Annotated in this window: 101 protein-coding genes, 1 pseudogene and 1 riboswitch (2 of these 103 cut by a window edge); of the genes and pseudogenes, 50 read left to right on the forward strand and 52 right to left on the reverse strand. The window is 52.3% G+C overall.

Translation table 11 applies throughout. The annotated features are described in order from the left end of the window. Together fruK and fruA are read left to right on the forward strand one after the other, a co-directional pair. Positions 1–822, forward strand: partial view of a 1-phosphofructokinase gene (fruK, locus tag HV311_RS08170; protein ID WP_003834544.1) — the 3' portion only. Its footprint begins 117 nt before the window's first position; only the last 822 of its 939 coding nucleotides appear in the window; its start codon lies beyond the left edge, outside the window; the stop codon is at positions 820–822. A gap of 16 nt (positions 823–838) precedes the next feature. Continuing rightward, entirely contained in the window at positions 839–2,527 is a 1,689-nt protein-coding gene (gene fruA / locus HV311_RS08175; RefSeq protein ID WP_016153736.1) for a PTS fructose transporter subunit IIBC, read from the forward strand. Between the two features lie 79 nt (positions 2,528–2,606). On the opposite strand, the gene HV311_RS08180 is transcribed toward fruA, so the two are convergent. Further along, complete coding sequence (locus tag HV311_RS08180) at positions 2,607–3,905, reverse strand: anaerobic C4-dicarboxylate transporter (protein WP_019077234.1); 1,299 nt, start codon at positions 3,903–3,905, stop codon at positions 2,607–2,609. A gap of 76 nt (positions 3,906–3,981) precedes the next feature. Beyond that, positions 3,982–4,701 carry an aspartate/glutamate racemase family protein gene (locus tag HV311_RS08185; protein WP_049281984.1) on the reverse strand — a complete coding sequence of 240 codons (720 nt, stop codon included), beginning with the start codon at positions 4,699–4,701 and terminating at the stop codon, positions 3,982–3,984. Between the two features lie 353 nt (positions 4,702–5,054). Between HV311_RS08185 and hypT the strand changes: the two genes are divergently transcribed. The 4 genes from hypT to HV311_RS08205 all read left to right on the forward strand — a co-directional run bounded on the left by hypT (position 5,055) and on the right by HV311_RS08205 (position 9,480). Continuing rightward, entirely contained in the window at positions 5,055–5,966 is a 912-nt protein-coding gene (gene hypT / locus HV311_RS08190; RefSeq protein WP_019077233.1) for a hypochlorite stress DNA-binding transcriptional regulator HypT, read from the forward strand. A 302-nt stretch (positions 5,967–6,268) separates the two neighbouring features. After that, positions 6,269–7,210: a pseudouridine kinase gene (locus HV311_RS08195; RefSeq protein WP_016153731.1), complete on the forward strand. Its 942-nt coding sequence runs from the start codon at positions 6,269–6,271 to the stop codon at positions 7,208–7,210. Continuing rightward, positions 7,198–8,133: a pseudouridine-5'-phosphate glycosidase gene (locus tag HV311_RS08200; RefSeq protein WP_191220950.1), complete on the forward strand. Its 936-nt coding sequence runs from the start codon at positions 7,198–7,200 to the stop codon at positions 8,131–8,133. Before HV311_RS08195 ends, HV311_RS08200 begins: the two co-directional genes overlap by 13 nt. Positions 8,134–8,229: 96 nt before the next feature. Then, a complete protein-coding gene (locus tag HV311_RS08205) occupies positions 8,230–9,480 on the forward strand; it encodes a NupC/NupG family nucleoside CNT transporter (RefSeq protein ID WP_003027431.1) in 1,251 nt (416 codons plus the stop codon). Positions 9,481–9,523: 43 nt separating this feature from the next. Here HV311_RS08205 and HV311_RS08210 read toward each other — a convergent pair whose 3' ends face one another. The 3 genes from HV311_RS08210 to HV311_RS08220 all read right to left on the reverse strand — a co-directional run bounded on the left by HV311_RS08210 (position 9,524) and on the right by HV311_RS08220 (position 12,593). Then, positions 9,524–10,612 (reverse strand): sugar kinase, encoded by a 1,089-nt coding sequence (locus tag HV311_RS08210; RefSeq protein ID WP_047359177.1) that lies wholly within the window; start codon positions 10,610–10,612, stop codon positions 9,524–9,526. 2 nt (positions 10,613–10,614) lie between these two features. Further along, positions 10,615–11,472 (reverse strand): deoxyribonuclease IV, encoded by an 858-nt coding sequence (nfo, locus tag HV311_RS08215; protein ID WP_046275457.1) that lies wholly within the window; start codon positions 11,470–11,472, stop codon positions 10,615–10,617. Positions 11,473–11,543: 71 nt separating this feature from the next. After that, positions 11,544–12,593 (reverse strand): YeiH family protein, encoded by a 1,050-nt coding sequence (locus HV311_RS08220; RefSeq protein WP_016153726.1) that lies wholly within the window; start codon positions 12,591–12,593, stop codon positions 11,544–11,546. 244 nt (positions 12,594–12,837) lie between these two features. On the opposite strand from HV311_RS08220, the gene yieE reads away from it, so the two are divergent. Together yieE and lysP are read left to right on the forward strand one after the other, a co-directional pair. Then, positions 12,838–13,710: a DNA-binding transcriptional regulator YeiE gene (gene yieE / locus HV311_RS08225; protein WP_191220951.1), complete on the forward strand. Its 873-nt coding sequence runs from the start codon at positions 12,838–12,840 to the stop codon at positions 13,708–13,710. A 203-nt stretch (positions 13,711–13,913) separates the two neighbouring features. Next, positions 13,914–15,383 carry a lysine-specific permease gene (gene lysP / locus HV311_RS08230; RefSeq protein ID WP_016153724.1) on the forward strand — a complete coding sequence of 490 codons (1,470 nt, stop codon included), beginning with the start codon at positions 13,914–13,916 and terminating at the stop codon, positions 15,381–15,383. Positions 15,384–15,448: 65 nt separating this feature from the next. On the opposite strand, the pseudogene HV311_RS08235 reads toward lysP, so the two are convergent. Next, positions 15,449–17,431: pseudogene (locus HV311_RS08235) on the reverse strand (ligand-gated channel protein); the annotation flags it as partial. Between the two features lie 71 nt (positions 17,432–17,502). Here HV311_RS08235 and HV311_RS08240 point away from each other — a divergent pair. After that, positions 17,503–18,525, forward strand: a complete 1,023-nt coding sequence (locus HV311_RS08240; protein ID WP_000156884.1) for an IS110-like element IS5708 family transposase — start codon at positions 17,503–17,505, stop codon at positions 18,523–18,525. A 620-nt stretch (positions 18,526–19,145) separates the two neighbouring features. Here the strand turns inward: HV311_RS08240 and fghA are convergent. Then, positions 19,146–19,982, reverse strand: coding sequence for an S-formylglutathione hydrolase (fghA, locus tag HV311_RS08245; RefSeq protein WP_016153722.1), 837 nt, complete (start codon positions 19,980–19,982; stop codon positions 19,146–19,148). 321 nt (positions 19,983–20,303) lie between these two features. On the opposite strand from fghA, the gene folE reads away from it, so the two are divergent. The 6 genes from folE (at position 20,304) to mglC (ending at position 27,224) form a co-directional block, all read left to right on the forward strand. Beyond that, complete coding sequence (gene folE, locus HV311_RS08250) at positions 20,304–20,972, forward strand: GTP cyclohydrolase I FolE (protein ID WP_003027410.1); 669 nt, start codon at positions 20,304–20,306, stop codon at positions 20,970–20,972. Between the two features lie 14 nt (positions 20,973–20,986). Continuing rightward, a complete protein-coding gene (gene yeiB / locus HV311_RS08255) occupies positions 20,987–22,144 on the forward strand; it encodes a DUF418 domain-containing protein YeiB (protein ID WP_047500983.1) in 1,158 nt (385 codons plus the stop codon). 144 nt (positions 22,145–22,288) lie between these two features. Beyond that, a complete protein-coding gene (gene galS / locus HV311_RS08260; RefSeq protein ID WP_016153720.1) occupies positions 22,289–23,314 on the forward strand; it encodes an HTH-type transcriptional regulator GalS in 1,026 nt (341 codons plus the stop codon). Positions 23,315–23,607: 293 nt separating this feature from the next. Then, entirely contained in the window at positions 23,608–24,606 is a 999-nt protein-coding gene (gene mglB / locus HV311_RS08265; protein WP_016153719.1) for a galactose/glucose ABC transporter substrate-binding protein MglB, read from the forward strand. A gap of 71 nt (positions 24,607–24,677) precedes the next feature. Further along, complete coding sequence (gene mglA, locus HV311_RS08270; RefSeq protein WP_016153718.1) at positions 24,678–26,198, forward strand: galactose/methyl galactoside ABC transporter ATP-binding protein MglA; 1,521 nt, start codon at positions 24,678–24,680, stop codon at positions 26,196–26,198. A 15-nt stretch (positions 26,199–26,213) separates the two neighbouring features. Continuing rightward, a complete protein-coding gene (mglC, locus tag HV311_RS08275; protein WP_003027393.1) occupies positions 26,214–27,224 on the forward strand; it encodes a galactose/methyl galactoside ABC transporter permease MglC in 1,011 nt (336 codons plus the stop codon). 57 nt (positions 27,225–27,281) lie between these two features. On the opposite strand, the gene preA is transcribed toward mglC, so the two are convergent. The 8 genes from preA to HV311_RS08315 all read right to left on the reverse strand — a co-directional run bounded on the left by preA (position 27,282) and on the right by HV311_RS08315 (position 34,291). Further along, positions 27,282–28,517 carry an NAD-dependent dihydropyrimidine dehydrogenase subunit PreA gene (preA, locus tag HV311_RS08280; RefSeq protein WP_019077224.1) on the reverse strand — a complete coding sequence of 412 codons (1,236 nt, stop codon included), beginning with the start codon at positions 28,515–28,517 and terminating at the stop codon, positions 27,282–27,284. Beyond that, positions 28,511–29,752 carry an NAD(P)-dependent oxidoreductase gene (locus HV311_RS08285; RefSeq protein ID WP_191220952.1) on the reverse strand — a complete coding sequence of 414 codons (1,242 nt, stop codon included), beginning with the start codon at positions 29,750–29,752 and terminating at the stop codon, positions 28,511–28,513. The genes preA and HV311_RS08285 overlap by 7 nt, the downstream gene beginning before the upstream one ends. A gap of 232 nt (positions 29,753–29,984) precedes the next feature. Further along, positions 29,985–30,224 carry a DUF2542 family protein gene (locus HV311_RS08290; RefSeq protein ID WP_016153715.1) on the reverse strand — a complete coding sequence of 80 codons (240 nt, stop codon included), beginning with the start codon at positions 30,222–30,224 and terminating at the stop codon, positions 29,985–29,987. Positions 30,225–30,226: 2 nt separating this feature from the next. Continuing rightward, entirely contained in the window at positions 30,227–30,946 is a 720-nt protein-coding gene (gene sanA, locus HV311_RS08295; RefSeq protein ID WP_016153714.1) for an outer membrane permeability protein SanA, read from the reverse strand. Positions 30,947–31,127: 181 nt separating this feature from the next. After that, positions 31,128–32,012, reverse strand: coding sequence for a cytidine deaminase (gene cdd / locus HV311_RS08300; protein ID WP_016153713.1), 885 nt, complete (start codon positions 32,010–32,012; stop codon positions 31,128–31,130). 148 nt (positions 32,013–32,160) lie between these two features. Then, positions 32,161–32,856, reverse strand: a complete 696-nt coding sequence (locus tag HV311_RS08305; protein ID WP_016153712.1) for a CidB/LrgB family autolysis modulator — start codon at positions 32,854–32,856, stop codon at positions 32,161–32,163. Then, complete coding sequence (locus HV311_RS08310) at positions 32,853–33,251, reverse strand: CidA/LrgA family protein (protein WP_016153711.1); 399 nt, start codon at positions 33,249–33,251, stop codon at positions 32,853–32,855. Before HV311_RS08310 ends, HV311_RS08305 begins: the two co-directional genes overlap by 4 nt. Positions 33,252–33,382: 131 nt before the next feature. Continuing rightward, a complete protein-coding gene (locus tag HV311_RS08315; protein WP_016153710.1) occupies positions 33,383–34,291 on the reverse strand; it encodes a LysR substrate-binding domain-containing protein in 909 nt (302 codons plus the stop codon). A 126-nt stretch (positions 34,292–34,417) separates the two neighbouring features. On the opposite strand from HV311_RS08315, the gene mhbT reads away from it, so the two are divergent. The 6 genes from mhbT (at position 34,418) to dusC (ending at position 40,415) form a co-directional block, all read left to right on the forward strand. Beyond that, a complete protein-coding gene (gene mhbT / locus HV311_RS08320; RefSeq protein WP_016153709.1) occupies positions 34,418–35,776 on the forward strand; it encodes a 3-hydroxybenzoate transporter MhbT in 1,359 nt (452 codons plus the stop codon). A gap of 11 nt (positions 35,777–35,787) precedes the next feature. After that, on the forward strand, positions 35,788–36,825 hold the full coding sequence (gene gtdA, locus HV311_RS08325) for a gentisate 1,2-dioxygenase (RefSeq protein ID WP_049269049.1): 1,038 nt from the start codon (positions 35,788–35,790) through the stop codon (positions 36,823–36,825). 15 nt (positions 36,826–36,840) lie between these two features. Then, positions 36,841–37,542, forward strand: a complete 702-nt coding sequence (locus HV311_RS08330; protein WP_049041063.1) for a fumarylacetoacetate hydrolase family protein — start codon at positions 36,841–36,843, stop codon at positions 37,540–37,542. A gap of 8 nt (positions 37,543–37,550) precedes the next feature. Then, positions 37,551–38,195, forward strand: coding sequence for a maleylacetoacetate isomerase (maiA, locus tag HV311_RS08335; protein WP_191221184.1), 645 nt, complete (start codon positions 37,551–37,553; stop codon positions 38,193–38,195). Between the two features lie 14 nt (positions 38,196–38,209). Beyond that, positions 38,210–39,403, forward strand: coding sequence for a 3-hydroxybenzoate 6-monooxygenase (locus tag HV311_RS08340; protein ID WP_191220953.1), 1,194 nt, complete (start codon positions 38,210–38,212; stop codon positions 39,401–39,403). Positions 39,404–39,464: 61 nt separating this feature from the next. After that, positions 39,465–40,415, forward strand: coding sequence for a tRNA dihydrouridine(16) synthase DusC (gene dusC, locus HV311_RS08345; RefSeq protein ID WP_049269043.1), 951 nt, complete (start codon positions 39,465–39,467; stop codon positions 40,413–40,415). Positions 40,416–40,999: 584 nt separating this feature from the next. Here dusC and HV311_RS28215 read toward each other — a convergent pair. Then, positions 41,000–41,083, reverse strand: a complete 84-nt coding sequence (locus HV311_RS28215) for a membrane protein (RefSeq protein WP_019077217.1) — start codon at positions 41,081–41,083, stop codon at positions 41,000–41,002. Between the two features lie 68 nt (positions 41,084–41,151). Beyond that, on the reverse strand, positions 41,152–41,886 hold the full coding sequence (locus HV311_RS08350; RefSeq protein ID WP_016153703.1) for a class I SAM-dependent methyltransferase: 735 nt from the start codon (positions 41,884–41,886) through the stop codon (positions 41,152–41,154). Between the two features lie 169 nt (positions 41,887–42,055). Between HV311_RS08350 and mdtQ the strand changes: the two genes are divergently transcribed. Then, a complete protein-coding gene (mdtQ, locus tag HV311_RS08355; RefSeq protein ID WP_191220954.1) occupies positions 42,056–43,495 on the forward strand; it encodes a multidrug resistance outer membrane protein MdtQ in 1,440 nt (479 codons plus the stop codon). A gap of 24 nt (positions 43,496–43,519) precedes the next feature. Here the strand turns inward: mdtQ and HV311_RS08360 are convergent, their stop codons facing one another. Then, positions 43,520–44,092, reverse strand: coding sequence for a DedA family protein (locus HV311_RS08360; protein ID WP_016153701.1), 573 nt, complete (start codon positions 44,090–44,092; stop codon positions 43,520–43,522). Positions 44,093–44,256: 164 nt separating this feature from the next. On the opposite strand from HV311_RS08360, the gene HV311_RS08365 reads away from it, so the two are divergent. Both HV311_RS08365 and pbpG read left to right on the forward strand, forming a co-directional pair. After that, the gene (locus tag HV311_RS08365; protein ID WP_016153700.1) at positions 44,257–44,844 is read left to right on the forward strand and encodes a Yip1 family protein; all 588 of its coding nucleotides are present in this window, start codon (positions 44,257–44,259) and stop codon (positions 44,842–44,844) included. A gap of 180 nt (positions 44,845–45,024) precedes the next feature. Further along, positions 45,025–45,972 (forward strand): D-alanyl-D-alanine endopeptidase, encoded by a 948-nt coding sequence (pbpG, locus tag HV311_RS08370; protein ID WP_016153699.1) that lies wholly within the window; start codon positions 45,025–45,027, stop codon positions 45,970–45,972. Positions 45,973–46,072: 100 nt separating this feature from the next. Here pbpG and dld read toward each other — a convergent pair whose 3' ends face one another. Then, positions 46,073–47,782 carry a D-lactate dehydrogenase gene (gene dld, locus HV311_RS08375; RefSeq protein WP_016153698.1) on the reverse strand — a complete coding sequence of 570 codons (1,710 nt, stop codon included), beginning with the start codon at positions 47,780–47,782 and terminating at the stop codon, positions 46,073–46,075. 232 nt (positions 47,783–48,014) lie between these two features. Here dld and bglX point away from each other — a divergent pair, with 232 nt between their 5' ends. The 5 genes from bglX (at position 48,015) to HV311_RS08400 (ending at position 54,285) form a co-directional block, all read left to right on the forward strand. After that, positions 48,015–50,312, forward strand: coding sequence for a beta-glucosidase BglX (gene bglX / locus HV311_RS08380; RefSeq protein ID WP_191220955.1), 2,298 nt, complete (start codon positions 48,015–48,017; stop codon positions 50,310–50,312). A gap of 218 nt (positions 50,313–50,530) precedes the next feature. Then, positions 50,531–51,448: a glycine betaine ABC transporter substrate-binding protein OsmF gene (gene osmF / locus HV311_RS08385; protein ID WP_049041070.1), complete on the forward strand. Its 918-nt coding sequence runs from the start codon at positions 50,531–50,533 to the stop codon at positions 51,446–51,448. A 15-nt stretch (positions 51,449–51,463) separates the two neighbouring features. Next, positions 51,464–52,630: an ABC transporter permease gene (locus HV311_RS08390; RefSeq protein WP_049041107.1), complete on the forward strand. Its 1,167-nt coding sequence runs from the start codon at positions 51,464–51,466 to the stop codon at positions 52,628–52,630. Beyond that, the gene (locus tag HV311_RS08395; protein ID WP_016153694.1) at positions 52,623–53,570 is read left to right on the forward strand and encodes an ABC transporter ATP-binding protein; all 948 of its coding nucleotides are present in this window, start codon (positions 52,623–52,625) and stop codon (positions 53,568–53,570) included. Before HV311_RS08390 ends, HV311_RS08395 begins: the two co-directional genes overlap by 8 nt. After that, a complete protein-coding gene (locus HV311_RS08400) occupies positions 53,554–54,285 on the forward strand; it encodes an ABC transporter permease (RefSeq protein WP_191220956.1) in 732 nt (243 codons plus the stop codon). The genes HV311_RS08395 and HV311_RS08400 overlap by 17 nt, the downstream gene beginning before the upstream one ends. Here the strand turns inward: HV311_RS08400 and HV311_RS08405 are convergent. Together HV311_RS08405 and mlrA are read right to left on the reverse strand one after the other, a co-directional pair. Next, on the reverse strand, positions 54,266–54,373 hold the full coding sequence (locus HV311_RS08405; RefSeq protein WP_003027354.1) for a protein YohO: 108 nt from the start codon (positions 54,371–54,373) through the stop codon (positions 54,266–54,268). The genes HV311_RS08400 and HV311_RS08405 overlap by 20 nt on opposite strands. Before the next feature lie 74 nt (positions 54,374–54,447). Continuing rightward, positions 54,448–55,179, reverse strand: a complete 732-nt coding sequence (gene mlrA / locus HV311_RS08410; protein WP_016153692.1) for an HTH-type transcriptional regulator MlrA — start codon at positions 55,177–55,179, stop codon at positions 54,448–54,450. 225 nt (positions 55,180–55,404) lie between these two features. On the opposite strand from mlrA, the gene HV311_RS08415 reads away from it, so the two are divergent. The 3 genes from HV311_RS08415 to HV311_RS08425 are packed head-to-tail and all read left to right on the forward strand — an operon-like array spanning position 55,405 to position 58,323. After that, complete coding sequence (locus tag HV311_RS08415; protein ID WP_016153691.1) at positions 55,405–57,090, forward strand: sensor histidine kinase; 1,686 nt, start codon at positions 55,405–55,407, stop codon at positions 57,088–57,090. Beyond that, positions 57,087–57,806, forward strand: a complete 720-nt coding sequence (gene btsR, locus HV311_RS08420; RefSeq protein ID WP_016153690.1) for a two-component system response regulator BtsR — start codon at positions 57,087–57,089, stop codon at positions 57,804–57,806. Before HV311_RS08415 ends, btsR begins: the two co-directional genes overlap by 4 nt. A 46-nt stretch (positions 57,807–57,852) precedes the next feature. Beyond that, complete coding sequence (locus HV311_RS08425) at positions 57,853–58,323, forward strand: DUF1456 family protein (RefSeq protein ID WP_016156965.1); 471 nt, start codon at positions 57,853–57,855, stop codon at positions 58,321–58,323. A gap of 42 nt (positions 58,324–58,365) precedes the next feature. On the opposite strand, the gene HV311_RS08430 is transcribed toward HV311_RS08425, so the two are convergent. After that, a complete protein-coding gene (locus HV311_RS08430) occupies positions 58,366–58,824 on the reverse strand; it encodes a YehR family lipoprotein (protein WP_047416218.1) in 459 nt (152 codons plus the stop codon). Between the two features lie 207 nt (positions 58,825–59,031). After that, positions 59,032–61,065, reverse strand: a complete 2,034-nt coding sequence (gene metG, locus HV311_RS08435) for a methionine--tRNA ligase (RefSeq protein WP_191220957.1) — start codon at positions 61,063–61,065, stop codon at positions 59,032–59,034. A gap of 164 nt (positions 61,066–61,229) precedes the next feature. Here metG and apbC point away from each other — a divergent pair, with 164 nt between their 5' ends. From apbC to HV311_RS08465, 6 genes are all read left to right on the forward strand, one after another. Further along, complete coding sequence (apbC, locus tag HV311_RS08440; protein ID WP_016153686.1) at positions 61,230–62,339, forward strand: iron-sulfur cluster carrier protein ApbC; 1,110 nt, start codon at positions 61,230–61,232, stop codon at positions 62,337–62,339. A 264-nt stretch (positions 62,340–62,603) separates the two neighbouring features. Continuing rightward, on the forward strand, positions 62,604–62,885 hold the full coding sequence (locus HV311_RS08445) for a DUF2574 family protein (protein ID WP_191220958.1): 282 nt from the start codon (positions 62,604–62,606) through the stop codon (positions 62,883–62,885). A 272-nt stretch (positions 62,886–63,157) separates the two neighbouring features. Further along, on the forward strand, positions 63,158–63,697 hold the full coding sequence (gene yehD / locus HV311_RS08450) for a fimbrial protein YehD (RefSeq protein ID WP_181630296.1): 540 nt from the start codon (positions 63,158–63,160) through the stop codon (positions 63,695–63,697). A 63-nt stretch (positions 63,698–63,760) separates the two neighbouring features. Next, positions 63,761–64,441, forward strand: coding sequence for a fimbrial assembly chaperone (locus tag HV311_RS08455; protein ID WP_191220959.1), 681 nt, complete (start codon positions 63,761–63,763; stop codon positions 64,439–64,441). Between the two features lie 13 nt (positions 64,442–64,454). Further along, complete coding sequence (locus tag HV311_RS08460) at positions 64,455–66,941, forward strand: fimbrial biogenesis outer membrane usher protein (protein ID WP_191220960.1); 2,487 nt, start codon at positions 64,455–64,457, stop codon at positions 66,939–66,941. A gap of 11 nt (positions 66,942–66,952) precedes the next feature. Beyond that, a complete protein-coding gene (locus HV311_RS08465; protein WP_191220961.1) occupies positions 66,953–67,936 on the forward strand; it encodes a fimbrial protein in 984 nt (327 codons plus the stop codon). Positions 67,937–67,989: 53 nt separating this feature from the next. On the opposite strand, the gene HV311_RS08470 is transcribed toward HV311_RS08465, so the two are convergent. Then, entirely contained in the window at positions 67,990–68,322 is a 333-nt protein-coding gene (locus HV311_RS08470) for an RcnB family protein (RefSeq protein ID WP_019077205.1), read from the reverse strand. 221 nt (positions 68,323–68,543) lie between these two features. Beyond that, positions 68,544–68,640: riboswitch (TPP riboswitch) on the forward strand. A gap of 31 nt (positions 68,641–68,671) precedes the next feature. Here HV311_RS08470 and thiM point away from each other — a divergent pair. Genes thiM through HV311_RS08485 form a run of 3 tightly spaced genes read left to right on the forward strand, consistent with a single transcriptional unit; the run spans position 68,672 to position 71,045 of the window. After that, on the forward strand, positions 68,672–69,460 hold the full coding sequence (gene thiM, locus HV311_RS08475) for a hydroxyethylthiazole kinase (protein WP_103766534.1): 789 nt from the start codon (positions 68,672–68,674) through the stop codon (positions 69,458–69,460). Then, on the forward strand, positions 69,457–70,257 hold the full coding sequence (gene thiD, locus HV311_RS08480; protein ID WP_016156956.1) for a bifunctional hydroxymethylpyrimidine kinase/phosphomethylpyrimidine kinase: 801 nt from the start codon (positions 69,457–69,459) through the stop codon (positions 70,255–70,257). Before thiM ends, thiD begins: the two co-directional genes overlap by 4 nt. A 41-nt stretch (positions 70,258–70,298) precedes the next feature. Then, positions 70,299–71,045 (forward strand): GntR family transcriptional regulator, encoded by a 747-nt coding sequence (locus HV311_RS08485; RefSeq protein ID WP_016153677.1) that lies wholly within the window; start codon positions 70,299–70,301, stop codon positions 71,043–71,045. Here HV311_RS08485 and HV311_RS08490 read toward each other — a convergent pair. From HV311_RS08490 to HV311_RS08500, 3 genes are read right to left on the reverse strand one after another with little or no spacing between them, the layout of a single operon-like run. Beyond that, positions 71,019–71,984 (reverse strand): PfkB family carbohydrate kinase, encoded by a 966-nt coding sequence (locus HV311_RS08490; protein WP_049269029.1) that lies wholly within the window; start codon positions 71,982–71,984, stop codon positions 71,019–71,021. The genes HV311_RS08485 and HV311_RS08490 overlap by 27 nt on opposite strands. Continuing rightward, positions 71,981–72,985, reverse strand: coding sequence for an ADP-ribosylglycohydrolase family protein (locus HV311_RS08495; protein ID WP_191220962.1), 1,005 nt, complete (start codon positions 72,983–72,985; stop codon positions 71,981–71,983). The genes HV311_RS08490 and HV311_RS08495 overlap by 4 nt, the downstream gene beginning before the upstream one ends. Next, positions 72,982–74,259, reverse strand: a complete 1,278-nt coding sequence (locus tag HV311_RS08500; protein WP_191220963.1) for a nucleoside permease — start codon at positions 74,257–74,259, stop codon at positions 72,982–72,984. Before HV311_RS08500 ends, HV311_RS08495 begins: the two co-directional genes overlap by 4 nt. Positions 74,260–74,511: 252 nt before the next feature. Here HV311_RS08500 and fbaB point away from each other — a divergent pair, with 252 nt between their 5' ends. Continuing rightward, positions 74,512–75,564: a class I fructose-bisphosphate aldolase gene (gene fbaB, locus HV311_RS08505; RefSeq protein WP_016153672.1), complete on the forward strand. Its 1,053-nt coding sequence runs from the start codon at positions 74,512–74,514 to the stop codon at positions 75,562–75,564. Positions 75,565–75,586: 22 nt separating this feature from the next. Here fbaB and yegS read toward each other — a convergent pair whose 3' ends face one another. The 7 genes from yegS to HV311_RS08540 all read right to left on the reverse strand — a co-directional run bounded on the left by yegS (position 75,587) and on the right by HV311_RS08540 (position 81,205). After that, the gene (gene yegS / locus HV311_RS08510) at positions 75,587–76,486 is read right to left on the reverse strand and encodes a lipid kinase YegS (protein WP_191220964.1); all 900 of its coding nucleotides are present in this window, start codon (positions 76,484–76,486) and stop codon (positions 75,587–75,589) included. 132 nt (positions 76,487–76,618) lie between these two features. After that, entirely contained in the window at positions 76,619–77,350 is a 732-nt protein-coding gene (gene artJ / locus HV311_RS08515; protein ID WP_191220965.1) for an arginine ABC transporter substrate-binding protein ArtJ, read from the reverse strand. Positions 77,351–77,596: 246 nt separating this feature from the next. Continuing rightward, the gene (gene artM / locus HV311_RS08520; protein ID WP_016153669.1) at positions 77,597–78,265 is read right to left on the reverse strand and encodes an arginine ABC transporter permease ArtM; all 669 of its coding nucleotides are present in this window, start codon (positions 78,263–78,265) and stop codon (positions 77,597–77,599) included. Then, the gene (artQ, locus tag HV311_RS08525; RefSeq protein ID WP_046275435.1) at positions 78,265–78,981 is read right to left on the reverse strand and encodes an arginine ABC transporter permease ArtQ; all 717 of its coding nucleotides are present in this window, start codon (positions 78,979–78,981) and stop codon (positions 78,265–78,267) included. The genes artM and artQ overlap by 1 nt, the downstream gene beginning before the upstream one ends. A gap of 6 nt (positions 78,982–78,987) precedes the next feature. Further along, positions 78,988–79,719, reverse strand: a complete 732-nt coding sequence (gene artI, locus HV311_RS08530; protein WP_003027298.1) for an arginine ABC transporter substrate-binding protein ArtI — start codon at positions 79,717–79,719, stop codon at positions 78,988–78,990. A gap of 16 nt (positions 79,720–79,735) precedes the next feature. Beyond that, complete coding sequence (gene artP / locus HV311_RS08535; RefSeq protein ID WP_016156950.1) at positions 79,736–80,464, reverse strand: arginine ABC transporter ATP-binding protein ArtP; 729 nt, start codon at positions 80,462–80,464, stop codon at positions 79,736–79,738. A 225-nt stretch (positions 80,465–80,689) separates the two neighbouring features. After that, positions 80,690–81,205 carry a lipoprotein gene (locus HV311_RS08540; protein WP_019077200.1) on the reverse strand — a complete coding sequence of 172 codons (516 nt, stop codon included), beginning with the start codon at positions 81,203–81,205 and terminating at the stop codon, positions 80,690–80,692. A 251-nt stretch (positions 81,206–81,456) separates the two neighbouring features. Here HV311_RS08540 and HV311_RS08545 point away from each other — a divergent pair, with 251 nt between their 5' ends. After that, complete coding sequence (locus tag HV311_RS08545) at positions 81,457–81,780, forward strand: heavy metal-binding domain-containing protein (RefSeq protein WP_001160725.1); 324 nt, start codon at positions 81,457–81,459, stop codon at positions 81,778–81,780. Beyond that, complete coding sequence (locus tag HV311_RS08550) at positions 81,777–82,607, forward strand: N-acetylmuramoyl-L-alanine amidase (protein WP_191220966.1); 831 nt, start codon at positions 81,777–81,779, stop codon at positions 82,605–82,607. The genes HV311_RS08545 and HV311_RS08550 overlap by 4 nt, the downstream gene beginning before the upstream one ends. On the opposite strand, the gene HV311_RS08555 is transcribed toward HV311_RS08550, so the two are convergent. The 4 genes from HV311_RS08555 to poxB form a co-directional block, all read right to left on the reverse strand. Further along, on the reverse strand, positions 82,604–83,617 hold the full coding sequence (locus tag HV311_RS08555) for an NAD-dependent epimerase/dehydratase family protein (protein ID WP_016153664.1): 1,014 nt from the start codon (positions 83,615–83,617) through the stop codon (positions 82,604–82,606). The genes HV311_RS08550 and HV311_RS08555 overlap by 4 nt on opposite strands. 94 nt (positions 83,618–83,711) lie before the next feature. After that, on the reverse strand, positions 83,712–85,145 hold the full coding sequence (locus HV311_RS08560) for an SDR family oxidoreductase (protein ID WP_191220967.1): 1,434 nt from the start codon (positions 85,143–85,145) through the stop codon (positions 83,712–83,714). Positions 85,146–85,155: 10 nt separating this feature from the next. Beyond that, complete coding sequence (gene ltaE / locus HV311_RS08565; RefSeq protein WP_191220968.1) at positions 85,156–86,157, reverse strand: low-specificity L-threonine aldolase; 1,002 nt, start codon at positions 86,155–86,157, stop codon at positions 85,156–85,158. 36 nt (positions 86,158–86,193) lie between these two features. Next, on the reverse strand, positions 86,194–87,912 hold the full coding sequence (poxB, locus tag HV311_RS08570) for a ubiquinone-dependent pyruvate dehydrogenase (protein ID WP_191220969.1): 1,719 nt from the start codon (positions 87,910–87,912) through the stop codon (positions 86,194–86,196). Between the two features lie 152 nt (positions 87,913–88,064). Here poxB and HV311_RS08575 point away from each other — a divergent pair, with 152 nt between their 5' ends. Beyond that, the gene (locus HV311_RS08575) at positions 88,065–88,499 is read left to right on the forward strand and encodes a DoxX family protein (RefSeq protein WP_016156945.1); all 435 of its coding nucleotides are present in this window, start codon (positions 88,065–88,067) and stop codon (positions 88,497–88,499) included. A 72-nt stretch (positions 88,500–88,571) separates the two neighbouring features. Here the strand turns inward: HV311_RS08575 and HV311_RS08580 are convergent, their stop codons facing one another. From HV311_RS08580 to aqpZ, 5 genes are all read right to left on the reverse strand, one after another. Next, positions 88,572–90,188, reverse strand: a complete 1,617-nt coding sequence (locus HV311_RS08580) for an FAD-NAD(P)-binding protein (protein ID WP_191220970.1) — start codon at positions 90,186–90,188, stop codon at positions 88,572–88,574. A 201-nt stretch (positions 90,189–90,389) separates the two neighbouring features. Further along, a complete protein-coding gene (hcr, locus tag HV311_RS08585; RefSeq protein ID WP_047414009.1) occupies positions 90,390–91,358 on the reverse strand; it encodes an NADH oxidoreductase in 969 nt (322 codons plus the stop codon). 10 nt (positions 91,359–91,368) lie between these two features. Beyond that, positions 91,369–93,021 carry a hydroxylamine reductase gene (gene hcp, locus HV311_RS08590; RefSeq protein WP_191220971.1) on the reverse strand — a complete coding sequence of 551 codons (1,653 nt, stop codon included), beginning with the start codon at positions 93,019–93,021 and terminating at the stop codon, positions 91,369–91,371. A gap of 155 nt (positions 93,022–93,176) precedes the next feature. Continuing rightward, positions 93,177–94,076 carry a lysine exporter LysO family protein gene (locus HV311_RS08595; protein ID WP_016153656.1) on the reverse strand — a complete coding sequence of 300 codons (900 nt, stop codon included), beginning with the start codon at positions 94,074–94,076 and terminating at the stop codon, positions 93,177–93,179. A 143-nt stretch (positions 94,077–94,219) separates the two neighbouring features. After that, positions 94,220–94,915, reverse strand: a complete 696-nt coding sequence (gene aqpZ, locus HV311_RS08600) for an aquaporin Z (protein ID WP_003840208.1) — start codon at positions 94,913–94,915, stop codon at positions 94,220–94,222. A 372-nt stretch (positions 94,916–95,287) separates the two neighbouring features. Between aqpZ and HV311_RS08605 the strand changes: the two genes are divergently transcribed. After that, positions 95,288–96,946, forward strand: a complete 1,659-nt coding sequence (locus HV311_RS08605; protein ID WP_016153655.1) for an ATP-dependent endonuclease — start codon at positions 95,288–95,290, stop codon at positions 96,944–96,946. Here HV311_RS08605 and HV311_RS08610 read toward each other — a convergent pair. Then, positions 96,943–97,893 (reverse strand): VirK/YbjX family protein, encoded by a 951-nt coding sequence (locus tag HV311_RS08610; RefSeq protein WP_191220972.1) that lies wholly within the window; start codon positions 97,891–97,893, stop codon positions 96,943–96,945. The two genes, HV311_RS08605 and HV311_RS08610, sit on opposite strands and share 4 nt — an antisense overlap. Before the next feature lie 160 nt (positions 97,894–98,053). Here HV311_RS08610 and macA point away from each other — a divergent pair, with 160 nt between their 5' ends. Together macA and macB are read left to right on the forward strand one after the other, a co-directional pair. Then, positions 98,054–99,169 carry a macrolide transporter subunit MacA gene (gene macA, locus HV311_RS08615; protein WP_016156938.1) on the forward strand — a complete coding sequence of 372 codons (1,116 nt, stop codon included), beginning with the start codon at positions 98,054–98,056 and terminating at the stop codon, positions 99,167–99,169. Further along, on the forward strand, positions 99,166–101,112 hold the full coding sequence (gene macB / locus HV311_RS08620; RefSeq protein ID WP_016153652.1) for a macrolide ABC transporter ATP-binding protein/permease MacB: 1,947 nt from the start codon (positions 99,166–99,168) through the stop codon (positions 101,110–101,112). Before macA ends, macB begins: the two co-directional genes overlap by 4 nt. Before the next feature lie 74 nt (positions 101,113–101,186). Here macB and cspD read toward each other — a convergent pair whose 3' ends face one another. Further along, positions 101,187–101,411, reverse strand: coding sequence for a cold shock-like protein CspD (gene cspD / locus HV311_RS08625; RefSeq protein ID WP_003036813.1), 225 nt, complete (start codon positions 101,409–101,411; stop codon positions 101,187–101,189). Between the two features lie 323 nt (positions 101,412–101,734). Here cspD and clpS point away from each other — a divergent pair, with 323 nt between their 5' ends. Next, complete coding sequence (gene clpS, locus HV311_RS08630) at positions 101,735–102,055, forward strand: ATP-dependent Clp protease adapter ClpS (RefSeq protein WP_003036810.1); 321 nt, start codon at positions 101,735–101,737, stop codon at positions 102,053–102,055. Between the two features lie 30 nt (positions 102,056–102,085). After that, positions 102,086–104,362, forward strand: a complete 2,277-nt coding sequence (clpA, locus tag HV311_RS08635) for an ATP-dependent Clp protease ATP-binding subunit ClpA (RefSeq protein WP_016153651.1) — start codon at positions 102,086–102,088, stop codon at positions 104,360–104,362. Between the two features lie 258 nt (positions 104,363–104,620). On the opposite strand, the gene trhP is transcribed toward clpA, so the two are convergent. From trhP to HV311_RS08670, 7 genes are all read right to left on the reverse strand, one after another. Next, positions 104,621–105,982, reverse strand: a complete 1,362-nt coding sequence (gene trhP / locus HV311_RS08640) for a prephenate-dependent tRNA uridine(34) hydroxylase TrhP (protein ID WP_046275427.1) — start codon at positions 105,980–105,982, stop codon at positions 104,621–104,623. A 159-nt stretch (positions 105,983–106,141) separates the two neighbouring features. After that, complete coding sequence (locus tag HV311_RS08645) at positions 106,142–106,474, reverse strand: YegP family protein (protein ID WP_181635348.1); 333 nt, start codon at positions 106,472–106,474, stop codon at positions 106,142–106,144. Positions 106,475–106,609: 135 nt separating this feature from the next. Then, positions 106,610–107,332, reverse strand: coding sequence for a two-component system response regulator BaeR (gene baeR / locus HV311_RS08650; protein WP_019077149.1), 723 nt, complete (start codon positions 107,330–107,332; stop codon positions 106,610–106,612). After that, a complete protein-coding gene (baeS, locus tag HV311_RS08655; protein ID WP_016153606.1) occupies positions 107,329–108,732 on the reverse strand; it encodes a two-component system sensor histidine kinase BaeS in 1,404 nt (467 codons plus the stop codon). Before baeS ends, baeR begins: the two co-directional genes overlap by 4 nt. Beyond that, positions 108,732–110,144, reverse strand: coding sequence for an MFS transporter (locus HV311_RS08660; protein WP_181547910.1), 1,413 nt, complete (start codon positions 110,142–110,144; stop codon positions 108,732–108,734). The genes baeS and HV311_RS08660 overlap by 1 nt, the downstream gene beginning before the upstream one ends. Then, positions 110,141–113,221, reverse strand: coding sequence for a multidrug efflux RND transporter permease subunit MdtC (gene mdtC / locus HV311_RS08665; protein WP_191220973.1), 3,081 nt, complete (start codon positions 113,219–113,221; stop codon positions 110,141–110,143). The genes HV311_RS08660 and mdtC overlap by 4 nt, the downstream gene beginning before the upstream one ends. After that, on the reverse strand, positions 113,222–115,343 hold the 3' portion of the coding sequence (locus HV311_RS08670) for an MdtB/MuxB family multidrug efflux RND transporter permease subunit (RefSeq protein WP_155574504.1). The gene runs 1,001 nt beyond the window's last position; 2,122 of the gene's 3,123 nt are visible here — the last part of the coding sequence; the start codon falls outside the window, past its right edge; its stop codon occupies positions 113,222–113,224.

A 115,343-nucleotide genomic window follows, 5' to 3' on the forward strand; every position in this document is an offset into this window, starting at 1 on the left:
GGGAAAGGGATTAACGTCGCTAAGGTTTTGAAAGATTTAGGTATCGATGTAACGGTGGGTGGTTTCCTCGGTAAAGACAACCAGGATGGTTTTCAGCAGTTGTTCAGCGAGCTGGGTATCGCCAACCGTTTTCAGGTTGTACAGGGGCGTACCCGTATCAACGTCAAGCTGACCGAAAAAGACGGCGAAGTGTCCGACTTCAATTTCTCCGGCTTTGAAGTCACCCCGGCTGACTGGGAACGCTTTGTGAATGACTCGCTGAGCTGGCTGGGCCAGTTCGACATGGTGTGCGTCAGCGGCAGTTTGCCGACCGGCGTTAGCCCGGAAGCATTCACCGACTGGATGACGCGCCTGCGCAGTCAGTGTCCTTGCATTATCTTTGATAGTAGTCGTGAAGCACTGGTCGCCGGTCTGAAAGCGGCACCATGGCTGGTGAAACCAAACCGTCGTGAACTGGAAATCTGGGCAGGCCGTAAGCTGCCAGAAATGAAAGATGTGATTGAAGCTGCACATGCGTTGCGCGAGCAGGGTATTGCTCACGTGGTGATTTCACTTGGCGCGGAAGGTGCGCTGTGGGTTAACGCTTCGGGTGAGTGGATTGCTAAACCGCCGTCAGTCGAGGTGGTAAGCACCGTAGGCGCGGGTGATTCAATGGTTGGTGGCCTGATTTACGGCCTGCTGATGCGTGAATCCAGTGAACACACCCTGCGTCTGGCAACCGCTGTTGCCGCCCTGGCGGTAAGCCAAAGCAATGTGGGCATCACCGATCGTCCTCAGTTGGCCGCAATGATGGCGCGTGTCGACTTAAAACCGTTTAACTGACAGCAGGAGAGGCATAATGAAAACGCTGCTGATTATTGACGCTAATCTCGGCCAGGCTCGCGCTTATATGGCGAAAACCCTGCTTGGAGCGGCGGCGCAGAAAGCACATCTGGAAATTATTGATAATCCTAATGATGCCGAACTGGCAATTGTTCTGGGCGACACGCTTCCTGCCGACAGTTCGCTGAACGGCAAAAAAGTCTGGCTGGGCGATATTGGTCGTGCGGTTGCGCATCCTGAACTTTTCCTCAGCGAAGCGAAAGGCCACGCAAAACCTTATAGCGCTCCGGTTGCGACAGCGTCCGTGGCCAGTAGTGGTCCAAAACGCGTGGTGGCGGTGACGGCTTGTCCAACTGGCGTTGCCCATACGTTTATGGCCGCTGAAGCTATTGAAACAGAAGCGAAAAAACGTGGCTGGTGGGTGAAGGTTGAAACCCGTGGGTCTGTTGGCGCAGGCAATGCCATTACGCCGGAAGAGGTGGCTCAGGCGGATCTGGTGATTGTGGCGGCTGACATTGAAGTTGATCTGGCGAAGTTTGCCGGAAAACCAATGTACCGTACTTCTACTGGCCTTGCGCTGAAGAAAACGAAGCAGGAGCTGGATAAAGCGCTGGAAGAAGCAACGCCGTACCAGCCTGCCGGCAAAGCGCAGTCTGCAACCACTGAAGGTAAGAAAGAGAGCGCTGGCGCGTATCGTCACCTGCTGACGGGCGTATCCTACATGCTGCCGATGGTGGTTGCTGGCGGTCTGTGTATTGCACTCTCATTCGCTTTTGGTATCGAAGCGTTCAAGGAGCAGGGTACGCTGGCGGCCGCGCTGATGCAGATTGGCGGTGGTTCAGCTTTCGCGCTGATGGTGCCGGTTCTGGCGGGCTACATCGCGTTTTCCATCGCTGATCGTCCGGGTCTGACGCCTGGTCTTATCGGCGGTATGCTGGCGGTGAGCACCGGTTCCGGCTTTATTGGCGGGATTATTGCCGGTTTCCTTGCCGGTTATGTGGCGAAGCTCATCAGCACGAAGCTGAAACTCCCGCAGAGTATGGAAGCGCTGAAACCGATCCTGATCATTCCGCTACTTTCAAGCCTGGTGGTTGGTCTGGCCATGATCTACCTGATCGGTAAACCAGTGGCGGGCATTCTGGAAGGTCTGACCCACTGGCTGCAAACCATGGGAACCGCGAACGCGGTGCTGCTTGGAGCGATTCTGGGCGGCATGATGTGTACCGATATGGGCGGTCCGGTTAACAAAGCGGCGTATGCTTTCGGTGTGGGCCTGCTTAGTACGCAAACCTATGCGCCGATGGCGGCGATTATGGCGGCGGGTATGGTGCCTCCGCTGGCCCTGGGGCTGGCAACGCTGGTGGCGCGTCGTAAGTTCGACAAAGCGCAGCAGGAAGGCGGTAAAGCTGCGCTGGTATTGGGCCTGTGCTTTATTACCGAAGGGGCTATCCCATTCGCTGCCCGTGACCCGATGCGCGTTCTGCCTTGCTGTATCGTTGGCGGTGCGATTACCGGAGCTATCTCGATGGCGGTGGGGGCTAAGCTGATGGCGCCGCACGGCGGTCTGTTCGTGCTGTTAATCCCTGGCGCAATCACTCCGGTGGTTGGATACCTGCTGGCCATTATTGCCGGTACGCTGGTAGCCGGTCTCTCCTACGCGGTGCTGAAACGCCCGGAAGCAGAGGTTGTGGCAAAGGCGGCCTGATTTAACGCTGACATCCGGGGCAGAGATTTCTCTGCCCCTTTTTTTATCCATAAGATCTGCCAGGTAGTGTTAAACCGGTTCAGGCAATCATTGGCGCGATGATAAAACCAAAGGCAACGCCAGCAATGATCCCGCCAAGCCCTGGCAACATAAACGGATGGTTTAAGACATACTTACCCACGCGCGTTGTCCCGGTGGTGTCGAACTCCATTGCCGCCAGCGAAGTCGGATAAGTTGGCAGAACAAACACGCCGGTCACTGCGACATAGGAAGCCAGAATGGCCCATGTGGGTACGCCGAGTGCGACGGCAAGAGGGATAATCAGCGGCGTGGTGGCTCCCTGCGAATAGAGAAGCGCGCAGGTACCAAACAGCACCAGCGCCAACAGCATCGGATAAGCCCGTAGAATATCGCCCGCGATATCCTTTATCTCCGTTAAGTGGGCATCAATGAAAGTTGTGCCCAGCGTAACAATCCCCAGAATCACTGCCAACGAACTCATACCCGCCCGAAACGTGGATGTCAGGACAATCGCGTCTGTTGATGTTTTGCATAGCACCACCATCAGACATGCGGCAGCTAGCATGCAGATAATGATAATATCCCGGGTATTCATTGCGTTACCTGCATCGAATCCAGGGCGCAATTGAGGGCATGCGGCAAGAATAACGATGACCACCGTTGCCAGCATAAACAGGGCGACTGACAGTCTGGCACCTGGCGTTGTGCTGTTTTGCCCTGCATATTTACGCACCAGTCCTTTTTGCAGGCGTTCCAGATAGACTTCATCATCCTGTAGCTCACATCCCTGACGTGAGGCGATAAAAGCGGCGACCATCGCGGCGACAAATGAGGCAGGCAGACAAACCGCCATGACCTGAATAAAGCTGATACCGTTGCCTTCCATAATAGTCAGCATAGCGGCCATTGCGGCACTGATCGGCGAACCGGATATCGCCACCTGAGAAGCGACTACGGAGCCTGCGAGCGTACGGGAAGGGCGAATACCTGACTCTTTGGCAACTTCGGCAATCACTGGCAGAGTAGAAAAGACGATGAACCCTGTTCCCGCCATAATCGTCATCGACCAGGTGATAATCGGCGCAATAATATTGATATATTTAGGGTTACGGCGCATAAAATTACCGGCAATGCGAACCAGATAATCCATGCCTCCGGCGGCCTGTAGCGCCGATGCCGCCACCACCACCGTCATAATAATAAGAATAACGTCAACGGGTGGTGAACCAATTTGCAGCCCAAACCCCAGCGTTAAAATAGCCAGCCCCAGCCCGCCGCATAAACCAATACCAATTCCGCCAAGGCGGATACCGAAAAATATTGCGCCCAACACTACGATAATTTCTAGCCAAATCATAATGGCCTCCGCCAGAGAGTAATTTGTAATTAAAATGGATTTTTATTTAATGCAACAATTAAACAGGTATGGACATTCATTGTGCCAAAAGGTGATTTTTACCCACGCGTTTCTCGTACCATTTAATACCGGCACGAACCAACGAACCGGTTGAATCAATATATTTTTCAGGTGACTTTTTGACGGCTTCAGCAAGAATGACAGGAACTTCAGTACATCCGAGCACGATGACTTGTGCCCCGCGTGAGAAGAGTGCTTCAGCCTGTTCATTCATCAGCGTTTGTGCCCGCTTAGCATCACCAGCTTTTAAGCAATAAATGCTTTCCATCACTTTTTCCTGACTGGATGAGTCAGGGCTGATGCAGGTTAACCCAAGAGATTCTATGCCTTTTTGATAAAGGCCCATGTATAAAGTGGCGTTGGTGGCGAGTAATCCGATTTGCGATTTCCCGCAGTTTTTAACCTCATTGATGGTCGTTTCAACGATACTGAGCAGCTCTGTATGGCAGCACGCTTTTAATTCATTAAACCAAAAGTGAGCGGTGTTACAGGGGATCACAATACACTCGGCGCCAGCATCTTCGAGTTTATGCATATAATCGCGCATTGCCGGAAGTGGGGAATGACCATGATGCATTAACGCGTCGGTTCGGTCTGGAATGTCAGGAATAGATGAAATAATTAAGGGGATATGTTCCTGGTCACGTTGCGCAGCGGTAAAAGTGACGAATTTATTAAACAGATCGACCGTTGCAGCAGGTCCCATACCACCAAGCACGCCAATTAAACCTTTCACGATATATACCTCAATTCACCGATAATTAATATTCAGAGCCGGGTTGTGTCTGCTGATAATGTTTAACAGCAGTGAGACGTGAGGAGAAATGCAATAATGTATGGTTCAATGCAAAAACCGCATGACTGTGGTTTATTGTGTAACCTCAGCAGGCCGGTATTCGGCCAGAGGCTACGCGTTACGCGGCGGGCAAGCGGTCGTAACCGATAGGGAGAGAAGTATGTTAATGTTAAAAATGAAGCCTTGATGCAAAAAACGAATCACCAGGCGCTAATGATGAATGTCAACTCCGGAACTATTCAGGCATGATGCTTTAAGGCTAATAGGCATATTTAAATATCCGCGTGATAAGCATGAAAAATATTGAGACAAAATGGTTATATGACTTTCTGACGTTGGAGGCATGCCGTCATTTTTCCCAGGCGGCTGAGGAGCGCAACATATCCCAACCGGCATTTAGTCGGCGGATCAAGGCGCTCGAATCAGCCGTGGGTGTGCTGCTTTTTGATCGCACAACGAGCCCACTGCAACTCACGGAGGAGGGCAAGCTATTTCATTCGCAAACCCGTAGTTTGTTGCAACAGCTGGAATGTAATCTGGATGAGCTAAGCGGCCACAATTTACTGGGTGTACCCAATATCAAAATAGCGGCGGCACATTCTTTGTCGCTGACGATGTTGCCCAGATTGGTGCACTCAATGGCGGCCTGGGGTGAGGAGTTTGTCTATCACGTTGAAGCTATTGATGTTGTTCAGGCGGTGAATACTCTGCGCGAGGGGAAAAGCGATTTTATTATCTCCTTTCGGGATGAAGATTTAATGCAGTCACCTTTCTGCGGCTTGAAGGTTTTTGAGTCTGAACTGTACCCCGTGTGTGCTGCTGATGCGCAGGGTAAGGCGTTGTTTGATATCTATCAGTCGCAGGCGCCGATTCTGAACTATACCAGCACATCCTACATGGGAAGATTGGTAAACCGTCATCTGGCGGAAGTAGGCGGCATTTCAGCCCGTACGCTGTTTATGTCTTCAATGAGTGAGTTATTAAAAAATATGGCATTGGATGGGCATGGTATCGCCTGGCTGCCGGCGTGGACAATCGTAAACGAACTGCGCGAAAAGCGGCTGGTTTGTCTGCAGACGCCGGAGCTGATGGTGCCTATTCAGGCTTATATTTACCGAATGGATACCCGGTTGAATAAAACGGCTGAGCACTTCTGGCGGATTTTGTACAACCATATGCCAGAGGACCTTGTTTCGCTCAGTTGATACGAACCGGATCGCCTGGCGCATCTGAAAAATCTCCGGTTATGCCGGAGTTAAACTCTTTAGACTGCTTGAATTGTGTACTACCTCTCATTTTCTCTTTCCTTTACAGACTGTATCTATAAAAAATTGTGATTCTGTTCATATCTATTGAGTTTAGATCTTGAATATGGATTTACTTTGTCAAAAACACGCTTACTATGAACACATGTTTGATATTGAACATATGCTCTAATAACCTGATGTGTGGCGTTGGTTATTTTAACGAACTCATTTGTGGCAAGTTAATTGCCAGGGGACGTGCTATGCGTGAAAAGGAATACATAGTAACTATTGGCTCGGCCAATATGGATGTTGCTGGGTATTCGCATGCTTCTCTAAATTATGCGGATTCGAATCCAGGAAAGATAAAATTCACCCCCGGCGGAGTTGGACGTAACATTGCACATAATCTCGCGCTGCTGGGGAAAAATTCATGGTTACTGACTGCGGTTGGTAATGATTTTTATGGACAATCGTTATTGGCGCAAACCAATCAATCCGGAGTTCATGTTGATAAGTGTCTTATCGTTCCCGGAGAGAATACGTCCAGTTATTTATCATTGCTTGATAATACCGGTGAAATGTTGGTTGCCATTAATGATATGAGCATTACCGAACATATTTCAGCAGATTTTTTATCACAGCATCATGATTTTATTCGGCAGGCGAAAGTCATCGTCGCCGATTGCAATATCAGCGAAGATGCCCTGGCATGGGTGCTGGAAAATGCCGGAGAGGTTCCGGTGTTTGTTGACCCGGTATCGGCATGGAAATGCGTCAAAATTCGCGAGCGGCTTGGACAAATTCACACTCTTAAACCCAACCGGCTTGAAGCCGAAACGCTAAGCGGTATTGCGCTTTCCGGGCGTGATGACGTGGGTAAAGTCGCCGCCTGGTTTCATGATCGCGGCTTAAATAGGCTGGTGCTCAGCATGGGCGGTGACGGTGTTTATTACAGTGATATTGCGGGGAGTCGTGGTTGGTCGCTGCCGATTAAAACTCACGTCATTAATGTTACCGGGGCTGGCGATGCGATGATGGCTGGACTGGCTTCCTGCTGGGTAGACGGCATGCCCTTTATTGATTCGGTTCGATTTGCGCAGGGTTGTTCATCAATGGCGTTAGCCTGTGAATATACCAATAACCCTGATTTGTCTGTTGCGAATGTAAGCTCATTAGTGGAGAACACAGAATGTCTGAATTAACTCTTTCCTCTGAATTATTACAAATATCTCCAGAAGTACAGGAAGCATTAAACAGTAAGAAGCCGATTGTTGCACTTGAATCAACCATTATTTCTCATGGTATGCCATTTCCGCAGAATGCCCAGACAGCGATTGAAGTAGAAGAAACTATTCGTAAACACGGTGCGGTTCCTGCGACCATTGCCATTATTGGCGGAATAATGAAAGTTGGTTTAAGCAAAGATGAAATTCAGCTGCTTGGGCGAGAAGGTCATAGCGTTACGAAAGTAAGTCGTCGTGATTTGCCGTTTGTGGTCGCGGCAGGAAAAAATGGTGCAACGACTGTTGCCTCAACCATGATTATTGCCGCCCTGGCGGGAATTAAAGTATTTGCGACAGGGGGAATAGGTGGGGTTCATCGTGGTGCTGAACATACCTTTGATATTTCCGCGGATCTGCAAGAACTGGCGCATACCAATGTCACGGTAATTTGTGCCGGGGCGAAATCTATTCTTGATCTCGGCTTAACTACTGAATATTTAGAAACCTTTGGTGTGCCGTTAATTGGTTATCAAACCAACGCGTTGCCAGCATTTTTCTGCCGTACCAGTCCGTTTGAAGTCAGCATCCGTCTGGACAGTGCGAAAGAGATTGCCCGTGCCATGGCGGTGAAATGGCAAACGGGTCTCGACGGCGGTCTGGTTGTTGCGAACCCCATCCCAGAGCAGTTTGCGATGGCTGAAGAGAAAATTAATGCGGCAATCGATCGGGCGGTAAAAGAAGCGGAAGATCAGGGCGTCGTGGGCAAAGAGAGTACGCCGTTCCTGTTAGCGCGGGTTGCAGAGCTGACCGGTGGTGACAGCCTGAAATCAAATATTCAGCTGGTGTTCAACAATGCGGTACTGGCCTGTGAAATTGCGAAGGAGTATCAGCGCCTCGTCTGACAGAATTTCCCGGGCAGAATGCGGTCGCCCGCGAATATCAAACCTACCAAAACCTGGCGATAACGCCGGGTTTCCTGGCATGAAGGGAATTTCATTATGGATATAATGAGAAGTGTTGTGGGTATGGTGGTATTACTGGCCATCGCGTTTCTGCTGTCAGTAAATAAAAAACGTATAAGTCTGCGCACGGTCGGGGCTGCACTGGTACTGCAAATCGCAATCGGCGGCATTATGCTGTACTTCCCGCCGGGAAAATGGCTGGTTGAACAGGCTGCGCTCGGTGTCCACAAGGTAATGTCATACAGTGACGCGGGAAGCGCATTTATCTTTGGCTCCCTGGTAGGGCCAAAAATGGATGTGCTGTTTGACGGAGCCGGGTTTATCTTCGCTTTTCGGGTGCTTCCGGCCATCATTTTTGTGACCGCACTGATCAGTCTTCTCTACTACATTGGCGTGATGGGGCTGTTGATCCGCATCCTCGGCGGTATTTTCCAGAAAGCGCTGAACATCAGTAAGATCGAGTCATTTGTCGCCGTAACGACGATTTTTCTCGGGCAAAACGAGATCCCGGCGATCGTGAAGCCGTTTATTGACCGCCTGAATCGCAATGAGCTGTTTACCGCTATTTGTAGTGGGATGGCCTCGATTGCTGGCTCAATGATGATTGGTTACGCCGGAATGGGCGTTCCGATTGACTATTTGCTGGCGGCATCGTTGATGGCAATCCCTGGCGGTATTTTGTTCGCGCGTATGCTGAGTCCGGCAACTGAAGAATCTCGCGTCACTTTTGAGAACCTGTCATTTACTGAAACGCCACCGAAAAGCATCATCGAAGCAGCGGCGAGCGGAGCGATGACCGGGCTGAAAATTGCTGCTGGCGTGGCGACGGTCGTAATGGCATTTGTCGCCATTATCGCGCTGATTAACGGCATTATTGGCGGAATTGGTGGGTGGTTTGGCTTTGGTCACGCCACTCTGGAAGGGATCTTTGGCTATGCGCTAGCCCCGCTGGCGTGGATTATGGGTGTGGACTGGAGCGATGCGACGCTGGCAGGCAGCCTGATCGGACAGAAGCTGGCGATTAATGAGTTTGTCGCTTATCTCAACTTCTCGCCGTATCTGCAAACGGGTGGAACGCTGGATGTGAAGACCATTGCGATTATCTCGTTTGCGCTGTGCGGTTTCGCTAACTTTGGTTCGATTGGCGTTGTCGTCGGGGCATTTTCGGCGATAGCGCCACAGCGTGCCCCGGAAATCGCGCAGCTTGGCATGCGCGCGCTGGCAGCAGCAACGCTGTCAAACCTGATGAGCGCTACTATAGCCGGTTTCTTTATCGGGCTGGCATAGCGAAAATAATGCCGGATACGCGTAGCGCCATCCGGCATTACATTTAAGCAGTTTGCAGCAAATACAAGGCGTTATCTGCTGAGAGGGTTGGGTTGTTGATACTGACGCTGGCTCGCGATAATGCCGCGCAGGCCATGGCAAAGTGAGCGCTTTCACGAAATTCACTACCTTCCAGAAAGCTGTACAGCAATCCCGCCATAAAAGCATCGTCGGCGCCAAAACTGTCTACAACCGTATGCTCAGGAGGCGTCAGTAAAAACTGTTCTCCGTCCTTTTCGCTGCAAAAAACGGATTCATCTTCCAGGCAAACAAAGATTCGTTTTACCCCTTGCTGATGGAGACTATTAACGGCCAGTACGCGATCGGCATCTGAATGAATAGGTTGACCCCACAAAATCGCCAGCTCTTTCTGCGTTGGTTTTAGCGTATGAATACGCGTAAACCAGGTCTTCATTTTTGCCGCTTTGAACTCTGAAACGGTGTCAATGAATACCGGAATATCATCAGCAATAGTAAAGACCCACTCAATGGCTTCGGCAGTCAGATTGCAATCTGCCAGTACGACACCGGAATGGCGGATCAAATCTCGCGAACTGTTCAGTAACTGCGGCGTCAATTGTTGCAGGATATGGGTATCGTTAATTGCCAGTACGGTCTCTTCCTGCTGATTAGCGATCGACAGGTAAGTTGAGGTGTTATGTCCATGCAGGCGTATGCAACTGGAAACGTTAACACCGGCCTGACGCGTTTGTTCCAGCAATGTTTCGCCATAGAAATCACTGCCAACAGCGGAAATTAAGTGGACGTCACGGCCCAGCAGCGCCAGGTTGTGGGCGATGTTGCGTCCCACGCCGCCTGCCGAGCAGTGAATGTTACCAGGGTTAGAGGCAGCCTGAGGATAGTGGATGTCAGCAACACCACGAATATCCATATTGATCGCCCCGACAACCACGCAATAATCCTGTTCGGTAAGGATATAACCTTTACCTTTAATCATGCCTTTACGCATCAAATCCATAATATGCGCAGCAACGCGTGAACGGCTGATCTGCAAAATATCGGCGATTTCATTCTGCTGAATCAACGGATTGCGACGCAGGATCTTAAGGATCTGCTTTTCCCTGTCGTTCATGATTATGCCACCGCTTTTTCTGTTTGCTGGGCTTTCAGCCAGGCAATCTCTTCTGCCCAGATATCCGGATTAATCGTTTCCAGCACCAGCGGAATGCCGTCAAAACGATTGTCCTGCATGATCCAACGGAAGGCATCGTGGCCAATATTGCCTTCACCTAAGCTGTGGTGACGGTCAACTCGACTGCCAAATGCGCTCTTGGCGTCGTTCAGGTGCATACCTCGTAGGTACCTGAAGCCGACAATACGTTCAAATTCCGCAAACGTCTTTTCGCATTCCTCGACGGAGCGCAAATCGTAACCGGCCGCGAAGGCATGGCAGGTATCAATACAGACGCCGACGCGGGACTTATCTTCGACGCCGTCGATAATGGCAGCAAGGTGCTCAAACTTAAATCCAAGGTTGCTGCCTTGTCCGGCGGTATTTTCGATAACTGCCGTAACGCCCTGGGTCTGAGCAAGGGCGATGTTGATGGATTCGGCAATGCGCGCCAGACACTCATCTTCCGGGATCTGCATCAAATGGCTGCCCGGGTGAAAGTTCAGCAAGGATAAGCCCAGCAGTTCACAGCGCTGCATTTCATCTATAAACGCATCACGTGATTTTTCCAGCGCATCGCTAACCGGATGACCGAGGTTAATCAGGTAACTGTCGTGAGGCAGGATCTGGGCGGCAGTATAATGATACTTCTCGCAGGCAGATTTAAAATCATCAATGATTTCGGTGGTCAGCGGCGCGGCACGCCACTGGCGCTGATTTTTGGTGAACAGGGCGAATGCGGTCGCTTCGATTTCTGCGGCTCGAATAGCGGCGTTAGCCAGACCGCCAGCGGCGCTTACGTGCGCTCCGATATATTTCATAAATTTAACCCGCCATACTCAAATACAAAAAGGGAGAGTATAGCGGGTTAATAGAGGTGAGTCGTGATCGTTTATGCCATCAGCGCGTGGATAGCGACGTTAATCGCACCACCACCCACAATCAGCCAGACAAACAGCAGCAGGGCCATCAGTAACGGTTTGGCACCGGCTTTTTTCAGCGCGCTAACGTGCGTGGTCAACCCCAGGGCCGCCATCGCCATTGCCAGCAAAATGGTGTCCAGCGTTACCAGCATGTTCACTACTGACTGTGGCAGCAGGTGGAACGAGTTAAAAATTGCGACCACAATGAACAGGATGGCAAACCATGGAATGGTTATTTTGCTCTTCTCACCGCCCGTGGCCGGAGACAGTTGTTTAACGCGTGCGGCCAGGAGGATAAGGAACGGTGCCAGCATCATGACGCGCAGCATTTTGGCAATAACCGCGGCGTTTTCCGCATCCGGGCTAATGGCGTGCCCGGCAGCCACAACCTGTGCAACTTCATGCATGGTGGAGCCAATGTAAATGCCGTAGGTTTCTGGGCTAAACCAGTGTGAAAGCAACGGATACATCGCCGGATACAGGAAGATAGCGATAGTACCGAAGATAACCACGGTGGCGACAGCGACGGTCACTTTACTGGCTTCTGCTTTCACCACTGGTTCGGTTGCCAGCACGGCGGCGGCACCACAAATGCTGCTACCCGCGCCAATCAGCCAGCTGGTGTGACGGTCCAGACCAAATACTTTCTGCCCCAGGAAACAGGCAATCATAAAGGTACTGCTTAGCGTTAACACATCAATCACGATACCGCTGACGCCGACGTCAGCAATTTGCGCGAAGGTGAGGCGGAAACCGTAGAGGATAATCCCCAGACGTAATAAATGTTGTTTCGCGAACAGCACGCCGCCGTCACAGCTTTTCCAGATGTGCGGATAGACGGTGTTGCCGAGAATCATCCCCAATAAGATGGCTAAGGTGAGGGCGCTGAACCCGGCACCTGCGACGGCGGGAATGGATCCTCCCCATAAGGCGACCCCAGTGATAACTGCACTCAGGGCAAGCCCCGGAATAAAATGCCACGCTGTACGACGATGAGTCTGTAAGGTGAGTTCTGTCATATCCTTCTCCTTTATCTGGGTAAAAGAGTAAGGCGAAGTGGTTTAAAAATAAAATTGATTATATATTTATAATTAATCTATATAAGTGGTATACCCGTGATACTTCAAGTTGCATGTGCGTTGGCTGCGCTCGTTCACCCCAGTCACGTACTTAAGTACGCTCCGGGGGATGCTCTCTCTTGCCGCCTTCCTGCAACTCGAATTATTTAGGGTATAAGTAACGGCTATCCGGTGGAAAACGACTATGCATATCACCCTGCGACAACTTGAAGTGTTTGCTGAAGTACTAAAAAGCGGCTCAACGACTCAGGCATCTGTCATGCTGGCATTGTCGCAGTCGGCGGTGAGTGCGGCGCTTACCGATCTGGAAGGGCAACTTGGCGTGCAGCTGTTTGACCGTGTCGGCAAACGGCTGGTGGTTAACGAACACGGACGCTTGCTTTATCCGCGCGCGCTGGCGTTACTTGAGCAAACGACCGAAATCGAACAGCTTTTTCGCAAAGATAATGGCGCCATTCGGGTCTATGCCAGTAGCACCATCGGTAATTATATTCTGCCCGCCATGATCGCCCGTTATCGCCAGGATTTCCCCGATTTGCCGCTGGAACTTAGCGTGGGCAACAGCCAGGACGTGATCAATGCGGTGCTGGATTTTCGGGTAGACATCGGGCTGATAGAAGGGCCGTGTCACAGTACGGAAATCATCTCTGAACCGTGGCTGGAGGACGAACTGGTGGTGTTTGCCGCACCGTCGTCACCGCTCACAAAGGGGCCCATTACGCTGGAACAGCTGGCTGCTTCGCCGTGGATCCTGCGTGAGCGAGGATCGGGGACGCGTGAACTGGTGGATTACCTGCTGTTGTCTCATCTGCCAAGATTTCAGATGGCGATGGAGTTGGGGAACTCCGAGGCCATTAAGCATGCGGTGCGCCATGGTCTCGGGATCAGCTGTTTGTCGCGTCGGGTCATTGCGGAGCAGTTACAGGCAGGGACGCTGAGCGAAGTTACCGTGCCACTGCCGCGTTTAGTGCGCACTCTCTGGCGCGTTCATCACCGGCAAAAACATATCTCCAATGCCATTACGCGTTTTTTATATTACAGCAACCAGGTTGAGTAGGGCGAATAGCGCGCTAACTCTCGTCAGGTCACCCTATCCATAATGGCTGTTACGTCTTAACCGCCTTGTGCCGCCCGTTTTCTGCTTTACTTATAATCCGCGGCCAGTCATGAAGGTCTCTTATAACAGCGCATTTGTGCCGGAAGAATGCCATTTCGTCTGCTACAATCGCGCCTCATTTTTTGGATGGATAGCATTTTCACATGGTTTCCGAAACTAAAACCACAGAAGCGCCCACGCTACGTCGTGAACTGAAGGCGCGTCACCTGACGATGATTGCCATTGGAGGCTCCATCGGTACAGGTCTTTTCGTTGCATCTGGTGCAACTATTTCTGCGGCGGGTCCTGGCGGCGCGTTGTTCTCTTATATCCTGATCGGTCTGATGGTGTACTTCCTGATGACCAGCCTCGGTGAACTGGCTGCCTATATGCCGGTTTCCGGCTCGTTCTCCACTTACGGTCAAAACTACGTAGAAGAAGGCTTTGGCTTCGCGCTGGGCTGGAACTACTGGTACAACTGGGCGGTAACGATTGCCGTTGACCTGGTGGCCGCACAACTGGTGATGAGCTGGTGGTTCCCGGACACGCCGGGCTGGATCTGGAGCGCACTGTTCCTCGGCGTTATCTTCCTGCTGAACTACATTTCCGTTCGCGGATTTGGTGAAGCGGAATACTGGTTCTCGCTGATCAAAGTTACCACTGTAATTATCTTCATCGTGGTTGGCGTGATGATGATTTTCGGTATCTTCAAAGGTACTCAGCCGGTGGGCTGGAGCAACTGGACGACCGGTGATGCACCGTTTGCCGGGGGTTTTGCCGCTATGATTGGCGTGGCGATGATCGTCGGCTTCTCCTTCCAGGGAACTGAGCTGATTGGTATCGCGGCAGGCGAATCTGAAGATCCTGAAAAGAACATTCCACGTGCGGTGCGTCAGGTGTTTTGGCGAATCCTGCTGTTCTATGTGTTCGCGATTTTGATTATCAGCCTGATTATCCCGTACACCGATCCGAGCCTGCTGCGCAACGATGTGAAAGACATCAGCGTTAGCCCGTTCACGTTGGTATTCCAGCATGCGGGTCTGCTGTCAGCCGCAGCAGTAATGAACGCGGTTATCCTGACGGCGGTACTGTCAGCGGGTAACTCCGGGATGTATGCCTCCACGCGTATGCTTTACACCCTGGCATGCGACGGTAAAGCGCCGCGTATTTTCGGCAAACTGTCTCGTGGCGGTGTTCCGCGTAACGCGCTGTATGCGACGACTGTGGTGGCGGGGCTGTGTTTCCTGACCTCGATGTTTGGTAACCAGACCGTGTACCTCTGGCTGCTGAACACCTCCGGGATGACGGGCTTTATCGCCTGGCTGGGGATCGCTATTAGCCACTATCGTTTCCGTCGCGGTTATGTGCTGCAGGGGCACGATGTGAAGGATCTGCCGTACCGTTCTGGCTTCTTCCCGCTGGGTCCGATCTTCGCCTTTGTGCTGTGCCTGATTATCACTCTGGGCCAGAACTACGAAGCGTTCCTGAAAGATAGCATTGACTGGGGCGGCGTGATGGCAACCTATATCGGTATCCCGCTGTTCCTGATTATCTGGTTTGGCTATAAGCTGGCGAAAGGAACTCATTTTGTTCGCTACAGCGAAATGAAATTCCCGGATCGCGTGAAGAAATAACAGTATAAAAAGCATAACAAAAACCCCGGCATGATGAGTGCCGGGGTTTTTTTATTGCGCCAGACTTAGAAGCTGTAAGTCAGGCCAACCGTGTAACGACGACCATCGAGAACAGTGTCGTAGGTATCGTAATCGATTTGCTTATCCAGCACGTTATACACGCCAGCGGTCATCAGCAGATCTTTGTTAGCATAATAGCGTAAACCAACATCGACCTGAGTATAGGACGGGGTGCCCTGCGCCATGGAGGTACGGCTCAGGTATTCAGACGTTTTCCCGCGCAGATTCAGACGGCTCCAGAAACCGAGATCCTGCGTGGCCTGCCAGTCCAGCGTGGTGTTGAACATATGCTTTGGCATTTTGTTCAATGGCTGACCGGAGAACTGACCGCTTTTCTGTTCAGATTCCGTGTAAGTGTAATTCGCCGTCCAGTTGATGTCGGAAGTCATCTTCCAGCCGAAAGTGGATTCTACGCCGCGCATATTGGCTTTATCGACGTTAACGCGATCGCTGACGAAGTCATAGTGGGTATTGCCGATGGTACAGGCCGGATCGGAGCTGCTGTTACAGCGGCGCACTTCGGTGATTTTGTCTTTGAAGTCAGTATTGAACAGCGTGACGCCCGCGTTGAGATCGTTGCCGTTATCCCACAGTAAACCGATCTCTTCGCTGAGGCTTTTCTCCGGCTTCAGGTCCGGGTTGCCGACAATGATTCCGTTCAGTCTACCGCCGCCGGTGACCTGTCCCCAACTGGCAGACGACTGGCGCAGATCCGGTGCGCGATAGCCCGCTGAAACGCCGCCTTTTAAGGTCCATTGATCGCTCAGATGCCATACGCCATAACCGCGCGGCGTCCAGTTGTCGCCGTAGTTTTCATCTTTATCCATACGCAGACCGCCAGTCAGCGTGAAGGTATCGGTAACGGCCCACTCATCTTCAGCAAACAGCGCCCAGCTCCAGCGGGTCAGTTTGTTCAGTCCATCAGCAGCTTGCAGCTGGTTGCCGTTATCACTCAGTTTTTCATAACGGTATTGCCCGCCCAACGTCAGGGTGTGCGCCCCAAGGAAGACCTGGTTCTGGTTATTGAAAATCGTGTTGTAGGACTTCATCTGGCGACCTGGGTTTTCGGTCTCTTCCTGCTGGACATAGCTGGTGGAGTTGAAGTCGTCGTAATAACCGCTGTGGGTTAGTGAATACGTTGTGTGCACATACTTGTTTTCGCTTTTACTGTTGGGCTTGCAGCTTCCGTTGCGGCAGCTTTCCTCGGCCATGGATTTGCCTGGCGTACTGTCGCGATCCTGCAGTTCACGTGCGTAATCGAAGTCGATGTCATTTTTATCATCTGGCGTAAAGTTCAGGGTTAAGCCCCCGTTACGCATACGCTGTTCATTGTAGCCATTGAGGATTTTGTCCTCCGCCCGATGAGAGAATAATCCGGTCACTTTTGCGCCGAGTAATCCGTCAATCAGTGGCCCAGACGCATAGGCGTTGGTCTGATAAATATCGCCGGAGTCTCTGTCTTCCTGGAAAGTGGCATCGCCGTGCAGAGAGCCGGTCCAGGCTTTGGTATTCGACACTTTCTTGGTGATGACGTTGATGACGCCGCCCATCGCATCGGAGCCGTACAGAGATGACATTGGGCCACGGATGACCTCGATACGCTCGATGGATTCCAGCGGCGGCAGCCAACCTTGCTCAATACCTGAGTTGTCGCTGTTAGGACGTGTGCCGCGTGTGCTGATGCGTTTACCGTTGACCAGGAAGAGCGTGTATTGCGAAGCCATACCACGAATACTGATATCGCTGCTGCTACCCCCGCCGGTGACGACGACGCCAGGGACATCTTTTAGCGCATCGGTAACATCGCGATAGGCTTTGTCCTCAATCTGCTGCTTGGTAATAACAGATATCGAAGCGGGAGCGTCCTGAATTTTCTGTTCGAAGCCGGTGGCGGTAACCACCACGGTGTCTTGTTCAGCGGCATGCCCGAGTGATGGGAGACTGGCGACGCATACTGCGGCAGCTACAGCCTTAACGAATGGAAGGGACTTCCCCTAGATATGCGCCTGATTAACTTTCGTGCAATCATAGGATAAACATTGACCCAGAGGGATTCGTTATGACCATCACCACTGTCGGTATCGATCTTGCTAAAAATGTGTTTGCTGTTCACTGCATTGACCAAAATGGTAAAGCTGTTCTGGTTAAACCCAAGGTGTCGCGTGCAGCACTTTCTGAACTCATCGCAGGTTTACCTCCCTGTGTCATTGGAATGGAAGCCTGCTCGGGTGCCCACTATTGGGCAAGATTATTCAGGCAGTATGGCCATGATGTCCGGTTGATGGCTCCGAAATTTGTCTCACCCTATCGCATGGCGGGTAAGACCGGGAAAAATGATGCAGCTGATGCAATAGCTATTTGTGAGGCAGTGCAGCGGCCGCATATGCGCTTTGTACCAGTCAAAGACGAAAGCCAGCAGGCAATGCAATGCTTACATCGGACAAGACAGGGATTTATCCAGGAAAGAACAGCAACGTATAACCGTCTTCGGGGCCTGATATCTGAATTCGGGGTTATTGCCCCACAAAGCACTGATGCTCTGCGTCATGTTGTTTCTGACCAGAAGGAAACTCTGCCAGTACAGGTTAGGCTGTGCATTGATGATCTATTGACACATGTCACTAATATTGAAGAGAAAATCGCCGAATATGACAGGGTATTATCTCGTGTGGCCAAAACAGATCATCGCAGCCAGCAGTTAATGGAACTGAAAGGTGTTGGGCCCACCACAGCGAGTGCGCTGGTCGCCAGTATTGGCAATGCCCATGATTTTAAGAACGGGCGCCAACTGGCAGCCTGGTTGGGGCTAACGCCATCACAATACAGTAGTGGCGGAAAATCAAAGCTTGGCAGGATAACAAAAGCGGGTGATGCCTATCTGCGAACCCTACTGGTCCAGGGAGCCCGTTCTGTAATGGTAGGGGCAGAGAATAGAACGGACCCGTTTAGCCGTTGGGTCTGCTCGTTGATTGGTAGGCGGGGATACTGGCGTGCTGTCGTTGCAATCGCCGCCAAGAATGCGAGGTTGTGCTGGGCATCATTACATTACGGCGATGACTTCAGACTGTATTCAACAACATGAAAAATTTAACTGAGTAGTAACTGAACTGTAAATTGTTGATGGTAAAGGGTTAGACCCCCGTGAGAAGTATCTGCATATCCTACTGGATATCACTATCCGATTAACGAAGGAGGATCTCACGAGCGTCTTTCATCAGGGTCCGAATCACTAGCGATTCAGCATGACCGTTTATAGTAGCGCAGTCTTATCCCTTGCCTTTCATTGATGAACAGACAGAAATTAAAAACCGGCGTTGACTGTTCGGGGAAGCCCTTATAGTGAGGTATAGTCATTTGTATCATTCCATTTAAATGAATTTACCCGGCATACTTCAAGTTGCAGATGCGTGGCTACGCGCGTTCATACAACTCGAATTATTTAGGGTAACGATCAGCGCGTCATGTGAAAGGCCATGACAATTGTATGTATTTGTCTTTTAAGGACTCTTTTCAGTAAAGAAGCGAATGGATTGTACAAAAGTATGAATGTTTGTAAACACAAATGATAATCGAAATCATTTGTGTTTGATCTTGTTTTGAGGGTAATGCCTTTTAAATCAATAGGATAGTGGAGAAAGAAAAAAGGAGAAAAAGTGAAGGAATGATGGAGAAATGAAGAGGGCTGGCGCCCTCACTCAGGCGTTACTTCAACAAATACTGGGCGTGGAAGCGCAGGTGATCCTCAATAAACGACGCAATAAAGTAATAGCTATGGTCGTAACCTGGCTGGATGCGTAGCGTCATTGGCCATGCGGTTTGACGGGCCGTTTCGGCTAGTACCGCGGGTTGCAGCTGATCGGCGAGAAACTGATCGCTGTCTCCCTGATCAATAAGCGTCGGAATCGCGTCTGCGGGCTTGCTGGCCAACATTAACTCGCAGCTGTCCCACGCGGCCCACTGTGATTTATCTTCACCCAGATACGCGCTAAAAGCCTTCTCCCCCCACGGAACGCGGCAAGGATTTACGATCGGCGCAAAGGCGGAAATGCTGGTGTATTTCCCGGGATTTTTCAGCGCCATAATCAATGCGCCGTGACCGCCCATGGAGTGTCCACTGATGGCGCAGCGATCGCTGACGTTAAACTGCGATTGAATCAGTGCCGGCAGCTCATCACGCAGATAGTCATACATGCGAAAATGCGTTGCCCATGGCTGTTGGGTGGCATTGAGGTAAAATCCCGCCCCCTGGCCTAAATCGTAGCCATCATCATTGGCAACCTGTTCGCCGCGCGGACTGGTGTCCGGCATCACCAGTACAATGCCCAGCTCAGCCGCGATGCGTTGTGCGCCGGCTTTAGTCGTGAAGTTTTCATCATTGCATGTCAGACCCGACAGCCAGTACAGCACCGGAGGCGGGGTGTTATCGCGCGGGGGAGGAAGAAAAATACTGAAGGTCATGGTGCAATTTAACGTGGCGGAGTCGTGACGCCAGCGTTGCTGCCAGCCTTCAAAACAGCGGTGCTCTTCAAGCATTTCCATGCGGGGCTCCTTGTTGTGTTGAACCTGAATATGTTTGCGAACTCACCATAATACAGATTATTCATGGCACTGTGAGCAACTTTCACTTCCGCATTGAGCAAACATACTTCATCATCTATATAACTTTACATTAACACTCGACGTCACCGGGTAGAACGACAAGTGAAATCGCTACGCTGAAAGGCTGTGCCAATTTCAATAATTATCGCGGTGAATACTGGATTATGTGCGCCGCCTCACGCACAATGTTCTGGCTGTGATACAGCCTAAAAACTTTGCCCCATGCAGGGCAGAGGCGCCCCACCTGCAGGAGAAGAAGAAATGTCATCACTCAGTAAAGAAGCGGCCCTGGTTCATGAAGCGCTGGTCGCGCGTGGTCTTGAAACGCCACTACGCCCGCCCGTGCAAGAGATGGATAACGAAACGCGCAAACGTCTTATCTCGGGCCATATGACCGAGATTATGCAGTTGCTCAATCTCGATTTGAGCGATGACAGTTTGATGGAAACTCCGCATCGCATTGCGAAAATGTATGTCGATGAGATTTTCTCCGGCCTCGACTACGCCAACTTCCCGAAAATTACCGTCATTGAAAACAAAATGAAGGTGGACGAGATGGTCACGGTCCGCGATATCACGCTGACCAGCACCTGCGAACACCACTTTGTTACTATCGATGGCAAAGCGACGGTGGCGTATATCCCGAAAGATTCGGTTATTGGTCTGTCGAAGATTAACCGCATTGTGCAGTTTTTCGCACAGCGTCCGCAGGTACAGGAACGTCTCACCCAGCAAATTCTCACCGCGCTGCAAACGCTTCTCGGGACGAATAATGTGGCGGTGTCGATTGATGCGGTACATTACTGTGTGAAAGCGCGTGGCATTCGCGATGCGACCAGTGCAACGACGACCACTTCTCTTGGCGGATTGTTTAAGTCCAGCCAGAACACGCGTCAGGAATTCCTGCGCGCAGTACGTCATCACAACTGATTAGGGCAGGGACCATGGAGCGTAATGTCACGCTGGATTTTATTCGTGGCGTCGCCATTCTTGGTATCCTGCTTCTCAATATTAGCGCCTTTGGCCTGCCAAAGGCGGCATACCTCAATCCCGCGTGGTATGGCAACATCACCTTATCCGACGCTTGGACCTGGGCGCTGCTCGATCTCTTTGCGCAGGTAAAATTCCTCACGCTGTTTGCGCTGCTGTTCGGTGCCGGTCTGCAAATGCTGCTCCCGCGCGGCAAACGCTGGATCCAGTCGCGGCTTACGCTGCTGGTTCTATTGGGTTTTATTCACGGTTTACTCTTCTGGGATGGCGATATCCTGCTGGCATATGGCTTAATCGGCCTGATTTGTTGGCGGTTGATCCGTGATGCGCCGTCGGTAAAAAGCTTATTTAACACCGGCGTACTGCTTTATCTGGTGGGCGTTGGCGTATTGCTGCTGCTGGGGGTAATCTCCGGGAGTGAAACCAGTCGTGCCTGGACGCCGGATGCCTCAGCGTTGCTGTATGAAAAATACTGGAAAATAAACGGTGGAATGGAAGCCGTCAGCAATCGCGTGGATATGATGTCCAATAGCTTGCTGGCGCTGGGCGCACAGTACGGCTGGCAACTGGCGGGGATGATGCTGCTCGGCGCGGCATTGATGCGCAGCGGTTGGTTAAAAGGGCAGTACAGCTTACAGCATTACCGACGCACCGGTGTACTGCTGGTCATTCTCGGGATGGCGATTAACCTGCCTGCTATCGTCGCTCAGTGGCATCTGGACTGGGCATATCGCTGGTGTGCCTTCTTGCTACAAGCCCCGCGAGAGCTGGGCGCGCCGTTGCAAACTATTGGTTACGCCGCGCTGATGTTCGGCTTCTGGCCGCAGCTTAGCCGCTTAAAATGGGTCATTGCTATCGCCTGTGTGGGGCGCATGGCATTAACTAACTATCTGTTACAAACCTTAATCTGCACCACGCTGTTTTACCAGGTCGGCTTATTTATGAAATTTGACCGACTGGAGCTGCTGTATTTCGTCATTCCGGTTTGGGCCGTTAACCTACTTTTCTCTGTCATATGGCTACGTTTTTACCGCCAGGGCCCGGTGGAATGGCTGTGGCGTCAATTAACCCTGCGTGCTGCGGGGACATCATTGCCGCGTACATCCAGATAACGATCTGGATCACATTCATTAACAAAACGGATGTAAGCGCTTTCATTCCTGTGACATCTCTCACGCAGTGCGTTTCATTGTGCTGACAAAATACCCAGCCTGGGGTGTCTGCGGGCAACCGCAATCTAAAACAGGGCAGTGAATATGATCACCATACGTGATGTGGCACGACAGTCTGGCGTTTCTGTAGCGACCGTTTCCCGCGTACTGAACAACAGTGCGCTGGTGAGTCCCGATACGCGTGAAGCGGTAATGAAGGCAGTTACTCTGCTGGGCTATCGACCTAATGCCAACGCGCAAGCGCTGGCGACGCAGGTGAGCGACACGATTGGTGTTGTGGTCATGGATGTATCAGACGCCTTTTTTGGCGCGCTGGTAAAAGCCGTGGATATGGTTGCCCAGCAGCATCAGAAGTATGTCCTGATTGGCAACAGCTACCATGAGGCTGAAAAAGAACGTCATGCCATTGAGGTGTTGATTCGTCAGCGCTGTAACGCACTGATTGTACACTCTAAAGCACTGAGCGATCGGGAACTCGCCGAGTTTATGGATCAGATCCCCGGTATGGTGCTAATCAACCGTCTGGTGCCGGGTTACGCCCACCGCTGCGTCTGTCTGGATAACATCAGCGGTGCCAAAATGGCGACCCGAATGCTGCTGAATAATGGTCATCAACGCATCGGTTATCTGGCGTCAAGCCATCGCATTGAAGATGACACCATGCGCAAAGAAGGGTGGTTAACAGCCCTGAAAGAGCAGGGGATTGTTGCGGCAGAAAGTTGGGTCGGCACCGGTTCGCCTGATATGCAGGGTGGAGAGTCTGCGATGGTAGAACTGCTGGGACGTAACTTACAACTGACGGCAGTTTTCGCCTATAACGACAATATGGCTGCCGGCGCGCTGACCGCGCTAAAAGACAACGGCATCGCTATTCCATTACACCTTTCTATCATTGGCTTTGATGATATTCCTATCGCGCGTTACACCGATCCGCAACTGACCACCGTACGCTATCCCATTGCCTCCATGGCAAAAATGGCGACGGAGCTTGCGCTACAGGGGGCTGCAGGCACGTTAGACCCGGAGGCGACGCATTGCTTTATGCCGACGCTGGTGCGTCGCCATTCAGTGGCGCTACGGCAGAATGCGGCACCGATCACTAACTCATAACGTTGCGCGATGTAACCGCTTTCAATATGTGAGTAAATTCACAGTATATTAACAATGCGATAGCTATGATGACACTGTTTGTTGCGCTGTAACTACTATGTAACGGTGAATAATCACTTTCACCGAGGTAAAGGTGCCTTAAACAAAAATTAAAGCCTGTTTTTGGAGCGTTGCCAGACACGGAAGAAATATTTTTTAAAAGTGAGCTTCGGCGTTCAGTAACACTTCAGTAACGTTCTGCCTGCCGAGCATTTATCTCAAGTACTACCCTGCATAATAAAACCGGAGATACCATGAATAAGAAGGTGTTGACCCTGTCTGCTGTAATGGCAAGCATGTTATTCGGCGCGGCTGCGCACGCTGCTGATACCCGCATTGGTGTGACTATCTATAAGTATGACGATAACTTTATGTCTGTAGTACGTAAGGCTATTGAAAAAGATGCCAAAGCGGCGCCAGATGTACAGCTGCTGATGAATGACTCGCAGAACGACCAGTCCAAACAAAACGACCAGATCGACGTGCTGCTGGCAAAAGGCGTTAAAGCACTGGCGATTAACCTGGTTGACCCGGCAGCGGCAGGCACGGTCATTGAAAAAGCACGCGGGCAGAACGTACCGATCGTGTTCTTTAACAAAGAACCTTCTCGTAAGGCGCTGGACAGCTATGACAAAGCGTTTTACGTCGGTACCGACTCTAAAGAGTCCGGTATTATTCAGGGTGATTTGATCGCCAAACACTGGGCAGCTAACCCGAACTGGGACCTGAACAAAGACGGCAAAATTCAGTTTGTTCTGCTGAAAGGCGAACCGGGACACCCGGACGCTGAAGCACGTACCACTTACGTGATTAAAGAGCTGAACGATAAAGGCATTAAAACTGAGCAACTGCAGTTAGATACTGCAATGTGGGATACCGCTCAGGCAAAAGATAAAATGGATGCATGGATGTCCGGTCCGAATGCCAACAAAATCGAAGTGGTTATCGCAAACAACGATGCGATGGCAATGGGCGCAGTTGAAGCACTGAAAGCGCACAACAAAACCAGCGTACCGGTATTTGGTGTGGATGCGCTGCCTGAAGCGCTGGCTCTGGTGAAATCTGGCGCAATGGCTGGTACCGTGCTGAACGACGCCAACAACCAGGCGAAAGCCACCTTCGATCTGGCGAAAAACCTGGCTGACGGTAAAGGTGCGGCAGATGGCACTAACTGGAAAATTGAGAACAAAATTGTTCGGGTTCCGTACGTAGGTGTCGATAAAGATAATCTGGCAGAGTTTACCAATAAGTAAATATTCCGTCTTTGGGCGCAATGTCATTGCGCCCTTAATAACGCACTCTGCAAGGCCAACAAGGTATAATTATGGTCAGCACACATACTCAGTCGTCAGGCGAATACTTGTTGGAAATGACCGGCATCAACAAGTCCTTCCCCGGCGTTAAGGCTCTTGATAATGTCAATTTAAAAGTCCGCCCACATTCCATTCATGCCTTAATGGGGGAGAATGGCGCGGGGAAATCAACATTATTGAAATGTCTTTTCGGCATCTATCAAAAAGATTCCGGTAGTATTTTATTTCAGGGTAAAGAAATCGATTTTCATTCTGCTAAAGAAGCGCTTGAAAATGGTATTTCGATGGTACACCAGGAATTAAACCTGGTATTACAACGTTCTGTGATGGATAACATGTGGCTGGGACGCTATCCCACCAAAGGCATGTTTGTCGATCAGGACAAAATGTACCGCGATACCAAAGCGATATTTGATGAGCTGGATATTGATATCGATCCGCGTGCGCGTGTTGGTACATTATCCGTTTCTCAAATGCAGATGATTGAAATTGCGAAAGCGTTCTCCTATGACGCAAAAATCGTCATCATGGATGAGCCAACGTCATCGTTAACCGAGAAAGAAGTTAATCATCTGTTTACCATTATCCGTAAGCTGAAAGAGCGTGGATGCGGTATTGTTTATATTTCTCACAAGATGGAAGAAATCTTCCAGCTATGCGATGAAATTACCGTGCTGCGCGATGGCCAGTGGATTGCGACCCAGCCGCTGGAAGGGCTGGATATGGATAAGATCATCTCCATGATGGTCGGCCGTTCACTGAACCAACGTTTTCCGGATAAAGAAAATAAACCCGGTGAAGTCATTCTGCAAGTACGTAACCTGACCTCGCTGCGTCAGCCGTCGATTCGGGATATCTCGTTTGATTTGCACAAAGGGGAAATTCTCGGGATTGCCGGGTTGGTCGGCGCAAAACGTACTGATATCGTTGAAACGCTTTTTGGTATTCGTGAGAAATCATCGGGTACGATTACGCTACACGGCAAAAAGATTAATAACCACAGCGCAAATGAGGCCATTAATCATGGTTTTGCGCTGGTCACGGAAGAGCGCCGCTCAACCGGTATTTACGCGTATCTGGATATTGGTTTTAACTCGTTAATCTCCAATATCCAAAACTATAAAAATAAAGTTGGTCTGCTGGATAATTCCCGCATGAAGAGTGATACCCAGTGGGTAATTGACTCAATGAGGGTGAAAACGCCGGGCCATCGTACACAAATCGGTTCACTGTCCGGTGGTAATCAGCAAAAGGTGGTTATTGGTCGCTGGTTATTAACGCAGCCAGAAATCCTGATGTTAGATGAACCCACGCGTGGTATCGATGTTGGCGCGAAATTTGAAATTTATCAGCTGATTGCCGAACTCGCGAAAAAGGATAAGGGGATTATTATTATTTCCTCTGAAATGCCGGAGCTGCTAGGTATTACCGATCGTATTCTGGTGATGAGCAATGGTCTCGTTGCCGGAATTGTTGACACTAAAACAACAACGCAAAACGAAATCCTCCGTCTTGCGTCTTTGCACCTTTAAGATTAGGGGCTCCTCATGAGTGCGTTAAATAAGAAAAGTTTTCTTACTTATCTGAAAGAAGGCGGAATTTACGTTGTTCTTTTGGTTTTGCTGGCGATTATTATTTTCCAGGATCCCACTTTCTTAAGCTTACTGAACCTGAGTAATATTCTGACGCAATCCTCGGTGCGTATTATTATCGCATTGGGTGTGGCCGGGCTGATTGTTACCCAAGGGACAGACCTGTCGGCGGGACGTCAGGTTGGCCTGGCGGCAGTCGTGGCGGCAACCTTGCTACAGTCGATGGAGAACGCCAACAAGGTGTTCCCGGAAATGGCTACAATGCCAATCATCGTGGTGGTGCTGATTGTTTGCGTGATTGGCGCCATTATCGGTCTGGTGAACGGTATTATCATTGCTTATCTGAATGTGACGCCGTTTATTACCACCCTGGGTACGATGATCATCGTTTACGGGATCAACTCCCTGTACTACGACTTTGTCGGCGCATCGCCAATTTCTGGCTTTGACAGCGGATTCTCCACCTTCGCGCAGGGCTTTATTGCGCTGGGTAGTTTCCGCCTCTCCTACATCACCTTCTATGCGCTGATTGCGGTGGCGTTTGTCTGGGTGCTGTGGAACAAGACCCGCTTCGGTAAAAACATTTTCGCCATCGGCGGAAACCCTGAAGCCGCGAAAGTGTCTGGGGTCAACGTTGCGCTGAACCTGCTGATTATCTATGCGTTGTCTGGCGTGTTTTATGCCTTCGGTGGTTTGCTCGAAGCCGGGCGTATCGGCTCGGCGACTAACAACCTCGGCTTTATGTATGAGTTGGATGCGATTGCGGCGTGCGTGGTTGGCGGCGTGTCGTTCAGCGGCGGGGTAGGGACCGTGTTTGGCGTGGTGACCGGTGTGATTATCTTCACCGTCATCAACTACGGTCTGACCTACATTGGCGTGAACCCTTACTGGCAGTACATTATCAAGGGCGGCATTATCATCTTCGCGGTCGCGCTGGACTCACTGAAGTACGCGCGTAAGAAGTAATCGTATAACGCAAAAAGCCCGGTGCAGCGTAATCTGTACCGGGCTTTTTTGTCAGCGTTACAACGTTAACGCATGCTCTTTCTCACCGGATTTAAATTTCACCTCACCCAGCTCAATACAGGCTACCGGGCAAACGTGCCCACACAACAGGCATCCCACACATTTTTCTGTGTTGCAATGCGGTGTGCGGGTTTCCTCATTCCATTCCATCGCCTGATGTCCGCCGTCATAACAGGAGATGTAGCAGCGGCCACAGCCAACGCATTTATCAAGATGGATGTTCGGGTAGACGATGTAGCTACGGTCAAGATCCTCCGCGGGGATGATATTGGCATTGGCAAGACCAACCATCTCCTCCAGTGAATCAAACCCTTGATCGGCGAGGTAATGTGACAGCCCGCTGGTCATGTCCTCCACAATCCGGTAGCCATACTGCATGATCCCGGTGGTCACCTGCAGCGTGGCCGCGCCTAACAGTAAAAACTCGGCGGCATCTTCCCAGGTCTCAATTCCCCCGATGCCGCTAATCGGGAAATCGCGCAGTTCAGGGTGCATGCGCAGTTGTTGGATAAATCGCAAAGCAATAGGTTTAACGGCCTTGCCGGAGTAGCCGGAAATACTGGATTTACCGTTGACGATCGGCATCCCGATTTTTCGGTTCAGGTCGATATTCGTGATGGATTTAACCGTATTGATGGTCGCGATACCGTCGGCACCTCCGTGTTTTGCTGCCAGAGCCACCTCACACATATCACCAATGTTCGGTGTCATTTTCGCCAGCATCGGCAGGGACGAGCCGCGTTTAACGGCCCGACAATACTTTTCAACCAGCTCAGGGCTTTGCCCGACATCGCTACCCATGGCATGTGAGGTCATTTGCGGGCACGAGAAGTTACACTCGATCATGTCGGCACCCGCGTCTTCAACCAGGCGGGCCAGTTCCTGCCATTGCTGCTCATTTTCCCCCATAATCGACGCAATCAGGACTTTGTCCGGGTAGTCCTGTTTCAGTCGACGAATTGCGGCCAGATTCTCCTCCAGCGGATGCTCGGCAATTTGTTCCATATTTTTGAAGCCAATAAAGCCGGTATCTTCTTTGGTGAGATGGTCAAAGCGTGGGGAGACTTCATTAGCAATAAAGAACCCGATCGTTTTAAAAACAATGCCACCCCAGCCGCTATCATAGGCTTTGGCGCACATTTCATAACAGTTGCCCACCGGAGAGGAAGAGAGGCAGAACGGGTTGGGGAATTTGACGCCGCAAAAAGTAATAGAAAGATCTTTCGTTAACATGAGCAAGCTCCCTCTAAATAGTGATGAATGGCCTGAGCGGCTTCTTTTCCCGTTTTCACGGCGTAAACAACGGTTTTATCGCCTTTAACAATATCCCCCGCAGCAAACAGAGCCGGATCGGCGGTTTGATAATTGTGCGTATCGATAAGATTGCGCTGTGGTTTTAACGCGGCGAAATTATCAAGCTGAGCATGTTGGCCGACGGCGAGAATAATCTGTTCGGCTTCAAGCGTGAGTTCTCCTGGCAGGCGTACGTGCTTAAAGGTGACTCGATTTCCGCTAACCGCCACGGGCGTGAAGCCGTCAATTATCGACACCCCTAAAGCCTGTGTGCTGCTGAATTCTTTGTCGCTGGCCGGGAAGTCGGCGAGTTCTTCACGCGCGACACAGGTGACTGACGGGCAGCCCAGCAGCTTCAACGTACTGGCGACATCCATCGCCACGTCGCCACCGCCGATGATTAATGCACTTTGTGCGACGGTAATATCGCCGTTGGATTGCCGGGCTCGTTGCAGAAAATCGACGGCGATTTCGACGTGATTCGCCCTCTCAAACAGAGGTAATGTTGAACCGTAAGACATCCCAACGGTAACCAGTACGGCGCGGTATTCTGCTTTGAGTTGCTCAACGGAAAGGGCATTGCCGACTTCACAATTGCACTTGATGGTCACGCCCATTTCAACGATACGGGCAATTTCAAGATCCAAAACTGCTTGCGGCAGACGAAACTCTGGAATGCCATAACGCAACCAGCCACCTGGCTGGGCCTGTTTTTCGAAGATTGTCACATCATAACCAAGATTACTTAGCGTTACGCTGGCCTGTAATCCTGCCGGACCCGCACCGATGATAGCTACTTTGCCGAGCGTTTTTGTTGCCAGCTGATAGATTTTCATTGCGGTCTGCTGTTCAAAATCGGTAATAAAGCGTTGCAGACGTGCAATATCGATAGGTTTATCAATTCCTGAGCGCGTACATCCGCGCTGGCATAATTTTTCGGTTGGGCAAACCCGGGCGCACACCGCACCGAGCGCATTATTTTCGCGGATAGTTTCGGCAGCGCCTTTAAAATTACGAAAATAAATAGAGCGAATAAATTTCCCTGGGTCTGTTTGCGCCGGGCAATCATGACTACAGGGGGCGTCGTGACATAATAAACAGCGAGAAGCCTCTTTTATTGCTAATAATGGGGTAAAAGCAGGCGTGAGCTCATCCAGATAATTTTGTTGTAGCATATTTTCTTCCTTAATGCTTGAGTAAATTAAGGCAAACCGTTAATAACAAAATATAAAAAGTGAAGGCTATTCTTAAGGCTAAGCACTGCAGGAAGAGTATTCTGTGAAAGGATTCACAAATAGAAGATAGTCTGAGGGAAATGCTGGCGGGCAGCATTAATCCCTTACATTGAAATGGTAACTATTATCAAAATATTAGCTATTCTCAAATGCTAATATAAAGGAAAATTCTCTAGCGATAAAAGACTAAGTAAATAACCATCCCGAAGGATAAACATCCGCACCCGGCATAAACCAGCACATAAGACCAAAATTGCAGGGGCTCTTGATTGCGATAAGCGTAAACCGGTTCGCGTGCATTCTTTTTAATTTTATCTACGGCCCCAGAGCGCCAGCCTTTCCATGCTTCGCGAAAACAAAATACGGGAATGAGCAGAAAGGCCAACACGACGAAAAGGGTTTGTACATCCATGCTTATTTTCCTTGTTTCTTTTGTAATTCGAGTAGTTGTTCAGGCGTGACCGCCGGATATCCCTGTGCATCGTCCGGTACCTGATGCATGGTAGGGATGGGCACCAGCGGGCCTAAAAAGCGGGGTTCACGTTTGAAAATATAGAGATCGGCCAGTGCGCCAAAGCGGGCGCCAAATTCACGTACCCGCACGGTGAGCATATCTTTTGGTGAGGGCACCGCATAGCACTGGGCCTGGATGCCCATATGCAGCGCAATAAACAAGGCGCGCTCACAGTGGAATCGCTGAGTAATAATGATGAAATCGTTGGTATCGAACACCTTGCGGGTTCGTACAATCGAATCGAGCGTCCGGAACCCGGCGTAATCAAGCACGATATCAGCGGGATCGACACCTGCGGCAATTAGATCTTTACGCATCGTCATGGGTTCGTTGTAGCTTTGTTGTGCGTTGTCGCCGCTCAGCAGCAGATAGTTTACCTTTCCACTGTTATAGGCGTTCAATGCGCCCTGAATGCGGTAGCGGTAATACTGGTTGATGACACCGGTGCGATAGTATTTCGCCGTGCCCAGGACCACACCGACCTGGCGATAGGGTAAATCCTGCAATTCGTCGTAGATGTAGGGAGCCGTCTTCCAGCTCATCCACCTGTCGAGCCCAAGCACAGTCAAAAGCAGCAAGCCTACCAGGACTAACAGGCTGTAAAACACGCGCTTTAACATGCAGAAAACTCGTTATTTGGATGGAATTTCAATCAGGCTACTGTACCGGAAGACGTAGCGCAAGAAACAGCAATCTGATTGAGGGGATTTTCAGCAAAACGGCCCTGTTGGATGGTAGCAACAGCAAATCTGGCCGACAACCTGGAGCGATTGCAGGCCAGATAAGCGTAGCGCCAGGCAATTAACCGAGCAGCACGCGCTCAATATTATTGCAGCCCAGCGCTTTCAGGGTAGCGGAGGTCGCATCCCACTGAATCAACGGCGCATCGGCTTTTTCAGCCAGCACAGCACGCTGGATATCCGGGTAGTCATAACCGTTAAGGTTCAACAGGTTTAACGCGCCTTGCAGCGGCGGCAGGGTCGGGTTGAAGGCGGCATTTTCCGCATAGCTACCGCTAAAAATTCGACCATCTTTACATTCCAGCGCCACGCCGCTTGGGGAGTTGCTGTACGGCATATGACATCTGTTGGCGGCGGTGATAGCCGCTTGGGTCAACGCATCGCCCTGCAGCGCGAAGCCGTGATCCTGATCGTCCATCAGCAGTGTTTTAATCTCCAGATCTTTCGGTCCGAAGGCGTCTGGCAGGTAATCGCGCAGCACGTGTGGCGCACGTCCCGGCAGATGAATACGTAAATCCAGTCCACTGTTCAGTTCGTTCATAAACTGGCGACAGTGGCCGCACGGCGTGTAGTTGACGGTGATGGCGGCGAGCCCTTTTTCACCGCGCAGCCAGGCATGGCTAATGGCGCTTTGCTCGGCATGAACGGTTTGCTGCATGGTCGCCCCCAGGAACTCCATGTTGCCACCGAAGTACCAGGTGCCGCTGATGCCGCGAGAAATTGCCCCAACGTTGAAGTTGGACAGCGGAGTACGCGCGCAGGCCGCAGCCAGCGGCAGTAGAGCGAATGCCAGCGCGTCTTCGTCCAGTCCCGATTCGCGTTTCAGCAAAGAGACCTGCTCAGCAGTCAGCATGGCGGGGAAATGCGCATCCGCCAGAACAGGCGCCAGGGCTGATTGCAAGTTATCCGCGAGTTGGGCAAAAGCAGTTTGAAAACGTGGATGCATGGCGATGCCTCATAACAATGTAATGGAATCGTAGTTTACGGGCCTGTTACGGCTTTATATGTGATCCAAATCTCATTGTGTATGCAACTTATGAAACTTAAATTAAAAATGTGCAACGCATCGCAAATAATTAGCCAAAAATTGAAGGTTAACCGACCAGGGCCAGAATAATCGGGAACAGGAATGGGGCGACCAACGAGGTGATAATGCCGCAAATAACCAGCGCCAGAGAGCTAAACGCGCCTTCCTGATAGTCCAGCTCTGCACAGCGTGCGGTACCCAGGGCGTGCGAAGCGGTACCCATAGCCAGTCCACGTGCGGCTTTGGTGCGAATACGCATCGCATTGAGCAAAGTATGACCAAACACAGCCCCGAGGATACCAACAAAAATGACGCACACGGCGCTGATGGCCGGAATACCACCAATACTGCCTCCCACTGCCATAGCGATAGGCGTGGTTACCGATTTCGGCATGATTGACGCAGCAATTTGCGGCGATGCGCCCATCAACAAGGCGATTGTTGTACCTGTAACCATCGCCACAACGCTCCCCGCAAAGCAGATGGCAATAATTGATTTCCAGCGAGCGCGAATCTGGTGCAGCTGTTCGTATAACGGATAGGCCAGCGCGACCACGGCAGGTTGCAGCAAATCGTTCAGCACCTCACTGCCTTTGAAATAGTGATCGTAGGGAATTCCGGTCAGCATCAGAATGGGAATGATCACCACCATGGCGACCAGTAGCGGGTTCAATAGCGGCATTTTAAATCGTGCAGCCAGCTTACGTGCGCCAAAAAATACCGCCAGGGTAAGGGGTAACGACCACCAGATATACGACATCATTCTTTAGACCCTTTTTGCCCAACGATTTTGCGCTCACCGTGCACAATGTGAGAACTCCAGCTCACCACCAGGAAAACGACCAGCGTACTGATGGTACAGGACACCACCACCGGACCAAATTGTGCACGGAGCAGATCAAAGTACTGCATGATCCCCACGCCAATCGGGACAAACAGCAGGGCCATATAGCGAATCAGCACATAGCAGCCGGGGTTAACCCATTTTGCCGGTAGCACCTGCAAAGCCAGTAAGACAAACAGAATCAGCATGCCGATAATGCTGCCCGGAATGGTGATGGGGAGTAGCGATGCAAGAAAAATACCTGCATAGAGGCAGGCATAAATCAGGACGAATGCGCGCAAATATTGCCAGATAATGTTCAGTGCTTTGCTCATAGTTGAAACCCTTGACGAGACTGATTCATCATACAATTAAACTTCAAAACGTGCTACCGATCACATCATGAATTCTAAGCATAGAAGAAATAGATATCTGGAACATCGGGCGATGGCCCTAACTGTTCACGTTAAACCTGTGCCAGGTAATACAGAAAACGATTCAGGGCGGTCGTGGGCGTTTCATTGTTGCGCCAGAACACGCCTACGCTGCCTTTTTGTTCAATCTTCGGCAGATTCAGGATAGCCAGCTGTCCCTGGGCGGCATAACGCTGCGCCAGGCGTAGAGAAAGAATAGAGATCATGTCGCTACTTTGCAGCAGGTTGGTGCTGACGTTTATCGACGCCGACTCAATGATGTTTTCCGGTAGCATGACGCCGTTATCTACCAGCGCGTTGTCAATGCTTATCCGGATGGGCGTTCCCGTCGGCCAGACAATCCAGCGCCAGTTAGCCAGATCATGCCAGGTGAGCAGGGGATATTTTGCCAGTGGATGGTCGGGGCGCGCGACGAAACAGACCGGCTCGGTATACAGCACCTGGTAATTGAGCGGCAACTGAAGCGCCCGGCCACCGACGCGTCCGACCACCACATCCACCGAACCCGCGAGCAGATCGTGCAGCAGCGGGGTCATCACCTTCTCTTCAATATTAAGATGCAAGGTCGGCAGCTCTGTGAGCAAACCCAGTATCGCCTGTGAAACGCAGTCCGTCGCCACCGGCGAGCAGCCAATCTTCAGACTCCCCACCAGGCCTCCCTGCTTAAAACGGGCGATTTCATACTGTGAACGTTCCATATCATTGATCAGGCGTTGGGCATGCTGCAGTAGCAGCTTGCCGCCTTCTGAAGGGCGTAAGCCTTTGCTATGACGTTCAAAGAGTGTGATACCCATCTCATCTTCGAGCTGTGATAACCATTTTGACAACGCTGGCTGGGTGATATTCATCATTCGGGCGACGTGAGTCAAATTCCCCTGTTCGCCCAGCGCAATAAGCGTTTGCAGGTGGTGTAACTTAAGTTTCTGCGCCCAGTTAGCCATTTGCTATAACCTCCAGGTTATGCCTCTGCATGAAAAGCCATTGTACATTTCATCTCCAAACATACAAAGTCGCAACATACCTAAAACAAAACAGACATCTACTCTACCTGCACTGAGGCATTCACTATGACTCAACAACGTGATCTACAAGCACTGATCGATTCCGCCCCCGTCGGTAAGACCCAGTGGCGCGTTATCATTTGCTGTTTTTTGGTCGTCATGCTCGACGGTTTTGATACCGCGGCTATTGGTTTTATCGCGCCCGACATTCGCACCCACTGGCAACTGACGGCCGGAGATCTGGCGCCGCTGTTTGGCGCAGGCCTGCTGGGTCTGACCGCTGGCGCACTGCTCTGCGGTCCGCTATCGGATCGTTTTGGCCGCAAACGGGTGATTGAACTCTGCGTGGCGCTGTTCGGCGCACTGAGCCTGATCTCGGCTTTTTCCCCCGATCTGCAAACGCTGGTTTTTTTGCGCTTCCTTACCGGGTTAGGCCTGGGCGGCGCGATGCCAAATACTATCACTATGACCTCAGAATACCTGCCAGCGCGTCGGCGTGGTGCACTGGTCACCATGATGTTCTGCGGTTTTACCCTGGGCTCGGCGATGGGCGGGATTGTCAGCGCACAGCTGGTGCCGGTTATTGGCTGGCACGGCATCCTGGTGCTGGGAGGCGTGCTACCGCTGATGCTGTTTGTGGCTCTGCTGTTTGCGCTGCCGGAATCCCCGCGCTGGCAGGTTCGTCGTCAGTTGCCGCAAAACGTGATTGCCAGAACCGTCAGCGCCATCACCCGGGAACGTTATGACAATACCCAATTTTATCTCAACGAGGGCGCCGCGATTGCCAAAGGCAGCATTCGCCAGCTGTTCGTCGGGCAACAGTTGCCCATTACCCTGATGTTATGGGTGGTGTTCTTTATGAGCCTGCTGATTATTTATCTGCTCTCCAGCTGGATGCCAACGCTGCTTAACCATCGCGGAATTGACCTGCAGCATGCCTCATGGGTGACCGCCGCCTTTCAGATTGGCGGTACGCTCGGTGCGCTGGTGCTGGGAGTGCTGATGGATAAATACAACCCTTTCCGCGTGCTGGCAGTGAGCTATGCGCTGGGTGCGGTGTGTATTGTCATGATTGGTCTGAGCGAGAACGGCCTGTGGCTGATGGCGCTGGCCATTTTTGGCACCGGCATCGGCATCAGCGGTTCGCAGGTGGGCCTGAATGCCTTAACCGCCACGCTTTATCCGACGCAGAGCCGGGCCACGGGCGTCAGCTGGTCTAATGCGATTGGCCGCTGCGGCGCGATTGTCGGCTCGCTCTCCGGCGGCGTGATGATGGCGATGAATTTCTCATTCGATAACCTGTTTTTCATTATTGCCGTTCCGGCGGCCATCAGCGCGGTGATGCTTATGCTGCTGACGGTTGTTATCCGCCAGTCGGCCTCTGTCCCTGACGCGTTGTCACGCGTAGGCATCGTGAACAAATAAGGAGAATCTCTATGTCAGAACTTAATCAGGATGTTAAGAACAGCCGTCAGCAGTTTTACCAGCATATTTCCGGGCAGAATCTGACCCCTCTGTGGGAGTCGCTGCACCGCCTGGTACCGCCAACGCCGAACGCACATTGTGCTCCTGCGTACTGGAACTACCAGGAGATCCGCCCGCTGCTGCTGGAAAGCGGCGATCTGATTGGCGCGAAAGAGGCAATTCGTCGCGTACTGGTGCTGGAAAACCCCATGCTGCGCGGACAGTCTTCAATCACCCCAACGCTGTACGCCGGATTGCAGTTAATCATGCCGGGCGAGGTTGCGCCGAGTCACCGGCATAATCAGTCTGCGCTGCGCTTTATTGTCGAAGGGAAAGGGGCATTTACCGCGGTGGATGGCGAGCGCACCAAAATGCATGAAGGCGATTTTATTCTGACGCCACAGTGGCGCTGGCACGACCACGGCAACCCAGGCAGTGAACCGGTGGTGTGGCTGGACGGTCTGGATCTGCCACTGGTGAATCTGCTGGGTTGCGGCTTTGCGGAAGATTACCCGGAGGATCAGCAACCAGTCACGCGCAAGGAAGGGGATTACTTACCACGCTACGCGGCCAATATGCTGCCGCTGCGTCATCAGAAGGGTAACTCATCGCCAATTTTCAACTATCGCTACGATCGCAGCCGTGAAGCGCTGCATGACCTGACCCGCATGGGCGACGCCGATGAGTGGGACGGTTACAAGATGCGTTACGTCAACCCGGTAACCGGTGGTTATCCCATGCCTTCGATGGGGACCTTTTTACAACTGTTGCCGAAGGGCTTTTCCTCGCGGATGGCGCGTACCACCGACAGCACTATCTATCACGTGGTGGAAGGAAGCGGGCAGGTCACCATCGGCACCGAGATCTTCAATTTTTCGCCAAAAGATATCTTCGTGGTGCCAACCTGGCACGGCGTGTCATTCCAGGCCCACGAAGATGCCGTCTTATTTAGTTTTTCGGACAGACCGGTTCAGGAAGCGCTGGGGTTGTTCCGTGAAGCACGTTATTAATTTGGGAGAGAGAAAATGACGCAATACGTATTCGAACCACAAGCGCCTGTTACCGTTCCGGTCGTTGGCAGTAATGAACAGTTTCCCGTGCATCGCGTTTACTGCGTGGGCCGCAACTATGCCGCTCATGCACGTGAAATGGGTTTTGATCCGGATCGCGAACCGCCGTTCTTCTTCTGTAAACCTGCCGATGCGGTGGTCCCGGTGGCGGCCGGTCAAACCCTCGAGCTGCCATACCCGTCGCAGACCGATAACTATCACTATGAGATAGAGCTGGTGGTGGCGATCGGTAAAAAGGGCAGCGATATACCGCTGGAAAAAGCGCACGAATATATCTGGGGCTATGCCACTGGTCTGGATATGACCCGCCGCGACAGGCAGATGGAGATGCGCCAGATGGGGCGTCCGTGGGAAATCGGCAAAGCATTTGATCTCTCAGCCCCCATCGCGCCGCTGCATAAAGCCAGCGAAAGTGCGGATGTTAACAACGCGCCTATCTGGTTGCAGGTCAACGGCGACGATCATCAGCGTAGCGATATTCGCCACCTCATCTGGTCCGTTAATGAAACGATTAGCTATCTGTCCGGCTTTTTCGAACTACAGCCGGGTGATTTGATCTACACAGGCACGCCAGAGGGCGTGGGCGCAGTGGTGAAAGGAGATGTGATCACCGGCAATGTAGACGGTTTAACCCCCATCGCTGTGAAGATTGTCTGAGGTGGATGATGAAGCTGTACAGTTTCTTTAACAGCTCCGCGTCATATCGCGTACGCATTGCGCTGGCGCTGAAGGGGCTTGATTACCAGACGGTGGGTGTCAACATTCGCATCGGTCAGCAGAACGAGCTGGCCTACCGGCGGATGAACCCGGTAGGGCTTGTACCGACGCTGGTCACTGATGAGGGAGAATCACTCGGGCAGTCGCTGGCGATAACCGACTGGCTGGATGGTCACTTTCCGCAGTCGCCGCTGCTGCCAGCCGACTTCCCGACGCGCAGCCGGGTGCTGGAAATTGTTTATGCCATCGCTTGTGATATCCATCCCGTGAATAACATGCGGGTACTGTGCTACCTGAGCGAAGAGCTAAAGGTCAGTGAAGAGGATAAAAAACGCTGGTATGCGCACTGGATCCAGCAAGGGTTAAGCGCGGTTGAACAGATGCTGCGCCAGAGTCACTCGGGGACATTCTGCGTGGGGGATGCGCCGACGCTGGCGGATTGCTGTCTGATCCCGCAGTGGGCGAACGCGTTACGTATGGGCTGTGATCTGAGCGGGTATCCGCGCTGTAAGGCGGTATACGATGCCTGTACCCAGCTTCCGGCGTTTATCGCCGCCGCGCCCGAGAATCAACAAGACAAAATTCCAGCCTGATAAGGAGAACGACAATGGCTAAAGTGACACGCGCAATTATCGTGGGTGGCGGGATTGGCGGCGCGGCGACCGCGTTATCGCTGGCCCGTCAAGGCATTAAAGTGATGTTGCTGGAGAAAGCGCACGAGATTGGTGAGATTGGTGCCGGCATTCAGCTCGGGCCGAACGCGTTTTCTGCTCTGGACAGCCTTGGCGTGGGTGACGTCGCTCGTCAGCGCGCCGTTTTTACCGATCACATCACCATGATGGATGCGGTAAACGCGAAAGAGGTTGTACGCATTGAAACCGGGCAGGCGTTCCGCGATCACTTTGGCGGTCCTTATGCGGTTATCCATCGGGTTGATATTCATGCTTCTGTCTGGGAAGCGGCACTGGTTCATCCCAACGTTGAGTATCGCACTTCAACTAACGTGATTGATATTCGCCAGACAGAAGATGAGGTGACGGTATTTGATGAGCACGGTAACAGCTGGACAGCGGATATTTTGGTGGGCTGTGACGGTGTGAAGTCGGTTGTGCGTCAGTCTCTGATTGGCGATGCGCCACGCGTTACCGGGCACGTGGTCTATCGCGCGGTGATTGATTGCGATGATATGCCGGAAGATTTGCGCATTAACGCGCCGGTGCTGTGGGCCGGACCGCACTGCCACCTGGTGCACTATCCACTGCGTGGCGGCAAGCAGTATAACCTGGTGGTGACCTTCCACAGTCGTCAGCAGGAGGAGTGGGGGGTAAAGGATGGCAGTAAAGAGGAAGTGCTCTCCTATTTTGCCGGTATTCATGCGCGTCCGCGTCAGATGCTGGATAAGCCGACCTCATGGCGTCGTTGGTCCACCGCTGACCGCGAACCGGTAGAGAAATGGGGGACCGACCGCATTACGCTGGTGGGTGATGCTGCGCATCCGGTGGCACAATATATGGCGCAGGGCGCCTGTATGGCGCTTGAAGATGCCGTCACTCTCGGTAAGGCGTTACAGCAGTGTGACGGCGATGCGGCTGATGCCTTTGCCTTGTATGAGTCGGTGCGTATTCCGCGTACTGCGCGCATCGTCTGGTCGACGCGCGAAATGGGACGTGTGTACCACGCCGCAGGCGTCGAGCGCCAGGTGCGTAATCTGCTGTGGAAAGGCAAATCTCAGGCGGAATTTTATCGTGGTATGGAATGGCTGTACGGCTGGAAAGAAGATAACTGCCTGTTGCCGCGCTGAGCCTCTTTAATCTCCCGAACGGAGGCGCTACCATAGCGCCTCTTTTTTTGCGGGTGACGATATGCGTGTTTTACTGGCGCCGATGGAAGGCGTGCTCGACTCACTGGTGCGCGAGCTGCTGACTGAAGTGAATGATTACGATCTGTGCATCACCGAGTTTGTGCGCGTGGTGGATCAGCTCCTGCCGGCAAAAGTATTCCATCGGCTCTGCCCGGAACTGCAGAACAATAGCCGGACGCCATCCGGCACGCGGGTGCGCATACAGTTGCTGGGGCAGTATCCGCAGTGGCTGGCGGAGAACGCGGCGCGCGCGGTAGAACTGGGCTCGTTTGGTGTCGATCTGAACTGTGGCTGCCCGTCGAAGCTGGTCAACGGCAGCGGCGGTGGCGCAACGTTATTAAAAGATCCTGAACTCATCTACCGGGGCGCAAAAGCCATGCGCGAGGCGGTGCCTGCGCATCTCCCCGTGACGGTGAAAGTGCGTCTGGGCTGGGACAACAGCGACAGGCAGTTTGAAATTGCTGATGCCGTTCAGCAGGCGGGCGCCAGCGAGCTGGCGGTGCATGGCCGAACCAAGGAACAGGGCTATAAGGCCGAACATATCAACTGGCAGGCGATCGGTGAGATCCGCCAGCGGCTTACCATTCCGGTTATCGCGAATGGCGAAATCTGGGACTGGCAAAGCGCTCAAGACTGTATGGCTATCAGCGGATGCGATGCGGTGATGATTGGCCGTGGGGCATTAAATATTCCGAACCTGAGCCGTGTGGTGAAGTACAACGAGCCACGTATGCCGTGGCCTGATGTCGTGATGCTGTTGCAAAAATATACTCGTCTTGAAAAGCAGGGTGATACCGGGCTGTATCACGTGGCGCGGATTAAACAATGGTTAGGGTATTTGCGTAAAGAATACTCAGAAGCAACCGCGCTGTTTCAGGAAATCCGCGCATTAAACAATTCACCGGATATCGCGCGCGCGATTCAGGCCATTGATATCGCTAAATTGCATTAACACATTAATCGGCCACCGGAGTGGAAGTACTTGTCGATGAAGAATTATTGAGGACATGTGATTCTTGCTCAGGGTTCCGTTCACCTCAGCGGAGTCATTTCTCTGAAGCGCAGATACCCGTGAACGCGCAAGGGAGACTCACGGCGGGAAAATCGTCGCTACGCGATTCATTCGTCTTATCGCCTCATCGATTTTCAGCCGGACCGGGGTCATCGCTGCAACGCACTGACTTCCAGTTAAATCTGTTTTGCTGTTCAGATAAAAAACGCAGGTGGTCAGGTGTGGGCTGGTCCGGCTGAAAATTGCCGACGTGTTTCCGTAAGGCCGGGAGAACCCGCAGGGATGCGGGTTCAGGGCGCGTTTTACAGGGAAGTTTCCTCGCGCCCGGCCCGGTAGCCTGGAGGAATAAACGGAGGGGACCGCGGAGCGGCAATTTTCCCGCCGGGAGCCGGGATTGTTAAGGGTACGGCGATAGTACCCTTAACACGTTCACAGGGAGGATCGTTTCAGAGAAGTGAAAAACATAAGGTGAACGTAGCAATACACCGGAGGCAACAAATTCATCACCAACGGAATAACCTTTTTCAAAAAATCATCTTAAACACGCCAGTTACCACCAATAACCCAATCAGAAAAATAACTAAAATAATCCACAGTAAGATTTTCATCAGCGTTCCTTTTTTGGTGAGTTCAGGTTAAGTATAGGAAAGCCTCTGAAAATCTTCCTGTAATGACCTTACTCCGGTTTACGTGCGCTGAGCAGAAACACCATTGGCCGCTCTTTTTCTTCATCCAGCGCCGGGTTTTCAGCAATCTGTTCAGCGGACGGTCCCCATTCATCGACACAAACGATTTCGAATCCGGCGGCTATCAGCGCATTAATCCAGGTCGCCAGCTTACGGTGCTGTTTTTTGACACCCTCCGCGAACCAGTTACTGATGCGTGTGCCTTCCTGCTGATAATGATTGACCGGCCAGGACTGTTGCCCGGTTTTATCTTTTATCCAACCTTGATTAAGCGGTGCAGTATAAATGGGATGCTCGGCAGAGAATACCAACATGCCTCCCGGTGTTAACGACTGGTAAATCGTTACGAATAATCGCGCGATATCGCGCAAATAGTGCAGGGCAAGTGAGCTGTAAACCAGGTCAAAGGAATTTGGCGACAGGGAAAGCGTTTCGAGATCTTCACGGCGATAAACGATGCCATTACCCTGCGTCATGCTGTGCGCCTGAGTTAACATCTTTTGTGAAATATCCAGTCCCACTACGCTGGCCGCCTGGTTATCGCGCGCGTAGCGGCAAAACCAGCCATATCCGCAACCCAAATCGAGGATATTTTTTCCCTGTAGAGCGGGGAGCATCGCTTGTATTGTCGGCCATTCTGGCGCACCGTCGAGCCCTTTTACTGAACGGTCCAGCGTGGCATATCCGGCAAAGAACTCGGGATCGTCATAGATATTCTGTGACATAATGTCTCCATCCATAAATTATTAAAATTAATTAATCTAAATTATTTGTTGGGTGTATATTTTGCCGATTATATATTTTTATTGCCAAAGGTGTATTGCCACGCGTAACTAAAAAAGGAAACGCGACAAGTCGTAATCTCAGCACATCTTTTCTTACCTGTGTCTCTCCATGAATCGTAATTCTGCTTTTGTCACGACGGCATTGTTGCCGCTTTTTATTTTGATGTCAGGTTGCGCGCCGATGCATGATGACCGCCAGTCTCTGTCACAGCAGACCCCCGCTGCGAATGTCGATACCACATTGCCTGCGGCGTTAAAAAATGGCTGGCCGGACAGCCAATGGTGGAAGGCATACCATGACCCCCAGCTTAATGCGCTGATTGACAGCACGTTACGAAACTCTCCTGATATGCAGGTCGCGGAACAGCGCATTCAACTGGCGGAGGCGCAGGCTAAGGCTGTGGAGGCGCAGGATGGCCCGGAGATCGATTTCTCAGCAGATGTGGAGCGTCAGAGAATGTCAGCCGAAGGGCTGATGGGTCCGTTTGCCATTACCGATCCGGCCGCCGGGACGACCGGGCCGTGGTACACCAACGGCACCTTTGGTTTAACTGCTGGCTGGAATCTGGATCTGTGGGGTAAAAATCGGGCCGAAGTGACGGCACGTATTGGGGCCGTTAAGGCGCGTGAAGCCGAGCGCGAGCAAACGCGACAGGTGCTGGCGAGCGGTGTGGCTCGTCTTTACTGGGAATGGCAAACGCAGGCCGGGCTGAAAACCGTGTTGACGCAAATCGAAACCGAGCAGCAGAACGTCATTAACGTTGATCGTCAACTGTATCAAAATGGTCTTACTTCTTCGGTGGAAGGCGTTGAAACCGATATCGATTCCAGCAAAACAGAGCAGCAGCTGAACGATGTCAGCGGTAAAATGAAGGTAATTGAAGCGCGGTTGAGCGCGCTGACCAACTCGCAGTCCACAGCCCTGAAACTCCATTCGACCCCGCTGCCCGCGGTGGAAAGCCAGCTCCCGTCCCAGCTAGGTTATTCGCTGCTGGCCCGCCGACCGGATTTGCAGGCGGCGCACTGGTACATAGAGTCATCGCTGAGCAGCATTGATGCGGCGAAAGCGGCGTTTTATCCCGATGTAAATCTGATGGCATTTTTACAACAGGATGCGTTACATCTGAGCGACTTGTTTCGCCATTCCGCGCAGCAAATGGGCGTAACGGCCGGGCTGACGCTGCCTATCTTTGATAGCGGCAGGCTGAACGCGAATCTCGACATTACTCAAGCGCAAAGCAACCTGACGGTGGCGAATTACAACAAAGCCGTGGTGGATGCGGTGAATGACGTGGCGCGTGCAGCATCGCAGGTAGAAACACTGGCGCAGAAGAATCAGCATCAGCAGCAGATTGAGCATGATGCACTGCGCGTAGTGGCTCTGGCGCAGGCGCGCTTCAATGCCGGAATTATTGCGGGCTCCCGGGTCAGTGAGGCAAAGATCCCGGCATTACGTGAACAGTGCAACGCTCTGCTTTTACAAGGGCAATGGCTGGATGCCTCAATCCAGTTGAACCGTGCGCTGGGGGGCGGCTACCACGCTTCGTAACGCACCCACCCGGTAGACATCGCGCTACCGGGCTGTACTTTTGCTGCTGCGTTTTTTTAACCACCACCGAACGCCAGGCACCAGCACAATCACCAGAGCCAGCCATATCCAGTGCTTAATATGCTGGTCGAGATTGTGTAGCCACGGTGCAATGACTTCTCCCCCCACATAGCCCAGCGTGGTAAATATCAGCGCCCACGCCAGCGCCCCCAGAATATTCAACGGCAGGAAAATTTTAGGCGGCAAATGGCTTGCGCCAATCAGCAATGGGCCGATTACGCGAAAACCATACATAAAACGGGTGCCAATCACGAACAGATAAGGACGGCGCTGGATCATTTTCTGCGCCCGGCGGATTTTGTCGCGATGTTTTGAGAAACGACGCAAAATTTTTCCACCGTAACGACGCCCAAGCAGATACAGCAATTGATCGCCAATCATCCCGCCCAGGGCCACAGAGATAACCACCAGAGGAAATTTAAGTAATCCCTGATGTGCCGCCACGCCGCCCAGCAGGGTAATGGTTTCACCTTCGGCCAAACTGCCAATGACCAATGCGGCGTAACCGTAATGTGCAATAAGACTGTTTATATCCATATGTCTGGATGACCTCCCGACGTTAAGCATACACCCTGTGAATCATCGTGGGGTTTAAAAGCGCTGAATTAGCGGTTCGTCATTTTTGTTGTTGTACAAAAATTAATCCAAAGCTGAATTATACTTGAACTGTTGAGGTCCGGAGCTGACAAGAAGGGGGCGGTATGAACCATGTCTGGGGGCTGTTTTCCCATCCCGATCGTGAAATGCATGTGATCAACAGCGAAAACGAAAGCGTTTCGCATCACTATACCCACCATGTACTGCTGATGGCGGCAATCCCGGTTGTTTGTGCGTTCATCGGTACCACACAAATCGGCTGGGATTTTGGCGATGGCAATATCCTGAAATTATCCCTGTTGACTGGATTTGCAATGGCGATTCTGTTTTACGGGGTGATGCTGGCGGGCGTTGCCGTCATGGGCCGGGTTATCTGGTGGATGGCGCGTAACTACCCGCAGCGTCCGTCGCTGGCGCATTGTATGGTCTTTGCCGGATATGTCGCGACGCCGCTGTTTTTAAGCGGGCTGGTCGCACTTTATCCGCTGGTCTGGCTGTGCGCATTAGTCGGGACTCTCGCGCTGTTTTACACCGGTTATTTACTTTATCTCGGCATTCCAACGTTCCTGAATATCACTCGTGAGGAAGGGTTGAGTTTTTCCAGTTCGACGCTGGCGATCGGTGTGCTGGTACTGGAAGTTCTGCTGGCTATTACGGTAATCCTGTGGGGTTACGGCTATCGGTTATTCTGACGGATAAACCTGTCTACGCTGCGTTGTTGACGTAAAAGTCAGCAACGCAGCATTTCGAGACGATTCTCCTGTGGCAGCAAACCTGCCGGATCGCTATGATGCCTGAGCTAGCTTGAGATAATACTTAATCTCTGGCGGTGTGCGTTGTGACGTGCGTGAACCATTATCAGAAATCTCATCATGCTGAAATTCCGAGTTTCATTATTAAGCCTTGCCCTGGTGCTGGCCGTTCCTTTTGCACCCCAAGCCGTGGCGAAAACGGCAACTACCGCAGCGGCTTCTCAACCTGAGATAGCGTCCGGTAGCGCGATGATCGTTGATCTGAATACCAACAAAGTTATCTATTCGAACCACCCGGACCTTGTGCGTCCGATTGCGTCGATTACCAAATTAATGACGGCGATGGTGGTGCTTGATGCACGACTGCCGCTGAATGAAAAGCTGAAAGTCGATATTAGCCAGACGCCAGAGATGAAAGGCATTTACTCTCGCGTACGACTGAACAGCGAAATCAGCCGTAAAGACATGTTATTGCTGGCGCTGATGTCATCAGAAAACCGCGCGGCGGCGAGCCTGGCGCATCATTACCCGGGCGGATACAACGCGTTTATAAAAGCCATGAATGCCAAAGCGAAAGCGCTCGGCATGACTCAGACACGCTTTGTGGAACCCACTGGCTTGTCGATTCATAACGTCTCGACCGCCCGTGACTTAACCAAGCTGCTGATCGCCAGCAAACAGTACCCGCTGATCGGCCAGCTAAGTACCACGCGTGAAGATATGGCGACGTTTGCCAACCCTGCGTATACGCTGCCGTTTCGTAACACCAACCATCTGGTATACCGCGATAACTGGAATATTCAGTTAACGAAAACCGGGTTTACCAATGCGGCAGGTCACTGTCTGGTGATGCGCACAGTGATTAACAACAAGCCGGTGGCGCTGGTGGTGATGGATGCCTTTGGCAAATATACTCACTTTGCCGATGCCAGCCGTTTACGTACCTGGATTGAAACGGGCAAGGTGATGCCGGTTCCGGCGGCGGCGCTGAGCTATAAAAAGCAAAAAGCTGCGCAGATGGCGGCGGCAGGTTCGGCGAAGGGCGAGCAAACCGCACAGAACGATTAAATAAGATATCTTATCCGGCCTACGCATAGCGAATGTAGCAGTAGGCCGGGCAAGCAAAGCGCCCCGGCAACATGCCCAGTAGCGCTTATCTTTTTCAGATTTACGATTCTTTCCAGAACTTCTGCTTACTCGTTTTCCCAATACCCGGATTCATACTGTTGGTGGGGTCATTCTCACGGTAAAAACGGGTCAAGGTTTCCGGCGCCTGATACAGATGCCCGACGTTATGCTCTGCCGGATACTGCGCCCCACGCTCGCGCAGGAGTTCCAGCATCTGCTCTTTGAGCGCATGCGCATCCACGCCTTTTTTCACGATGTAATCCTGATGGAAGACGTAACACATAAAGTGACCGTAATAGAGTTTGTGCACCAGTTGACTGTCGATCTCTGGAGGCAGATGCTCGTACCATTCGGTGTCGTTACGACGCAGCGCGATATCCAGCGCCAGAATATCTTCCACCTCATCCGCATGTACGGCCTGATAACGAATAGCCGCGCCAGCCGCCGCGAAGCGGTGCAAGAACGCCTTGCTGCCTTCTTCCGCCGTACAGGCAAAGAAGTCGCCTTCAGCGGTTTTGAAATACTCGCTTAGCCAGTTTTGGGCTTCAGCCACGCCGCCACCGGCCATTTTTAACAGCAGGTGATGCTCGTACTTATCGCGCCAGCTTTTCATGCGCGCCGGTAAGTGACTGGGGAATAAATGACCAAATTTCTGCATTGCCCGGTCGGTGAAGTGAGGACGGAAAATTTTCACTTTTTCCAGCATCGCATCGGTGCGGCCTTTCAGGGTGAAGAAGAACGGCATTTTGTCGGTGCCGAGCTTGTCGATCATCAGAAACGTATCTTTGCCGTATTGCTCAGCGATGTCGTAAATATCGCGGTGCATATATTCACCGGCGACCGGCAGATGCTCGAATTTTGCCAGAATATGACGGCGGATCTCCGTCAGCACCTCTGGCTGGTTGGTGCCGATGTAAAAGACCTGCTGGTTTTTTTCGGCTTCGAAGGTGTCCAGACGCACGGCAAAGACCGCGAGCTTGCCTGCACAACCGGACGATTCAAACAAGCGATCCGGGTCGGCGTTATAGCGTGCGGGCGTGTCCGCGTCGATATCTCTGACGCGGGTAACGTAGTCATGATCGTGCGCGTGACGTCCGTCGTGGCGAACATCGTCATCTCTAATACGCTCGTCATCCAGTTTGCTCAGGATCTGCTCCGGGGTCTGGCCCAGCTCGATACCCAGATGGTTAACCAGCTGTAATTTTCCCTGTTCATCAATACGCGCAAACAGCGACATCTCCGTGTATGCCGGGCCGCGCTGTACCAGCGAGCCGCCGGAGTTGTTGCAAATGCCACCGATAACCGAAGCGCCGATACAGGAAGATCCGATTACCGAATGCGGCTCACGGCCAAACGGTTTGAGCGCTTTTTCCAGCGAATAGAGCGTGGTTCCTGGATAGGCCAGCACCTGTTCACCTTTGCCGATGACGTGCAGCTTATCAAGACGCAGGGTGCTGATAATGACAATCTCGCGGTCGTAATCATTACCGCTCGGCGTAGATCCTTCGGTCAGGCCGGTGTTAGCGGCCTGCATCAGGATAATTTTATCCGCGGCGACGCAGGCGCTCAAAACGCGCCACAGTTCTAAAAGCGACCCGGGGAACACGACGGCAAGCGCATCGCCCTGGCCGGAGCGGAATCCCTTGCGATAGCGGGCGGTTTTAGCAGGTTCTGTCAGCAGGTGTGAATGACCCACCAGACGGGTCAGTTCATTCAGGAAAGCTTTATTATCTGTTGTAATGGAAGACATTCTCCACTCCTTGTGGTGGGACTCAATATCAGGAACAAGCATAGCGCTTTGTATGACAATACGCTTTCTCATTCATATTGTCTCTGGTTCGTCTTTTACTGATTCGCGCTGGTTTCGAAAATTAGGAGAATAACCTTAGCTTTCTTTATCGCTCCCGTTTAGTCTTACGGCAAACTGCGGTTTTTGTTATATTTTCGCTGCCTCGTCGGGAAAAAATAAAGAGAGAATCAACATGAAATGGCTATGTTCTGTAGGTGTCGCGGTGAGTCTGGCATTGCAACCAGCGTTGGCGGACACTCTGTTTGGTAACCATCCACTGACGCCAGAAGCGCGGGATGCCTTCGTTACCGATTTACTCAAGCAGATGACCGTGGATGAGAAGATTGGGCAACTGCGTTTGATAAGCGTCGGGCCTGATAACCCGAAAGAAGCCATCCGCGAGATGATCAAAGACGGGCAGGTTGGGGCAATTTTTAACACCGTCACGCGCCAGGATATCCGCAAAATGCAGGATCAGGTGATGGATCTCAGCCGCCTGAAAATCCCTCTCTTTTTTGCCTACGACGTATTGCACGGTCAGCGTACCGTATTCCCGATAAGTCTCGGTCTGGCATCCTCCTTTAATCTCGATGCGGTCAGAACCGTTGGTCGAGTGTCTGCGTATGAAGCCGCCGATGATGGTCTGAATATGACCTGGGCACCGATGGTCGATGTCTCGCGCGATCCGCGCTGGGGCCGCGCCTCGGAAGGGTTTGGCGAAGATACGTATTTGACCGCCACGATGGGCAAAACCATGGTGGAAGCGATGCAGGGTAAAAGCCCGGCCGATCGCTATTCGGTGATGACCAGCGTCAAGCACTATGCCGCCTATGGCGCGGTTGAAGGCGGCAAGGAATACAACACTGTCGATATGAGCCCGCAGCGTTTGTTCAACGACTATATGCCACCGTACAAAGCCGGACTGGACGCCGGTAGCGGTGCGGTGATGGTGGGGCTTAATTCGCTGAACGGCACGCCGGCGACTTCGGATGCATGGCTGTTAAAAGACGTGCTGCGCGATGAGTGGGGCTTTAAGGGCATTACCGTTTCCGATCACGGCGCGATTAAGGAACTGATTAAGCACGGTACCGCCGCCGATCCTGAAGATGCGGTGCGTGTGGCGATCAAGTCCGGCATCAACATGAGCATGAGCGATGAGTATTACAGCAAATACCTGCCGGGGTTGATTAAGTCAGGTAAGGTGACGATGGCGGAGCTGGACGACGCTGCGCGTCATGTGCTGAACGTGAAATATGATATGGGGCTGTTTAACGATCCGTACAGCCATCTGGGGGCCAAAGAATCTGACCCGCAGGACACCAACGCGGAAAGCCGTTTGCACCGCAAAGAGGCGCGTGAAGTGGCACGTGAAAGCCTGGTGCTGCTGAAAAACCGTCTGGAAACATTGCCGCTGAAAAAATCCGCCACCGTAGCGGTTGTCGGTCCGCTGGCCGACAGCAAGCGTGATGTGATGGGCAGTTGGTCTGCTGCCGGGGTTGCCGATCAGTCGGTAACGGTGCTGAAGGGGATTAAAAATGCCATCGGCGAGCAGGGCAAAGTGGTATACGCCAAAGGGGCGAACATCACCAACGACAAAGGCATTGTCGACTTCCTCAACCAGTATGAAGAGGCGGTGAAGGTTGACCCGCGTTCGCCGCAGGCGATGATTGATGAAGCGGTTAACGCCGCGAAGCAGTCTGACGTGGTGGTCGCGGTAGTTGGTGAAGCGCAGGGAATGGCGCATGAAGCCTCCAGCCGCACCGATATCACCATTCCGCAGAGTCAGCGTGACCTGATTACCGCGCTGAAAGCCACGGGTAAACCACTGGTTCTGGTACTGATGAACGGTCGTCCGCTGGCGCTGGTTAAGGAAGATCAACAGGCCGATGCGATCCTCGAAACCTGGTTTGCCGGGACGGAAGGCGGTAACGCCATCGCCGATGTGCTGTTTGGCGATTACAACCCGTCAGGCAAGTTGCCGATGTCTTTCCCGCGCTCTGTCGGACAGATCCCGGTCTATTACAGCCATCTTAATACCGGTCGCCCGTATAATGCCGATAAGCCGAATAAGTACACGTCGCGCTACTTTGACGAAGCGAACGGTCCGTTGTATCCCTTTGGCTATGGCCTGAGCTACACCACATTCACGGTTTCTGATGTGAAACTCTCTTCTCCGACGATGAAGCGTGACGGGACCGTGACGGCCAGCGTGCAGGTGACCAACACCGGCAAACGCGAAGGTGCGACGGTGATTCAGATGTATTTGCAGGATGTTACCGCTTCAATGAGTCGTCCGGTAAAACAGCTGAAAGGTTTTGAGAAGGTGAATCTTAAGCCGGGTGAAACCCAAACCGTTAGCTTCCCAATTGATGTTGAAGCGCTGAAATTCTGGAACCAGCGTATGCAATACGATGCCGAACCGGGCAAGTTCAACGTCTTTATCGGCGTGGATTCTGCCAGAGTGAAGCAGGGCGAATTTGAACTGCTGTAATTGATATCATGCCTGATAGCGTGACGCTTATCAGGCCTGCGAAATCGTACCATCCGGTAAACTCACTTTGGGTTTGCCGGATTTTTTTTATTGTATTATCGCCTTAGCGCGAGTAACTCGCAGTGTTACTACCCAATTGCCAGGTTAAGGCTTGATTTTTCGACTATGCTTTTTCCTCAAGTCTCTGAAAAGGGCCGTAAAAGAATGAGGAGTGCAGCATGATAATTTCAAAAGTTTGGGTGGGTTCGCTGGCGTTATTAGCCGCGATCAGCTTGCCCTTACAGGCCGCGTCACCCGTCACGGTCGGTTCAAAAATAGATACCGAAGGGGCGCTGCTCGGCAACATTATTTTGCAGGTGCTCGAAAGTCACGGCGTGAAAACCGTTAATAAAGTACAGCTGGGTACCACTCCGGTGGTGCGTGGGGCAATCACCTCTGGTGAACTGGATATTTATCCGGAATATACCGGCAATGGCGCATTCTTTTTTAAAGATGAGAATGATCCTGCATGGAAAAATGCGCAGGCCGGTTATGACAAAGTGAAAAAGCTGGACGCAGAGCAAAATAAGCTGATCTGGCTAACGCCTGCGCCCGCCAACAACACCTGGACCATTGCGGTTCGCCAGGATGTCGCGCAAAAGAATAAGCTTGAGTCCCTTGCCGATTTAGGCCGTTACCTGAAAGACGGGGGGACGTTCAAACTTGCCGCCTCTGCGGAATTTATCGAACGGGCTGACGCGCTGCCTGCCTTTGAAAAAGCCTATGATTTCAAACTGAATCAGAATCAGCTGTTGTCGCTGGCGGGGGGGGATACCGCGGTGACGATTAAAGCAGCGGCGCAGCAGACCTCTGGGGTCAATGCGGCGATGGCCTACGGTACCGATGGTCCGGTTGCGGCGCTCGGTCTGCAAACATTAAGCGATCCACAAGGCGTGCAGCCCATTTATGCGCCAGCGCCCGTTGTGCGTGAATCGGTGCTGAAGGACTACCCGCAAATGGCAGAATGGCTACAACCGGTATTTGCCAGCCTGGATGAAAAAACGCTGCAACGGCTGAATGCCAGTATCGCCGTGGAGGGGCTGGATGCGAAAAAAGTCGCAGCAGACTACCTGAAGCAAAAAGGATGGGTGAAGTAACGGAGTTTGCAGCAGGTGGGTGTTTTGTCGAATATTTCAGTAAATCGGGTGCTGTTGCTGCTGGTGTTTCTTACCATCGCGGCGGCAGCGCTTCCTTTCATCAGCTATGCTCCCAATCGCCTGGTTTCCGGTGAAGGTCGTCAACTCTGGGATATCCAACCCGACATGGCGTGGGGATTAGCGGCGGCCTGTGTGCTGCTGTTTCTTCTGTGCTTTGTACCGGGAAAATCCGGCAATATATTGACGCTTATTGTTAGCCAACTGTTGGTGATTGCGGTGCTGGTCATCGCCGGCACAACGGCAACGTATCTGGCTCAGACGGGTAGCCCGCTGGCCAGAACCAGCCTGGGCAGCGGGTTCTGGTTAGGGCTGGGACTGATGCTGCTTGCAGCCAGTGACGCCATTCGTCGCATCACCGAACGGGCGTCGTGGCGTTGGTTATTGCACGCACAAATATTCATTTTGCCGCTGGTGTTACTGCTCTCCGGTACGTTTAACGATCTTTCTCTGCTTAAAGAATATGCCAATCGCCAGGATGTCTTTAACGACGCGCTGGCGCAGCATCTGACGATTCTGTTCGCTACCGTGGTGCCCGCGCTGCTCATTGGCGTGCCGCTGGGCGTCTGGTGTACATTTTCTGTCTCCCGTCAGGGGCCGGTATTCGCGGTACTGAACATCATCCAGACTATTCCCTCCGTCGCGCTGTTTGGCCTGTTAATTGCGCCGCTTGCCGGACTGGTGAAGCACTTTCCCTTGCTGGGTTCGCTTGGCGTAGCGGGAACCGGTCTGACGCCTGCACTTATTGCGTTGGTGCTGTATGCGCTCTTACCGCTGGTTCGCGGCGTAGTGGCCGGGTTGAATCAGGTTCCACGCGATGTACTTGAAAGCGCCCGGGCGATGGGGATGAGCGCGCGTCAGCGGTTTATCTCGGTGCAGTTTCCACTGGCGCTGCCGGTCTTCTTGCGCAGTTTGCGAGTGGTGATGGTCCAGACGGTGGGGATGGCGGTGATAGCCGCGCTGATTGGTGCAGGGGGATTTGGCGCGCTGGTCTTTCAGGGATTGCTCAGTAGCGCCGTTGATTTAGTGCTGTTGGGCGTGATCCCGGTCGTTGTGCTGGCTGTGTTGATTGATGCGCTGTTTGATTTAGGGATCGCGCTGCTAAAGGTATCGAATAATGATTGAATTTCGCCATGTCAGTAAAACCTATGGCCAGCAAAAAGCCGTCGACGACCTGAACCTGCAGTTAGGAGAAGGCAGCTTTTCGGTATTAATTGGCACGTCAGGTTCGGGCAAGTCTACCACGCTAAAGATGATCAACCGGCTGGTTGAACATGACAGCGGGCAGATCCGTTTCGCCGGGGAGGAGATCCGCAGCCTGCCGGTGCTGGAGTTACGACGGCGCATGGGGTACGCGATTCAGTCTATTGGTTTGTTTCCCCACTGGACCGTCGCGCAGAATATTGCCACCGTACCGCAGCTGCAAAAGTGGTCACGTTCACGTATTGATGACCGAACAGATGAACTAATGGCGCTGCTGGGCCTTGAGGCGAGTTTGCGCCACCGTTATCCGCATCAGCTTTCCGGTGGACAACAGCAGCGGGTTGGAGTTGCGCGTGCGTTGGCCGCAGATCCGCAGGTGCTACTGATGGATGAGCCTTTTGGCGCGCTGGACCCGGTCACCCGCGGCGCGCTGCAGCAGGAGATGACGCGTATCCACCGTTTATTGGGACGTACCATTGTGCTGGTGACGCATGATATCGACGAGGCGCTGAGACTGGCGGAGCATCTGATTTTGATGGATGCGGGAAAAGTTGTGAAGCAAGGCACGCCGCTGTCGATGCTCACTGCGCCAGCGAATGATTTCGTGCAAACTTTTTTTGGCCGCAGTGAACTGGGCGTAAGGCTGTTGTCGCTGCGTACGGTAGGGGATTTTATCCGTCGCGGCGAACACTCAGACGGCGAGCCGCTGGTGGATGAGATGACGCTACGTGATGCATTGTCGGTGTTCGTGGCGCGTGGCTGCGATGTCTTGCCGGTCGTGACGCCGCAGGGGTTGCCCTGCGGGACGCTTCATTTTCGCGATTTGCTTTCGGAGACGCCGACCCGTGAAACGTCTTGCTGATCCATTGCTATGGCTTGTTGCGCTGTTTCTGATCCTGTTGGTGGGGTTGCCTCACAGTCAGGCCCTGTTTAGTTCGCTATTTCCGACGCTGCCGCGTCCCGTGTATCAGCAGGAAAGTTTTACGGCGCTGGCGTTGAGTCATTTTGCGTTGGTGGGGATTTCAAGCCTTATTGCCGTCATCATTGGCACCGGAGCGGGAATAGCGGTAACCCGGCCCTGGGGCGCGGAATTCAGGCCGATGGTGGAAACGATTGCCGCCGTGGGGCAGACATTTCCTCCGGTCGCCGTGCTGGCGATCGCCGTACCGGTGATGGGGTTTGGGCTTGAACCCGCGATTATCGCGCTGATTTTGTATGGCGTGTTACCAATCTTGCAGGCAACTCTGGCGGGACTCGGTGGAATTCCTCCCAGCGTGATGGATATCGCCAGCGGAATGGGCATGAGTCAGGGCCAGCGGCTGCGTAAAGTGGAGTTGCCGCTGGCGGCACCGGTTATTCTGGCGGGAATTCGCACGTCGGTGATTATTAATATCGGCACCGCTACGATAGCGTCAACCGTCGGGGCCAACACGTTGGGCACGCCGATTATCATCGGCCTGAGCGGGTTCAATACCGCCTATGTGATTCAGGGGGCGCTGCTGGTCGCGCTGGCTGCGGTGATCGTTGACCGCGGGTTTGAGCGATTAGCGAGCCACCTTACCCGGCACGTAAAATGAATGTGTAGCCTGCCAGCATGACGCCGCCGATACCGCCGATGGCCATCAGCAGGAAGAGGGTGATGACACCGATTTTAGCTGCGCTCATTATGCACTCCTTATGTGAATCTAAGGATTGTACACGTTTGTTAACAGAATATTAAGAGCCGATCCTGGTTGGCTTTAAATACCGAGCGGATAAATATCGTGACCTAACGCGCGCCATTCGTTCAGTTGTTGCTGCTGAGCGGGCGTTTGGCTTTCGCCGCACCAGACCAGTAAGGTTCGCCCTTCAAACAGCTCTGGTCGCAATTGGTTTAGCGAGTGGGCGAGGACGTCAACGCGCCATCCCTGCTGGCTGGCTACCCAACCCTCCAGCCATAAGCGGGTGGTATCATGAATGTTCCAGCCGACAACCAGGGCATCTTTCCCCTGTTTCTTGCGCGCAGAGGCCAGACAAATCGCGATGTAGTTGATGAGGACACCGTCGAGGATCCCCAGTAACGCCTGCAGGATCGGCTGCTGACATTGCAGGCGGCGGCGTAACGGAATGAACAAATGGGTGTTGAGCGTTTGTGCGGGATAATCCTGACCACGCTCTTTGATCCACATCCTGAGGCTATGCAGATTATTACTTTGCAAATAGCTCAACAGCGTTTCTTGCTGTTCGCGCCAGCCGTTATGCACATCAATGTTCTCATTGCTGAGCAACATTTTTACCTTACTGACCTGAACGCCGTTATTTATCCAGCGTTTTATCTCACGGATCCGGTCGATATCCGCGTCGTTAAACAGGCGATGCCCGCCGTCTGTTCGCTGCGGTTTCAGTAATCCGTAACGCCTCTGCCACGCGCGTAAAGTGACAGGGTTGATATCACAAAGCAAAGCCACTTCACCTATTGTGTAAAGCGCCATCGTCGTCTCACTTATGCTCGCGAGGTCCCAGTTTTACTTTAGACGCTCTTTTGCGAACCAGGTAGTTTTGTCTGTTTTTTGATCAACAAATGGGTGAATTTGTAGTCATGCTCGCGCTTTCGAGTGATCGTTCTCACAAATTCCTTTTTTTTTGCAACACTTCAAAGAAAGTTACGCGCAGCCCATGTATGTTACGCGCTTTTAAGTGATGTGTGGTTGGCAGGTATGTACGAGTTTAATCTGGTGTTGCTGCTGCTTCAGCAGATGTGTGTGTTTCTCGTTATCGCGTGGCTCATGAGCAAAACGCGTTTGTTTATCCCGCTGATGCAGGTCACGATCCGGCTCCCGCACAAGCTGCTTTGCTACGTTACCTTTTCCATTTTCTGCATTTTGGGCACCTATTTCGGGCTGCACATTGATGATTCTATTGCTAATACCCGTGCTATCGGCGCGGTGATGGGCGGGCTGCTTGGCGGCCCGGTGGTCGGCGGTTTGGTCGGCCTAACCGGTGGCTTACATCGTTATTCAATGGGCGGAATGACGGCGCTCAGTTGCATGATTTCGACCATTGTGGAAGGTTTGCTCGGCGGGCTGGTGCACAGCGTGCTCACCCGTCGTGGCCGTACCGATAAAGTCTTTAGCCCACTGACCGCGGGTGCCATTACTTTTGTCGCCGAACTGGTACAGATGCTGATCATCTTGTTAATTGCCCGGCCGTTTGACGATGCGTTTCGGCTGGTCAGTAATATCGCCGCGCCGATGATGGTGACGAATACCGTGGGCGCAGCCTTATTTATGCGTATTTTGCTCGATAAACGGGCGATGTTTGAAAAATATACCTCTGCTTTTTCCGCCACTGCGCTCAAAGTTGCCGCCTCAACGGAGGGTATTTTGCGCCAGGGGTTTAACGAGGTTAACAGCATGAAAGTCGCTCAGGTGCTGTATGAAGAGCTGGATATCGGTGCTGTGGCAATTACCGACCGCGAGAAGCTGCTGGCATTTACCGGCATTGGTGACGATCACCATCTACCCGGAAAACCTATTTCGTCGTCGTACACCCAACGGGCGATAGAAACCGGAGAGGTGGTGTATGCCGATGGGAATGAAGTCCCTTACCGCTGCTCTTTGCACCCGCAATGCAAATTAGGCTCGACGCTGGTGATCCCTTTGCGGGGGGAAAACCAGCGGGTGATGGGAACCATCAAACTGTATGAAGCCAAAAACCGCCTCTTTAGCTCGATCAACCGCACGCTGGGGGAAGGGATCGCCCAACTGCTTTCGGCGCAGATTCTGGCCGGGCAGTATGAGCGGCAAAAAGCGATGCTCACGCAGTCGGAAATCAAACTCCTGCATGCACAGGTGAACCCCCATTTTTTGTTTAATGCGCTCAACACCATCAAAGCCGTGATCCGACGTGATAGCGAGCAGGCCAGCCAACTGGTGCAGTATCTGTCGACGTTTTTTCGCAAAAACTTAAAACGTCCGTCGGAGATTGTGACGCTGGCTGATGAAATTGAGCACGTTAATGCCTATCTGCAAATTGAAAAGGCGCGATTTCAGTCGCGCCTGCAGGTGACTTTGACGGTGCCAGATGCGCTTTCGTATCAGCAATTACCTGCCTTTACCCTACAACCTATTGTGGAGAATGCCATTAAACACGGTACCTCTCAGCTACTGGATACCGGCGAAGTGTCGATTACCGCCCGCCGCGAAGGGCAGTATCTGATGCTGGATATTGAAGATAACGCCGGGTTGTATCAGCCAACGTCTGAGGCCAGCGGATTGGGTATGAATCTGGTTGATAAACGACTGCGCGAGCGGTTTGGCGACGATTTTGGCATCAGCGTAGCGTGTGAACCTGACCGCTTTACCCGAATCACTTTACGACTTCCTCTGGAGGAACTGGCATGATCAAAGTGCTGATTGTCGATGACGAACCGTTAGCGCGGGAGAATCTGCGGATCCTGTTGCAGGCGCAAAGCGACATCGAGATCGTCGGCGAATGTTCGAATGCGGTGGAAGCCATCGGCGCGGTACATAAACTGCGTCCGGATGTCCTGTTCCTTGATATTCAGATGCCGCGTATCAGCGGTCTGGAAATGGTTGGCATGCTTGATCCTGAGCATCGTCCGTATATTGTTTTCCTTACTGCGTTTGATGAATATGCAGTGAAAGCTTTTGAAGAACACGCGTTTGATTATCTTCTCAAACCGATTGAAGAGGCGCGACTGGAAAAAACGCTGAGCCGTTTGCGTCAGGAGCGCACGAAGCAGGATGTATCGCTACTGCCGGAGAATCAGCAGGCGCTGAAGTTTATTCCGTGCAGCGGCCACAGCCGAATCTATCTGCTGCAAATGGATGACGTGGCGTTTATCAGCAGCCGCATGAGCGGCGTGTATGTGACCAGCAGCGATGGTAAAGAAGGTTTCACCGAACTGACGCTCAGAACGCTGGAAAGCCGTACACCTTTGCTGCGCTGCCATCGGCAGTATCTGGTGAATATGGCGCAATTGCGGGAGATCCGTCTGGAAGAAAACGGTCAGGCCGAACTGATTTTACGCAACGGGCTGACAGTTCCGGTAAGTCGCCGTTATCTTAAAAGTCTAAAAGAGGCGATTGGACTGTAAAACTGATACACTGCGCGCCATTGCATCACCGACAGTTGAAGGCTCTATGCTAAGTAACGATATTCTTCGTAGCCTGCGCTACACCCTGAAAGCGAACAATAACGACATGGTGCGTATTCTTGCGCTTGCTGACATGGAATCCACCTCCGCAGGTTTTGATACCTGGATGACAAAAGAAGATGAAGCCGGGTTTATTCGCTGCCCGGATATCATTCTCTCCGGATTTTTAAACGGTCTGATTTATCATCTGCGTGGTAAAGACGAGTCTGCGCCGGAACTGGCGCTTGAGCGTCGTGTTAACAACAATACGGTGCTGAAAAAGCTGCGTATCGCCTTTTCGCTGAAAACCGATGATATTCTGGCCATTATGACCGAGCAGAAGTTTCGTGTGTCGATGCCGGAAATTACCGCCATGATGCGCGCGCCGGACCATAAGAACTATCGCGAATGCGGCGATCAGTTTCTGCGTTATTTCCTGCGGGGTTTGACGTCGCGAGTGCACAAAACGAAAGCGTAAAACGACGCTGGCGACCGCGATGAATTTCGGGTCGCCAGGATGTTATTTCACTTCTTTAAAACCCGCCGATTCCATTACCGTTTGCATTTGCTTCATGCTGATATTTTTATCGGCTTTCTCAGAAAGCTTCATTCCGGAAATTGCCTGCAACGCTTTTATATCGACTTTTTCCATATCGATAGTGACATTTTCCTGCGCGTAGGTATCTGTATAGGTGAGCTTTTCTTCTACGCCTGCAATATTTTGATATTTGGCGCTTAACGCATCGAATACTTTTGCGGCTTCCTCTTTATTGCTGGCACCGATAGAGGCATAGCTGATTTTACTTTCGGAGCTTTGTTTCAGAACTTTGTCACCTTTATAGGTGTAAGAGACGGTGATATCCGAACCGTTAAGATTGGCATTGAATGTTTTCGTCTCTTCTTTATCACCACAACCCGCCAGAGAAAAAACCACAACCGATGCCACGGCGAGAGAAACTAATTTTTGTAACGCTGTCATGTAAAACTCCATTTTATGAATATCGAATGCTAAATAATAACGCCAATGAATATGAGGGCCGGGCGGCCTTAATAGCAGAGCAGTATAGAATAAATCTAATAGCGATGGCTAAGCAGTCCGAAAATGGAGTGGGGGAGCGTGTTTAAGATTAAAGGTAAATCACTCAGCAAAAAAAGCGCTGCAGTTGCAGCGCTCGAGATGTCTGATTTATTTCACCTGTTGGCCAGGTTTTGCGCCTTCGTCCGGGCTTAACAGGAAGATATCTTTCCCGCCAGGACCTGCCGCCATGACCATCCCTTCAGAAATGCCGAAGCGCATCTTACGAGGTGCCAGGTTAGCAACCATAATGGTCTGACGTCCAACCAGGGTCTGCGGATCCGGATAGGCAGAACGAATACCAGAGAAGACGTTACGCTTCTCGCCGCCGAGATCCAGCGTCAGACGCAGCAGTTTATCAGAACCTTCCACAAACTCGGCGTTTTCAATCAATGCCACGCGCAGGTCAACTTTGGCGAAATCGTCAAAGGTAATGGTTTCCTGAATCGGGTCATCCGCCAGCGGGCCGGTTACCGGTGCGGCAGCGGCCTTCACTTCTTCTTTCGACGCTTCCACCAGCGCTTCAACTTGTTTCATGTCGATGCGATTGTAGAGCGCCTTAAAGGTGTTGACCTTGTGACCGAGCAGCGGTTGCTTAATGGCATCCCAGCTCAGCTCGCTGTTCAGGAAAGCTTCTACACGTTCAGCAAGCGTTGGCAGAACCGGTTTCAGGTAAGTCATCAGGACGCGGAACAGGTTGATACCCATGGAGCAGATCGCCTGCAGGTCGGCATCGCGGCCTTCCTGTTTAGCAACGACCCACGGAGCCTGTTCGTCAACGTAGCGGTTTGCCACATCGGCCAGCGCCATGATTTCACGGATAGCTTTACCAAATTCACGGCTTTCCCATGCTTCGCCAATCACCGCAGCAGCGTCAGTGAAGGTTTTATACAACGCCGGGTCGGCCAGTTCAGCCGCCAGTACGCCGTCAAAACGCTTGCTGATAAAGCCTGCGTTACGTGATGCCAGGTTGACTACTTTGTTGACGATATCGGCGTTTACACGCTGAACGAAGTCTTCCAGGTTCAGGTCGATATCATCAATGCGTGAAGAAAGCTTCGCTGTGTAGTAGTAGCGCAGGCTGTCGGCGTCAAAGTGCTTCAGCCAGGTGCTGGCCTTAATGAAGGTCCCGCGAGATTTGGACATCTTCGCACCGTTTACCGTCACATAACCGTGTACAAACAGGTTGGTCGGCTTACGGAAGTTGCTGCCTTCCAGCATCGCCGGCCAGAACAGGCTATGGAAGTAGACGATGTCTTTACCGATGAAGTGATACAACTCAGCGTCGGAATCTTTCTTCCAATACTCATCAAAACTGGTCGTGTCGCCGCGCTTATCGCACAGGTTTTTGAACGAACCCATATAGCCAATTGGTGCGTCCAGCCAGACGTAGAAGTACTTGCCTGGCGCATCCGGGATTTCAAAACCGAAGTATGGGGCATCGCGGGAAATATCCCACTGCTGCAGGCCGGATTCGAACCATTCCTGCATTTTGTTGGCGACCTGCTCCTGCAACGCGCCGCTGCGTGTCCAGGCCTGCAGCATCTCGCTGAATGACGGCAGGTCAAAGAAGAAGTGTTCGGAGTCGCGCATTACTGGCGTCGCGCCAGAAACGACGGATTTCGGCTCGATAAGTTCGGTTGGGCTGTAGGTTGCGCCGCAGACTTCACAGTTATCGCCATACTGATCCGGAGATTTACATTTCGGGCAGGTGCCTTTAACGAAACGGTCCGGCAGGAACATGCCTTTTTCCGGATCGTAAAGCTGGGAGATAGTACGGTTCTTAATAAAACCGTTCTCCTTCAGGCGCATATAAATCAGCTCAGACAGCTCACGGTTCTCTTCGCTGTGCGTAGAGTGGTAGTTGTCATAGCTGATGTCAAAACCCGCAAAATCAGTCTGATGCTCCTGACTCATTTCACCGATCATCTGCTCTGGCGTGATCCCAAGCTGCTGTGCTTTCAGCATGATTGGCGTACCGTGTGCGTCGTCCGCGCAGATGAAGTTAACCTGGTGGCCGCGCATTCGCTGGTAACGGACCCAGACATCAGCCTGGATGTGCTCCAGCATATGGCCGAGGTGGATAGAGCCGTTGGCGTACGGCAGCGCGCACGTTACCAGAATTTTCTTCGCGACTTGAGTCATAGTGGGCAATTACTTCTTTTGTAGTGAAAAGGGCTTTGATAGTACCAAAATGGTAATTACTGCGCCAAGCGATAAGGGCATTTATCCGTAAATGAATAATTGTTGCGGTTGGAGTAAACTACCTGGTGACTATTGTATTTTCAGAACAACAAAAAGGAGTCGGGATGAACGCACAATCCCAGGCCAAATCACCAGAGACCCTGCGCGCGATGGTTGCCGGGACGCTGGCGAATTTTCAGCATTCAACCCTGAAGCATAATCTGACGACGCTTAAAGCGTTGCATCACGTCGCCTGGATGGATGACACGTTGCACGTTGAGCTGGTCATGCCGTTTGTCTGGCAGAGCGCGTTTGAGGACTTAAAAGAGCAATGTAGCGCCGATCTGCTGCGTATTACTGGTGCGAAAGCAATCGACTGGAAACTGTCGCATAACATTGCGACGCTGAAACGCGTGAAAAACCAGCCGGGCATTAATGGTGTAAAAAACATCATCGCCGTCAGTTCGGGTAAAGGTGGCGTGGGTAAATCCTCAACTGCCGTGAACCTGGCGCTGGCGCTGGCTGCGGAAGGGGCGAAGGTAGGGATACTGGACGCCGATATTTATGGCCCGTCAATCCCGACGATGCTCGGTGCGGAAAACCAGCGTCCAACCTCTCCAGACGGTACCCATATGGCGCCGATCATGTCTCACGGCCTGGCGACAAACTCTATTGGTTATCTGGTTACTGACGATAATGCGATGGTGTGGCGCGGCCCGATGGCCAGCAAAGCCCTGCTGCAGATGCTGCAAGAAACCTTATGGCCGGATCTTGATTACCTGGTACTGGATATGCCGCCGGGTACGGGGGATATCCAGTTGACGCTGGCGCAAAACATTCCGGTCACGGGTGCGGTTGTGGTGACCACTCCGCAGGACATCGCGCTGATCGATGCGAAAAAAGGCATCGTGATGTTCGAAAAAGTCGAAGTGCCAGTGCTGGGTATTGTTGAGAATATGAGTATGCATATTTGCAGCAACTGCGGTCATCACGAGCCAATCTTCGGCACCGGTGGCGCGCAGAAACTGGCTGAGCAGTATCACACCCAACTGCTGGGACAGATGCCGCTGCATATTTCTCTGCGTGAAGACCTGGATCGTGGTACGCCGACGGTCATCAGCCGTCCTGACAGCGAATTTACCGCCATTTACCGCGACCTGGCAGGACGTGTCGCTGCCCAGCTCTACTGGCAAGGGGAAGTGATCCCGGGTGAAATTGCCTTCCGCGCGGTGTAATTAATAGCGTTACAAATATTCACTGTATCAATAATTCATTGATGCAGTGAATATATTGGATGAAAAATCTCACTCAATTATTTATCCGGACTGTATAATTCATGTCTTTTTCTGAATAAACACCCTCAATGCATCATTTAAATTGATCAAATTGGTCGAATTAATCTACAATCTCAATTAGTCTTAGCGAGGCAGTTAATCCATAATCTACTGGAAAGACGGCTTGTGTGCTGTTTCCCAACCGATACAGGAATAATGAACGTAATGAAAAAAAATTTATTCTTGGGAGTTATTACTGTGGCTTATGGAATGAGCGCTTCTGCTTTCGCCACAGATACTGCCACCCTGAATATCAATGGTCGGGTAACTGAACCCACCTGTAGCGCTGATGTTGTAAATAACGAAGTGCAGCAACGCTGTGGCAATGCCATTTCCTTTTCAAACGTCAGAGCGGGTGTTTCCAATCCAACAAAAGGTGCGGTAACTGAAATTGTTACTATCACCGGTGACGCTACACGACAAATTGTGATGACGCGTTACGATTAAACGTCTTATATCAGCCATGCATTATTATTGTGAATAATGCGTGGCTGATCATTTCTCTGAAGAATTCCATTCCGACAGTTAATCTCGTAAATTTATTAATTTAAAAGAATAAAAAAATCGACTGATTTGTTTCTATTATATTGCGCTTTGCAATTTGTTTTAAATCAATAAAACAACGCGTTTACATTGCGATAACGTTTCTGGTGTGCGAATTTAATTTCACGGGTTAAGTCCTCTTAACCAATAGAAGTTAATTCATTAAGGAATATACGATGAAACGTTCAATTATTTCCGCTGCTGTTCTGTCCGCTGTAGTTATGAGCGCTGGGGCTTTTGCTGCTGATTCTGATCAGGGTGAACTGATTATTACTGGTAAGGTAGTAGGGACCACCTGTAAATTTACAGGGGATACCACTGCGACCATTGGTATGAACCAAATTGGTGCTGACAGATTAAATGCCTTAAGTGCTGGTGGTGTTTATGAAGGATACTCAAATAAAACCACTGTGCCATTGACAGTTGAATGTACAGGAAGTAAAGCACCAAAAATTACTTTCTCCAGCTCCCAATTTGACAGCGAAAATAAATATATTACACGAAATACCGCAGCAAATAATGGTGCTGGCTTCACCGTATACTATGGTGATGATTTTACTAAACAGGTTAACCCCGATACAGGTATTGAGTTAACTAAAACTGCGGACAATAAATATACTCTAAACTTTAGCGCACGCTATGCGAAAATTGGTACTGCCAGTGTTTCCGCTGGTGATGTGGCCTCTTCGCTGACGATGACTGTTGTTACTGATTAAGATGACTATCCTGTTTGTCGGCGGCTCCGGCCGCCGATTATTTCCGCAGTAAGGATAATTATAATGAAAAAAATACTCGTGTTTTTACTGGCCGGTACAGTAATGCCTGCGTGGGGCGGCATATACATTTACGGCACCCGTGTCATTTATCCGGCACAGAAACAAGAAATCACCGTGCAGTTAATGAATGAAGGCAGTCGCAGTTCGCTGGTTCAATCCTGGATAGATGACGGAGATACCAGTCTGTCACCCGAAGAAATCCACGTGCCATTTGTAATGACCCCTCCTGTGGCAAAGGTCAGCGGAGGTTCTGGTCAACAACTGAAAATTAAGCAATTGGCAAATACGCTGCCGAAAGATCGTGAAAGCCTTTTTTTTCTGAATGTGTTAGATATTCCTCCTAATTCTGCGGAATCAGAAGGTAAGAACATGATTAAATTTGCTATGCAGAATCGCATCAAATTTATATATCGCCCGCAGGGTATTGCCGGTGTAGATGAAAAAAGCTTTTCTCGCTTAAGCGTCAGAGATGTCAGTGGTGGCATTAATATCAAAAATAATTCTGCCAACTGGATTACTATTCCTCAAATAGTGGGTAATTCAAAAATAAACAGCGAGACAGTGTTACTTGCTCCGTGGTCAGATAAAAAGGTCGTCACCACTACTGTCGTTAATCATTACAAGGTTACTCTTATTGATGATCACGGAAACTACTTAAGTGAAAAAATAAAAACGGAAAGATAGTCAAGGATTGATTATGTCAAAGATAAATTCTATTACACTGTCAATCCTGTCGGTGTTGGCCGCTTCATCCGTATGGGCTGAAGAAGACACGTTTGATACCCACTTTATGATCGGTGGTTTGAATGGTGAGAAAATCTCTCGCTATCAAATTGATGGCGATAAGCCAATGCCCGGTATATATGAAATGGATGTTTATCTTAATAATAAGTGGCGTGGTCGGTACGATATTGATATTAAAGACGATCCCGAACTGACATGTCTGTCCTGGGCACAATTGCAGCAAATTGGTATTCGCACCGGGAACATTAAAACGGATAAACAAGAAGGCTGCGTGCCGCTGCGTGCAGCAGTGCAGGGCGGCAGTGTTAGTTATGACATTGGGGAGTTTATTCTAAATTTAAGCGTGCCTCAGGCGTATGTGATTGAGTATGAACCAGGATATATGCCGCCTGAAACCTGGGATCGTGGGGTAAACGCTTTTTATACCTCTTATTACGCCAGCCAGTATTACAGTAATTATAAACACGGTGGTGATGATAAAAGCAGCTATGTGAACCTGAATAGCGGGTTGAACCTGCTGGGGTGGCAGTTGCATTCAAGTGACAACTATACGAAAGGTAACGAGGGCAACGGCAAATGGAAGAGCAACACGTTATATGTGGAACGTGGTGTGCCGTCGATTCTTGGTACATTGCGCGCCGGTGACATGTATACCGGGGCTGATATTTTTGATGCCGTACGTTTTCGTGGTGTGCGTATCTGGCGCGATATGCAAATGTTACCAAACTCAAAACAGAATTTTACCCCTGTAGTTCGTGGGATTGCCCATAGCAACGCCCTGGTAACCATCGAACAAAATGGTTTTGTTATTTACCAGAAAGAAGTGCCACCAGGCCCATTTGCTATTGATGATCTACAACTCGCTGGCGGCGGTTCGGATTTAGATGTCAGTGTGAAAGAGGCTAACGGTTCGATATCTCATTATCTGGTGCCTTTTTCATCTGTGCCAAATATGCTGCAATCTGGCGTATCGAAATATGATTTCTCTGCAGGGCGTAGCCATATTGAAGGGGCTGGCAATCAGTATGATTTCCTGCAAGGGAGTTATCAGTATGGTCTGAACAATCTGCTAACGGTCTATGGCGGTACAATGCTGTCGCAAAACTATTCTTCATTTGTGCTTGGGACTGGCTGGAATACCCCCATTGGCGCAGTATCGGTAGACGCCACGCGATCGCATAGCGAGCAGGATAATGGTGATGTTTTTGATGGTCAGAGCTATCAGATTGCATGGAACAAATATGTCACGCAGACCGGTACGCAGTTTGCACTTGCAGCTTATCGTTATTCCTCGCGGGATTATCGTACCTTTAATGACTACGTGTGGGCGAATAATAAAAATAACTATAATCGCGATAAAAACGATGTTTATGACATTGCGGACTACTATCAAAACGACTTTGGCCGCAAGAACAGTTTTTCACTGAATATAAATCAAGCGTTACCCGAAAACTGGGGATCCCTGGCGGTTAGCGGCCTGTGGCGCGACTATTGGCAACGCAGTGGAAACGGCAAAGATTATCAGCTTAGCTACTCTAACGCCTGGCAGCGAGTTAGCTATACCGTTGCCGTGAGTCAAACGTACGATGAGGATAACCACGAGGATAAGCGTTTTAACCTGTATATCTCAATCCCGTTCTCGTGGGGGGACGGTATTTCTACTCCTCGACGCGATCTGTTCGTCTCTAATTCCACGACGTTTGATAGTGACGGCTTTCAGTCGAATAACACCAGCTTAAGCGGGGTGACGGGTCATCGCGATCAATTCAGCTATGGTGCCAACCTCAGTCAGCAACGACAGGGGAACGAGACAACGGCGGGCGTTAGCATGGTCTGGCGCGCGCCAGTGGCGACTGTAGGCAGTAGTTACAGCCAATCGAATAAGTATCAACAGGCCAGCGGCAATATTCAGGGGGGGATCGTGGTGTGGTCTGAGGGCGTGGCTCTGACTCCCCGGCTTTCAGATACATTCGCCATTGTTAAAGCGCCTGGGTTACAGGGTGCGGCTGTGCAAGGGCATCGTTACCTAACAACCAACAGTAAAGGTTACGCGGTTTACGACAGTCTGACGCCGTACCGGGAAAATATGCTGATGCTGGATCTTTCCGACACTAATAGCGATGTGGCATTACTGGGCAATCGAAAAGGTACAGTACCCTATCGCGGTGCGGTCGTGATGACGGAGTTTGAAACCGATCGGCGCAAACCCTGGTACTTCCTGGCCGAGCGTCCGGACGGCTCTCCGTTATCTTTCGGTTATGAAGTGGAAGATGATATCGGTAATAATGTTGGTCTGGTGGGGCAGGGTAGTCGGTTATTTATTCGCACCAACGACATTCCCGCGTCGGTACGTGTTGCAGTTAATAAACAGCAGGGACAGTTCTGTACAATTACCTTCGATAGGGTGATTGATGAGAATAAAGTCTATATTTGCCGATAAGGATGCAAGATATGAAAGGATACGTATTTTTGATATTTTTGCTGCTGTCATCCTTTGGTGCTGATGCCGGGTGTACATTTCAGACAAAAAATGGCGGGTTAACGACAATTAATCTGGATATGACATCTGGAACAGCAACAAATAAAATTAATCTCAGTTCCAGTGGCAACATAGTGTGTACAGCCAACAGTGATAGCTTATATTATACAACACCGCTCAAGGATTACATTGTTGCAATTCAGGGGGGCAGCGGCAAGAAGGTTTTAATTAATATCAATCTGACCAGCAATGATTTTCCAGTAAGTATTGGTAAGAAAACGGTTAGTGCCGGCGAAGTGCTGGATGCCAAAAGTTTCACCATCTCAGCAAGATATGTAAATTCAGGGACTATTAAGCAGACAGTATTCGGTGATGCGTTTAGTCTGAGCGACCCGGCAGTAAGTATTACCTCTGATAATTCTTGTACTTCAAACTGGTTAGCTTATCTTTATTGCTGGGTTACCGGACGTTTATCGAGTAATTCAGCTTTTACACAGAATTTAAGCTTTACAGTAACGCATAAACCCACCACCTGTCAGTTTTCATTACCCCGCTACGAAATTAAAATGCCAGATACCACATTGAATGAGATGCTCACGGTTAATAATACCAAATCGGGTTCCACAAATCTGGTATTGAATTGCGAAAGTATATATAACGTTACCACCAATCCCGTCACTTTTAAGGTGGTGCGCGGTGACTGGGATGAAAGCGGGAAAATACTAAAAAACACGATAGCAAATGGCGCCAAAGGGGTGGGGTTCCAGATATATAATGGCACCGCGACTTCTCCCCTAAAACAGGGGGATAATCTGATGAACAGAATGACCAAACTGGAAGCAATCAGTAATCAGTACACTTTCCCTATTACTGCGAAATATGTTCGCGTGACAGGGGAATCATTACTGCCTGGTGAAATACAAAGTAAAGTGATATTTGCAGTATCTTATGACTAATTGATTTGCGGGTATTTCACGTACTTTCTTGCTGAAAGTACGTGTTTTTTTTATTAACGATGATAAAAAATCTCGCCGTCGTAGGCTTTAATGATCTTACCGTCAGCATCGTTGATCAGCACGTACGCACCACCCATGTAGGTCCAGTGGGTACCGGCGGTAGGTGCTGGCAGGTTGCGTTGGTTCCATTGCTTAATCGCATATTCGTCAGTACGGTACAGCGGTGGGACCGTGTCACCAGGTTTAAAATGGGTAAAGTCGGCGATGAAACCGCTCAACTCATACTTATCAATTCCGGTGGGAGCAGCTGTTGCGGCCGGCGCGGCCCAGACGACGCTGCTTGCAAGCAGGAGTGCACCCAGCAACATTTTATTCTTCATACCCATCCTCTTTACCTGTTCGGGTCATCAACATCAGTCGTGTATCATTCCTGGCTTATAGGGCATCTGACAAGAACTTTTTTGTGATCACGCCAGTCATTTCGTAAAAAGTGTAAATGAATGTACAGAATAGCTACAACCTTACCCCGTAATTTCGTGGAGGGCCATGGTGCTGCGCTAATTTACATCATCAAGCGTAGGCAGTATTCTGTTACCGAAACTTGTGTTTCAACGACTCGGGGTGCCCTTCCTGGTGAAGGCTGAGAAATACCCGTACCACCTGATCTGGATAATGCCAGCGTAGGGAAGTCTGACACTGCTCGTGTCCCTTCTTCGCGCGGGCAGGAGCTGAACCATGCAGCCTGACCTGCACAGCCGCACACTCGCGGCTCACACCTTACACCAATTTAGAACGCTTTCCCCTCTCACACACTGCATGACCAACGAGGTCGTGCAAAGCTTTACGGCCAATACGCTGCTGGCGCTGGGCGCATCACCTGCAATGGTAATCGAGCCTGAGGAAGCCAGTCAGTTCGCGGCTATTGCCAGTGCATTACTGGTTAACGTCGGCACCTTAACCCGGGAACGGGCTACGGCGATGCGTGCCGCAGTTGAGCGGGCACAACTTGCTAAAACCCCGTGGACGCTCGATCCCGTTGCCGTGGGGGCGCTGGAGTTTCGTCGTCGCTTCTGTCTGGATTTGTTGGCGCTACAGCCTGCAGCTATCCGCGGCAACGCTTCGGAAATACTGGCTCTGGCGGGTATGAACGGTGGGGGACGCGGCGTGGATACGACCGATACGGCAGCCGCTGCGCTTCCTGCAGCGCAGGCGCTGGCTCGTCAGGTTGGGACCATTGTCGTGGTTACCGGCGAAATTGACTATGTCACCGATGGTCAGCGTACCGTCTGCGTGAACGGCGGTGATCCGTTGATGACGCGCGTGGTGGGCACCGGATGCGCGCTGTCGGCGGTCGTTGCGGCCAGCTGCGCCCTGCACGGTGACCGGCTTGATAACGTCGCCTCCGCCTGTAGCTGGATGAAACAGGCTGGACAAATAGCCACTCAACAATCAACCGGACCGGGCAGTTTTGTCCCGGCATTTATCGACGCCCTCTATAACCTGAACGCGCAGGAGCAACTATGAAACGGATTAACGCATTAACCATTGCCGGAACCGATCCAAGCGGTGGCGCAGGTATTCAGGCCGATTTAAAAACGTTCTCGGCGCTTGGCGCTTACGGCTGCTCGGTTATCACGGCGTTGGTGGCGCAAAATACGCGCGGGGTGCAGTCGGTGTATCGCATTGAACCTGACTTTGTCGCCGCACAACTGGATTCCGTATTTAGTGATGTGCGTATCGACACCACTAAAATCGGTATGCTGGCGGAAACGGATATTGTTGAAGCGGTCGCCGAACGTTTGCGTCGCCATCGGGTGCAAAATGTCGTGCTGGATACCGTGATGCTGGCGAAAAGCGGCGATCCGTTGCTGTCTCCCTCGGCGGTTGAAACGCTGCGTACCCATTTGCTGCCGCAGGTTTCGATTATCACCCCAAATTTACCCGAAGCTGCGGCGCTGCTCGGGGCTCCCCATGCGCAGACTGAGCAGGAGATGTTAGAGCAGGGAAGGGCGCTGCGGGCGCTGGGTTGCGAGGCGGTGTTGATGAAAGGCGGTCATCTGGAGGATGCGCAAAGCCCCGACTGGCTCTTTACCCGTGATGGCGAACAGCGTTTTACCGCGCCAAGGGTGATGACCAAAAATACCCACGGTACTGGCTGTACGCTATCGGCGGCGCTGGCGGCGCTGCGTCCGCGCCATGACAACTGGGCACAGACAGTGCAGGAAGCTAAGTTGTGGCTTTCAGCGGCATTGGCGCAGGCCGACACCCTGGAAGTCGGTGAGGGAATTGGTCCGGTGCATCATTTCCACGCGTGGTGGTAATGAGTATACTGGCTGCAGAAACGGCTGCAGGAAAAAGATAAATGGAACAAGCGCATACCCAGCTTATCGCGCAACTGAATGAACGTATTTCCGCGGCAGATAACACGCCGCTGTATATGAAATTTGCGCAAACGGTGAAAAACGCTGTGCGCAGCGGGATTCTGGAGCATGGAAACATCCTGCCCGGCGAGCGCGATCTCAGCCAATTGACTGGCGTTTCGCGAATTACGGTTCGTAAGGCGATGCAAGCCCTGGAAGAAGAAGGCGTCGTGACGCGCGCCCGCGGTTACGGGACGCAGATCAACAACATCTTCGAGTATTCGCTAAAAGAAGCGCGTGGTTTTTCACAGCAGGTGGTGTTGCGCGGTAAAAAACCAGATACGCTGTGGGTTAACAAGCGGATTGTGCCTTGCCCGGAAGAGGTAGCGCAGCAGCTGGCTGTTGCCACGGGGAGTGACGTCTTCTTGCTCAAGCGCATTCGCTACGTAGATGAAGATGCGGTTTCTATTGAAGAGTCATGGGTTCCTGCCCATCTAATTCATGACGTGGATGCCATCGGCGTTTCACTGTATGACTATTTTCGCAGCCAGCATATTTTCCCGCAGCGCACCCGCTCACGTGTCAGTGCCCGAATGCCTGACGCAGAGTTCCAGGCGCACATTCAAATGGACAGCAAAGTGCCGGTGCTGGTGATCAAGCAGGTAGCGCTTGACCAGCAGCAACGGCCCATTGAATACAGCATCAGCTATTGTCGAAGCGATCTATACGTGTTTGTGTGCGAGGAGTAACGCCTCGCGCGTAGGGGCGCAATCGCCCCCGCGATGCCCTACCACCCAGGACGCCACGGCGTTTCCAAGCAGTACCGCGTCAGCCAGCGACCAGCCAGACGCCAGTCCGGCCAGCATGCCGCCAGCGTGGCTGTCACCTGCGCCAATGGTATCAACGACCGCTGTCGAAAATGCCGGTATGCAACCGGAAGTTTGGGTGCTGAAATACCACGCACCGTCTTTATCGTGGCGTACCACCACCGGTGTGGCAAAACGTTGCACCCATTGTGCGCCAAAACCTTCTATATCCTGGCTTAATGCAAACCGCTCGGCGGCAATTTCCGCCTCCTGCCGATTGAGCGATACCAGTGGACGGCAGGCCATAATTCTTGCCAGTAAGGGCTCGGGAATGTCGCCGATGCGTGGGCCAAAATCGATAAACGGCGTCACTTCCTCCAGCCCTTCCAGCCAATGCACCAGCAACTCACCACACGGAGAGGCTAACTGATAGCCCGAGAGATAAACCAGGCTGTGACGTGGGATCTCCAGCTGTGCCAGCCAGTCAGCGTTCCACTGATTTTCGACGCCACTAAAGGACATAAAGGTACGTTCGCCATCCGGCTCGACCAGAGCCAGACACCAGCCGTTATCGCCTGCGGCGTTATCGATCAGGCTGTGCAGTCCCTCTTTTGCCATCCGGTTGCGGATAATATCGGCCCACACTCCCTGACCCAGCGGTAAAGCATTACTGGCGTCGATACCTAACCGCTTGAGTGCTACGGCGATATTGAGCGCGCAGCCGCCAACGTTCACCCCTTGCTGTTTGAGTTCAATGTCACATCCGCGCCAGGGAAGGGCATACGCATCGGCAATGACATCAATCACCGCCGCACCCACCACCGTAACGGGTCGCTGTGTGCGTAACTGCGGGAGAAGTTGTTGCAGACGCGTGGTGCTCATAGTGCCTCCCGCAGCTCGCGCAGTCGCATCAATCCACTGGCGTAGCGGATAAAGTCCAGCTGATTTACCGCATCGAGCTCATGTTTCAATGCCGGATTAATCGCACTTACGCCGTGGAGCGCACCACAAATGGCAGTTGCCATCGCCCCGATGGTGTCGGTATCGCCCCCGAGGTTCGCGCACAGAATGGCGCAGCGGTTAGGATCGGTCTGCGCCAGCTCAACCATAGCGATGGCGCAAGGCACGGATTCAATGGTACTGGTTCCGGCCCCCACAACCTGATACAACTGCTCGCAGGCAGACTCAATGCCGTCAGCGTTACGGACAATTTTCAGCGCCAGTTCAAGGCGTGCACAGAGCGATGCGCTAAAGGTAGTGATCCTTTTTTGCTGCGCATGCCGGGCAATGGCTGGCAGCGCGTCGACAATCTCTGACCATTTTCCGCCATCGATAGCGCGTGATACCGCCCACGCGACCACCACTGCGCCAGCGATAGCCAAATCCGATTTATGCGTCGGGCTGGAGGCTAATGCCACATCATCGATAAAGGCATCGAGATCGCGCGCGGGGAGCAGGCATCCCAGCGGTGAAACACGCATTGCCGCTCCGTTGGTAACGCCGTTATTTTCCAGTTCGGCGACAGGTTTGCCGTCGCGAATGGCTTTTAGCGCAATTTTTGAGGTCGGGCCGAGCACGTTTTTATTAAAAGCATCAAAACGTTCGGCCCAGGCCAGAATATTGCGGCCAATAACGTCGGGTACAATCTCTCCGTCGCACTCAAGCAGGGCATCAGCCAGACACAGCGCCATGGAGGTGTCATCAGTGAACTCCGCCTGGTTAAAATAGCAGGCGGCATTATTCTCCGCAGGGCCGGGCAAAAAACGGTCGATCCAACCGAAATGGGCTTTAACCCGGGTTCTTGGCCACAGTTCCGACGGCATACCCATCGCATCCCCTAACGCCTGCCCATAAAGAGCACCGAGAATACGTTCTGCTTTCATTTTACTTCCCCTTGTTTCAACGCTACATCGAGATCGTCCACCTTAATGGCGGTGATTTCTTTATCTGACTCGCGAAAGAAAATCATAAACATTACGGCAATGACGGCGATCATGACCGCGCCAAATCCCCACATGCCAGCCCAGTTAAAGGTAAGGCCATTCACCGGTTCCTGATAAGCAAACATTTTTTCCATCATCACGCCGCCCAAACGATAACCGAGCAGGCTACCGAATCCCTGACAGCAGAGGGTGATAAGCCCTTGCGCCGCGGTGCGCATATGTACGGGCGCTTTTTTATCGACATAAATGTAGGCTGTGACGTAGTAGAAGTCGTAACTGACGCCGTGCAGCAGAATGCCGAGAAACAGCAGAGCGTAAGTGAAATATTCTTCCGCGCCGCCGTAAACAAAAAATCCGTAGCGGATAGCCGCAGTAATAAGACCAAGCAGCAATACCTTTTTAATGCCAAAGCGTTTGGTGAAAAACGGTAGCGCCAGCATAAAGAAGATTTCAGAGAACTGCCCCAGCGTCATCCAGCCGGTGGCGTTTTTCATCCCGACTTCTGTCAGATAACCGTTGGCAAAGATGTAATAGAACGCCAGCGGCATCGCGAACAGAAAAGAGCAAAAGAAAAAGACGAGGAAGTTCTTATCCCGCAGCAGGATCAGCGCATCCAGACCCAGCATGACCTTGAAATCCATTTTGCCGGTACTTTTCGGCGGTGTATCCGGTAAAAAGAACGCAAAGACGCCCAACAGAGCGGAGCTTCCGGCAGTGATTAGCAGAGGAATATTGGTAGGGGAGATGTCACTATAGCCAAGCATTTGCGGTAAGAAACCGCAGGCCAAACCAGAGGCGATCCAGCCAATGGTCCCCATTACACGGATGCGCGGGAAATCACGCTCAACGTCACTGACGTTGGCAAAAGCGATACTGTTGGTCAGCGCAATCGTCGGCATATAGGTCAACGAATAGGCCAGTAACAGCGGGAAAAATCCGCTGAAGGTGGTTTGCTGGGCGGCGAAGTACATCAAAATAGCGCCGACGAACATCAGCACCGCCAGCACTTTTTGCGCGGAGAAAAAACGGTCAGTGACAGAACCGACCAGGATGGGCGACAGGATCGCAGCAATCGCGGTACAGGCATAGGACCAGCCGATCTCCCCGGCGCTAAAGCCACTTTTACTCAGCCACAGCCACAGCGGTACAAACCAGGCGCCCCAGATAAACCACTCTACAAACATCATGAACGACAGCTTAACTGTAGTTTTCATCTTTAAATCCTTCATGACAGGTAAGGTACGCACTGATAGTACCATTCGATAATACCTTTAAAATACCTTTGAGGTCTAAATTTGACCGCCTTAACATTATTTCTTCCTGAATCGAGCCAGCAGAAGTTGCTGAAAAGTGCGCTAAAGATGGAAAAAAAACGCAGTCGGTACCAGGCTTATTGCTGCCCGCAACAAAGCGGGTCAGGACAATCCACATTCCGGTTTCAAATCGGAACTTACGGGAGCATAGCTATGACTGATATTGCGCAGTTGCTTGGCAAAGATGCCGACAACCTTTTACAGCATCGTTGTATGACCATTCCTTCTGACCAACTTTACCTGCCTGGACATGATTACGTCGATCGCGTGATGGTGGATAACAACCGTCCGCCAGCGGTGCTGCGTAATATGCAAACGCTGTATAATACGGGCCGACTGGCCGGGACAGGTTATCTGTCGATTCTACCGGTGGATCAGGGCGTGGAACACTCCGCGGGGGCATCGTTCGCGGCTAACCCGCTGTACTTTGATCCGAAGAATATTGTGGAACTGGCTATCGAAGCAGGGTGTAACTGCGTGGCATCGACCTATGGCGTGCTGGCTTCCGTCTCCCGTCGCTACGCGCACCGCATTCCGTTTCTTGTAAAAATTAACCACAACGAAACGCTGAGCTACCCCAATACGTTTGATCAGACGCTGTATGCCAGCGTAGAACAGGCATTCAATATGGGTGCGGTTGCGGTAGGGGCAACCATTTATTTCGGTTCAGAGGAGTCCCGTCGCCAGATTGAAGAGATTTCTGCGGCGTTCGAGCGTGCTCATGAACTGGGGATGGTCACCGTGCTATGGGCGTATCTGCGTAACTCCGCGTTTAAAAAAGATGGCGTGGATTACCATGTTTCCGCCGATCTCACCGGGCAGGCTAACCATCTGGCAGCCACTATCGGGGCGGATATCGTTAAGCAGAAAATGGCGGAAAATAACGGCGGGTATAAAGCAGTCAACTTTGGCTACACTGACGATCGCGTTTACAGCAAGCTGACCAGCGACAACCCAATTGACCTGGTGCGTTATCAGCTGGCGAACTGCTATATGGGGCGCGCCGGATTAATTAACTCTGGCGGTGCGGCTGGCGGCGAAACCGATCTGAGCGATGCGGTACGTACGGCGGTGATTAACAAACGTGCTGGCGGCATGGGGCTGATTCTTGGACGAAAAGCATTCAAGAAAACCATGGCTGACGGCGTTAAGCTGATTAACGCCGTGCAGGATGTTTATCTGGACAGCAAAGTCACCATTGCCTGATTCCAGTTGGGGTGTCGTCGTGTTAACGCAGTAGCGGACAACCCGGCGGCAGTCTGCAACGTAGCGCTGCGGGCAGGATTTCAATATGAAATTCTTGTCCGCTAAGCGGTTCGCCATCGAGATTAAACGTAATTTCGTGCGGGGCGCGGATATCAAACCACGATGATGCGCCTTCGATGATGTTAGGGTTGTCTTCGGATTGCGTTAATGCCGAAAGCAGCCCTGGCAACAGCTCTTCGCCGGTAAAAATACGCAGTTGCAGCAGACCATCGTTGATCAGCGCCGTCGGGCAAAGCTGTTGCCCACCACCGGCCTGACGACCATTACCGATACCAATGACCAGCGCCTTACCCTGCCAGTGAAAATCTTCCCCACGAATGTCGCAGATATCGGGTTTGAGCGTATCCATGCGCATTAATCCGTGAATAAAGTACGAAACGCCACCTAATGCGGCCTTGAGTTTTTCTGGCGTCTCGGTGGTGATGCGTGTGCCGAAGCCGCCGGTTGCCATATTGATAAAACAGGTTTTATCATTGACCTGAACCATATCGATATCAGTCGCATTTCCGGCGATAGCTAGTTTTAACGCCTTATCAAGGGCGTCGGGTATGCCTACGCTGGTTGCAAAATCATTCGCCGTTCCCAACGGTAAAATACCGAGCGCCGGGATATTGCCGCCCTGCGACTGGATCAGCGTCGTCGAGACTTCGTTAATTGTGCCGTCGCCGCCGCCGGCAATCACCGTTGCAACACCTAACTGGCGAGCTTCATCAACGTAGCGTTGGGCGTCGCCTTTTTCCCAGGTAACGCGAACATGGATTTCCACGCCTTCATCGCGTAGCTCTGCAATGACATCACGCAGGGGGAGATTATCAGCACTTTTTCCGTTGAGGATCAGTAAACTGGCAGGGAACGCTATCATCCGTTTGCCTCACTTTTTTTCGTTTTAACAAGTGTACGCCAGGAATGGTTTTATGGCGTAAGAACTGACTGAAAGCGAAGGTGAAGAGATAAAAAAAAGCCGCAGAATGCGGCTTTTCAGATTGGGCGGACGTTACTGTGGGAACCACTGATCGCTGATTTTTTTGTACGTGCCGTCAGCTTTGATTGCGGCCAGCGCGCTATTCAGTTTTTCCAGCAGGGCTTTGTTATCCGGGCGAACCGCAATGCCAAGACCAGTACCGAAGTATTGTGGGTCGGTCACTTTGTCAGTGGCTACACCTAACTGCGGGTTGGTTTTCAGCCACTCGTTAACCACGGCGGTATCGCCAAATACGCCATCAATACGACCATTTTTCAGGTCGATAATCGCATTCTGATAGCTGTCGTAGGCCACGGTTTTCACTTCAGGGTGTTTATCCTGCAGGTATTTCTGGTGCGTGGTACCGTTTTCCATGCCAATGCGTTTCCCTTTCAGGTCGGCAAAGGTTTTATAGGTGTCTTTTTTCGCAATCACCAGCGCGGAGTTTGCATAGTAAGGCTGAGTAAATGCCACCTGCTTGCTACGCTCAGGCGTGATGTCCATTCCGGAAATCACCGCATCATATTTTTTGAATTTCAGTGCGGGAATCAAGCTATCAAAAGCATGATTGGTGAAAGTACAGTCAGCCTGCATTTGTTTGCACAGTGCCGTTGCCAGGTCGATGTCAAAACCGACAATTTTATTGCTTGCATCCAGTGACTCAAATGGCGGATAAGTTGCTGATACACCGAAACTAATTTTATCAGCAGCTGAGGCGCCAGCGGCGAAAGTAGCAAGTAATGCGGCCAGTACTAACTTTTTCATGGTGGAACTCCCGTCTGTCAATCTTATGATTATTTACCGTGTCTGCGGCGTGAATTAACAATGCCATTTAATGAATTTATATGCAATAAAAATGATTAACTATTTTTTCTGATATAAAAAAAGACGGACAATTTAGGTTGTTGTCCGTCTTTTTTATTTTGGCTTTATGCATATTCACCGGAGAGTGTACAACGGAAGACGAATCGTAGCCTGATAAGCGTAGCGCCATCAGACATAAAAACCGATTTAATTCCGGTGTTCAAACGCCAGCGCTTTACGTTCGATCAAGCGCATCATCAGCGTCAGCAAACCGTTGACGATCAGGTAAATCACACCCGCCGCGCCGAAAACCATGACGTCATAAGTGCGACCGTACAGCAGCTGACTATAGCCCATGACTTCCATCAGCGTGATGGTGTATGCCAGTGAGGTACTTTTAAACACCAGCACCACTTCGTTGGAATACGAGGAGAGGGCGCGTTTAAAGGCGTACGGCAACAGAATCGCCAGCGTATCCTTCTTACTCATCCCCAACGCTCCACAGGACTGCCACTGGCCTTCCGGGATTGCGCGGATAGCACCGTAGAACAGCTGGGTGGTATAAGCCGCACTGTTTAACGATAGCGCAATTAAGGCGCACAGCCACGGTTCAGAGAGCAGGTGCCACAGTACCGGATACTCCTGTAGCGTCGGGAACTGCCCTGGCCCGTAGTAGATCAGGAAGATTTGCACCAGCAGCGGAGTACCGGTAAACAACGTGATATAGGCGCGAACCAACCAGACCACAATCGGCGTTTTTAGCGTCAGGATGACGGTGAAAACCAGCGCCAGCACCAGAGCAACCACGATGGAGGCGACCGTCAGCGTCAGGCTGGTATGCAGCCCTTTTAACAATTCAGGTAAATACTCAAGCATCAGCCTGGTCTCCGCTCAAATCGTGTCGCGCGCAGGTCAATGCGTTTGAGAATGTACTGACTCACCAGCGTAATCACCAGGTAAATAGCCGCCGCCACAATGTACCAGGTAAACGGCTCCTGGGTACGGGTGGCAATGCTCTTGGTTTGCAGCATCAGATCGTTCACGCTGATAAGGCTGACCAGCGCGGTATCTTTCAGCAATACCAGCCACTGGTTACCCAGTCCCGGCAGAGCGTGACGCCACATCTGCGGCATCACCAGGCGAAAGAAGATCGCGGCTTTAGACAAACCCAACGCCTGACCTGATTCCCATTGTCCGAGTGGTACGGCCTTCAGCGCGCCACGCAGCGTTTGCGACGCGTAAGCCGCATACAGCAATGACAGCGCAATTACACCGCACAGGAACGGGCTGACGTCGAAGTTTTCGATCTGCATCTGAACCGGGATTTGTACAACCCCGAGATTGATCGTAAAGCCATCGGCCAGCGTCAGCAGCAGTTGTGAAGAGCCGAAATAGATGAACAGAACCACCAGAATTTCCGGCAGACCACGCAGGATGGTGACCAGAGCTGAGCCCGTCCATGCTACCGGACGCCATTTTACTGACTCCCAGACGGCAAAAAACATGGCGAGCGCGAGGCCAATAATCAGCGCACAAACGGCAAGGCCGACGGTCATCCCGGCGGCGCTTGCTAAAGGAAAAAATTCATTCATCAAGTATTACTTCTGGAACCATTTGTTGTAGATGGTCTCGTAAGTCCCATCTTTCTTCACTTTTTCCAGCGCAGCGTTAAATTTCTGCTGCAGCTCGGTATTGCCCTGGCGCACAGCGATGCCCAGACCCGTACCGAAGTAATCTTTATCCGTCACTTTGTCGCCAACAGCGGCCAGCTTTGGATTGTCTTTCAGCCATTCGGTCACCACTGCGGTATCACCAAATACGCCGTCAATACGACCATTTTGCAGATCGAGTTTGGCATTCTGGTAGCTGTCATACGGTACGGTGGTCACTTCCGGATGTTTATCCATGATGAATTTCTGGTGCGTAGTACCGTTTTGTACACCGACTTTTTTGCCTTTCAACTGGTCAATGCTGGTGTATTTACCCTGTTGGCCAACAAACAGGGCAGAGTTGTCGTAATACGGGGTGGTGAACAGAACCTGTTTTTCACGCTCTGGCGTGATGTCCATACCGGCCATCACCGCGTCAAAACGACGGAATTTCAGGCTCGGGATCAGGCTGTCGAAGGCCTGATTGGTGAAGGTACAGGTCGCGTCAATCTCTTTACACAGCGCATTCGCCAGATCAACGTCAAACCCTACGATTTTGTTATTCGCATCAATAGATTCAAACGGAGGATAGGACGCTTCGGTGGCGAAACGAATGGTTTGGGCTGCGGTAGCGGAAAGGCTAAAACCTGCGATTAGCGCGGCAATCAGAACTTTTTTCATTGTATTGTCCCGAATCTTAGTGAGAGAGATAGTTTTTAAACGCTTCGGTTTGCGGGTTGGCAAAGCAGCTCGCATCCCCAAACTCGACGATATGACCGTTTTCCATATACACCACACGGCTGGCCGTTTTACGTGCAACTTCCACTTCGTGGGTGACGATCACCTGAGTAATGTTGGTTTCCGCCAGTTCACGAATGATGCTGACGATTTGGGCAGTAATTTCCGGATCAAGCGCTGCAGTAGGTTCATCAAACAGCAGCACCTGCGGCTCCATCATCAACGCGCGGGCAATGGCCACACGCTGTTGCTGGCCGCCGGAGAGATGCAGTGGGTAGCGATCGCTGTACGGCTTCAGGCGCAGACGTTCCAGCAATTTTTCGGCGCGTGCCAGCGCTTGATCTTTTGTCAGACCCAGTACGCGGCAGGGCGCTTCAATCAGATTCTGCACAACCGTGAGATGCGGCCAAAGGTTGTATTGCTGGAAGACCATGCCCACGTTCTGACGCAGCTCCCGAATGGCTTTGTCTGACGGGGTCTTCGTGAAGTCGAAACGGTTACCCGCAATAGAGAGCGTGCCCGAGCGCGGCATCTCAAGCAGGTTGAGTACGCGCAGCAGCGAGCTTTTCCCGGCTCCACTTGGGCCAAGTAACACCAGTGTTTCACCCTGAGGGCAATCCAGCGTGATATCGAACAGCGCCTGATGTGCGCCGTAGAAGCAGTTAATGCCGTTTAATTGAATACTCATTGACACTCGATACTGGCAGTCTGATAGCTATTGAAGCCGCAGATACTACCTTTGACAGAATAGTTATGCAATATTTATGCGTTAAAAGTTAAATGCAAACCGCATTCTTATCTAAACATAGCACAAAATAGCGGGGCCACCAGTGGGCAAGAATAATTGTCGGCATTCTATGCAGAATGCCAGACAATTTATGGGGGTTATGATTCAGGCGGGTGAATGGGGCGGTTAGCGGTTTTCGACAGACTGGCGCAGCGTCCCGGCTGGCGCGTGTACGCTGCCGCCCAGATAGCGGACATCGTCAATTACCCAGCACTGGCCTTCGCGGATCATCAGCACTTCATCACGCCAGCTTTGGTCACCCTGTTTAAGTTCTACGCGCAGCGGAATGTTGCGTGCATCACTATTCGGAATGGTCGATGCGCTGGCGACGCTGGCACTGTCCGGTAACGTGGCGCGACTAGAGAACGGATCGCTGTTAAACAGATCGCGATGCGCGTTATCACGGCTGGCATCGTTCAGCAGTTTCGCCAGGTTGTCGCTGAGGTACGGACGAAGGGGAGTAATGTCATTGTTTCGGTGCTGAATACGGTAATCATAGAATTGTTGAGCCACGCTGTCTGGCCCGCCTTCTACGCAAGAGCCGCTACGCGTGCCGTTATCTTTGTAGGCCGGCGTTACGGTAGTACAGGCGCTGAGAAGTAGTGCACATGGAACCAGCAGAGAGAGTTTCGAGTAGCGCATAATGATTTCCTTATTAGCTTTCTACTATTAGTGTTCTACGTTGATTTACATGTCATACTTCAAGTTGCTTGTGCGTTGGCTACGTGCGTTCACCCTAGTCACATAGTTATCTATGCTCCTGGGGATTCACTCTCTTGCCGCCTTCCTGCAACTCGAATTATTTTGTGTAAAGAATATATCCTTTCAATGATAGTGGATCGGTTCGATAATGCTTTTGAGATCGTGCTCTTAGCGCAAAAAGGAGATTAACCATGCAGTTTTCGACTACCCCTACGCTGGAAGGGCAGAGCATCGTGGAATACTGCGGTGTTGTGACTGGCGAAGCCATTTTAGGCGCGAATATCTTCCGCGATTTCTTCGCCGGCATTCGCGATATCGTCGGCGGTCGCTCCGGCGCGTATGAAAAAGAGCTGCGTAAAGCGCGTGAAATTGCTTTTCAGGAGCTTGGTGAACAGGCAAAAGCGCTCGGTGCTGATGCGGTAGTCGGTATCGATATCGATTACGAAACCGTGGGCAAAGACGGTAGCATGCTGATGGTGAGCGTCAGCGGCACCGCGGTGAAAACTCGCCGATGAAGCGTTTGTTGTCTCTGCTGGCATTAACACTGCTGCTGGTAGGATGTGCTGGCGAAAAAGGGATTGTCGACAAAGACGGGTATCAGTTAGATACCCGTCGTCAGGCACAGGCTGCTTACCCGCGCATTAAAGTGCTGGTTATCCATTACACGGCCGATGATTTCGACTCTTCTCTGGCTACGCTGACCGATAAAAACGTCAGCTCGCACTATCTGATCCCGGCAGTGCCGCCGCTCTACCATGGCAAACCGCGTATCTGGCAACTGGTGCCGGAAAAAGATCTGGCCTGGCATGCGGGGATTAGCTTTTGGCGCGGCGCTACGCGAATTAACGATACCTCGATCGGCATTGAGCTGGAAAACCGCGGCTGGCAAAAATCGGCGGGCAGCAAGTATTTTGCGCCGTTTGAACCCGCGCAAATTCAGGCGTTAATCCCCTTGGCGAAAGATATTATTGCCCGTTATGACATAAAACCACAGAACGTGGTGGCCCATGCGGATGTCGCACCGCAGCGCAAGGACGATCCAGGTCCGCTGTTTCCATGGGAAGAACTGGCTGCGCAAGGAATTGGCGCGTGGCCGGATGCTCAGCGAGTGGTGTTTTATCTTGCCGGGCGAGCGCCCGATGCACCGGTAGAAACCTCATCATTGCTCGATCTGCTGTCGCGCTATGGTTATGAGGTAAAACCTGAAATGACGCCGCGTGAACAGCGGCGGGTGATTATGGCCTTCCAGATGCACTTCCGCCCGACGTTGTGGAACGGCGTGGCGGATGCAGAAACTCAGGCGATTGCCGAAGCGTTACTGGAGAAATACGGGCAAGGTTAACGCGGCAGCTTGCCGTGGTCACGCAGCCAGGCCGCGGTACGCTCAATCCCTTCATCCAGCGTCACAACGGGCTGATAACCTAATTCTTCCTGAGCGCGGGTGGTATCCAGCGTAAAGTCAAAATTCAGCTTCGAGACGCCGTAATGCGTAAGCTTTGGCTCTTTCGCCGATTTATTGCCTAACCGCTCCATGCTGCGGGCAATCATGTCCAGCATCGGGTAGGGTACGGAGCGGATACGGCAATCAATATTTAGCTCGTCGATGAGTTTCTGCACAATACTGCGCAGGGTGCGATGCTCGCCGTTGGTAATGTTGTACGCGCGACCCGACGGCAGATTATCGCAGGCTTGCTGACTTGCCAGCCACATCGCGTGCACCGCATTCTCGTAGTAGGTCATATCCACCAGCGCACTTCCGCCGTGCGGCAACAGAATGCTGCCGTAGTGGTACATCATATGGGCCAGGCGCGGGATAAAGACTTTATCGTGTGGTCCGAACAAGCTTTGCGGACGCAATACCGTAAAACGGGTTTGCGGGTTGGCCTGTGTCAGCAACGCAATCACATCTTCGCCAGCCGCTTTACTGCGGGCGAATTCATTGGCGAAGCGTTGGGGGCGGAAGTCCTCTTTGATATCGCGATGGTGGTGATAATCAAAATAGAGCGACGGTGATGAGATATGAATGAAGTTACGAACGCCCCAGGCCACGGCCCACTCGCCCAGACGGCGGGTTGCGCGAACGTTGGCCAGATCGAAGGCTTCCTGAGTTCCCCATGGTGAGGTAAAACTGGAGCAGTGCCACAGCGTATCGATACCGGCGAGCATCACTTTTGCCTGCGAAGAGACCAGCTCGGTCAAATCGGCATGCACAAACTCTGCGCCCATTTTCTCCAGCAGCTTGCCCATCGCTTCGTTGCGACCGGTAGCTCTGACGCTGACGCCTTTGCTGCATAAAAACTCAACCGCGTTTCGGCCTAAGCCGCTGGTGGCTCCGGTAACCAGTACCTTCATATCAATCCACTGTGTTTAAAAAACGTCGTGCGCATTCTTCCGTGAATTTCGTCTGTATGCAATGGGAAACATGAAAGAATACAGGCTCTTTTTATCATGAGTCTGTGATTTGTTCTGCAAGTTTAGCAATACGCTTCGCCATCCCTCTGAAAATGAACAGATGCGCCGGGATCATCAGCAGCCAATAGAAGAGGCCTGGCATGCCGTGCGGATGCCACCAGGCGCGGACATCAATGCGTCGGTGGTCGCCTTTATCTTCCAGCGTGAAGCTCAGTCGACCCAATCCTGGCGCTTTCATCCCAAACAGCAGCGTCAGCTGTTTTTCTGGCTCAACGATGATAACTTTCCAGCTATCAACGGTATCGCCAACCTGCAACAGAGAGTGTTGCGGTCTGCCTTTCGCCAGCTTATGGCCGACCAGCAGGTCCAACGCCGCGCGCGTTTTCCATAAAATATTGCCAAAGAAATAGCCTTCTTTGCCGCCGAGGCGATTCACCACTTGCCACAGCGCCTGCCGACTGGCGGAGGTTTCAACGCTAAAGCCAGCTTGTTTAGCGAAATAGCCATATTCGGGGCGCCAGCGGGCAAATGCCTGCGCGTCGTAACCCCAGTCGCTGGAATTAACCAGCTTCTCTTCTTCTTTCAACGTGCTGCGCACCGCGTCATCAAAGGCAATCAGCTTTTGCGGGATCAGCGTGCGTAATTCGGTGTCATCGGCCAGCAGGTCGTGTTTTAACCCCTGTATCAGCGCTTTGGCCGTGGTCGGCGGCACTGACGTTATGACGTTCAAAAACCAGACCGAAATCCAGCGGGTAGGAAAGGGGACAGGGATGAGCAGGCGATGTTTACCGCTGACCGCCATAAAATGCTCGAACTGCTCCTGATAGCTCAATACCTGCGGCCCGGCGGCTTCGAGCACGCGGTGTTGGCGTGTAGGATGATCCAACAACGCCACCAGGTAGTACATTAAATTCTCCAGCGCGATAGGCGTGGTACGCGAGCGCACCCAGCGCGGAGGGGTGAGTACCGGCAGGTTGTAGACCATGTCGCGCATCACTTCAAAGGCGGCAGAACCTGCCCCTACGATAATACCAGCGCGTAATTCGGTCATTGGCACGCCTGATTCGCGCAGGGTGTCCGCGGTTATCTGTCGCGCACGCAGATGATCGGATTGTTCATGCCGGGGAGCTTGTAATGAGCTCAGGAAAATAAGCTGTTTGACTGGCGTATCACGTAGCGCATCGCGCACGTTCATTGCTACCTGGCGCTCATGGGCGATAAAATCACCGCCTTCTCCCATGCCATGGACCAGGTAATAGACCGTATCAACGCCGGTCATCAGCGGCGTTAGGTTATCTGGCCAATTCAAATCGACCTTATGGCAACTGACGTTGGCCAACTGCTGCTTTTCCAGCCGCTCGATGCGGCGTGCCGCAGCCAGCACCTGATGCCCTTGCTGACTGAGCGCCTGTACCAGATGCTGACCAATGTAGCCACTGGCGCCAAGAACCAAAATCCGTTGCGGCACGCCCATCTCCTTAGCGGGTTAAAAAAGCGCGCCAGTGGGCGACGACTTCAGCAAGCTGTTCACGCGATACGTCCAGATGCATCACCAGACGCACAATCGGCGAGGCGTTAATCAGCACGCCTTGCGCTTTCATGTACTCGCCCAGTGCCGCAGCGTGTTCTTCGCCAACGCGGACAAACAGCATGTTGGTGTCGTAGCGCATGACGTCCGCTCCTGCTTCGCGCAGTTGTTCCGCCATCCAGGCGGCGTTGTCATGGTCTTCTTGTAAGCGCGACACGTTATTTTTCAGCGCATACAGTCCGGCCGCCGCCAGAATACCGGCCTGACGCATTCCGCCACCGGTCATTTTACGCCAACGAATGGCGCGCTTGATGTACTCGTGGCTGCCGACCAGCAGTGAGCCTACCGGCGTTCCTAAACCTTTGGAGAGACAAATGGTGAACGAATCGCAGTATTGCGTGACATCTTTTAACTCACAGCCATAGGCGACGATGGCGTTAAAAATACGCGCGCCGTCGACATGCAGCGCAAGATTGCGCTCACGGGTAAATTCCCAGGCCTCTTTCAGATACTCGCGTGGTAGCACTTTGCCGTTGTGGGTGTTTTCCAGGCTGAGCAGACGCGTGCGGGCAAAATGGATATCGTCCGCTTTGATTTTTGCCGCCACTTTGTCCAGCGGCAAAGAGCCATCCGGCATGGCGTCGATAGGTTGCGGTTGAATGCTGCCGAGTACCGCTGCGCCACCCGCTTCGTAGAGATAGTTATGTGCGCCCTGACCGGCGATATACTCTTCGCCGCGCTGACAATGGCTGAGGAGAGCCACCAGGTTCGCCTGAGTGCCTGTGGGTAAGAAAATTGCGGCTTCTTTGCCAGAAAGCTCGGCTGCGTATTGCTGGAGGGCATTAACGGTAGGGTCATCACCGTAGACGTCGTCCCCGACCGGGGCGGCCATCATCTCTTCGAGCATGGCGCGACTTGGTCGGGTGACGGTATCACTGCGTAAATCAATCACGGGCATTCCTTTTTAAGTGAGGTAATGCCCTCTGTTTTACCTGAGCCAGTTAGTTTTCGCCAGTTCGATCACTTCATCACCGCGCCCGCTGATGATTGCGCGTAGCATATACAGGCTAAAACCTTTAGCTTGTTCGAGTTTGATCTGCGGCGGGATCGCCAGTTCTTCTTTCGCTACGACCACATCGACCAGCACCGGACCGTCAATCGACATCGCCCTTTGCAGCGCTTCATCAACCTCTGAGGATTTCTCCACGCGAATGCCCGTGATGCCGCAAGCCTCGGCAATCCGTGCGAAATTTGTATCGTGCAGTTCGGTGCCGTCGGTCAGATAACCGCCAGCTTTCATCTCCATCGCCACAAACCCCAACACGCTGTTGTTGAAGACAATAATCTTCACCGGCAGCTTCATTTGCACAACCGACAGAAAGTCGCCCATCAGCATGCTAAAACCGCCGTCACCGCACATTGCGACAACCTGACGTCCCGGTTCGGTCGCTTGTGCGCCGAGCGCCTGCGGCATGGCATTAGCCATCGACCCGTGGTTAAACGAACCGATCAGACGGCGTTTACCGTTCATTTTCAGATAACGTGCCGCCCACACCGTTGGCGTGCCAACGTCGCAGGTGAAGATGGCGTCGTCAGCGGCAAAATGGCTGATCTGCTGCGCCAGATACTGCGGATGAATGGCTTTATCGCTGGGTTTGGCTAAATCATCCAGCCCTTTACGCGCCTCACGATAGTGTTCCAGCGCTTTATCCAGGAACTGCCGATCGGTTTTTTCTTCCACCAGCGGCAGCAGGGTGCGGAGTGTGGATTTAATATCGCCTACCAGCGCCATCTCAACTTTACTGTGCGCGCCAATGCTCGCCGGATTGATATCAATCTGAATAATCTTGGCGTCGGTGGGGTAGAACGGGCGATAGGGGAACTGGGTACCGAGCAGGATCAGCGTGTCGGCATTCATCATGGTATGGAAGCCGGATGAAAAGCCAATTAGCCCGGTCATGCCCACGTCGTAAGGGTTGTCGTACTCAACATGCTCTTTACCACGCAGGGCGTGCACAATCGGCGCTTTTATTTTAGCAGCAAACTCAACCAGTTCTTTATGCGCACCGGCGCAGCCGCTGCCGCACATCAGGGCGATATTGCTGGAGTAGCGTAGCAGTTGCGCTAGTTTTCTGAGCTCTTCTTCTTCCGGAGTGACCACCGGGAGCGGCGCATGATACCAGTGAGTGCTGGCGCTTTCTGGTGCTGGCTTCAGCGCAACGTCGCCGGGTAATACCACCACGGAGACGCCGCGGTTGAGCACCGCTTTACGCATGGCAATTGCCAGCACTTGTGGGATCTGTTCAGGGCTGGAAACCAGCTCGCAATAGTGGCTACATTCGCGAAACAACTCTTGCGGGTGGGTCTCCTGAAAATAACCGCTGCCTATCTCACTGGATGGAATGTGTGCAGCAATTGCCAGTACCGGGACGTGGTTGCGGTGGCAATCAAACAGGCCGTTAATCAGGTGCAGGTTGCCTGGTCCACACGAGCCAGCGCAGACGGCCAGTTCTCCCGTCAACTGCGCTTCAGCTCCCGCGGCGAAGGCCGCAACCTCTTCATGACGGGTTGGCATCCAGTCAATCGTTCCCATACGATTCAGACTGTCACTAAGGCCATTTAGCGAGTCACCCGTCACACCCCAAATGCGTTTAACGCCAGCTTGTTCGAGTGTTTTAGCAATAAAAGCGGCAACCGTTTGTTTCATGGTTTTCCTTCTCCTTTAATGTGATACCGGTTACAAGTTTAGATGAAGATAATAGTTATGCTTATCATTACCTCTTATTTCCGGCAGGTTTCATTAAGCCTGTATTAAGCGTAGTTTGTTATTGGACATGGTGAAACAAGGAATAAATTCAAATGGTTATAAAACTATTAAATACAGTTAACCGGGTACTGACTCATGAAGATTTTGGCAAGTTTTTGTTACGTATTGCCGTGGGGGGATTAATGCTGTTTCATGGGCTGCATAAACTGTTCGCGGGTATTGATGGCATCAGTGGCATGCTGATAGCGAAAGGTTTCCCTGGCTTTATTGCGTATGGCGTTCTGCTGGGAGAGGTTGTGGCACCGTGCCTGATTATTCTTGGGATCCTGACGCGTCCGGCGGCGTTGGGGCTGGCGTTTACGATGGTGGTGGCATGGCTGATGGTCGGGATGGGTGAAACCTGGTCACTGGATAAAACCGGCGCATGGGCAATTGAAAGTCTGGTGTATTTCTTCATCGGCGCTCTGGCCGTGGCATTTTTGGGCGCGGGGCGTTTCTCCGTTGCCGGAAACTCGGCCTGGCGATAGTTTGCCATCCGAGAATCAAGACAGAGGCGGGGGCGCGATAACCTATCTCCGCCTCGCCATTAAGTCTGGCCGCTAATCCATGTCGTCACTGCTCCACAGTTTGTGCCGACGTTTCAGTGCACGTTGCGTCAATGCCTTTGCCATCGCCGCACCTATTTCAGCGCTAACTACCAGTCCCTGAATAAAGGGACGGTCGTGCATTAACCACGGCAATCCGCCAAAGGCGATGCGGTTACGGGCGTTTTCCGGTGCTTGCAGCGTGTAATCTTCGCCGATATCCGGGATCTCATCTCCACAGGCCAGCAGTTGATCGCGTAGCGTTGGGAACGGAATATCTTTGCTCTGCAATGCCCGTTGTCCTCGGGCGTCAATAAATACATCAAATTCACTGCGCTGACCGTGGTGGTAAATGACCGTCCTTTCCTGCTCATTCGTACGCTCATAATCTTTGCCGAGTGCGAGGATCTCAATCAGTCCGGCATCGTGCAGAGCCAGCAATCGGCGGATAGATTCAGACGGGATTGCCGCATAGTTATCAATAAAGACGCGCGCCAGTCCGTGCCTGAAACGTTTTTCGTCGCGAGCATCAAGATGAGGAACGATCTCTTCAATAACTTCGTGTAGGCGCAATAAGGTATAGCGCCAGGCGACGGTATGTTGTTCCTGCTTGTTGCGTTCAACCTCCACCAGGTTACGCCTCGCCCAGTCAAAAGGGTCATACTTGAGCCTGTCGGCAAAATAGACCTCGGGGAATGTGTCGGCGTTAAGCGTTGCAAGTGCTACCTGTTGGCACCACCCTGGGGCCGCGTCTTGCAGTTGTTGCACAATAAGCCGGAAGATGCGGTCCAGTAATCCGTTTTGGCCCTCGGCAATGGCGTCTTCAATCACTTCTTGCGTCGCGATATTCAGCGGTTCATAGGGAAGAGGGCAGTAAAAATCCGCTTCAGGCAGCACACCGCTGCGCGACATAAGGGTCAGCTTCAGGTTTTGGCTGTCGGGTTTACGCGTGAACTGCAGTGAACGGTCGGTATTGGTGGTGAAGGTACCATGCTGACTGACCACGGCCATCGCCGCGTCGATAGCGCTTAGCGAGGTGCCCAGAATACCCACCCTGCAAGCGCTAATCTGTGCCTCCATCAGGCCGGTCCACGGACTAGGGAAAAACTTGCGTGCTTGAGCATCAGTTTCTGGCCACAGATGACCGCTGGCGATAGCGGCGAAATCCACTTCGACGGGCTGTGACGCGTGATTGATCCACAGGGATACCCCAGTCGGGTTTGCTTGCAGGTCGGTGACTTTACTCGATTCATATACGCGAATTGTGAACCCGGATCTTTGCGCTTTATCGACGATGGCTAAAAAACGATCGCGATAATAGTCGCCGAGGATCACCCGGGGCAAAAATTGCCGCTCATGCAAAGATGTACGTTCAAGCCGAAACTGCGCCAGGTATTCATCGCTTTGATTCTGTAGCCACGTCAGATAACTGATATAAATCGGCGGGATCTCAATGCTGGCTATATTGGCCAGCATGTGGTCTGCGTTGTTGTCGCTGTTATAAGGCATGCCTACGCCAGCTTCCTCAGCTTGCTCATAAAGCTGTATCTCCAGCGGTTCACCGCGCTCAACGAGGGCATGAAACGTATAAATTCCGGTGGGACCTACGCCGACGATGGCCACTTTTTTCATGGGGATCCTTTGTAGAAAGTTCGACGTGGTAGTCGGGGTTTTGCTTAACCTGTGCCAGGTAAGTGTGGTCGATAATTCGCGAGAGGAAGACGGTATTTTGCCTGGGAGGGTGAAAAAATCGGAATTTTGCAGCGTCTGACAGCATAAAAAAAGGCCACCCGATATAACCGGGTAGCCTTTTGCACATCAGATATCGGCCAATTACGCCAGCACTAAATCACCCTGCGGATGACAGGAGCAGGCCAGCACATAACCTTCAGCAATTTCTGCGTCGGTCAGCGTCATGGTGCTGCTGACCGTGTAGTTACCGTCAACCACTTTGGTTTTGCAGCAGCCGCAAACGCCCGCACGGCATGCGGCGACAACCGGCACTTTATTACTTTCCAGCGCTTCCAGCAGCGTACTGCCTACCGGCGCATAAAACTCTTTTGCCGGCTGCAGTTTGGTGAACTTCAGACCGCTGGTGGCGGCTTCAGCTACCGGGGTGAAGAACTGCTCTTTAAAGAAGCGTGTCACGCCCAGCGCGTTGACTTCTTTCTCGACCAGATCCATATACGGAGCCGGGCCGCAGGTCATCACGGTGCGCGAAGCCAGGTCCGGTACGCTTTGCAGCAGTTCGGTGGTCAGTCGGCCGGAAACAAAACCTTCAGTGGCATTGTTTTCAGCAACTAAGGTCACCGGATACTCGCGCCATTCGTCGGCAAAAATGACATCTTGCGGTGAACGAACGTTAAAGATCACCTGCACATCTGCCTGTGGGCGGTATTTTGCCAACCAGCGACGCATTGACATGATTGGCGTGACGCCACAGCCAGCGGCCAGCATCAGGAACCTGTCTTCCGCTTTATCTTCACAGGTGAATTCACCCATTGCATCGGACAGCCAGATATAGTCGCCGCGCTTCACGTCGCGGGTTAACCACTGTGAGCCTGCGCCATCGTCAATGCGGCGGATGGTCAGCGTGATGTATTCGCTAACGCCCGGTGTTGAAGAGAGGGTGTAAGCACGCAGCGTGTCCGCTGAATTACGTACGCTGACCAGTGCATACTGCCCGGCGCGGTACGGATAATAGTCGTGGCACAGCAACGAAATTGTCCATACATCCGGCGTTTCCTGATGGATGTGATGAACCTGCATCCGCCATGGGCACTGATGAGTTGGCATTGTCATTCTTTACTCCTTACGCGCTCAGCAGTTGCTTCATATCTTCTTCAACGGTGGTCACGGAACGCAGACCGAACTTCTCGTTGAGAACTGCCAGCAGGTCCTGCGTGAAGAAGCCAGGCGCAGTCGGGCCAGTGACGATGTTTTTCACACCCAGAGACAGCAGGGTCAGCAGAATGACAATCGCTTTCTGTTCGAACCAGGAGAGCACCAGAGACAGCGGCAGATCGTTCACGCCACAGCCCAGTTTCTCAGCCAGGGTTACCGCCAGGATGATGGCAGAGTATGCATCGTTACACTGACCTGCATCGACCAGACGCGGCAGACCTTCGATATCGCCGAACTCCAGTTTGTTGAAACGGTATTTACCGCACGCCAGAGTCAGGATCAGGCAGTCGTCCGGCACGCTGGTGGCGAAGTCGGTGAAGTAGTTACGTTCGCCACGTGCACCATCACAACCGCCAACCAGGAAGATGTGACGCAGTTTTTCGCGGCTTACCAGGTCGATCAGGGTATCAGCAGCGCCCAGCAGAGTCTGACGACCGAAACCAACGGTGATCAGGTGCGGAATTTCGCTGTACGGGAAGCCCGCCATCTGCTGAGCCTGAGCAATTACCGGAGCGAAGTTGTCGCCTTCGAGGTGGCTTACACCCGGCCAACCGACGATGCTACGAGTCCAGATACGGTCATCGTAGGCACCAACGGTTGGGTCGATGATGCAGTTAGAGGTCATTACGATTGGGCCCGGGAAGCGGGCAAATTCAACCTGCTGATTCTGCCAGCCGCTGCCGTAGTTACCGATCAGGTGTTTGAACTTACGCAGTTCCGGGTAGCCGTGCGCCGGCAGCATTTCACCGTGGGTATAGACGTTAACGCCGGTACCTTCGGTCTGCTCCAGCAGGTTGTACAGATCTTTCAGGTCGTGACCGGAGATCAGGATGCACTTACCTTCGGTTGCTTTGACGTTGACCTGAGTTGGCGTCGGGTGGCCGTATTTAGTGGTTTCGCCAGCATCCAGAATGCTCATCACTTTGAAGTTCATCTGGCCGATTTCCATTGAGCACTCCAGCAGAGCGTTCATATCGGAAGGCCAGGTTCCCAGCCATGCCATGATTTTGTGGTACTGAGCGTAGATGTCGTTGTCGTACTGACCGAGAACGTGCGCGTGCTCCATGTAAGCTGCCGCACCTTTCAGGCCGTACAGGCACAGCAGACGCAGGCCGAGAATGTTCTCGCCGATGGCTGCTTTGTCTTTGTTCGGGGTAAATTCAGCGGCCTGACGTTGCAGGTCGCCCAGATCGTCGCTGACCAGTTGCAGATCGGCCATCGGGTTAGCGACCGCTGCGTTCGCGTCGATGTTCAGGCATTGCGCTTTCAGGGCGTCGCGCATGGCGATAGCTTCACGGGCATAGCCAACAATACGCGGGGAATCGAAGTTAACGTTGGTCAGCGTGGAGAAGAATGCACGCGGCGCAAAGTTATCAACTTCATGGTCGATGATGCCGTATTCACGTGCCTTAACAGCCCATGCAGACAGACCTTGTAGGGAAGCAATCAGCAGATCCTGCAAATCGGAGGTTTCAGCCGTTTTACCGCACATACCCTGCGCGTAAGAGCAGCCGTTTCCTGCCGGAGTACGGATGGTTTGTTCACATTGCACACAAAACATGGTCACACCTTTTAAAGTTATATTTAATATACATGTTTAAGGTTATGCCTGTGCGCGAAGGGATAAAAGGGATTTCTGCTACAACTTGCAGGGAGATTGATTTAGCGCAATTTTGGCGGTAGATGACTACCGCCAGAGAGGTATTTGTCCTGACTTCAGGCGGAGAAAAACGCCATCAGCAAAGGCACTAACAGACTCAGAATAAAGCCGTGGACGATGGCTGCCGGAACCATCTCCAGACCGCCGCTGCGTTGGAGCACCGGTAAGGTGAAATCCATTGATGTCGCGCCACATAGCCCCAGCGCGGTTGAGCGGCTGCGGCCCACCATTCCAGGAATCAACATAATGGCAATCAGCTCGCGGGCCAGGTCATTAAAGAAGGCGGCGCTACCAATCACTGGCCCGAAGGATTCGGTTAACAGAATACCGGACAGGGAATACCAGCCAAAACCTGATGCCATCGCCAGCGCGGTTTTCAGCGGCAGGCCGAGGATCAACGCATTAATAACCCCTGCCAGCATCGAACTGGCGACGACGACCACCGCAACAATCATCCCCCGGCGATTCAGCACAATTTGCTTTAAGGTCATACCGCTGTTGCGCAGTTGAATCCCGACCAGGAACAGTAAAAAGATTAACGTATATTCGCTGGCTTCGGTGGCGTGCTGCAGAATAGGAAGACCGGTGAGGCCGAGCAGAAAACCCACGACGACGACGCCACAAAGCTGGAGCGACTCAAGCGCCATCGCAATTCGCGAGGGTAGCTTTTCTTGCTTGTGGTTATGTCGCCAGGGCAGCGAACGCTCCAGCCAGAACAGCGCCGCGATATTACACAACAAAATGACCGTCACGCTGACCGCAGAATAATGAAGAATGGCTAACAGGTTGCTGGCGAGATTATCCAGAAACGCCAGGCTGATACCCATAAAAAAGAGAATAAGGTAGACGATCCAGCTCAACAGGCGATTGATGAGTTTTAATGCAGCCCTGTGCCGAAGCGGAATAAGGTAGCCCACAATAAGGGGAACCAGAATGATTAACAGCCCTGAAAACATGAAAACCAGATCCTTGCTGAGAGTAAGACGAAATGCGCCAGCACACACTACTCAATGCAAAGAAGGGAGTAAAGTTGCAAATAAAAGGAAATATAGCGGGGAAAAAAAAGACCTGACTTGCGCCAGGCCTTTTTTGTTATCGATTAATCGCGTTTTTCCAGCAGAGTGCGGTAAATAAGACCGCCGAGGACCCCACCGATAATCGGCATAACCCAGAAGAACCACAATTGCTGTAATGCCCAGCCGCCCTGGAAGATGGCTACAGCGGTACTACGTGCCGGGTTAACGGAGGTGTTGGTAACCGGAATACTGATCAAGTGGATCAGGGTTAACGCTAGACCAATCGCAATGGGTGCAAAACCTGCCGGAGCATGTTTATCGGTCGCACCGTGGATCACTAATAAGAAACCAGCGGTCAAAATAATTTCAATTACGACGGCAGACAGCATTGAATAGCCGCCAGGTGAATGTTCACCAAAGCCGTTCGAGGCAAAACCACTGGCAGTTGCGTCAAAACCAGCTTTACCGCTGGCAATAAGATACAGTGCCGCTGCTGCAACAATACCGCCCACAACCTGAGCGATAACATAACCAATAACGTCTTTTGCCGGGAAGCGACCGCCCGCCCATAAACCGAAGGTCACCGCCGGGTTAAAGTGTCCGCCGGAAATATGACCTACGGCGAATGCCATGGTTAATACGGTCAAACCAAATGCCAGCGCGACACCGGCAAATCCAATACCCAACTCCGGGAATGCTGCGGCCAGAACTGCGCTACCGCACCCACCAAAGACGAGCCAAAACGTACCGAAGAATTCGGCTGCTAATTTCCTGAACATAACCACCTCAATTAAAAGTTCCGGGTTCGTGTTCCTTACCCGGTAATTCATCGCTAAAAGGGACGATGATGAAAGAGCCGGTATTTTAGAAAAAAACATCATCCCTTCGCCAGTTAAATTGATGAAAAAATTTGATTTAAGGCAATATGTTGTGATTCCTTTTTGAATATTGGATGAATGAAGCATAGTTCAATTAGCAAAACGGCGATGATTGAGTTCTGAAATAATATTCCGGGGAAAACATAAGAAGAATATTCTTATATTTTTTGATTTCTGCGACTAACCTCCTGATCATATCGGGTGTCCTGAGCGCCCGCTTGCCGTTATACTCCTGATAACTTGAAGGAAAAAGTTAGCATTTCCGGAGGCTATATGATTCTCGAACGCGTTGAGATTGTTGGATTTCGTGGTATTAACCGTCTGTCGTTGATGCTGGAGCAAAGCAACGTGCTAATTGGGGAGAACGCGTGGGGTAAGTCCAGTCTGCTGGATGCTTTAACCCTGTTGCTGTCGCCGGAAACTGATTTGTACCACTTTGACCGCGAAGATTTCTGGTTCCCGCCGGGCGATATTCAAGGCCGGGAACATCATCTGCATATCATCCTGACGTTTCGTGAGTCTCAACCAGGTCGCCACCGCGTGCGCAGGTATCGTCCTCTGGAAGCCAGCTGGACGCTGTGTCAGGATGGCTATCACCGCATTTTCTATCGACTGGAAGGTGAATGTGCGGACGACGGTAGCGTTCTGACGTTACGCAGTTTTCTGGATGGCGAGGGCCATCAGCTTCCCCTCGACGACATTAACGATCAGGCGCGGCACCTCGTGCGTTTGATGCCAGTACTGCGCCTGCGTGACGCGCGTTTTATGCGACGGATCCGTAACGGTACGGTGCCGGATTCGGCGGATGTCGAAGTGACCGCGCGGCAACTGGATTTTCTGGCACGTGAACTGGCTACCCGACCGCAAAACCTGACAGATGGGCAGATACGTCAGGGGTTATCGGCCATGGTACAGCTATTGGAACACTATTTTTCTGAGCAAGGTTCCAGTCAGTCCCGCTATCGTCTGATGCGTCGACGTTCCAATAACGAACAACGTAGCTGGCGCTATCTGGATATTATCAACCGTATGATTGATAGACCGGGCGGACGCACGCACCGCGTGATCTTGTTGGGATTGTTTTCGACGCTGTTACAGGCCAAAGGTACGCTGAGGCTGGATAAAGACGCCCGGCCGTTACTGTTGGTAGAAGATCCTGAAACGCGTTTACATCCGATTATGCTGTCGGTTGCCTGGCACCTGCTGAATTTGCTTCCGCTGCAACGGGTGGCGACCACCAACTCAGGTGAGTTACTGTCCCTCACCCCCGTGGAACATGTTGTCCGCCTGGTGCGTGAGTCTTCCCGCGTCGCCGCCTGGCGGCTTGGGCCAGGTGGGATCAGCGCAGAAGATGGTCGGCGTATTGCCTTTCATATTCGTTTTAACCGTGCATCGTCGTTGTTTGCCCGCTGTTGGCTGCTGGTGGAAGGCGAAACGGAAACCTGGGTCATTAACGAACTGGCCCGCCAGTGTGGGCACCACTTTGATGCGGAAGGTATCAAAGTCATTGAATTTGCCCAGTCCGGCCTTAAGCCGCTGGTTAAGTTCGCCCGCCGGATGGGTATCGAGTGGCATGTGCTGGTTGATGGTGATGAAGCCGGGAAAAAGTATGCCGCTACGGTGCGGAGTTTGTTGAATAACGACAGAGAAGAAGAGCGCGATCATTTAACCATGCTTCCCGCGCTGGACATGGAACACTTTATGTATCGCCAGGGGTTCGCTGACGTATTCCACAGGGTGGCGCAAATCCCCGAAAACGTGCCCATGAATATGCGCAAAATTATCTCGAAGGCGATACACAGGTCGTCAAAACCAGATTTAGCCATTGAGGTGGCGATGGAAGCCGGGCGGCGCGGCGTTGACGCGGTGCCGACGCTGCTGCGAAAAATGTTTTCCCGCGTGCTGTGGTTGGCACGCGGCAGAGCGGATTAGTTGCGAAACATCGACGACAGCTGCGAGTGGATGCTGTCCAGTAACTGGTAGCGACGGCGGTATTCCGCGCGTTTTTTGCTGGCAATGTCCGCTTCGCTTTTTCGCGCCATTGTGCGTGGGATATGGTAATAGCCGTGACTGTCGCACTCACCGCCAACCGACTCCCAAAATGCGTTGTAGTCGGAAAGTATCACCTTGTTTTTATCGTGGTAACGCGGGCTGCGAAAGATATGCTGTTCATTGCTGACAGCCAGAATTTGTTTAATATTCAATTGTTCTGCAAAACAGCAAATGGCTTCCATCACAATACGTTTAGGGAAAATTCCATAGCATGATTTGGTCGCTTTTTGAATTTCTTCATGTGGCAGTAATCGACTGCCTCCCTGTAACCCGCCAATAAACAGTGTGCTGCTTCCTTGATAATTGCACAGCGTAAACGTCATTTCCGCTAAAGTCTCGCCAGCGCTATTGCGTACCAGAATGGTACTTTCACCTTCTTTATCCAGCGAGATAAATGAGCCCAGTATTACGCTAAATATTTCGCTATTTTTGCCTTCAATTTTTGCCAGTTGTAATCCATCCGCACTTAAATAAGCTTTATATTCAGTGGCTGAAAAAGAGCTGCGGATAGCATTGTAATGAAAACGCACAGCATCCAGTTTCATCTTCCGATCAAGGTTTTGTGCGAGATAGGCGCGATGTAGGCGAACCGGCAGACGAGGCTGGCGCGCTAGTACGCTATCGAGATCAGGCCACTGCGCCAGTTCAGTCATCCATTCATGCATTAATCTTGGCATAAGCGCTGAGCGCAACAAAAACTTACGACGGAAACTACGCTGATGCCAAAATTTTCCAGGGCGCCAATGTCCGGTCATCAGGCTACAAAAGAGGCTAAAACTTGTGGCGGGTTTTGAAGAATGAAAAGTGCTGTCAGTTAGCTGGCTCATAATAACAATCCGATGGATACTCTGATACTAATTTCAACACAGCGGATCTTAACCATTCATCAATAACTCTGTTATTCTTGCGTTTTTCAACGGCTATTTATTTAACGTTGATGTTTACCACTCCACTCTGGTGGACGTATTGGGGGAAATTGGGACATTTATGAAGCTCAAGGGAAAAATCAAAAAGCGCTATTTTCTCTTCGCCATCATCATTATTGTGGCGATAATTGCACTTTGGCGAACGCTTAATGCGCCTTTACCTCAGTATCAAACGTTAATTGTGCGTCCGGGCGATCTGCAGCAAAGCGTACTGGCAACCGGCAAACTGGATGCGTTGCGGAAAGTTGACGTCGGGGCGCAGGTAAGCGGGCAGTTAAAAACGCTGTCGGTCGCGATTGGCGACAAAGTAAAAAAAGATCAACTGCTTGGCGTTATCGATCCTGAACAGGCGCAAAACCAGATTAAAGAGGTTGAAGCGACGCTGATGGAATTACGCGCTCAGCGTTTACAGGCTGAAGCCGAGTGGAAACTGGCGCGGGTAACGCTTTCCCGTCAGCAACAGCTGGCGAAAACCCAGGCTGTCTCGCAGCAGGATCTCGACACGGCGGCTACTCAGATGGCGGTCAAACAGGCGCAAATCGGCACAATTGATGCGCAAATTAAGCGTAATCAAGCCTCTCTCGATACGGCAAAAACCAACCTTGATTACACCCGCATCGTTGCGCCAATGGCAGGCGAAGTCACGCAAATTACTACCCTTCAGGGGCAAACCGTTATTGCTGCCCAGCAGGCGCCTAACATTCTGACATTGGCAGATATGAGCACCATGCTGGTGAAAGCGCAGGTTTCCGAGGCGGATGTGATTCACCTGCATCCCGGGCAAAAGGCCTGGTTTACCGTACTGGGCGATCCTCAGACGCGCTACGAAGGTAAGCTCAAAGATGTTCTTCCGACGCCAGAGAAAGTGAATGATGCAATTTTCTACTATGCTCGCTTCGAAGTTCCCAACCCGAAAGGGATCCTGCGTCTGGATATGACCGCGCAGGTCCATATCCAGCTCACGGATGTGAAAAATGTCCTGACGATCCCGCTGTCGGCGCTGGGCGATCCTATTGGCAACAATCGTTATAACGTCAGGCTGCTGCGTAACGGCGAAACCCGTGAACGCGAAGTGGTTATCGGCGCGCGTAATGACACCGATGTGGAGATCGTTAAAGGGCTGGAAGAGGGGGATGAAGTCATCACCGGTGAGGGCAACGCTGGAGCGCCAAAATGACGGCATTGCTTGAACTGAGCAATATTCGCCGCAGCTATCCGTCAGGCGAAGGTCAGGTCGAGGTATTGAAGGACGTATCCTTGAGCATTCAGGCCGGGGAAATGGTAGCGATTGTCGGGGCGTCTGGCTCGGGTAAATCGACGCTGATGAATATTCTCGGCTGTCTGGACAAACCCACCAGCGGTACGTATCGGGTTGCCGGGCGCGATGTCTCCACGCTGGATAGCGATGCGTTAGCCCAGCTGCGTCGCGAACATTTCGGTTTTATCTTCCAGCGTTATCATTTGTTGTCGCATTTAACCGCCGCGCAAAACGTTGAGGTGCCTGCGGTCTACGCTGGCACCGAACGTAAGCAGCGCCTGGCCCGTGCCCAAGAACTCCTGCAGCGACTGGGTCTGGGCGACAGAGTCGACTATCAGCCTTCCCAGCTTTCCGGTGGTCAGCAGCAGCGGGTTAGTATTGCGCGTGCGCTGATGAACGGGGGACAGGTTATCCTCGCCGACGAACCCACCGGCGCGCTGGACAGCCATTCAGGCGAAGAGGTGATGGCGATTTTGCATCAGCTGCGCGATCGTGGGCATACGGTGATTATCGTCACTCACGACAGCCAGGTCGCCGCACAGGCCGAACGCGTCATTGAAATTCGGGACGGCGAGATTGTGCGCAATCCGCCGTCGCACAAACCCTCTACCGGGCGCGATATCGCGGAGCCGACGGTGAAAACGGCGTCCGGCTGGGGGCAGTTTGTCAGCGGTTTTCGCGAAGCGCTCACTATGGCCTGGCTGGCAATGGCTGCGAATAAAATGCGAACGCTACTGACCATGCTTGGGATCATCATCGGTATTGCTTCAGTGGTGTCGATTGTGGTGGTAGGCGATGCGGCTAAACAGCTGGTGCTGGCAGATATTCGCGCTATCGGCACCAATACCATCGATATCTATCCTGGCAAAGATTTCGGCGACGACGACCCACAATATCAACAGGCGCTGAAGTATGACGATTTAACGGCATTACAGAAGCAGCCCTGGGTCAGTTCGGTGACGCCTGCGGTGTCGAAAAACCTGCGGCTACGCTATGGCAATATCGACGTGGCCGCCAGTGCTAATGGCGTTAGCGGCGACTATTTCAACGTCTATGGCATGACGTTTAGCGAAGGGACCACTTTTAACGCTGAACAACTGGCCGGGCGCGCTCAGGTGGTGGTGCTCGACAGCAATACCCGTCGTCAATTGTTCCCCAACAAAGCGAAAGTTGTCGGCGAAGTCGTGCTGGTGGGGAATATGCCTGCCACGGTGATTGGTGTTGCAGAAGAGAAGCAGTCGATGTTTGGCAGTAGCAAGATCCTGCGGGTCTGGCTGCCTTACAGCACCATGTCCGGGCGAATTATGGGGCAGTCGTGGCTGAACTCGATCACCGTGCGGGTGAAAGACGGTTTTGATAGTGCCCAGGCCGAGCAGCAGCTCACCCGACTACTGACGTTACGCCACGGTAAGAAGGATTTCTTCACCTGGAATATGGACGGTGTCTTGAAAACCGCCGAAAAGACCACACGTACATTACAACTCTTCCTGACGCTGGTGGCCGTGATTTCGCTGGTGGTCGGTGGGATTGGTGTGATGAATATTATGCTGGTTTCGGTAACCGAACGAACGCGCGAGATTGGCATTCGTATGGCGGTTGGCGCCCGCGCCAGTGACGTACTGCAGCAGTTCTTAATTGAAGCGGTGCTGGTGTGTCTGGTTGGCGGCGCGTTGGGCATTAGCTTGTCGATGCTGATCGCCTTTACGCTTCAGCTATTCCTGCCTGGCTGGGAAATAGGTTTCTCACCCGTAGCCTTATTGACGGCGTTTCTGTGTTCGACTGCGACCGGGATTTTGTTTGGCTGGCTACCGGCGCGAAATGCGGCGCGGCTGGATCCGGTAGATGCTCTGGCGCGGGAATAATACTATCGAGATAAAAATGCCAGCCGCAAAGGCTGGCATTTTGACTGCGGGATGTACACAATGAAACAGAAGAGCTATGCGACAGCTTCTGCTTCAATGACAGGCACGATGACGCTGGCATGATTGCCTTTTGGCCCCTGGTGGACATCAAACTGGACAGACTGCCCGGCTTTTAGCGTTCTGTAACCATCCATCTGAATGGTGGAGTAATGGGCGAAAATATCTTCGCCGCCGCCTTCGGGGCAGATGAAACCAAACCCTTTGGCGTTGTTGAACCACTTAACAGTACCCGTTTCCATGCTTCGACATCCTTCGTAAATCTTATATAAGTAAGATGGAATGAACCGGTGGCGGAGTGGGGGCTGTTCAAAACCTCGCCAACTCTCGAAACTACAATTTAGAGAAATCAGGCGAGGCGTCAAGCGCCAGACTGACGGAATAGGGTAAAAATGCATCAAAATTTGAAGCAGTTAACGCTATTGTCGGTTATGTGACAGATGTCGCGGATGGCACTAATAGATGATAGTTATCTAATACTTGAGGTAGATTGATTGTGCGCATAGGCTGCTTGTCAGCGGCAAGATTTTCTGCCGGAAACCGTAACTGAAGATGACGACTGACAATGGGTAAGACTAACGACTGGCTGGATTTCGATCTGCTGGCGGAAGATAAATTGCGCGACGCGCTAAAACCGCCATCTATGTATAAAGTGATATTAGTCAATGATGATTACACTCCGATGGAGTTTGTTATTGACGTGTTACAAAAATTCTTTTCTTATGATGTAGAACGTGCAACGCAACTGATGCTTGCCGTTCACTATCAAGGTAAAGCGATTTGCGGCGTATTCACTGCCGAAGTGGCTGAAACCAAAGTTGCGATGGTGAACAAGTATGCGAGGGAGAACGAGCATCCGTTGCTGTGTACGCTAGAAAAAGCCTAAATGCAGGCATAAATATTGGGGGAGGTGCCTATGCTCAATCAAGAACTGGAGCTCAGTTTAAACATGGCTTTCGCCAGAGCGCGCGAGCACCGACATGAGTTTATGACCGTCGAGCACTTGCTACTGGCATTGCTCAGTAACCCATCGGCCCGCGAAGCGCTGGAAGCGTGTTCTGTGGATCTGGTGGCGCTGCGTCAGGAACTCGAAGCCTTCATTGAACAAACCACACCCGTATTGCCTGCCAGTGAAGAAGAGCGCGACACGCAGCCCACGTTGAGTTTTCAGCGTGTGTTGCAACGCGCGGTCTTTCATGTTCAGTCCTCCGGGCGCAATGAAGTTACCGGTGCTAATGTGCTGGTCGCCATCTTCAGCGAGCAGGAATCTCAGGCGGCTTATCTGCTGCGTAAGCATGAAGTGAGTCGCCTTGATGTGGTGAATTTTATTTCTCATGGCACGCGCAAAGACGAACCAAGTCAGTCCTCTGACTCTGGTAATCAGCCGAATAACGAAGAGCAAGCTGGCGGGGAGGACCGTATGGAGAACTTCACGACTAACCTTAACCAGCTTGCCCGTGTGGGCGGAATTGATCCGCTCATTGGCCGGGACAAAGAGCTGGAACGCGCCATTCAGGTACTGTGCCGTCGTCGAAAAAACAACCCGCTGCTGGTGGGTGAGTCTGGCGTCGGTAAAACCGCTATTGCGGAAGGCCTCGCCTGGCGTATCGTCCAGGGCGACGTGCCGGAAGTGATGGCTGATTGTACCCTTTACTCTCTGGATATCGGCTCGCTGCTGGCGGGTACCAAATACCGTGGCGATTTTGAAAAACGCTTTAAGGCGCTGCTGAAACAACTGGAACAGGATACTAACAGCATTCTGTTTATCGATGAGATCCACACCATTATCGGCGCGGGTGCGGCATCGGGCGGCCAGGTGGATGCGGCTAACCTGATCAAACCGTTGCTCTCCAGCGGTAAAATCCGTGTAATAGGCTCCACAACCTATCAGGAATTCAGCAATATCTTTGAAAAGGACCGCGCGCTAGCACGCCGTTTCCAGAAAATCGATATCACTGAGCCGTCGGTTGAAGAGACCGTGCAGATCATCAACGGCCTGAAGCCGAAATACGAAGCGCACCATGACGTTCGCTACACCGCCAAAGCGGTGCGTGCAGCGGTCGAACTGGCGGTGAAATACATTAACGACCGTCACCTGCCGGACAAAGCGATTGACGTGATCGATGAGGCGGGCGCGCGGGCGCGTCTGATGCCGGTCAGCAAGCGCAAGAAAACCGTCAACGTGGCGGATATCGAGTCCGTCGTGGCCCGCATTGCGCGGATCCCGGAGAAGAGCGTTTCGCAGAGCGATCGCGATACGCTGAAAAACCTGGGCAACCGTCTGAAAATGCTGGTATTCGGACAGGATAAAGCCATTGAGGCGCTGACTGAAGCGATCAAAATGAGCCGTGCTGGTCTGGGACACGAGCATAAACCTGTCGGTTCGTTCCTGTTTGCCGGACCGACTGGTGTAGGTAAGACCGAAGTCACGGTGCAGTTGTCCAAAGCGCTGGGTATTGAGCTGCTGCGGTTTGATATGTCCGAGTATATGGAACGTCACACCGTCAGCCGCCTGATTGGTGCGCCTCCGGGATATGTCGGTTTCGACCAGGGCGGTTTGCTGACGGATGCTGTCATTAAGCATCCGCATGCGGTACTGCTGCTGGATGAAATCGAAAAAGCGCATCCGGACGTCTTTAACCTGCTGCTGCAGGTGATGGATAACGGTACGCTGACCGACAATAACGGGCGTAAAGCGGATTTCCGCAACGTGGTGCTGGTCATGACCACTAACGCCGGCGTGCGTGAAACCGAGCGTAAATCGATTGGGCTGATTCATCAGGACAACAGTACTGATGCGATGGGCGAAATCAAAAAAGTGTTTACGCCGGAATTCCGTAACCGTCTAGACAACATTATCTGGTTCGATCATCTCTCTACTGAGGTGATTCATCAGGTTGTTGATAAGTTTATCGTCGAACTTCAGGTTCAGTTGGATCAAAAAGGTGTCTCTCTGGAAGTGAGTCAGGAAGCCCGTGACTGGCTGGCTGAGAAGGGCTATGACCGCGCAATGGGCGCACGCCCGATGACGCGCGTTGTCCAGGATAACCTGAAAAAACCATTGGCTAACGAACTGCTGTTCGGCTCGCTTGTGGATGGCGGTCAGGTGACCGTTGCGCTGGATAAAGAGAAAAACGAGCTGACTTATGGTTTCCAGAGTGCGCAAAAGCACAAGCCAGAAGCAGCACATTAATATCTAATCACCTAATGAACCGGGCGTAATGCCCGGTTTTTTTTCGCCTGAATGTCGTGATTTGAATAGGGGGGGTAAACGGCAGGCAAAAAATAAGCCTGCGTAAGGGAGATTACGCAGGCTAAGGAGGTGGTTCCTGGTACAGCTAGCATTTATGGGTTATGTTTTTCAGCGGATGGGATAATACCCTTAATGAACGAAGCGGTATGTGATCGATTTCTAAGAATCTTCCGAACGCTGAAAAATAACCGTAATTAACTACTTAGCATGTGGGTTGCGCGTGGACTCACCGGTAAAATTACGCATCAACAATGCATAATTCAGATCGATATCCTCCGGTACAGGCATCCACACGGTGTAACCATCGCCCGGCGCAACCGGCATCGCTTCGCCTTTCGCGTTTTCCATCTGTTCGAGGGTAAAGTTGATGTTGCCCTGTGGGGTCATCAGCTCCAGGCTGTCGCCGACGGTGAATTTATTTTTCACCAGCACAGCCGCCAGTTCACCTTTACGTTCGCCAGTGAATTCGCCGACAAACTGCTGACGCTCGGAAACAGAGAAGCCGTATTCGTAGTTCTGATAGTCGTCATGTGTATGGCGGCGCAGGAACCCCTCGGTGTAACCGCGATGCGCCAGACCTTCCAGCGTTTCCAGCAGTTGCGGGTCGAACGGTTTCCCGGCAGCGGCATCATCAATGGCCTTGCGATAAACCTGCGCGGTACGTGCACAGTAATAGTATGATTTAGTACGGCCTTCAATTTTCAGCGAATGCACGCCCATCTGAGTCAGGCGCTCAACGTGGGCAATGGCACGCAAATCCTTCGAGTTCATGATGTAAGTGCCGTGTTCGTCTTCAAACGCGGTCATGTACTCACCCGGACGCTGGGCTTCTTCGATCATAAAGACTTTGTCAGTCGGCGCGCCAATACCCAGCGTCGGCTCAACATTTTGTACCGGGATAGGCTCGTACTTATGCACGATATTGCCCACCACGTCTTCTTTGCCTTCCTGCACGTTGTATTCCCAGCGGCAGGCATTGGTACAGGTACCCTGATTTGGGTCACGCTTGTTGATGTAGCCAGAGAGCAGGCAGCGGCCGGAGTAAGCCATGCACAGCGCGCCGTGAACAAAGATCTCAATTTCCATATCCGGCACCTGGGTGCGGATCTCTTCAATTTCTTCCAACGACAGTTCGCGGGACAGGATCACACGGGTCAATCCCATCTGCTTCCAGAATTTCACCGTTGCCCAGTTTACGGCGTTAGCCTGTACTGAAAGGTGAATGTCCATGTCAGGGAAGTTTTCGCGCACCAGCATAATCAGACCGGGGTCGGACATGATCAGTGCATCCGGCCCCATTTCCACCACCGGTTTCAGGTCACGAATGAAGGTCTTCAGCTTGGCGTTATGCGGGGCAATATTAACCACCACATAGAATTTTTTACCCAGTTCATGGGCTTCATTAATGCCTAGCTGCAGGTTTTCGTGATTGAATTCGTTGTTGCGTACGCGCAGTGAGTAACGCGGTTGGCCCGCATATACAGCGTCTGCGCCATAGGCGAAAGCGTAACGCATGTTTTTCAGCGTTCCCGCCGGGGAAAGGAGTTCCGGTTTAAACATAATTTTCTCGTTCTGATGACAGGTCAGACTCGCCTCACTCAATGAGGCGGTTAGGGGAGTGCCCCCATATTAAGGGCGGGCATTGTAGCGCTGTGGGGAAGACAGGTAAAGAAAAACGCCGGGCGACAGCGTGGCGTTACCCGGCTGAGCGAGTCATTATCAGGTTTTATCTTTTATCGTCTGAGTTACACCATTGGTCTTAACTGAAGCAATACCGGTCTCGCGCGACTGTTCATTCGCATACAGTTGACTGCTACCAATAATCTGGTGGTTTGCTGCTTTCAGATTGAAATGCAATTTGCCATTAGCTGCCGTTTTTTTCTCGTAACGCTCGGCCAGAGGGCTGTTAGCCTGGACAGATACGATCCCTTTTTCTGCCGCGCCTTTTGTCGTGTAAAGCTCACTGGTAAGGATCGTTTCCCCGTTTCCAGCCTTAAGAACAAAGCGGTACTGATCATCGCTACTCTTGCTTAATTCAAACCAACCAGCCATATGAACTCCTTGATTAAAGTTTTATATCAAACAGTTATTGACGACAGTGTTGCCACAAAGAGTATGAGCGATATTTGGAGAGTTGCTAGTCAACAGGACTCCACGAAGCCGCGGAGTCCTGCAGGACGGGAGTGTTTACGCAATTCGACAGGCGTCGGCTTCCCAGCGATACCCTACGCCATAGACCGCGCGGATAAACGACTGCTCCGCATCCAGCGATTCCAGCTTGCGTCGCAGGTTCTTGATATGGCTGTCGATGGTTCGGTCGGTAACGACACGGTAATCGTCATAGAGATGATTGAGCAACTGTTCACGGGAGAACACTTTTCCCGGTTCATGCGACAACGTTTTGAGTAAGCGAAATTCAGCAGGCGTTAAGTCGAGCATTTTCCCACGCCAGGACGCCTGAAAACGACCTTCATCGACGATCAACGGGCTGTCAGCATCCATCTGTTGCAGTTCGCGCTGCGGCTTGCAACGGCGCAGAATCGTCTTCACGCGAGCAACAACTTCACGCGGGCTGTAGGGTTTGCAAATATAATCATCCGCACCGATCTCCAGCCCCAGCAGGCGATCAATTTCTTCTATCTTGGCGGTTACCATCATGATGGGGACTTCAGAGAATCGGCGGATTTCCCGGCACAGAGTCAGGCCGTCGGTACCAGGCAGCATCAGATCCAACAAGATCAGGTCGGGCGGCGTCTGACGCACGTAAGGAAGAACCAGATCGCCGTGGCTGATGAGCGTAGGAGCGTAGCTTGCCGCGCGCAGGTAGTCGATAAGCAGTTGCCCCAGCTTGGGCTCGTCTTCCACGATCAGAATACGCGGCGTGTTTTCATCAATGGGTAACTCAGTCATACATCTCTCTGTAAATCGCGTTCCAGCGGTAATGTTACTGTAATGCTAACCCCGCCAAAAGGCGAATGGGCGGCGCGAATCAGACCATTATGCGCCTGTACGATATTGACGCAAATTGCCAGCCCCAGCCCGGAACCACCGCTGGCACGGTTACGCGAGCCTTCGGTGCGATAAAATCGTTCAAACAGCTTCTGTAACTGGTCGTCACTTACGCCGGGAGCGGAATCAGCGAAGGTTAATAAAACCATACGCTCGCGTTGTTCGGCGCTGATGTGCAGTCCGCCGCCACTGTCGGTGTAGCGCAGACTGTTTTCCAACAGATTGTTGAACAACTGCATCAAACGATCCCTGTCGCCAAATACTGTCATGCTGTCCGGGAGTGAAAGCTGTATCGTCAGTCCACGGCTGGCAAAGCGTTCACGAAATGCGCCACTTGCCACTTCCAACAGGGGGATGAGATCCAGCGATGTTTTCTGGTAGGCCAGCGCGCCTTCATCGGACATGGAGAGCTGATGCAGATCGTCCACCAGCTTGGTGAGCGTACCGACTTCAGCTTGCAAAGAGGCAACGGAGTCAGGGGTGAACTGGCGTACGCCATCCTGAATGGCCTCCAGTTCACCGCGCAACACCGCTAACGGCGTACGCAGTTCGTGAGAAATATCGGCCATAAAGTCACGACGCATCTGCTGGTTTTTTTCCAGCGTACTGGCAAGCTGGTTGAAGTCCTGCGCCAGCTTGCCCAGCTCATCCGTACTGGTCGGCGCAACGCGAGTGGTGAAATCACCAGCCGCCAGTTTGTGCGTGCCTTCAACTAACCGCTTGACCGGGGCCAGCAGGCTGCGCGCCAGCGTAAACGTTGCCAGCGCCGCCAGGATCGTGGAGAGCGCGACGATGAGCCAACTTGAACGTCTTTGCTGCATGTCGAAATTGATATCCGTATTGCGCGTTAAGCGTTCCACGGGAGAGGCAATCACGGCACCGACTTCGCTACCGTTGACGCGGATCGGATGGCGCATACCGTCACGGGGGACCGGAGCACGCGGACCGACCAGCACGCGGGCATTTTGGTCGACAACCCAAAACTGCGTACGCCAGCCGTGCGGCGGCATGCCGGGGCCGGGTTTATCATCGTCGTTGTCGTGTTCAAAAGAGCGCAGGATCTGAAAAACAAACCGATCGTTATTGCGTAAGAATCGCCAGTTGCCGTGCTGTTCATACTGCTCGCTTAATGCGTCGCTGAGCATTTGCAGCCGCTGTTCGTTACCGTGCTTGATATAGTCAATAAAACCGCGTTCGAAGCTTATGCGTACGGCCCAGTGCATGCTGATCAGCAATACGATGCAGGTGGCGAAAATCGCCAGAAACAGTTTGCCGGTGATACCGGGCCGCCAGAACTTCATCAGGTGCTCCTTTTGCGCCGTGAAATCACCGCGTTGGTTTGCGTGTCGTTCGGCACGCGGGCAAAAATAATGGCGGGCAGCGCGATAATGAATGCGATGCACAGCCAGGTATACATAAAGACGGTATGCGTACTTCCGCTGTCGATGACGCTATGCTGCTGACCGAACATACCTAGCAGCAGCCCCGCGATGGTCACCCCGATACTCATCGACAGCTGCATGATCATTGACAGCAGGCTGTTACCACTGCTGGCGAGATCGTCAGGCAGGTCTTTTAACGTCAGGGTGTTCATGGATGAAAAACGCGTTGAGTTGACCATTCCCTGTAAGAACAGTACGAAGGGCAGGGCGTAATACCAGCCGAGCAGCGCGGTGCTCATCAGCAGCAGACTGACCAGCGACAGGCCAAGCGTTGTAGCGACCAGTACGCGACGGTAGCCAAAGCGGTTAACGACCTGCACCACAATGCGCTTCATGCCCATACTGCCGAGCACCATCGGGATCATCATCAGCCCGGCATGAAAGGGCGAAAAACCGAGGCCTATTTGTAAAAACACCGGCGTCATAAACGGCAGCATACCGCTACCGATGCGTCCGGCAAAACTGCCGAAAAGACCCAGCGAGAAGGTCGGTGTGCGAAACAGATTCAGGCTGAACAGCGCGCGTGGATTACGATGGGCGTGTTTCAGATACAGCGCAATAGCCAGCACTCCGCAGATAACCAACGCTGCCAGCGAGATACTGGAGATGCCGGTTCCTTTACTGCCATCAAGTGCCAGCGTCAGTACCGCCATGCCGACTGCCAGCATCGCAAATCCGGAGAGATCGAAGCGTCGGGTTTGCATGGTGTAGTTGGGCATCAGCATTAACGTCGCTATCGCGCCGACAATACCAACCGGAATGTTAATCAAAAATATCCAGTGCCAGGAGGCGTACTCAACCAGAATACCGCCTAATGCCGGTCCCAGTAGCGGGCCAATCTGACCGGGCAATGTGACAAACGTCATCGCCGCCATATATTGCTCACGCGGGACGATTTTCATCACCGTTAGCCTGCCGACCGGCACCATCATCGCACCGCCAACGCCTTGTAAGACGCGCGCCATCACCAGCTCGTTGAGTGTGCTGGACCCGGCGCAAAACAGCGAGCCAAGCGTAAACAGGATGATGGCGGTGAAGAAGATATTACGCACGCCAACTTTGTCCGCCAGCCATCCGCTGGCGGGCAGCATCACGGCAACGGTTAAAACATATGACACAATGACCATATGCATGTGTAACGGGCTTTCCCCGAGGCTTGCCGCCATCGAGGGAAGCGCAGTATTCACGATGGTGGTATCCAGCGACTGCATAAAAAAGCCGAATGCCACAATCCAAAGTTGCCAGCGGGTGCTGTCGGGAAGTTCTGTCATAACTCTGCTACCGGTTTGCTGTTTTTACGCGAAAAACGCAGACGCAGACGGTCGAAAAAGAGATAGACCACGGGCGTGGTGTACAGTGTCAGGAGTTGACTCACGACCAGCCCGCCGACAATGGTTATCCCCAAAGGTTGACGTAGTTCGGAGCCATCCCCGGCGGATAACACCAGCGGCAGCGCGCCAAACAACGCCGCCAGCGTGGTCATCATGATTGGGCGAAAGCGCAGCAGGCAGGCCTGGAAAATGGCTTCTTCTGGCTGTAGCTTGCCGTTTCTCTGCGCTTCCAGCGCAAAATCGACCATCATGATGGCATTTTTCTTCACAATGCCAATTAATAGCATTATCCCTATCAGGGCGATTAGGCTGAACGGGGCATTGAACAGCTCCAGCGCCAGCAAAGCCCCGACGCCAGCTGAAGGTAGCGTGGAGAGAATGGTCAGGGGATGAACATAGCTTTCATACAGCATACCCAGAACGATGTAGACCGTGGCGATGGCGGCGATAATCAGGATCACCTGTGAGTTCATGGTGTCCTGAAATACCTGTGCCGTGCCGGCAAAGCTACCGCGAACCGTGGAGGGGACGCCGAGCTGGGTCATGGTTCTGTTGATAGCTTCTGTCGCCTCAGACAGTGAAGAACCTGTTGGTAGGTTAAACGACACGGTTGAGGCAGCGGACAAGCCCTGATGGTTTACCGACAGCGGGGCATTCGCCGGTTGCCATTTGGCAAAGTACGATAGCGGGATTGCCTTACCGTCATTGTTGATGACGAACATTTTATCCAGCGCGCTGATGTCTTGGGTGTAACGTCGATCGACCTCCATCACCACTTTGTACTGGTTCATCGGTTGATAAATAGTTGAAATTTGCCGTTGTCCAAAAGCGTTGTTCAACAGGCTGTTAGCGGCTGCAACGTCGATCCCCAGACGAGACATGGTGTCGCGATCGTAGACCAGGTTCATTTCCGCGCCATTGTCCTGCTGATCTGAGTTGACATCCGCCAGTTGGGGCAGGGCGGCAAGCGCCTTACGGATCTTCGGCTCCCACTCGCGCAGTGCCCCCAGATCGTCGGAAAGCAATGTGTATTGATAGCTGGCATTGGCCTGGCGGCCGCCGACGCGAATATCCTGCACCGCCATCAGAAACAGATTCGCGCCAGGCTCTTTTGCAAGCGCGACGCGCAGGCGGTCAATCACCTGCTGAGCGGTTTCACCGCGTTCATCGCGTGGCTTGAGGGTGATAAACATCATCCCGCTGTTAACCCGGGAACCGCCGGTAAAACCGGTGACGTTATTCACCGCCGGGTCGTCGCGGATGATCTTCATAAAGTCCTGCAGTTTGCCGCGCATCGCCTGGAAAGAGATGCTCTGGTCGGCCTGAATCCCCCCCATCAACACGCCCGTATCCTGCTCCGGGAAGAAGGTTTTGGGGATGGAAATATAAAGCCAGATATTCAGCGCAATGGTGCCAAGTAACACCACGCCTACCAGTCGCGTATGGCGAAGCACCCATTTAAGCGAAGTGCCGTAACTCTGTTGCAGTGCCACCAGCACACGACCAAAACCTCGTTTACGAGACTGTTCACGCGGGGCGCTGGATTTGAGCATCCAGCCACACATCATTGGCGTTAATGTCAGCGACACCAGCAGCGAGATACCGATAGCAACTGACAGCGTGACGGCAAATTCGCGCAGCAAGCGCCCAGGCAATCCGCCCATTAACAGCAGCGGGAGGAACACCGCTACCAGCGACAGGCTCATTGAGAGCACCGTGAATCCCACTTCGCGCGTACCCTGTAGCGCCGCCTGCAGTGGCTTCATTCCCGCTTCCAGGTGGCGGGCAATATTTTCCAGCACCACGATCGCGTCATCAACGACAAATCCCGTGGCAATGGTCAACGCCATTAATGACAGGTTGTTCAGGCTGAATCCGCACAGATACATGGCGGCAAAGGTACCGATCAGCGAGACCGGAACCGCTACCGCAGGGATCAGGGTCGCGCGCCCGGAGCGCAGGAAAACAAAGACCACCAGAATAACCAGCGCAACGGAGATAATCAGCGTCTGTTCGACTTCCTCCAGCGAGGCGCGAATGGTCGGTGAACGGTCCTGGGCAATTTGCAGATCGATGGCGGCCGGGACCAGCGTTTGTAACTCCGGTAATTTGGCCCGAATGCTGTCTACCGTCTGAATAATATTGGCTTCTGGCAGCTTGCGGATCATCAGCAGGATAGCCGGTTTTGCGTTGGTCATCCCCGCGTTACGTACGTCCTGCACCGAGTCGCTCACAGACGCAACATCGCCCAGCCGCACCGCAGCGCCGTTATTGTAGTGGATGATAATCGGCTGGTACTCGGCGGCGGTTTTCAGCTCATCGTTGGTTTGTACCTGCCAGCGGTGGGTATCATTCTCGATAGCTCCCTGCGGCTTACGCACATTGGCGTTAGCAATCGCGCTACGCACGTCGTCCAGCGACACGCCCTGATTAAACAGCGCTTGCGGATTAAGCCCTACGCGCACGGCAGGCAGAGAGCTGCCCCCAACGTCGACGTCACCCACGCCGTCGATTTGCGCGATGGTCTGTGCTAATTGGGTTGATGCGAAATCGTACAGTTCACCCTGCGAGTAAGTGTCCGACGTGAGCGTCAGGATCATGATTGGCGCATCGGAAGGGTTGGCTTTGCGGTACGTGGGGCGGCTTGGCATACCGCTGGGTAGCAGGCTTTGCGCTGCGTTAATCGCGGCCTGAACATCCCGCGCCGCACCATTGATGTCACGGTCGAATTTGAATTCAAGAATAATGCGCGTACTGCCAAGGGAACTGCTCGAGGTCATTTCGTTCACGCCCGCGATGCGCCCCAGTGAGCGCTCCAGCGGGGTGGCTACCGAAGACGCCATCGTTTCAGGGGAAGCGCCGGGTAATGATGCGCTGACCATGATCACCGGGAAATCCACCTGCGGCAGCGGAGCTACCGGCAGCAGACGAAAGCCCAGTATCCCGCACAGGGTGATGGCCACCGAAATGAGAATGGTCGCCACCGGACGATGAATGAAAAGCGCGAAAAATTTCATTTACGCTTCCTCTTCCTGGCGCGGGAAGCGGCTTTTCACGTACAGCGACAGACGGTCAAACAGCAGATAAATCACCGGGGTGGTAAACAGGGTTAAGACCTGGCTTACCAGCAGACCGCCGACCATACCAATTCCTAATGGACGACGTAATTCGGCCCCCACGCCGGTACTTAACATCAGCGGCAACGCGCCGAGCAGTGCCGCCAGCGTAGTCATCAGAATCGGGCGAAAACGCAGCAGACAGGCCTGGAAAATAGCGTCGCGTGGGGTCATGCCCTGTTCGCGCTCCGCGGCAAGGGCGAAGTCGATCATCATGATGGCGTTTTTCTTGACGATACCGATGAGCAAAATAATGCCGATAATCGCGATGACGTCCAGTTCACTGCCGGCAATCATTAACGCCAGGAGGGCGCCGACGCCCGCCGTGGGTAGCGTGGAGAGAATGGTAATCGGGTGAATAAAGCTCTCATACAGCACGCCGAGGACGATATACATCGCGACAACCGCAGCCACAATCAACCAGATGGTATTACCCAGCGCGGCCTGGAAAGCGAGCGTACTGCCCTGGAACTGGGTGGTAATATTTGCTGGCAGATTGAGCGTTTTTTCGGCATCCAGAATTGCCTGCACCGCATCGCCCAGCGAATGATCGTCCGGTACGTTGAACGAGATGGTGGTGACCGGGAACTGATCGAGGTGGTTAATCGACAGCGGGGCGAAACGCTGTTCAATGCTGGCGATTGCGCTGAGCGGAACCACGCCGCCGTCGCTGCTGGTCAGACGGATAGTGTCCAGTGCAGCAAGCCCCGGCGTACTGTTGGTGTCATGTTCCAACACGACGCGATACTGGTTGGCCTGGGTGTAGATGGTTGAAATCAGTCGCTGGCCGAAGGCGTTGTACAGGGCGTTATCGACATCCGCCATGCTGATGCCTAAACGGCTGGCGCTGTCGCGATTGACGTTCACATACGCCACCAGCCCTTTGTCCTGCCAGTCGCTACTGACATCGGACAGTTGCGGTAGCTGGTGTAATTTTTCTAACAGCTGTGGAACCCAGGTGCTGAGGGCGTCAAGGGACGTTGCTTGCAGCGTAAACTGATATTGCGTCCGGCTGACCTGGGTATCAATCGTCAGGTCCTGGGTGGGCTGAAGATAGAGATCTACGCCGGGCACTCTGTCAACCGCGTCCTGTAGGCGTGCGATCACTTTCTGCACGCGATCGTCGCGATCGTCCAGCGGCTTAAGGTTGATTTGCAGACGCGCGCTGTTCAATGCCGGATTAGTACCATCCACGCCGACAAAAGCGGTCAGGCTCTCGACCGCCGGATCTTGAAGGATGACATCGGAAACCTGGCGCTGGCGCTCGGCCATGCTGGCAAATGAACTGGACTGTGGCGCCTGCAGCGTACCCTGGATGATGCCGTTGTCCTGGATTGGGAAGAACCCTTTGGGGATAAAGACCCATAACATAACGCTCAGTGCCAGCGTGCCGAGCGCCACGCCCAGCGTGAGCCACGGATGGTTCAGCACTTTTGCCAGCCAGTGACCGTACCCGGCAATGACGCGATCGAACATACGCTCCGAGGCGCGGGAGAAGCGGTTCTGCTTACGCAACGAGGCCTGATTAAGCATGCGCGCGCACATCATCGGCGTGAGGGTGAGCGAGACGACGGCGGAAATCAGAATTGCCACGGCCAGAGTAACGGCAAACTCGCGGAATAATCGGCCAACGATATCACCCATAAACAACAGTGGGATCAGCACGGCGATTAGCGAAAATGTCAGAGAGATGATGGTAAAACCAATCTCACCAGCCCCCTTCAGGGCGGCAGTCAGCGGTTTTTCGCCTTTTTCGATATAGCGAGAAATATTCTCGATAACCACGATAGCGTCATCCACTACGAATCCTGTCGCGATGGTTAGCGCCATTAGGGTCAGGTTATTGATGGAGAAATCAAGAAATACCATCACCGCGAAGGTGCCGATGAGCGACAGCGGAACGGCGACCGCAGGAATAATCGTCGCCGGAATATTGCGCAGGAACAGGTAGATGATCATCACCACCAGCGCAATCGCCAGCATTAGCTCAAACTGGGTGTCTGCAACGGACGCACGAATATTG

Origin of the sequence: Citrobacter sp. RHBSTW-00881, assembly GCF_013728515.1 — a bacterium.
Lineage (GTDB): Bacteria > Pseudomonadota > Gammaproteobacteria > Enterobacterales > Enterobacteriaceae > Citrobacter > Citrobacter braakii.

Coding starts and splice junctions, on each gene's coding strand:
- thiD (WP_016156956.1), top strand. CDS start 69,457: ATGAAACGGATTAACGCATTAACCATTGCCGGAACCGATCCAAGCGGT.
- HV311_RS08240 (WP_000156884.1), top strand. CDS start 17,503: ATGACCATCACCACTGTCGGTATCGATCTTGCTAAAAATGTGTTTGCT.
- mdtQ (WP_191220954.1), top strand. CDS start 42,056: ATGAATCGTAATTCTGCTTTTGTCACGACGGCATTGTTGCCGCTTTTT.
- mglA (WP_016153718.1), top strand. CDS start 24,678: ATGGTCAGCACACATACTCAGTCGTCAGGCGAATACTTGTTGGAAATG.
- HV311_RS08360 (WP_016153701.1), bottom strand. CDS start 44,092: ATGGATATAAACAGTCTTATTGCACATTACGGTTACGCCGCATTGGTC.
- trhP (WP_046275427.1), bottom strand. CDS start 105,982: ATGTTTAAACCGGAACTCCTTTCCCCGGCGGGAACGCTGAAAAACATG.
- btsR (WP_016153690.1), top strand. CDS start 57,087: ATGATCAAAGTGCTGATTGTCGATGACGAACCGTTAGCGCGGGAGAAT.
- cdd (WP_016153713.1), bottom strand. CDS start 32,012: ATGCATCCACGTTTTCAAACTGCTTTTGCCCAACTCGCGGATAACTTG.
- HV311_RS08550 (WP_191220966.1), top strand. CDS start 81,777: ATGAAGCGTTTGTTGTCTCTGCTGGCATTAACACTGCTGCTGGTAGGA.
- hcp (WP_191220971.1), bottom strand. CDS start 93,021: ATGTTTTGTGTGCAATGTGAACAAACCATCCGTACTCCGGCAGGAAAC.
- hcr (WP_047414009.1), bottom strand. CDS start 91,358: ATGACAATGCCAACTCATCAGTGCCCATGGCGGATGCAGGTTCATCAC.
- poxB (WP_191220969.1), bottom strand. CDS start 87,912: ATGAAACAAACGGTTGCCGCTTTTATTGCTAAAACACTCGAACAAGCT.
- yegS (WP_191220964.1), bottom strand. CDS start 76,486: ATGATAGCGTTCCCTGCCAGTTTACTGATCCTCAACGGAAAAAGTGCT.
- nfo (WP_046275457.1), bottom strand. CDS start 11,472: ATGAAATATATCGGAGCGCACGTAAGCGCCGCTGGCGGTCTGGCTAAC.
- HV311_RS08575 (WP_016156945.1), top strand. CDS start 88,065: ATGGTTATAAAACTATTAAATACAGTTAACCGGGTACTGACTCATGAA.
- HV311_RS08500 (WP_191220963.1), bottom strand. CDS start 74,259: ATGAAAACTACAGTTAAGCTGTCGTTCATGATGTTTGTAGAGTGGTTT.
- clpA (WP_016153651.1), top strand. CDS start 102,086: ATGCTCAATCAAGAACTGGAGCTCAGTTTAAACATGGCTTTCGCCAGA.
- HV311_RS08415 (WP_016153691.1), top strand. CDS start 55,405: ATGTACGAGTTTAATCTGGTGTTGCTGCTGCTTCAGCAGATGTGTGTG.
- HV311_RS08285 (WP_191220952.1), bottom strand. CDS start 29,752: ATGCTACAACAAAATTATCTGGATGAGCTCACGCCTGCTTTTACCCCA.
- artQ (WP_046275435.1), bottom strand. CDS start 78,981: ATGAATGAATTTTTTCCTTTAGCAAGCGCCGCCGGGATGACCGTCGGC.
- hypT (WP_019077233.1), top strand. CDS start 5,055: ATGAAAAATATTGAGACAAAATGGTTATATGACTTTCTGACGTTGGAG.
- fghA (WP_016153722.1), bottom strand. CDS start 19,982: ATGGAAATGCTTGAAGAGCACCGCTGTTTTGAAGGCTGGCAGCAACGC.
- artP (WP_016156950.1), bottom strand. CDS start 80,464: ATGAGTATTCAATTAAACGGCATTAACTGCTTCTACGGCGCACATCAG.
- mlrA (WP_016153692.1), bottom strand. CDS start 55,179: ATGGCGCTTTACACAATAGGTGAAGTGGCTTTGCTTTGTGATATCAAC.
- lysP (WP_016153724.1), top strand. CDS start 13,914: ATGGTTTCCGAAACTAAAACCACAGAAGCGCCCACGCTACGTCGTGAA.
- thiM (WP_103766534.1), top strand. CDS start 68,672: ATGCAGCCTGACCTGCACAGCCGCACACTCGCGGCTCACACCTTACAC.
- HV311_RS08220 (WP_016153726.1), bottom strand. CDS start 12,593: ATGACAGAACTCACCTTACAGACTCATCGTCGTACAGCGTGGCATTTT.
- HV311_RS08205 (WP_003027431.1), top strand. CDS start 8,230: ATGGATATAATGAGAAGTGTTGTGGGTATGGTGGTATTACTGGCCATC.
- HV311_RS08425 (WP_016156965.1), top strand. CDS start 57,853: ATGCTAAGTAACGATATTCTTCGTAGCCTGCGCTACACCCTGAAAGCG.
- HV311_RS08540 (WP_019077200.1), bottom strand. CDS start 81,205: ATGCGCTACTCGAAACTCTCTCTGCTGGTTCCATGTGCACTACTTCTC.
- fruA (WP_016153736.1), top strand. CDS start 839: ATGAAAACGCTGCTGATTATTGACGCTAATCTCGGCCAGGCTCGCGCT.
- HV311_RS08495 (WP_191220962.1), bottom strand. CDS start 72,985: ATGAAAGCAGAACGTATTCTCGGTGCTCTTTATGGGCAGGCGTTAGGG.
- baeR (WP_019077149.1), bottom strand. CDS start 107,332: ATGACTGAGTTACCCATTGATGAAAACACGCCGCGTATTCTGATCGTG.
- artI (WP_003027298.1), bottom strand. CDS start 79,719: ATGAAAAAAGTTCTGATTGCCGCGCTAATCGCAGGTTTTAGCCTTTCC.
- HV311_RS08200 (WP_191220950.1), top strand. CDS start 7,198: ATGTCTGAATTAACTCTTTCCTCTGAATTATTACAAATATCTCCAGAA.
- HV311_RS08290 (WP_016153715.1), bottom strand. CDS start 30,224: ATGGATGTACAAACCCTTTTCGTCGTGTTGGCCTTTCTGCTCATTCCC.
- artM (WP_016153669.1), bottom strand. CDS start 78,265: ATGCTTGAGTATTTACCTGAATTGTTAAAAGGGCTGCATACCAGCCTG.
- aqpZ (WP_003840208.1), bottom strand. CDS start 94,915: ATGTTCAGGAAATTAGCAGCCGAATTCTTCGGTACGTTTTGGCTCGTC.
- cspD (WP_003036813.1), bottom strand. CDS start 101,411: ATGGAAACGGGTACTGTTAAGTGGTTCAACAACGCCAAAGGGTTTGGT.
- baeS (WP_016153606.1), bottom strand. CDS start 108,732: ATGAAGTTCTGGCGGCCCGGTATCACCGGCAAACTGTTTCTGGCGATT.
- mhbT (WP_016153709.1), top strand. CDS start 34,418: ATGACTCAACAACGTGATCTACAAGCACTGATCGATTCCGCCCCCGTC.
- HV311_RS08340 (WP_191220953.1), top strand. CDS start 38,210: ATGGCTAAAGTGACACGCGCAATTATCGTGGGTGGCGGGATTGGCGGC.
- HV311_RS08460 (WP_191220960.1), top strand. CDS start 64,455: ATGTCAAAGATAAATTCTATTACACTGTCAATCCTGTCGGTGTTGGCC.
- HV311_RS08195 (WP_016153731.1), top strand. CDS start 6,269: ATGCGTGAAAAGGAATACATAGTAACTATTGGCTCGGCCAATATGGAT.
- fbaB (WP_016153672.1), top strand. CDS start 74,512: ATGACTGATATTGCGCAGTTGCTTGGCAAAGATGCCGACAACCTTTTA.
- dusC (WP_049269043.1), top strand. CDS start 39,465: ATGCGTGTTTTACTGGCGCCGATGGAAGGCGTGCTCGACTCACTGGTG.
- HV311_RS08645 (WP_181635348.1), bottom strand. CDS start 106,474: ATGGCTGGTTGGTTTGAATTAAGCAAGAGTAGCGATGATCAGTACCGC.
- macB (WP_016153652.1), top strand. CDS start 99,166: ATGACGGCATTGCTTGAACTGAGCAATATTCGCCGCAGCTATCCGTCA.
- HV311_RS28215 (WP_019077217.1), bottom strand. CDS start 41,083: ATGAAAATCTTACTGTGGATTATTTTAGTTATTTTTCTGATTGGGTTA.
- dld (WP_016153698.1), bottom strand. CDS start 47,782: ATGTCTTCCATTACAACAGATAATAAAGCTTTCCTGAATGAACTGACC.
- HV311_RS08310 (WP_016153711.1), bottom strand. CDS start 33,251: ATGAGCAAAGCACTGAACATTATCTGGCAATATTTGCGCGCATTCGTC.
- HV311_RS08595 (WP_016153656.1), bottom strand. CDS start 94,076: ATGTTTTCAGGGCTGTTAATCATTCTGGTTCCCCTTATTGTGGGCTAC.
- mglC (WP_003027393.1), top strand. CDS start 26,214: ATGAGTGCGTTAAATAAGAAAAGTTTTCTTACTTATCTGAAAGAAGGC.
- HV311_RS08430 (WP_047416218.1), bottom strand. CDS start 58,824: ATGACAGCGTTACAAAAATTAGTTTCTCTCGCCGTGGCATCGGTTGTG.
- HV311_RS08465 (WP_191220961.1), top strand. CDS start 66,953: ATGAAAGGATACGTATTTTTGATATTTTTGCTGCTGTCATCCTTTGGT.
- HV311_RS08490 (WP_049269029.1), bottom strand. CDS start 71,984: ATGAGCACCACGCGTCTGCAACAACTTCTCCCGCAGTTACGCACACAG.
- macA (WP_016156938.1), top strand. CDS start 98,054: ATGAAGCTCAAGGGAAAAATCAAAAAGCGCTATTTTCTCTTCGCCATC.
- HV311_RS08395 (WP_016153694.1), top strand. CDS start 52,623: ATGATTGAATTTCGCCATGTCAGTAAAACCTATGGCCAGCAAAAAGCC.
- HV311_RS08545 (WP_001160725.1), top strand. CDS start 81,457: ATGCAGTTTTCGACTACCCCTACGCTGGAAGGGCAGAGCATCGTGGAA.
- yeiB (WP_047500983.1), top strand. CDS start 20,987: ATGGAGCGTAATGTCACGCTGGATTTTATTCGTGGCGTCGCCATTCTT.
- HV311_RS08305 (WP_016153712.1), bottom strand. CDS start 32,856: ATGATGTCGTATATCTGGTGGTCGTTACCCCTTACCCTGGCGGTATTT.
- preA (WP_019077224.1), bottom strand. CDS start 28,517: ATGTTAACGAAAGATCTTTCTATTACTTTTTGCGGCGTCAAATTCCCC.
- HV311_RS08405 (WP_003027354.1), bottom strand. CDS start 54,373: ATGAGCGCAGCTAAAATCGGTGTCATCACCCTCTTCCTGCTGATGGCC.
- HV311_RS08210 (WP_047359177.1), bottom strand. CDS start 10,612: ATGAACGACAGGGAAAAGCAGATCCTTAAGATCCTGCGTCGCAATCCG.
- pbpG (WP_016153699.1), top strand. CDS start 45,025: ATGCTGAAATTCCGAGTTTCATTATTAAGCCTTGCCCTGGTGCTGGCC.
- mdtC (WP_191220973.1), bottom strand. CDS start 113,221: ATGAAATTTTTCGCGCTTTTCATTCATCGTCCGGTGGCGACCATTCTC.
- galS (WP_016153720.1), top strand. CDS start 22,289: ATGATCACCATACGTGATGTGGCACGACAGTCTGGCGTTTCTGTAGCG.
- clpS (WP_003036810.1), top strand. CDS start 101,735: ATGGGTAAGACTAACGACTGGCTGGATTTCGATCTGCTGGCGGAAGAT.
- apbC (WP_016153686.1), top strand. CDS start 61,230: ATGAACGCACAATCCCAGGCCAAATCACCAGAGACCCTGCGCGCGATG.
- folE (WP_003027410.1), top strand. CDS start 20,304: ATGTCATCACTCAGTAAAGAAGCGGCCCTGGTTCATGAAGCGCTGGTC.
- HV311_RS08470 (WP_019077205.1), bottom strand. CDS start 68,322: ATGGGTATGAAGAATAAAATGTTGCTGGGTGCACTCCTGCTTGCAAGC.
- metG (WP_191220957.1), bottom strand. CDS start 61,065: ATGACTCAAGTCGCGAAGAAAATTCTGGTAACGTGCGCGCTGCCGTAC.
- HV311_RS08180 (WP_019077234.1), bottom strand. CDS start 3,905: ATGATTTGGCTAGAAATTATCGTAGTGTTGGGCGCAATATTTTTCGGT.
- gtdA (WP_049269049.1), top strand. CDS start 35,788: ATGTCAGAACTTAATCAGGATGTTAAGAACAGCCGTCAGCAGTTTTAC.
- yehD (WP_181630296.1), top strand. CDS start 63,158: ATGAAACGTTCAATTATTTCCGCTGCTGTTCTGTCCGCTGTAGTTATG.
- HV311_RS08330 (WP_049041063.1), top strand. CDS start 36,841: ATGACGCAATACGTATTCGAACCACAAGCGCCTGTTACCGTTCCGGTC.
- artJ (WP_191220965.1), bottom strand. CDS start 77,350: ATGAAAAAGTTAGTACTGGCCGCATTACTTGCTACTTTCGCCGCTGGC.
- HV311_RS08365 (WP_016153700.1), top strand. CDS start 44,257: ATGAACCATGTCTGGGGGCTGTTTTCCCATCCCGATCGTGAAATGCAT.
- HV311_RS08605 (WP_016153655.1), top strand. CDS start 95,288: ATGATTCTCGAACGCGTTGAGATTGTTGGATTTCGTGGTATTAACCGT.
- yieE (WP_191220951.1), top strand. CDS start 12,838: ATGCATATCACCCTGCGACAACTTGAAGTGTTTGCTGAAGTACTAAAA.
- HV311_RS08445 (WP_191220958.1), top strand. CDS start 62,604: ATGAAAAAAAATTTATTCTTGGGAGTTATTACTGTGGCTTATGGAATG.
- sanA (WP_016153714.1), bottom strand. CDS start 30,946: ATGTTAAAGCGCGTGTTTTACAGCCTGTTAGTCCTGGTAGGCTTGCTG.
- HV311_RS08580 (WP_191220970.1), bottom strand. CDS start 90,188: ATGAAAAAAGTGGCCATCGTCGGCGTAGGTCCCACCGGAATTTATACG.
- maiA (WP_191221184.1), top strand. CDS start 37,551: ATGAAGCTGTACAGTTTCTTTAACAGCTCCGCGTCATATCGCGTACGC.
- osmF (WP_049041070.1), top strand. CDS start 50,531: ATGATAATTTCAAAAGTTTGGGTGGGTTCGCTGGCGTTATTAGCCGCG.
- HV311_RS08350 (WP_016153703.1), bottom strand. CDS start 41,886: ATGTCACAGAATATCTATGACGATCCCGAGTTCTTTGCCGGATATGCC.
- HV311_RS08555 (WP_016153664.1), bottom strand. CDS start 83,617: ATGAAGGTACTGGTTACCGGAGCCACCAGCGGCTTAGGCCGAAACGCG.
- HV311_RS08610 (WP_191220972.1), bottom strand. CDS start 97,893: ATGAGCCAGCTAACTGACAGCACTTTTCATTCTTCAAAACCCGCCACA.
- mglB (WP_016153719.1), top strand. CDS start 23,608: ATGAATAAGAAGGTGTTGACCCTGTCTGCTGTAATGGCAAGCATGTTA.
- HV311_RS08315 (WP_016153710.1), bottom strand. CDS start 34,291: ATGGCTAACTGGGCGCAGAAACTTAAGTTACACCACCTGCAAACGCTT.
- bglX (WP_191220955.1), top strand. CDS start 48,015: ATGAAATGGCTATGTTCTGTAGGTGTCGCGGTGAGTCTGGCATTGCAA.
- HV311_RS08660 (WP_181547910.1), bottom strand. CDS start 110,144: ATGACAGAACTTCCCGACAGCACCCGCTGGCAACTTTGGATTGTGGCA.
- HV311_RS08485 (WP_016153677.1), top strand. CDS start 70,299: ATGGAACAAGCGCATACCCAGCTTATCGCGCAACTGAATGAACGTATT.
- HV311_RS08455 (WP_191220959.1), top strand. CDS start 63,761: ATGAAAAAAATACTCGTGTTTTTACTGGCCGGTACAGTAATGCCTGCG.